Source organism: Amycolatopsis australiensis (assembly GCF_900119165.1).
Taxonomy (GTDB): Bacteria; Actinomycetota; Actinomycetes; order Mycobacteriales; family Pseudonocardiaceae; genus Amycolatopsis; species Amycolatopsis australiensis.
Genome location: NZ_FPJG01000006.1, coordinates 5,515,920 through 5,631,262 on the forward strand (window position 1 = coordinate 5,515,920; position 115,343 = coordinate 5,631,262).

The window sequence follows — 115,343 nt, forward strand, 5'->3', positions numbered from 1 at the left end:
TGCGCCATGGCCCCGACCCTAGCCCGAAACCCCCGCTACCGTGGGTTCATGCGCCTGCCGCCGGACGGGCACGTCCACACCGAATGGTCCTGGGACACCATGACCGGGTCGATGATCGGCTCGTGCGAGCGGGCGCTCGCGCTGGGGCTGCCGTCGGTGGCGTTCACCGAGCACGCGGACCTGACGCCGTGGCTGATCCCCGAGCCGGTCCGGCCGCTGCTGCCGGACCACTTCACGGTGCGGCTGCGGCCCGACGGCGTCCTCGAGCCGCCCGACCTCGACGTCTCCGGCTACCTGGCCTGCGTGGCCGAATGCCGGGACCGGTTCCCGGATCTGCTGATCCTCTCCGGTGTGGAGCTGAGCGAGCCGCACTGGCACCGGGTGCGCGCCGACGCGCTGCTGGCCGCCCACGACTTCGACCGCGTGCTGGGTTCGGTGCACTCCCTGCCGGACGGGGAGCACCACCAGGAGCTGACGGTGGTCGCGGACCGGCCGCCGGGCGACCTGCTGCGGGCGTACCTGGCGGAGGTGCTGGACCTGGTCGAGTCGTCAGCGGGCTTCGCGGTGCTCGCGCACATCGATTACGCGCTGCGGTCCTGGCCCGCGGCGGCGCCGCCGTTCGCGGCGGCGGACTTCGCCGACGAGTTCCGCACCGTGCTGCGGGCGCTCGCGGCGAGCGGCCGGGCCCTGGAGGTCAACACGAAGGTGCCGCTGCCGGGCGAGGTGGTGCGCTGGTGGTTCGAGGCAGGCGGCGACGCGGTCGCGTTCGGCAGTGACGCGCACGAGCCGGCACTCGTCGGGCACGGTTTCGCGGAGGCGGCGGCGCTGGTCGAGGCGTGCGGTTTCCGCCCGGGCCGGACCCCGCACGACTTCTGGCGCCGCTGACTCAGGCGAGCGCGTGCCGCCCGTACGCCCGCGATTCGGCGCTCTGGTCCAGCAGCCGGGCCGCGACCCGGCCGATCGCCGCGTCCAGCTCGGCGCGGTCGCCCGTGCCCCAGTCGGCCAGCCGCTCGGCCAGCCAGTCGTGCCAGGCGCGGGTCACCTTGGCGAACTCCGCGCGGCCCGCGTCGGTCAAGTCCCAGCCATCGCGCGTGTAGCGCAGCTGCCCGGTCAGCTCCAGGCGGTTGAACGCCGGTTCCAGCACCGGTGCCGGCACGCCGAAGTGCTCGCCGATCGCCCGGAGGGTCGCCGGCTCCCCACGGCGTTGCCGCAGGTGGACCTGCAGCAGGCACCAGATGCCACCTTCGTCGAGGCCGGCACCGGCCCGTTCGACGATCGCCGGGGCGACCTGGCGGCGCTCGCGGAAGAACAGGGTCGCGACCGCGCGTTCCAGCTCGCGGTCGTCCGTCCGGGCCTCGGGCATCGCGAAGCCGTCGCCGAGGTCCGGCGCCGCCGCCCGCGCCGTGTCGCGCAGCGGGACCTCCTTGAGGAAGAACGCCAGCGCGAACGCCACCAGCCCGACCGGTGCGGCGGCGAGGAACACGACGTGCAGCGAGTCGCTGTACACCCGGATCACCGGCGCCGACACCGCCTCCGGCAGCGCGTGCAGGGCGGTCGGCACCTGCACCGCCCGCGGATCGACGCCCGGTGGCAACGCGGCGACCGCGTGCGCCAGGTGGGGGGTCAGCTGGTTGGCGTACACCGTGCCGAAGATCGCCGCCCCGAACGAGCTGCCGATCGAGCGAAGGAACGTCACGCCCGAGGTGGCGACGCCCAGGTCGGCGTAGTCGACGGTGTTCTGCACGGCGATGGTCAGCACCTGCATGCCGAGCCCGATGCCCAGGCCGAGCACGGCCATGTACGCCGACGCCTCCCAGAACCCGGTGCCGGTGTCGAGCCACGACAGCAGGTAGAGCCCGATGGTCATGCCCGCGGCGCCGGCCAGGGGGAAGATCTTGTAGCGCCCGGTGCGGCTCACCGCGTTGCCCGCGGCGATCGACGCGACGAGCAGCGCGAGCACCATCGGCAGCAGCCGGACTCCCGACGACGTCGCCGACGTGCCCTGGACGTACTGCATGTACGTCGGCAGGTAGGACAACGCGCCCAGCATCGCGAAGCCGACGACGAAGCTCATGACCCCGCCGACGGTGAACACCGGGTTGCGGAACAGCCGCATCGGCAGCATCGGCTCTTTCGCGCGCAGCTCCGCGAAGACGAACGCGGCCAGCAGCACCACCGAGCCCGCCGCCATCCCGATGATCACCGGCGAGCCCCACGCGTACTGCGTGCCGCCCCAGCTCGTCACCAGCGTGAGCCCGGTGGCGGCCAGGCCGATGAGCAGGATGCCGAGGTAGTCGACGACCGGCTTGACCGCGGCACGCGCGTTCGGCATCGCCGACGACGCGACCACCAGCACCACCAGGACCAGCGGAATGTTGACGTAGAACGCCCACCGCCACGACAGGTGGTCGACGAAGAAGCCGCCCAGCATCGGGCCGGCCACGGTGACCACGCCGAACACCGAGCCGAGCACGCCCTGGTACTTGCCGCGCTCGCGCAGCGGCACGACGTCGGCGATGAGCGCGGTCGAGGTGACCATGAGCCCGCCGCCGCCGAGGCCCTGCACCGCGCGCCAGACGATCAGCCAGACCATGCTGTCGGCGAACCCGGCGCAGAACGAGCCGGCGCCGAACACGAGCACCGACAGCTGGAACATCAGCTTGCGGCCGAACAGGTCGCCGAGCTTGCCGACGACCACGGTCATGATCGTCTCGGCGAGCAGGTAGGACGTGACGACCCAGGACAGGTGCCCGGCGCCGCCGAGGTCGCCGACGATGGTGGGCAGGGCGGTGCCGACGATGGTCTGGTCCAGCGCGGCGAGCAGCATCCCGAGCAGGACGGCGCCGAACACGGCGTTGACCCGTGCCCTGCTCAGCGGCGCGGGTCCCGGCTCGCGGGCGACCTCCGCGGTGGCCGTCATGTCCCACCCTCCTCGCTCGGCCTCCGAGGCTAGTGCGAGCTGTCCACTGTGGATAGCCACCCGTTCCGGTGACGCAAGGTCAGCTCGAAAGGCTCGAAGCCTTGCGCGCGGTAGAACGCCAAGGCGCCTTCGTTGGCAGCGTAAGCCTGCACGGTGACCTCGTTAGCGCCGTTTTCCGCGGCCCACGCGAGAAACGCGCGGACCAGGGCGGTGCCGGCGCCGGACCGGCGGTGCGCGGGGCCGACGCGCATGCTTTCCAGGACGGCGGTGACGGCGGCGGGCCGCAGCGGATCCGGTGAGCGCAGCCGTCCGATCAGGTGGCCGCCGCCGGCCAGCAGGCACAGGCAGCGCGGGTCGCCGATGAGGGCCGAGTAGTAGGCCGCGCCGTCGCGGGCGGGCCAGCCGGTGTCCATGAACGGATCCCGGCGGCCACCGTCCTCGGCGAACAGCGCCGCGGCCGAGCCGAGCAGCTCCGGGAGGTCTTCGGGGGTGCACAGGGAAACCGTCATGGTCCACCACGGTAACCGCATGATTTTTCGGAGTAAATTTCCGGCTTTCAGGGCCGCGGGCGGGCCAGGCTCTCCAGCGCGAGCTGTTCCAGCTGCCCCGCCGCCGCGGCACTTCCCCCGGCCGCGCGGAACGACTCCCCCACCGCCTCCGCGGCCCGGCGGTACGACGGCTCTCGCAGCACCTTCCCGACCGCCTCCGCAATGCGGTCCGCGTCCGGGCGGGCGAAGCGCAGCCGGATGCCCGCTCCCGCCGTCACCACCTGGGCCGCCACGATCGGCTGGTCGTCGCGGATCGGGGCCACCACCAGCGGCAGCCCGTGCCACAGCGCCTCGCACACCGTGTTGTGGCCCGCGTGGCACAGCACCGCGGCCACCCTGCTCAGCAGCGCCAGCTGCGGCACCCGCGGCCGCACCAGGACGTTCGGCGGCACCGCGGCGAGCACCCCGCCCGGGTCGGCGAGCACCGCCCGCGCGTCCAGCCGGGCGAACGCCTCGGCCGCGGCCGCCAGGAAGCCCGCGCCCGCCTCGGTGTTGGCCGTGCCCAGTGACACCAGCACCGTCGGCACGGCCGGGTCCAGCCACTCCCACGGGAAGTCCGTTGTGGACGGACGCGCGCCCAGGGCCGGGCCGACGAGCCGGACCTGCGGCGGCACCGCGGCCGGGCCGAGCAGCTCGCGGGTCGTGAACGCCAGGACGCCGTGCGGGGAGAACCGCGGGTCCGCCGTGCCGCGGCCGCCGGCGATGCGCGTGCGGAGCCCGTCGAGCAGCGACTCCACCCACTCCGCGACCTTCGGCATGCCGGACAGCGGGTCGACCAGCTCGGCCGACGTCGTCGCCGAGGTGACCCACGGCAGGCCGCGGGCCTCCGCCAGCAGCCCACCGGCCAGTGCCTGCTGGTCGGCGACCACGACGTGCGGCGCGAACGCCTCGATCGCCGCGGCCACGCCGGGCGCCATCGCGTCGGCCAGCGGGACCAGGAAGCCTTCCCACAGGTACCGCAGCGCGGCCGGGCCCTTGAGCCCGGCCGGACGCTCGCCCGCACCCGCCGGGAGGCCGCAGGAGAACACCAGCGCGTCCGGGCCCGCGAGCTGCCACAGCAGCTCCTCGTGCCCGGCCCAGGCGACCTCGTGCCCGCGCGCGGCCAGTCCGGCCGCGACGCCCACGGCCGGGTTGACGTGCCCGACCAGGGGCGGGACGACGAACAGGAACCGGGCCACTACCGCTCCCGCACCGCGGCGCGCGAGGTGTCGCGGACCCACGCGAAGACCAGCTCGATCACCTCGGCGGTTCGCTCGACCAGCACGGAATGGCCCTGGTCGGGCAGCACGACGCAGCGGCAGCCGGTCAGGTGCGCCTCGAAGTGCGGCACCTGCGCGGCCAGCCCCGAGTCGCCGCCGAAGATCGCGAACACCGGGCAGCGGACCGCGGAGAGATCGGCGGCGATCGTGGCGCTGCGCGGGATGTCCTCGGCGATGGTGGTGGTCTGGAGGATCTTGTTCGCCGCCTTCGACAGCCGGGCGGTGTGCGCGCCGTGGTGGTCGGCGATCCAGCCGATGACCTCGTCGAGGGCCAGCCGGGTCTTCGCGTCGGCGAGGCCGTCGGCCATGTGCCGGGTCCACTCCGCCGTCGGCGGCTCGCCTTCGATGACCACGGCGCTGGCCACCCGGTCGGGCCGGGCGGCGGCCAATCCGAGCGCCACCGACGCGCCGAAGGAGTTGCCGACGACGTGCACCGGCCGCGTGACCTCGCACGCGTCGAGGACCGCGACGAGGTCGCCGACGAACCGCTCCAGGCGGTACCCGGAGGCCGGGCGCGTGGTGCGGCCGTGCCCGCGCAGGTCGTACATCAGCACGTCGAGGCCGCGTTCGGCGAACGCGGGGCCGAGCGTGAAGTAGTAGCTGGCGAGGCTGTCGGTGAGCAGCCCGTGCACGCACACGACGATCGGCGCGTCGCCGTCGAGCGGCACGTCCGGCGTGAGGCGCTGGACGTGCACGTCCAGTTCGCCCGCCTGGATCCGGCTCACGCCGTCGCCCGCAGCGACGCGACGATGTACCGGACCAGTTCACCGACCGTCAGCGCGATGATCTCGTCGAGGTCGCGCTCGGCGATGAAGGTGGCGAAGTTGACGCGGTCGCCGTAGTGCTCGCGCAGCTGCCCGGACAGCGCCACGAGGTCGACGCTCTCCAGCTCGAGGTCGTCGTGGAAGGCGGTCTCCATGGTGATCCCGGTGTCGTCGAGGCCGTACTCCTCGAGCAGCTCGCGCAGCATCCCGGCCAGCTGCGCGAGCACGGTCACCTCGTTCGCGGCCGTGGTCTCGATGCTCATTCCGCGGTCTCCTTCGTCTCTTCGGTCCAGGCGACGACGTAACGGCGTGGCGGCGCGCCGGGCAGTCCGGTGACGTCGGCGCAGCGGACGCGGTAGTCGGCACCGGCGGCGCGGACGGTGAGCTCGTCCGGAGCCGCGGCCACCACCGCGAAGGCGCGGGGATCGCCGCGCAGGCCGGTGCCGAGCCGTTTCGCCACGGCTTCCTTGGCGGTCCAGAACCGGGCGAACCAGCGTTCCGGATCCCCGCTCAGGCCCGCGAACAGGGCCTGCTCCCCGGCGCCGAGCGCGGCGTCCACAGTGGACTCCGTGCGCGGGACGACCTCTTCGACGTCGATGCCGCAGGGCCCGCGCCGGGCGATCGCCACGCCGACCTCGCCGCGGTGGGCGAGCGAGATCGTCAGCGGCGGCAGCACGCGGCCGTACGCGCCGGTCACCAGGGGCCGGCCGGCGCCGTCGTTGCCGATCCGCAGCTCGGCCGGGAACATCTCGGGCTCGCCACCGGCCCAGAGGAAGTGGCGGACCGCGTCCTTCGCCGCGATCCGGCCGAGCAGCCACTGCCGCCGCCCGCGCGGCGGGCGGTGTTCGTAGACGTCGCGTTCGGGGCCGGCGAGGTAGTTGCGCATGATCAGCTCACGGGTGGCCAGGTCCGGCCACTGCTCGTGCACCAGCGCCCAGCCGCCCGGCTGCTCTTTCGACAGCGTCGCGCGCTCGGGCGTCCGGTCGGCCTGGCGGATTTCGGGGGTGCTGTCGAACCGCCGGTCGCGCCAGCCGGTGAACTCGGCCCAGACCTGGCCGTCGTGGACGAGCTGCATGTCGGCATCGAGAAACTCCCCGGTCAGGGAGGTGATCTTGACCAGGCACTCCAGCCGCTCGCCCGGCGCCGGGTGGGGGCCGTGGAACCGGATTTCGCGCATGGCCACCGGGAAGACGGTGGTGCGCTCGGTCAGCCGGGACATGATCCAGTAGCCGAGCACCTGGCCGACGTTGTCGAGCAGCGCGCCGGGAGCCGCGGGCGTCGTCAGCAGGGCCCGCACGTGCCGTTCCCCGACGGCGGTCAGCTCGGTGACGCCCTGGAAGCACGGGCCGTGGAACATCCAGCGCTCGGTGTACAGCTGGGCCGCCGTGGTGTCCGGCGCCTGTTCCGCCGACGCCGGGAACCGCCACGGCGCGGGCGCGTCCGCCGGGTACGCCGGGGCCAGCTCGACGACGGCCTGGGAATAGCCGTCCAGCGCGGCGAGCACCCGGTCCGGCCCCTGCGGACGGACGCGCACGCCGACGGTGACGGCCGGGACCGCCGTGATCCACTGGGTCAGGCGGACGTCGTGCACCGCGACCGCGCGGCGGCCGGGCGCGGCCTGCTCGGCGAAGCCCATCAGGTGGTCGATGACCGTCGTGGCCGGCACGACCGGCCAGCGGTCGCCCGGGTCGGCCCGCGGCGGCTGCTTGAAGAAGCAGTGGTCGAGCAGGTAGGGCATCGCCTCGACGGACACGGGCAGGCTGGTGTCGAGCGGTTTCGGCGCCGGGAGCCGCCGTCCCGGTCCGGCGAGCACCGTGGCGGCCAGCTCGGCGGTGTCGGCGAGAAGAGCCGCGAGTTCCGCGGCCAGCGGGCCCTTCCCGGCCAGGTCGTCCACCGCGGACCGGCGGACGGCCGGCAGGGCGATCCGGGCGCGGACCTCGTCGTCGAGGGAGATCAGCCGGCCGCCGAGGTCCAGTTTCACCGCCCGGGCCGCGGCCGGGGATTCGCCGGGCAGCCGGGTGAAGTCGACGTCGAGCCCGTCGGCCCACAACGCGGTCGCCACCCGGCGCAGCTGCGCGAGGCCGGGCCGGTGCGCCGAGTGCGCCGCCACGACGAGGTGCTCGGCCCCGTGCAGGGTGTCGCCGACCAGCGAGCCGAGCTGTCCGGCGCCGACCTGGACGAACGCGCGCACCCCGGCCGCGTGCATCGCCTGGACCAGCGGCCGGAACCGGACCGGTTCCAGCAGGTGCCGCACGAACAGCTCGCGAACCTCCGCCTCGGCGGCCGGGTATTCCGACACCGTGGTCGCCGACCAGAGCGGCAGCTTCGGCGGGTGCAAGGTGAAGCGGGCGGCGGCTTCGGCGATCGGGCCGAGGTAGGGCCGCAGCATCGGGGTGTGGAAGCCGGACCGGAACGGCAGCACCTGGGCGACGATCCCGGCGTCCCGGAAGCGCGTCACGAGGGCGTCGACCGCCGCGGCGGGGCCGCAGACCATGGCCTGGTGCGGGGAGTTGTCGTGGGAGAGCACGACGTCCGGGCGCCCGGCCAGCTCGTCGAGCACGCGGGGCGCGGGAGCGCCGATGGCGGCGAAGACCAGACCGGGGACGACGAGCGCGTCCGGGTCGAACCCGGCGAGGAACGCGTCGACCTCGGCTTCGGCGTGCACGCCCGCGACGGCCATCGCCGTCCACTCCCCCAGGCTGTGCCCGGCGACGGCGTCCGGCCGGACGCCGATCCGGCCGAGCGCCGCGTGCAGCAGCCGGCCCAGCTCGAAGACCGCGGTGCCCTGGCGGCCGACGTCCCCGACTTCGACGTCCGCGTGGTGCCACGGCAACCCGAAGTGCCGGGCGACGTCGGCGCAGTCGAGCGTCAGCTCCGATTCCAGGCCGGGGAAGACGAAGGCGAGCTTGCCGCCGCCCGGCCCGAGCAGCGGCCGGTCGGCGAACCAGACGTCGTTGCGGCCGCGCCACGCCCGGCCGCGGGCGACCGCCTTGCGCGCCAGCGCCAGCCGCTTCTGGGTCGGGTCGACGACGCCGAGCCGGACCGGGCCGTCGCCGGTCACCGCGGCGCCGGGCCGGTCGAGCAGGTCGCGTAGCTCGTCGACGCTGCCGGCGGCGAGCCGCAGCACGCGTTCGGGCTCGATCACCACGACCGGCGTCGCGCGTCCCGGGGCCTGTTCGAGGACGACGTGGGCGTTGATGCCGCCGAAGCCGAACGCGTTGACCCCGGCCCGGCGCACCTCGGCGTCCCACTCCTTCGCGGTGTCCGAAGTGGAGAACCGGGTCTTCGCGAGCGCCGGATGCGGGTCGTCGCAGTGCAGGGTGGGCAGCAGGACGCCGTGGTGCACGGCCAGTGCCGCCTTGACCAGCCCGGCGATCCCGGCGGCCGGCATCGTGTGCCCGATCATCGACTTGACCGAGCCGAGGACCGCCCTCCCCCGGCTTCCGAAGACCTCCGCCAGGGTCGCCAGCTCGGCCGCGTCGCCGGCCGGGGTCGCGGTGCCGTGTGCTTCCAGGAGCCCGAGCGAGTCCGGGGCGGCCGGGTCCAGGCCCGCCGCCGCCCACGCCTGGCGCACCGCGCGGACCTGGCCACCGGAGTCCGGGCTGGCCAGGCTCGCGGTGCGGCCGTCGGAGGCGACGCCGGTGCCGGTGATCACCGCGTAGACGCGGTCGCCGTCCCGCTCGGCGTCGGCCAGGCGCTTGAGCACGACGATGCCGGTGCCTTCGCCGATCAGCACACCGTCGGCGTCGCGGTGGAACGGCCGGATGCGCTCGGTCGGCGACAGCGCGCCGAGCTGGGTGAACACGCTCCAGAAGGTGATGTCGTGGCAGTGGTGCACGCCGCCGGCGAGCACCACGTCACAGCGGCCGGTGGCCAGCTCGCGCACGGCGTGGTCCACGGCGATCAGCGAGGACGCGCAGGCGGCGTCCACGGTGTAGGCCGGGCCGCGCAGGTCGAGCCGGTTGGCCAGGCGTGACGCGGCGAGGTTCGGCACGAGCCCGATCGCCGACTCCGGCGCCTCCGGGCCGAGCTGGTCGGTGAAGGCCTGCCGCACGGCGTCGAGCCGGTCGGCGCCCAGCTCGGGCAGCAGCTCGCCGAGCGTCCGGACGAGCTGGCCGGCGGTGCGGACCCGCTGGTCCAGCCGGACGAGCCCGGGCGTCAGGTACCCGCCGCGGCCGAGCACCACGCCGGCCTTCGCGCGGTCGGCGGGCAGGCGGTCCGGGCCGCCCGCGTCCGCGACGGCCTGCGCGGCGACCCGCAGCGCGATCAGCTGGTCGGGTTCGGTGGCGGGCACGGAGTTCGGCATGATCCCGAAGCCGGTGACGTCCACTTCGGCCAGTTCGTCGACGAACCCGCCGCGCCGGCAGTAGACGCGGTCGGCCCGGCGCTCGCCCGGCGCGTAGTGGCTGCCGTCCCACTTTTCCGGCGGTACCTCGGTGATCGCGTCGACGCCGCCGACGAGGTTGCGCCAATACGCCGCCAGGTCGGGCGCGCCGGGCAGCAGCACCGACATGCCGACGATCGCCACGCGCACGCCGGTCACCACCCGGAAGCGGTGTGGACGACGGCGCAGACGTCGGGGCGGCCCCAGGCCAGTTCCCGCAGCAGGCCGAGGGTGCCTTCCTCGGGATCGATCAGCTCGATGCCGCGGCGGGCGTAGTCGCGCATCAGCTCGGGCGTCACCATGCCGTCGTGCTCGCCGGTCGGCGCCCACGGTCCCCAGTGGACGGTCACCGCGCGCCCGGCGGGCCACCGGCGGCCGAGGGCTTCGAGTGCGTCGTTGGCGGCGGCGTAGTCGGCTTGGCCACGGTTGCCGAGTGCCGCGGCGATGCTGCCGAACAGGACCACGAACTTCGGCTCGCCCGGCAGGTCGGCGGTCGCTTCCAGGAGCGTCCCGGCACCGTCCACTTTGGTGCGGTAGACGCGGGCGAAGGACTCCGGTGCCTTCTCGGCGACGAGCTTGTCCTCGATCACGCCGGCGGCGTAGACGATGCCGTCGAGCCGGCCGTGCTCGGCGTGGATCTCCTTGACGGCCCGGTGCACGGCTTCGGCGTCGAGCACGTCGACGGACTGGTAGCGCACCGGGCTGCCGAGGGCTTCGAGCTGCCGGAGGGTGGCCCTGACCTCGCGTTCGCCCTGGATGCGGCGAACGGCCCGTTCGATCTCGGCGGGGCGCTTGAGCCCGTCGGCGATGAGGGCGGCGCGGAGGTCCTGGGCGTCTTTCGCGTGCGGGTACTGGTCGTCGGCGGGCGGGACGGGTGTCCGGCCGAGCAGTTCGACGCGGCAGCGGGTGGCGCCGACGAGGGTTTCGGCGAACCGCGCGGTGATGCCCTTGGCGCCTCCGACGAGCAGGACGACGGACTGGCGGTCGAGCCCGATCGCGGCCGCTTCGGCCACGCCGTCCCCGGCGGGGCCGGCACCGCTGCGGCCGAGCAGCCCGAGGTCGGTTTCGACGGGCTTGAGCCCGGTGCGGGCGTCGCCGTCCCGGATGACGACGGGTTCGCGGTCGGCGGTGGACAGTTCGGCGACGAAGCCGCGCGCGTCGGCGCCTTCGACGACCCGGGCGACCGTGCCGGGGTATTCGCGGGCGACGCAGCGGTAGAAGCCGCGCAGACCATCGGCCGGTCCGGCGGTGAGCAGCCACCGAGGCTGCCCGGCGAGAGCGGCCTGATACAGCGGGAAGGCGGCGGGGAGGACGGGGTCGTTGCCGGGGAGGTGCAGGTAGCCGTCGAAGCCGGGCCGGACGTCGTGACCGGTTTCGACGTGGGCGCCGAGGGAGGTCAGCTCGGCGCGGACGGCCTCGGCGAAGGAGCCGGTTCCGAGCAGGAGAAACCGGCACCCGGCGACGTCGGGATCCGGGGTGGGGGCAAGGGCGGACTCGGCCATGAGGTACCGCCTGGGCGCGACGATGACGGGCCGCGGCTCGGCGTTCGGGACATGCCCGGTCGGCGCGGCACCCACGCCGCCCGTCCCGGTGCGGCCAGGGTCGTGCCCCTCCGGCGCGGCGCCGGCGCCTCCCAGCCCACCCGGCCCGGCATCCACCGGTTGCCGCTCGACCGGAGCTGGACTCGCCGCCGTCGGCGCAACCAGCAGCTCGGCGATCCCGGCCGCGGTGCGGGCCTTCGCGAGTTCCTCCACCTCACCAGCACCGAGGCGAGCGGTCAGCTCACCAGCGATCTCCGCGCGCTTGATCGAGTCCACACTCAGATCGGCCTCCAGATCGAGGTCGGGTTCGATCATCTCCACCGGATAACCGGTCCGCTCCCCGATCACCCCCACCACCGTCTCCAGCACAGAGCGCCCCAAGGCCACATTCGGTGCGTCAGACGCAACCAAGGCGGCCTTCGGTGCGTCAGACGCAACCAGGGCCGCATTGGGGCGCTCGGCACCGATCAGCTCGACGATCCCAGCCGCCGTGCGGGCCTTCGCGAACTCCTCCACGTCACCGCCCGTCAGCCCCAGCCGGGACGCCAGCTCGCCCGCGATCTCGGCGCGCTTGATCGAGTCCACACTCAGATCGGCCTCCAGATCGAGATCCGGCTCGATCATCTCCACCGGATAACCGGTCCGCTCCCCGATCACCCCCACCACCGTCTCCAGCACAGAGCGCCCCAAGGCCACATTCGGTGCGTCAGACGCAACCAAGGCGGCCTTCGGTGCGTCAGACGCAACCAAGGCCGCATTGGGGCGCTCGGGACCGGCGGGAGCGCCCAGGAAGCCCAGCAGCACGTCGCGCTGGGCCGCGATCATCTCGCGGCTCGTGCGCAGGAAGTCCGCCACCATCGCCTCCGACGTCGGCGCCTCCGCCGTCACGCCCAGCGACACCCGCTCCGCCGGACGCAAGGCGCCCGCCGGGATCGTGCCGTCCGCGGCTCGCAGCAGGTGGCCGTCCACCGTCCAGCCCGGGCGCTTCGGGCGCGACGCCGTCGCCGCGTCGACGGCGTCGCGCCCGCGGAACAGCCAGCCCGTCTCCACCGGCACTCCCGCCACCGCCAGCTCCGCCAGCGCGTCCAGGAAACCAGGCAGGCCACGGCGGCCGCGCTCGAACCCGACCGTCCGATGCGGACGATCGCCGAGGATCGCGTCGACCTGCCCGGCCAGCACCGTCCCCGGCCCGGCCTCGACGAACACCCGCGCCCCGGCCGCGTACATCGCCTCGACCTGCTCGACGAACCGGACCGGCGCGCCCAGCTGCGCGGCCAGCTCGTCGCGGATGCCGTCCGGGTCGTCCGGGTACGGTCCCGCGGTCCGGTTGCCGTAGACCGGGACGGCGGTCCGCACCACGCCGATGGCCTCCAGCGCCCGTCCGAACGCCTCCCCGGCCGGCGCGACCAGCGGGCTGTGGAACGCGCACGCGACCGGAATCCGCTTCGTACCGAGCCCGGCCGCACGCAGCTGCGTCACCGCGGCCTCGACGTCGGGAGTCGGCCCGGAAATCACCGTCTGGCGCGGTGAGTTGTGGTTGGCCAAGACGACCCCGGACCCGGTCAGGACCGCGCGCACCTCGGCGGCCGACGCCGAGACCGCGGCCATCGCGCCGGGGTCGCCGTCCGGGATGGCGTCGACGATCGCGCCGGCGCGGGCGTGGCTGGCGTGCAGCAGCGCTTCCGGCGTCAACGCTCCGGCCGCGGCCAGCGCCGTCAGCTCGCCGTAGCTGTGGCCGCCGAGCATCGCGGGCCGGACGCCGGCGCGGCTCAGCAGCCGGAACGCGGCCAGCCCGGCGAGGCCGAGGGCCGGCTGGGCGACGCGGGTGTCGGTGACGCGCCCGGCCGCGGCCTGGCGCGCCGCCTCCCCGAACACCGCCGGGCCGAACACGACGTCGGCTGTCGGCGGGTCCAGCCGCAGGAACCGCTGCAGCTCCGGGAAGGTGACGAACAGTTCCGCGAACATGCCCGGCCGCTGGCTGCCCTGGCCCGGGAACAGCACGGCGACCTCGCCGGGCTCGTCCTCGCCGGCGAGATACACGCCTGGCGCAGGCTCACCAGCCAACGCCTTGCGCAGCACCGTAACCAGATCGTCCACAGTGGATGCGACGACAGCCAGCCGGACTCGGCCACCGGCCGCCTCCGTTCGCCGCGACGCGCTCAGGGCGAGGTCTCGCAGCCGCCACGGCTCGTGGCCCGCCGGAACTTCCGAGGCCAGTGCCAGCAGTGCCCGCGCCGCGGACTCCGTCGTGAAGGTGAACAGCTCCGCGGGCCACTCGTCGCCGGCCTGGGCGGGCGGCAGGCCGCCGTCGTATGCGCCGAGCACGACGTGGAAGTTGGTGCCGCCGAAGCCGAACGCGCTGACACCCGCGATGCGTTCCGCCGGCGGGGCGGCCCACGGCTGGGCCGCCGACTGGAACACGAACGGGCTGGTGGCGGGGTCCCACGCCGGGTTCGGTGCCGACAGGTGCAGGGTCGGCGGCTTGACGCCGGTGTGCAGCGCGAGCGCGGTCTTGATCAGCCCGGCGAGCCCGGCGGCGCACTTGGTGTGCCCGATCTGCGACTTCACCGACCCGATCGTGCAGCCACCGGGTGCGGCGCCGGCCTCGGTGAACACCTTGGTCAGCGTCGCCAGCTCGGTCCGGTCGCCGACCACGGTGCCGGTGCCGTGCGCCTCGACGAGCCCGACGCGCGCCGGCGAAACACCGGCGTTGCGGTAGGCGCGGGTCAGCGCGGTGTGCTGCCCTTCCGGCCGCGGCGCGGTGAGCCCCAGCGCGCGGCCGTCGGAAGCCGCGCCGACGCCCTTGATCACCGCGTACACGCGGTCGCCGTCGCGCTCGGCGTCGGCGAGCCGCTTCAGGGCGACGCAGGCGACGCCTTCACCGAGGGCGATCCCGTCCGCCGCGCTGTCGAACGTCGCCGACCGGCCGGTCGGCGAGAGCGCGTGCGCCGAGGCGAACAGCAGGTAGTCGTTGATGCCGTTGTGCAGGTCCGCGCCGCCGCAGAGGACCAGGTCGCTGGTGCCGGCGGCCAGCTCCTTGCAGGCGACGTCGACCGCGGTCAGCGAGGACGCGCACGCGGCGTCGACCGTGTAGTTCGCGCCGCCCAGGTCGAGCCGGTTGGCGATCCGGCCCGCGATGACGTTGGCGAGCACGCCCGGGAACGAGTCCTCGGTGATCCGCGGCAGCCGCTCGTCCAGTTCGGACGGCAGTTCGCCCACATAGGACGGCAGCACGGTCCGCAGGGTCATCGCGTTGGACAGGTCGCTGCCCGCCTCCGCGCCGAACACGACCGACGTGCGGGCCCGGTCGAACGCGCGGCCGGCGTAGCCCGCGTCGGCCAGCGCGCGGTGCGCGGCCTCCAGTGCCAGCAGCTGCACGGGTTCGATGCTGGCCAGCGACGACGGCGGGATGCCGTAGCGCAGCGGGTCGAAGCCGATCTCCGGCAGGAACCCGCCCCAGCGCGACGGCGTCCGCTCGCCCTGGCCTTCGGGGTCGTAGTAGAGCGCGGTGTCCCAGCGCTGCGGCGGGACCTCGGTGACCGCGTCGGTGCCGGCCAGGACGTTCGCCCAGAACGTGGCCAGGTCGGGCGCCTGCGGGAACATGCAGGCCATCCCGACGATGGCGATGTCCAGCGGCGCGGGCGCGGGCGGTTCCGGCGTCACGGCGCCGAAGGCGGCGGCCCGCTCGCGCAGGAACGCGGCGGCACCCTCGCCGACCGCGGTGTGCAGGTCGGCGATCGTGGTGACGGCCGAGCGCAGCACGGCGACTTCGCCCGCCATGAACATGCCTTCGGCGAGCTGGCGGTCCTCGCCGACGTCGCGCAGCTCGTCGCCGACGCGTTCGACGCCCTTGCTGGCCAGCCGGAGCCGGCCCACGTTCAGCTGTTCCAGCTGCTCCCACGCGTCACGGCTCGGCACGCCGCGCTCGGCGAGCTGCGCCTTGAGCGCTGCGTACTCCTCGGTGAACGGGCTGCGGACGCAGCGGGTGGCGTGCCCCGGCGCGGTTTCCAGCAGGTCGGTGTGCCGGGCGGCGAGCAGCTGCCGCTGGAACCCGGGCAGCACCGCGCCGGCTCCGACGGCCTCGCGCGTGAACAGGTAGGCGGTGCCCATCAGCACGCCGGCGGCGGCGCCGCGCGCGGCCACCGGGGCGGCGAGGGCGGCGACCATCGCGGCCGACCGCGCGTCGTGGATCCCGCCGGCGAACAGCAGCTGCAGGTCCGCGGCCGCGTCCGGCGCGGCCGCGAGGAAATCGGCGAGGACGCCGAGCTGCGCCTCCCACAACGGGAAGCTGCTGCGAGGCCCGACGTGGCCACCGCACTCCGCGCCTTCGAAGACGAACTTGCGGGCTCCGGCCTCGAGGAACTGCTTGAGCAGCCCGGGTGAGGGCACGTGGAGGAACGTCGCGATCCCGGCGTCTTCCAGAGCCGCGGCCTGGGCCGGGCGGCCGCCGGCGATGATCGCGTGCGAGGGCCGCAGCTCGCGGATCACCGCCAGCTGCGCGGCCTTGACGTCTTCGGCGGCGAAGCCCAGCACGCCGACGCCCCAGGGTGCGCCGCCGACGGCTTCGCGGGTCCGCTCCAGCACGTCACGGGTCTGCTGCGGGCCGGACAGGGCCAGCGCGACGAACGGGAGCGCCCCGGCCGCGGCGACTTCGGCGGCGAACGCGGGCTGGTCGCTGACGCGGGTCATCGGGCCCTGCGCGATCGGCAGCGCGGTCCCGAGCGCGCGGCTGCCCGCGGTGCCGGGGCCCAGCACCGGGGTTTCGCCGCGCAGCGCTTCGCCGACGGCGTCGGCGATCCCGCGGACCGCCGCGGTCACCGTGCCCCAGCGGTCGCGGAACCGGGCGGCGAGGAAGACGTCCTGGCCCGCTTCGACGGGTTCGGCGCCGCGGCGGGCCAGCACGCGCACGCCGTCGACGACGGTCGTCTCGGAGCCGTCGAGCCCGGTCAGGCCGGCGGTCAGCCTCGCCGGGAGCTCGGCTTCCGGCAGCAGCGCGAGCTGGGTGTCGACGACGACCCCGGCCGCGCCGCCGGCGACCGCGGCCGCGGCGGTGTGCGGGCCGATCCCGCCGGCGGCCCACACGGGGACGTCGAGGGTTTCGTCGGCCAGCAGCGCCTGGAGCAACACGAACGTGCTGAGGTCACCCGTCCGGCCGCCGCATTCGTGACCGCGCGCGATCAAGCCGTGGGCACCGCCGGCGACGGCCCGGGCGGCCGACGCCGCGCTGCCGACTTCGGCCAGCACCCGCCGTCCCGGGAAGTCCCGCGCGGTGCACGGCGTGTCTTCGGTCAGCAGGACGGTCGCCGCGGCCTCCGGCAGGTCCACCGCCGAGCGCGTCAAGCGGACACCGAATACCGGGACGTTCCACTCGCCGAGCAGGGCGAGCTCTTCGCCGGCGGCACCGCCGGTCAGGTCGAGCACGCCGAGCCCGCCGCCGCGCGCGGCGGCCGCGACGCCGCGTGCCGACGGCCACCGCAACGGCGACACGGCGACGACCAGGTCGGCCGATCCGCGGTCGGCTTTCGAGACACGCATGGGAACTCCGCTACGCACGAAAGAGTGATGGCAACGGGGTGTACTTAAGCGGGTTCCGGCCGTCGTCGTCAACAACCCACGACATTTTCGTCTCGCCGGTTCAGAAAATGCGGGATCGACCAGCCCGGGGACGCAAGAATTTAACGTCGCCGTCACGTTCCACGCGCCGGGAAGCCCGCCGCGGGGGCGGGACCTGCGGTCCGTGTGCCACACACCTCCGGATGGGGCAAGCCATTTCAGCCACTGGACGCAGTGCGGCTGATCACACCGGACCACGGCGTCCGGCGGGCGTCGCCTTTTCCCGGGCAGCACAAAAGGCCGTGGCGGCGAAACCGGCCACGACTCGTCAGCACGCCCGGCAGGAGGCGAATCGACGGAATTCCGGATTGCCCGGCACACATTGTTCCCGCGCTTTTCCCGACCGGCGCCGACCCGCTCCCCGGAACCGCTCCTTTCGCCTTCCCCGCGACCGATCCGTCCACTGTGGATTTGCGGACGCCCCGGATTCGCCGTGCTCACCGGAGGCGAACCGGGCGACCCCGCGCTCCCCCACCGGCCGCGGCCCGCCCGGCGAGCGGGGCGACTGCGGGTATTCAGCCGGACACCATGGGTACCTCCAGTCCCGTGCCCTACGGGTTTTCGACAAGAATTTTCCACTCTTCGATGACAGGTTTTCCCTAGAAGAAGCTGAAAGCGATTCGCGTACCGATCGGTAGCAGTGGACAGATCGTCTATGCTTTGACGTACTGTCCAAGCGTGGAGGTGGCTGTGGAGTACTGGTACGCCGACGAGCGTTCGTGGACGCGTTACCCGGGCGACCCGCTCCGCTGGCGCGGCGACGACGGGGCGCCGTTGACGGTCACTCCGCTCACCGGTCTGCGACCCGGCGACGTCGACACGGGAGTCCGGTCGCTCTGGCGCTACCGGGCCGCCCTCCCCGGCGACCTGCGCCCGGTCTCGCTCGGCGAGGGCTGCACGCCGCTGGTGCCGCGGCCGTGGGGCGAGGGCGACGTGCGGTTCAAGCTCGAGTGGTTCAGCCCGACCGGCAGCTTCAAGGACCGCGGGTCGAGCGTGATGATCTCCGCGCTGGCGGCCGCCGGTGTCACGGAGCTGCTGGAGGACAGCTCCGGCAACGGCGGCTCGTCGGTGGCGGCCTACAGCGCGGCCGCCGGGATCGCGGCGACCGTGCTGGCGCCGGAGGACACGTCACCGGCGAAGGTGCTGCAGGCCCGCGCGTACGGCGCGACCGTCGAGCTGGTGCCCGGGACACGCGACGACACCGCCGCGGAAGCCGTCCGCCGGTCGGCGCGGACGACGTACGCCAGCCACAACTGGCACCCCTTCTTCCTGCAGGGCACCAAGACACTGGCGTACGAGCTGTGGGAGGACCTCGGCTTCCGCGCGCCGGACGCGATCGTCACGGTGGCCGGCGCGGGCAGCATCGTGCTCGGCTGCGACCTCGGGTTCGGCGAGCTGCTGGCCGCCGGGTCGATCGCGCGGCGGCCGCGCCTGCTCGTCGCGCAGCCGCGCAACTGCTCCCCGCTCGACGCCGCGTTCCACGACCGGCAGCCGCCGCCGTTCGCCCTGACGGTGGCCGAGGGCACGGCGATCCGGCAGCCGGTGCGGCTGCCGGAGGTCGTCGCGGCGATCCGCCGGTCGGGTGGCGACACCGCGGCCGTCACCGAGGACGCCATCGCCGCGGCGGCCCGCCGGCTGGCGTCGCTGGGTCTCTACGCGGAGCCGACCAGCGCGACCGCCGCCGCGGCCGTCGACGTCTTCCGCGCGCGGGGCGCGATCCGGCCGGGCGAGACGACGGTCGTCGTGCTCACCGGATCCGGCTTGAAGGCGGCCGACAAGCTGCGGGAGCTGATCGGATGACCGAGGACGAGCTGCTGCTGCGCGAGGCCGAGAAGATCGCGCGGGCGGTCGGGCGGATGTTCCCCGGCTTGTGCGAGGTCGTGCTGCACGACCTGCGGGACCCGGCCCACGCGGTCCGCGCGATCGAAGGCGGCCTGTCCGGCCGCGCGGTCGGCGACCCGGCGACCGAGCTGGGCCTGGCGCGGATCGCCGACCCGGGCTTCCCGGACGTGCTGCAGAACTACCCGAACCGCTTCCCCGACGGCCGCCCGGCGAAGAGCACGTCGATCGGCATCCGCAACCGCGACGGCGAATACGTCGCGGCCCTGTGCCTCAACCTGGACGTGTCCCTGCTCGGCTCGGCGGCCCGCGCCCTGACGCGCCTGGCCCGCACCGACGAACCGGCCCCGCTGGCGGAGTCCCTGCGCGCCCGGACCGGCGACGAGCTGCGGGCGCTGGTCGAGGACTACGCGACCGAACGCGGCCACACCCCGCGCAGCCTGCCCGCCGCGGGGAAGAAGGCGCTGGTGCGGCTGCTGAAGGAACGCGGATTCCTCGAGCTGAAGAACGCGGTGCCGGTCGTGACCGACCTGCTCGGGATCTCGCGGGCCAGCGTCTACAACTACCTGCGCTGAGTCAGAAGACCGACCAGCCGGTCAGCGTGGTGAACCGGTCCAACGCGGACACGCCCGCCACCGAGTTCCCGCGCGCGTCCAGCCCCGGGCTCCACACGCAGACCGCGCACCGGCCCGGCACGATCGCGACGATGCCGCCGCCCACGCCGCTCTTGCCGGGCAGGCCGACGCGGTAGGCGAACTCGCCCGCCGCGTCGTAGGTGCCGCACGTCAGCATCACCGCGTTGATCCGCTTCGCCGCGCTGGAGTCCAGGAGCCGGGTGCCGTCGTCGCGGACGCCGTGGCGAGCCAGGAACAGCGCCGAGCGGGCGACGTCCGCGCAGCTCATCGCGATCGAGCACTGCCGGACGTACTGGTCGAGCACCGACGGCACCGGGTGGCGCATGTTGCCGTAGGACGCCATGAAGTACGCGAGCGCGCGGTTGCGATCGGCGTGGGCGGCCTCGGACGCGGCCACCTCGGGGTCGACGTGGATGTCCGCCCGGCCGCACTCCGCACGGAGGAAACCGAGCAGCGCGTCCGCCGCGTCGCCGTGCCGGGCCAGCTCGTCGGTCACCACCAGCGCGCCCGCGTTGATGAACGGGTTGCGCGGGATGCCGTCCTCGTTCTCCAGCTGCACCAGCGAGTTGAACGGGTTGCCGGACGGTTCGCGCCCGACCCGCGCCCACACGCCCTCGCCGTGCGAAAGCGCCAGCGCCAATGTGAACACTTTGGACATGCTCTGCAGGGAGAACGGCTGTTCCCAGTCGCCGGTGCCGTGCAGCGAACCGTCCACTTCGGCCACCGCCATGCCGAACCGCCGCGGCGCCACCCGCGCCAGCGCGGGAATGTAGTCGGCGACGGCGCCCCGGCCGATGTCGGCCGAGACGTCGCCGGCGATCCGGTCCAGCAGCGCCGCGAGGTCCACGGCGTCAGCCTAGAAGCGCCGTCCGGCCGGACGCGCGGCGGCCCTGTCAAATCGAAACCGGGCGGCAGCGAGGAAAACCACGCCGTGACCTCCGGCACACCTTAAGTCTTCCTTAGGCTTCTTGGTGACCTGCCGCACTCGCTCTAGCGTCTGGCAACCATGGATTCCTCGCTGCTCACCGAAAAAGGTGAAAGCTACTCGAAAGCACTGGGCAACCGCCAGGTGCAGATGATCGCCATCGGCGGCGCGATCGGCGTCGGGCTGTTCCTCGGCGCCGGCGGCAAGCTCCACCAGGTCGGGCCGTCGCTGATCTTCTCCTACGCGATCTGCGGCGTGGCCGCCTACTTCGTGATGCGCGCGCTCGGCGAGCTGGTCCTGCACGAGCCGAGCTCCGGCAGCTTCGTCACCTACGCGCGGAAGTTCATCGGCCCGTGGGCCGGGTTCGCCTCGGGGTGGATGTACTGGGTGAACTGGGCGATGACCGGCATCGCGGAGATCACCGCGGTGGCGATCTACGTGCACAAATGGCTGCCGCACGTGCCGCAGTGGATCACCGCGCTCGTCGCGCTCGGAGTGCTGCTCACCGTGAACCTGCTTTCGGTGAAGCTGTTCGGCGAACTGGAGTTCTGGTTCTCGGTGATCAAGGTGCTGGCCATCGTCGTCTTCCTGGTCACGGCCGTCGGTCTGGTGCTCACCGGCGCCGACATCGGCGGCACCCCGGCCGGCGCGCACAACCTGACCGGCCACAGTGGATTCTTCCCGGCCGGGGTCGGCATCGCCCTGATGACGTTGCAGGCGGTCATCTTCGCCTACTCGGCCATCGAGGTCGTCGGCATCGCGGCCGGCGAGACCAAGGACGCCCGCAAGGTGCTGCCGAAGGCGATCAACGGCGTCGTCTGGCGGATCGGCGTGTTCTACGTCGGGTCCGTCCTGATGCTGGCGATGCTGCTGCCGTGGCCGTTCTACAACGCCGGCGAGAGCCCGTTCGTCACGGTGTTCAGCAGGCTCGGCATCCCGGGCATCGGCGACGTGATGAACGCCGTCGTGCTCACCGCCGCGCTCTCCAGCGTCAACTCCGGCCTCTACTCGACCGGCCGGATCCTGCGTTCGCTGGCCGAGCGGGGCGAGGCGCCGTCGTTCGTCAGCCGGATGAGCGGCAGGCACGTGCCCTACGGCGGCATCCTGTTCACCTCGGTCGCCTACCTGTTCGGCGTGGTGCTGAACTACCTGGTGCCGAAGGAGGCGTTCGACATCGCCATCGCGATCGCCTCGCTCGGGGTGATCACGACCTGGGCGACGCTGGTCTTCTGCCAGCTGCGGCTGCGCCAGGCGGCGCTGCGCGGCGAGCTGGAGCGGCCGTCCTACCGGATGCCGTGGGCGCCCTACAGCGGGTGGGCGACGCTGGGCTTCCTGGCGCTGGTGGTGGTCCTGATGGGCTTCTCCGACGGCGCGGAGAAGATCGCGTTCTCCTCCATCCCGGTGCTGGTGGTGGTGCTGGCGGTGGGCTGGCGCGTCGTCTCGAGGCGGCGGGAACGCACCCCGGCCGGGTAGCGGGACGGCCGCGGGCGGGCATACTCGACGCGTGTCCCCGAGCAGCACGGAACCCCGGCGGGTGACGATCCACGACGTGGCCCGCTCCGCCGGGGTGTCCCGGCAGACCGTGTCGCGCGCGCTGAACGACAAGGCCGAGATCGACGGCTCGACCAAGCAGCGCGTCCTCGACGCGGCCCGGGAGCTCGGGTACCGCCCGAGCCGGTTCGCCCGCGGCCTGGTCCGGCCGGACACCACCACCGTCGGCCTGGTGGTGGCGGACCTGCTCAACCCGTTCTTCACCGAGGTCGCCTCCGGGGCGCTGGAGGCGGCGCGGGCCCGCGGGTGGCACGTCGTCGTGTACGACACCGCCGGCGACGCCGAGCAGGAGCTCGCGACGCTGCGCGTCATCGGCACGCAGGTCGACGCCGTCGTCGGCTACTTCGGCCGGTCCGAGGAGGACCTCGACCGCTTCACCGCGGGCATTCCCGTGGTGCTGATCGGCCGCGAACCGCGCACGCCGCGGTTCAGCGGCATCGCGATCGACGGCGAGGACGGTGTCCGTGACGCCGTCGCCCACCTCGTCTCGCGCGGTCACCGGCGGATCGGGATGCTGGACGACGAGGGCGGCAGCGAGCCGAGCGTCCGGCAACGCTGGTTCCGGCGGGCCGTGGCCGAGCACGGCATCGCCCTCGCGCCCGGGTGGATCACCGGCGCCGCCCAGACCGTCGACGGCGGCGGCGCGGCGCTGGCCACCCTGCTCGCCGCGCACCCCGACGTCACCGCCGTGTTCGCCTTCAACGACGTCATCGCCATCGGCGCCCTGCGCGAAGCCCGCCGGTTCGGCCTGCGCGTGCCCGCCGACCTCGCGGTGATCGGCTTCGACGGCCTGGCCCTCGGCACCCTGGTCGAACCGGAGCTGTCCAGCGTCGCCGTCGACACCCGCGCGCTCGGCGCGCTGGCCGTCGAGCAGGCCGCGCGGCTCGTGACCGGTGCCGTGCCGCTCCGACCCGCCGAGCTGGTCGTCCGCGCCGCCCTCCACCTGCGCGAATCCGCCTGATCCCTTGACACTCCCGCGTGCCGCCACGCACACTTCCGAGCGTGCCGTGAACGTTCACGGGAGCGTTCACGGCGAGCGTGGGAAGGACGCCATGTCGTACGTCGAAGACCCGGGACCCGGCTACGGCGCGCTGCCTCCGCGCGCGGCCTTCACCTCCGACGCGCCGTCGCTGTCGCTGAACGGCACCTGGCGGTTCCGGCTCTCGCCGAGCGTCGCGGCCGCACCGCCCGGCGTCGAAGGCGACGAGTTCGACGACTCGGCGTGGGACGAGCTGCCGGTGCCGTCGCTGTGGCAGCTGCACGGCCACGGCCGGCCCGCTTACACGAACGTGCACTACCCGTTTCCGGTCGACCCGCCGCACGTCCCGTCGGAGAACCCGACCGGCGACCACCGGCTGCGCTTCGACCTGCCGGCGGACTGGCCCGCCGGGCCCGCCGTGCTGCGCTTCGACGGGATCGACTCGTGCGGCCGGATCTGGCTCAACGGTGTCGAACTGGGCGTCACGAAGGGCAGCCGGCTGCCGTCGGAGTTCGAGGTGGGCCCGCTGCTGCGGCCGCGGGGCAACGTCCTGGCCGTGCGCGTGCACCAGTGGTCGGCCGGCAGCTACCTCGAAGACCAGGACATGTGGTGGCTCTCGGGCATCTTCCGGTCGGTGACGCTGCTCGCCCGGCCCGCCGGTGGCATCGGCGACCACTGGATCCGCGCGGACTACGACCACGAGTCCGGCCTCGGCACGGTCCGCGTCGAGACCGGGCCGGACGTCGTCCTCGACATCCCCGAACTGGGCGTCTCCGGGCACCCGGCGGGCGAGCCGCTGGCGCTGCCGGTCGAGCCGTGGAGCGCCGAGACACCGCGGCTGTACGCGGGAACACTGTCCACCGCGGCCGAGCGGGTGCCGGTGCGGATCGGGTTCCGGACCGTGACGATCGAGGACGGGCAGCTCGAGGTCAACGGACGGCGGCTGCTGCTGCGCGGGGTCAACCGCCACGAGCACGACCCGCGCACCGGCCGGGTCGTGTCCCCGGAGACCGCGCTGGCCGACGTCCTGCTGATGAAGCGCCATCACGTCAACGCCGTCCGGACCAGCCACTACCCGCCGGATCCGGCGTTCCTCGAGCTCTGCGACGAGTACGGCCTGTGGGTGATCGACGAGTGCGACCTGGAGACCCACGGATTCGGGCCGCTGGGCTGGGACCGCAACCCGAGCGGCGAACCGATGTGGGCCGAGGCCTGCCTCGACCGGATGCGGCGCACGGTGGAACGGGACAAGAACCGGCCCAGCGTCATCCTCTGGTCGCTCGGCAACGAGAGCCACACCGGGGAGAACCTGGCGCGGATGGCCGCGTGGGTGCGTCACCGCGACCCGACGCGGCCGGTGCACTACGAGGGCGACCACGACTGCTCCTATGTGGACGTCCACAGCCGCATGTACGCCACACCGTCCGAAGTGGAGCGGATCGGGCAGCGGGACGACGCGAACGCGCGGCGCCGGGAGCTGCCGTTCCTGCTCTGCGAGTACGGGCACGCGATGGGCAACGGCCCGGGCGGGCTGCTGGAGTACCGGGAGCTGTTCGAGCGGTACCCGAACTGCCAGGGCGGGTTCGTCTGGGAATGGATCGACCACGGGCTCGTCACGGCGGATCATTTCGCCTACGGCGGCGACTTCGGCGAGCCGATCCACGACGGCAACTTCGTCATCGACGGCCTGGTCTTCCCGGACCGGACGCCGTCGCCCGGGCTGGCCGAGTACGCGAAGATCATCGAGCCGGTCCGGGTCGGCCCCGACCCGGCGGGCATCCGGGTGTCGAACCACTACGACTTCCGCTCGACCGCGCACCTGGCCTTCACCTGGGTGCTCGAGGACGAAGGAACGGCGGTCGCCCGGGGTGTCCTCGACGTTCCGGTGGTCCATTCCGGACAGAGCGTCGTGGTGCCACGGCCCGATTTGCCTGTCACGCGCGGCGAATCCTGGCTGACGGTCTCGGCGGTATTGGCGGACGCGACCGCGTGGGCGCCGGCCGGGCACGTCGCCGGGTGGGGCCAGCTGCTGGTGTCGCCCGCACCGCCGCGGCCGTCCCGCCCGGCGCGGGGGCCGGTGTTCCGCACGGCCGGGCGGCTGATCCTGGGCGACGGCGAGTTCGACCCGGCGACGGGCGCGATGACGACGTTCGGCGGGCACGCGGTGCGCGGACCGCGGCTGGACGTCTGGCGCGCGACGACGGACAACGACCGCGGCGCGTCGGCCGGGCGGCCGGACGCTTCGCTGTGGCGCGAGGCGGGCCTGCACCGGATGCAGCACCGCGTGATCGGTGTCGACGCGGACGGGGACGAGCTGGTGGTGCGGACCCGCGTCGCCCCGCCGGCGCAGGCGTTCGGCTTCTTCGCCGACTACACGTGGACGGCGTTCGACGACGGCTTGCGGCTGCGCGTGGCGGTGACGCCGGACGGCCCGGTGCCGGAGACCATCCCGCGCCTCGGGCTGACGATGGCGGTGCCGGGCACGTTCGGCTCGGCGGAGTGGTTCGGCGGCGGCCCCGGCGAGGCGTACCCGGACAGCAGGCAGGCGGCGCGCATCGGGCGGTTTTCCAGCAGCGTGGACGGCCTGCAGACGCCGTACGTGTACCCGCAGGAGAACGGCAACCGGATCGACGTGCGCTGGGCGCGCCTGACCGACCCGGACGGCAGGGGCATCCGCATCGACGGCGACCCGCGGTTCGCGTTCACGGCCCGCCGCTGGACGGCGGCGGAACTGGAGGCGGCCCGGCACACGTCGGACCTGGTGGCTGGACCGTGGGTGCACGTGACACTGGATACGGCCCAGCACGGCCTCGGGTCGGCATCCTGCGGGCCCGGCGTGCTGCCGCCGTACCGGCTGGTGCCGCAGAAGACGGAGTTCTCGCTGCTGTTCAGTACGTCTCGATAAGTCTCATAAATCGTCTCATTTAATCCTCGCCAGGCAAGTGGCGGTAGATCGTCGCACGGGAGACGCCGAGTGCGGTCGCGATGTCGGCCGGTGTCTCGCCCGCGGCGTAGCGGCGACGGGCCTCTTCGATCGTCTCACGGCTCATCGCCGGGGGCCTGCCTCGGCGAGAAGCGCCCGAAGGCCACATTGGGTGCGCAAGACGCAACCAAGGCGGCCTTCGGTGCGTCTCGCGCAACCAAGGCCGCCTTCGGTGCGTCTCACGCAACCAAGGCCGCCTTGGGGCGCTTGCGGGCCGACCTCGGGGCCGTCAACTTCGTAGCATCGGTGGGTACAGCAGCTCCGCCCTCCCTCGCCGGTACAGCCGGGCCGGGCGGCCGCCGTCGCGGGTTGTCGTTCGGCCTGTCGGCTCCAGCAGGCCCTCCGCGCCCGTCACCTTGCGGTGGAAGTTGCGGGGGTCCAGGCGCGTGTCCCACACCAGCTCGTACACCCGGCGCAGCTCCGCCACCGTGAACTCCGGGGCGCAGAACGCCGTGGCCAGCGGCGAATACTCCAGCTTCGCCCGGGCCCGCTCGACGCCGTCGGCCAGGATGCGGTCGTGGTCGAACGCCAGGTGCTCCTGCCTCAGCGCGCGCACCGGGGCCCAGCGGGCCTCCGCCGCGTCCGTGCCCGCTCGCGGTGCCGGCAGGTCCGGGGCCAGTGCCAGGTAGGCCACCGTCACCACCCGCATCCGGGGGTCGCGGTCCGGTGCGCCGTAGCCGCCCAGCTGTTCGATGTGGACGGTGCCGGGGGCCAGTCCCGTTTCCTCCGCCAGCTCGCGCCGCGCCGCGTCGGCCAGGTCCTCGTCCTCGCGGACGAAGCCGCCCGGCAGCGCCCACTCCCCCAGGTACGGCGAGACGCCCCGGCGCACCACCAGCGCGCACAGCTCGTCCCCGGTCAGGGTGAGCACGACGAGGTCGACGGTGACGGCGAACGGCGGGTGACCCATGCCACCACCCTACCGGCTAATCGTCAGCTTGACGATTAGACCCGTCACCCAATATCGTCAGCCTGACGATAAGAGGAGGGCTCATGGCCGACATCGACCGCCGGTTCGGGTTCCGGCACTTGCGCGGGGCACCCACCGTCCACATCCGCCACTACCGCCGGGGCGAGCTGGCGCACGACGGCGTCGGGCTGTCGTTCTGGTTCCGGCCGCTCACCGCGGTCATCTCGGAGGTCCCGGTCGACGACCGCGAGCTGCCGCTGCTGTTCCACGCCCGCACGGCCGACTTCCAGGACGTCACCGTCCAGCTCGCCCTCACCTTCCGGATCGAGGATCCCGCGCTGGCCGCGCAGCGCATCGACTTCTCCATCGACCCCGACACCGGACGCTGGCGCAGCGATCCGCTCGGCCAGATCAGCGGGCTGCTCACCGAGAACGTCCAGCAGTACGCCGTCGAGGTGCTGACCCGCACGCCGCTGGAAACCGCGCTCGTCGACGGCGTCCGGGCGGTCCGTGACCGGATCCGCGCCGGGCTCGCCGAGGAGGACACGCGCCTGGCACAGACCGGCTCGGCCGTCGTCGACGTCCGTGTCGTCGCCATCCGGGCCGAGCCGGAGGTCGAAAAAGCCCTGCAGACGACCGCGCGGGAGAAGGTGCAGCAGGAGGCCGACCGGGCGACCTACGAGCGCCGCGCGCTGGCCGTCGAGCGCGAGCGCGCCATCGGCGAAAACGAGCTGCAGAACCAGATCGAGCTGGCACGCCGTGAGGAGCAGCTGCTCGCCCAGCGCGGCGCGAACGCCCGGCGGCAGGCCGAGGAGGCCGCGGCGGCGAGCCGGATCGAAACCGAGGCACAGGCCCTCCGCCGGGAACGCCTCACGCAGGTCGAAGCGGACGGCAAGCGCGCACTCGGCGAAGCCGAAGCGGCCGGGGAAGCCGCGCGGCTGGCGGCGTACCGCGATCTGCCCGAGGGTGTGCTGACCGGGTTGGCACTGAAGGAGCTGGCCGGCAACCTGCCCCGGATCGACAACCTGGTACTGACGCCGGATCTGCTGGCTCCGCTGCTGACCAAGCTGGGCGCGCGGTCGTGAGCCTCGCGCCGCGTGTCGTGCTGGTGCACCGGCGCACCGAGCTGGCCGAGCTGGTGGCCCGGCACGGCACGCGCGGCCAGGCGGAGTTCTTCCTCCGCACGCGCGGCCGCGATCTCGCCGAGGTGACCGCGGCCGACGCCGCCGTGCGCGTCGCGCTGGCCACCGCGTCGGCGGCCATCCCGCTGGACTGGCGCCGCGGCGAAGTCGAACGCGCCGACCTCGACCGGTTCCTGTTCACCCCGGAGGACGTCGTCGTCGTGGTCGGCCAGGACGGCCTGATCGCCAACGTGGCCAAGTACCTCGACGGCCAGCCGGTGATCGGCGTGGCCCCTACCGCGCCGGGCGTCCTGGTCAAGCACCCGCCGGACGCCGTCGCGGACCTCCTGCGCAGCACCGGAACGGTCGAGCACCGGACCATGGCGCAGCTGACCGCGGACGACGGGCAGCGGCTCCTGGCGCTCAACGAGATCTACCTGGGCCACGCCGGGCACCAGACGGCCCGCTACCGGCTGGCCGCCGGCGGGACGGCGGAACGCCAGGCGTCGTCGGGAATCCTGGTCGGGACGGGCACCGGCGCCACGGGCTGGTGCGGCTCGGTGTGGCGGGAACGCCACAGCGCGCTGCGCCTGCCCGGGCCCGGCGAGGCCCGGCTGGTGTGGTTCGTCCGGGAAGCGTGGCCGTCGCCGTCGACGGGCACCGAGCACACCGAAGGCGACCTCACGGACACGCCGCTGACCGTCGAGGTCGAGTCCGACCGCCTGGTCGCGTTCGGCGACGGCCTGGAAGCCGACACGGTCGCGCTCACCCGCGGCCAGACGGCGACGTTCGCCCCGGCGGCGAAGACCGTCCGCCTCGTGCGGTGACCGGCGGCCCGGCACGCCGAGGGGGCGTGCCGGGCCGCCGGCGGGTCAGGTGCCGTAGCGGGCCTTGACGATCGACGGCGTGTCGAGGTTGCGGCCCGCGTCGATGTTCTGCGCCAGCCTCAGGTATTGGCCCTCCGCCCACATCAGCGGGCCTGCGCTGCCGGTCGGGCGGCCGAGCCCGAAGCAGCCGACGTCCGCGCGGTCCCACACCTGCTCGGGGACGAAGTAGCCGTCGTTGGCCGAGTCGGCCATCGACTTGAGGTACACCGCCGCCGACCGGCCGTTCGCCAGCTCGTACTCGCCGCGTTCGCCCGACAGCACCGGCCACAGCCGCCCGAACCGCTGACTGCCGTTCGCGGGCCAGCCACTGCAGTTCGCGGTGCTCTCGCCGTAGTTGTCGTGCGGGTAGCGGTGGAAGTAGACGTCGCCGTCGGGCAAGGTCACCTGGACGGCGGAGTTGCCGTCGGACGCGGCGGCCGTCGGCGCGACGGAGTTCGCGATCGTGGTGTCGCCCGCGGGGCGGATACCGAGCCGCACGAGGTCGAGGAAGCCGAAGTCGGTGACGTCGTGCTCGTAGAAGCAGCCTTCGTCGAAGCAGATCGTCGCGGTGTCGTTCGGGTTCCCGGCGCGGTCGAGGCGCTCGTAGTACGTGTGCCCGCCCCAGTAGCCGGACGTCGTCACGGTCCAGCCGGCCAGGGAGCTGCGCCAGGAGTCCGCTGTGGACTCCCACGTCGTCGCGCTCGCGGTGTCGCCGTTCGCCCGGGCGATGGCTCCGGCGGCGATCAGACCGGCGACCTCCGCGGCCACCGAGGACGGGGACTTGCCGTACTGCTCCTCCCACCGCTCGGTCGTGTCCGGCCCGGTCGCCACGATGTGGTTCGCCGTCGTCTTGACCTTGGCGTACGTCGAAGCGTCGGTGAGGCCGGTCAGCCAGGCCAGCAGGATCGCGTCGGCGTCCTGGTCGAGCTGCTCGCAGCAGCCGAGCTGCTGGGCACTGGCGCCCGCGACGCCGGAAACCGGGCTGTAGCGCGGAAACGAGCCGGCCGGGTACGTCGTGCCGTCGCCGGCGGTGGAGCTGCCGATCCACTGCGAGTTCCACAGGAACTGGGCCATCCGCGTGGCCTGGGCGCTGTCGCCGGCGGCGAGCAGGCCGGTCGCCTGCTGGTAGAGGTCACGGCCCCAGACGCGGTGGTAGCCGTCATTGAGGTGGTCGCCGTTCGTGAAGTCGCCCCACGGCGTCGCCAGGCCAGCGACGCTCGCACCCGGGTGCTGCTTGTCCTCGGCCGTCTTCAGCGCCATCGCCGCGACGTAGTAGGCCCGCCGCCGCTGCGTGTCGCCCGAAACGCTGGCCGGAGCGGGTTTCAGGCTGCCCACGTAGGAGTTCCAGCCGCTGCGGTAGGACGCCGAGACGTTGGCGAACCCGCTGCTCAGCGAGCCGCTCGCGGCGGACGAGGCGGCCGCCGCCGTGGCGCCGTAGCCGAGCGCGACGGTGAACGTCGTGTCCGTCCCGACCGGGATCTGTCCGCACTGGACGACGTTGCCGGTGCCGGAGACGGCGTCGAACTGGTTGTTCAGGGTCCTGTCGGCGCGCAGGTCGACGAGGCAGTCGCTGCCCGCGCCGCTGTAGCCGTTGTCGTGCGCGGTGAAGCCGGTCGAGACGCGCAGTGCGGAGACGACCGTGGTGGCCGTGCCGCCGAACAGCGTCTCGGTGCCGCTCGCCATCAGGGCGCCGGAGGAGTCCCACCACGCGTTGTCGTTCGACCCGCCACCCGCCATCGACGGGTTGGCCAGCAGGTAGAGCCGGTAGCTGCCGCCGTCGAGCGACTGGAACCGCGTGCTGGTCACGAGCGTCGAGCGGGCCGGGTCGGTGACGTAGTCGGTGGTGATCCGGTACTTGCCGCTCTTGGCGGTGTTCGTGACGGTATACTGCAGGGCCTTCTCGTCGGGCATCGAGACGACGTGGTTCGTGGCGTCGCGTTCGAGGTCGACGAAGCTCGATCCGTCGGTGACGACGTACTGCATGTCCTGCATGTCCGGCACGTCGGCGCGCGGGTAGAACACCTCGGACGTGACGCCGTTGGCGACGGTGAACCAGACCGGGCTGGCGGTCGTCGTCGAGGTGCCGAGCGCGGACTTGTTGCCGGTGGCCCAGGAGGCGCCGCCACCGCAGCAGTCGGTGGCGGTACCGCTCGCCAGTGCCGTGCCGGGCAGCGCCCCGGCCAGCAGAACTCCCGCTCCGGCGCAGGCCAGGACCGCTTTCCACCTGATCATCGGACCCTCCGACGGCGTTGTCGTCAATATGTTGCGAGCCGCAACATATTGAGCCACGCGTCGATGACAGGCAATGTCCGATCGACCTGAACCGATCCAGCCCTCGCCGGACGGATCAGGCGTCGGCGATGCGGTCCAGCCACTCCGCGAGCAGGACACGCTCGGCAGCGGTCAGCGCCGTGGCGCCGTCGAGACCCGCGCGCAGCGCGATCGCCCGCTCCGGGAGAGCCGATCCGGACGGCGCTTCGGCGTCGGTGAGAATCCGGGCGAGGACGGTCTCGCGAGCCGTCGCCGACAGCTCCGGGTCGCGCTCCGCCTCCGGTGTCGCGATCAGCGACAGCACGACGCCCATCCCCGTCGAGTGCACCAGCCGCGCCGCGCGGTCGACACTCACCCGCAGCCGGCCCGCCGCCGCGACCCGCTCGACGATGCCGCGGAGCATCCCTTCGGCTTCGCGCGCGGCCGGCGAGGTGCGGCCGGGACGCGCGTCGCCGTACATGAGCACGTAGAACTCCGGGCGCGAGAGGCCGAACTCGAGGTGCAGGTCCCAGCCACGCCGCAGGTCCTCGACGGCGTCGCCGGTCGACCCGAGGGCACGCTTGCTCGCCAGGTACTCGTCGAAGCCGTACGCGGCGACCGCGTCGAGCAGGCCGTCCTTGTCGCCGAAAAGGCGGTACAGCGCCGGCGGCTGCACGCCCGCCGCCGCGCTCACCGCGCGCGTCGAGAGGCCGTCGCGCCCCTCCGCCACCAGCAGGGCGGCCGCCGCTTCGAGGATCCGCTCGCGGGTGTCCGCCGCCGTCTTCGTCACCATGGTTCCAATGATAACAAATCCTCGATAGCGCATGTTCAATATCGCTGATATCTTAATGGCGATATCGATGGAACCAAGGAGGATTCATGCGCTCCCGCACCCTCGGCCGGACCGGTCCGGCCGTCAGCGCCCTCGGCCTCGGGCTGATGGGCATGTCCGACCTGTACGGCCCGGCCGACGAGGCCGAGTCGGTCGCGACGATCCACGCAGCGCTCGACGCCGGCGTCACCCTGCTCGACACCGGCGACTTCTACGGCATGGGCCACAACGAACTGCTGCTGCGTGACGCGCTGCGCGGCCGCGACCGCGACCGGGCGGTGATCAGCGTCAAGTTCGGCGCGCTGCGCGGCCCGGACGGCGGCTGGCTCGGCTACGACAGCCGCCCGGCGGCCATCAAGACGTTCCTCGCCTACAGCCTGCGCCGCCTCGGCACCGACCACGTCGACGTGTACCGGCCCGCCCGGCTCGACCCGGCCGTGCCGATCGAGGAACAGGTCGGCGCACTGGCCGAGCTGGTGCGGGCGGGGTACGTCCGCCACATCGGCCTGTCGGAGGTCGGCGCCGAGACACTGCGCCGCGCCGCCGCCGTACACCCGATCGCCGACCTGCAGATCGAGTATTCGCTGCTCTCCCGCGGGATCGAGGCGGAGATCCTGCCCACCGCCCGCGAGCTGGGCATCGGCGTCACGGCGTACGGCGTGCTCTCGCGCGGCCTGCTCAGCGGGCACTGGACGCCGTCGCGCGAGCTGGCCGACGGCGACTTCCGCGGCCACAGCCCCCGGTTCCAGGGCGAGAACCTCGAGCGCAACCTCGCCCTGACCGACGCGCTGGGCAAGCTGGCCGCGGCGAAGGGCATCACGACCGCGCAGCTGGCCATCGCGTGGGTCACCGCGCAGGGCGAGGACATCGTCCCGCTGGTCGGCGCCCGCACCCGGGCGCGGCTGGCCGAGTCCCTCGGCACCGCCGACGTCGAGCTCACCGCGGCCGACCTCGCCGAGATCGAGGCCGCCGTCCCGGCCGGGGCCGTCGCGGGCGGCCGGTACGCCGCCGCTCAGCTGGACCACCTGGACAGCGAGAAGTGAATCACCGACTACAGGTGGGCCAGGGCGGCCCGGCGGGCGAGACGGCGCAGCAGCGGCGCCGCCTCCGCCAGGCAACGCGCCGGGTCCGGTTCCAGATCTGTCAACGCGTACGCGGCCGAGAACCCCGCTGCCGCCAAGTCCACTGAGGACAGTTCACACCGCCCGGACACCGCGACGCAGGGAATCCCCTTGGCCGCCGCGGCCCGGGCCACGCCCGCCGGGGCCTTGCCGGACAACGTCTGCTCGTCGAGCGACCCCTCGCCCGTCACGACCAGGGACGCGTCCGCCAGCGCCGCGTCGAACCCCAGCAGGTCGAGCAGCAGCTCGATACCGGGCCGCATCCGGGCGCCCAGCACGGCCATCGCCGCGAAGCCCACTCCCCCGGCCGCGCCGGCGCCCGGCCGCTCGGCGACCTCCGCTCCGGCGAAAGACGCCCAATGCCGCAACGCGGCGTCCAGCGTCTCGACGTCGTCGCGGGACGCGCCCTTCTGCGGACCGTAGACGTGAGCGGCCCCGCGCGGGCCGTGGAGCGGATTGTCCACGTCGCTCGCCAGCTCGAAGTCCGCTCCGGACAGGCCGGACAGGCCGGACAGGTCGAGCGCGGCGAGCCGGGACAGGGCCGCGCCACCGGGCGGAAGCTCCCGGCCCGCGGAGTCGAGCAGCCGGGCGCCCAGCGCGGTCAGCAGGCCCGCGCCGCCGTCGGTGCACGCGCTGCCGCCGACGCCGAGGACGATCCGCCCGCTGCCCGCCGCCAGGGCCGCGGCGACGACGTCACCGGTGCCCGCGCTGGTGGCCGTGAGCGGCGCCGGCGGCCCGGGGAGCCGGTGCAGTCCCGACGCCTCGGCCAGCTCGACGACCGCGGTGTCACCACGGACCGCGTAGGACGCCGTGACCGGCTCCCCGGTCGGCCCCCGCGCGGGCACCCGCACGCGGCGGAACCCGGCGGCGACGGCGGCGTCGACCGTGCCGTCGCCGCCGTCGGCCACCGGCAGGGTCTCCACCACGACCGCGGGACGGGCGTCGGCGAGGCCGGCGGCCACCGCCGACGCCACCTCGGCCGCGCTCAGCGAGCCCTTGAACTTGTCCGGCGCGACGAGGACCTTCACGCGCTCGCCCGGTACGCCCGCCAGTCGCCGACCTCGGTGATGTCCCGCAGGGCGACGTGCGAGGTATAGGGCCGCCGCAGCAGCATGGCGAACGCCGAACTGCCGTCCGCCAGTTCCACCACGCCCAGCTCCAGCTCGTGCGGCTCGGCCGGGAGCACCTTGTCCCGCAGGTCGTCCAGCGGGACGTCGTAGACCTCGCCGGTCACCGCAGCGCCGCCGTGCGACACCGGGTACAGCGCCGGGCACTGGTCGCCGACGGCGTAGAACCGGTACTTCGGCGCCGTCGTCGTGGTGGTCACGAACGGTGAGCCGGACAGGAGGTGGTGCAGCGGTCCGCCGCGCATGGCGCCGCCGTTGAAGAACATCAGGGCCACGGGAACTCCTAGCGGAAGAGGGCTTCGACACCGTCGATGGCGAAGTACACCGCGAACACGAGCGCCAGCAGGGAAAGCAGCCAGCCGGCTTCGCGCCACTTGCCGCGGCCGAGCTTGATCAGCACGAACGCGATCAGGCCGGCGCCGACGCCGTTGGTGATCGAATACGTGAACGGGATCAACGCGGCGGTCAGGAACACCGGGATCGTGTAGTCCGGGTCGTGCCACGGGATGTGGCGGCACTGCGCGACCATCATGCCGCCGATGACCACCAGCGCGGGCGCCGCGGCCTGCGCCGGGACGACCCCGGCCAGCGGCGTGAACAGCAGCGTCCCGGCGAACAGCAGGCCGGTCACGACGCTCGCCAGCCCGGTCCGCGCGCCCTCCCCGACGCCGGCGGCGGACTCCAGGAACACCGTGTTCGGCGACGAGCCGGTGACCCCGCCCGCGATCGCGCCCGCGCCGTCGACCAGCAGGATCCGGCCCATCCGCGGCACCTTGCCGTTCTTCGACAGCCCGGCCTCGTCGGACACGCTCGTGATCGTGCCCATGGCGTCGAAGAACCCCGACAGCACCAGCGTGAACAGGAACACCGTCGCCGCCAGCGCTCCCGCCGAGGCGAACCCGCCGAACAGGTCGATGTGGCCGAAGAGCCCGAAGTCCGGTGCCGCGACGACGTGGTCGGGCAGGGCCGGGGTGGTGAGGCCCCAGCCGCCGACGCCGAACCCCTCGTGCAGCACGACGGCGAGCACGGTGGCCACCCCGATGCTGATCAGCACCGCGCCAGGGACCTTGCGCGCCACCAGCACGACCATCAGCAGCAGCCCGAAGCAGAACACGGCGATCGGCCAGCCGTGCAGGTGCCCGCCCGCCCCGAGGCGCACCGGGACGGTGGTCTGCGCCGAGTCCGGCATCCGGGTCACGAACCCGGCACTGACCAGCCCGACGAGCGCGATGTAGAGCCCGATGCCGACGGTGATCGCCATCTTGAGCGGCCGCGGGATGGCGTTCATGATCCGCTCGCGCACGCCGCTGACCGCCATCAGCACGATGCACACGCCTTCGAGCACGACCAGCCCGAAGGCCTGCGGCCACGTCATCGACGGGGCCATCTGGAAGGCGACGATCCCGTTGATGCCGAGCCCGGCGGCCAGCGCGAGCGGCGCGTTGCCGACGAGTCCCATGAGGACGGTCATCACGGCGGCGGCCAGCGCGGTCGCCGTGGTCACCTGCGCGGCCGACAGCCGCGCGCCGGTGATGTCGGCGGAGGCGCCGAGGATGAGCGGGTTGAGCAGCACGATGTAGGCCATCGCGACGAACGTCGTGACGCCGCCGCGCACTTCTCGGCCGATCGTGGTTTGCCGGGCCCGCAGCTCGAACAGCTTGTCGAGCAGCGAACGGCGTTGCGGTGGGCCGGGTACTCCGCCGAGTTCGGGTTCCTGGATCTCTACCTGGGTCATGCGTCCTGCCCTTGCCGGTGGGTGTGCTCGGCCAGGCCGAGGCACAGCGCCGTGCCTGGGCGAGCGGGACGTTCGATTCGGTTGTGCTCCGGTCAGCTGGCCTTGTGGGTCAGTAAGCGGTGGGTCAGTAGTCGGTGCGGTCGGCCTTGTCGAGCCAGGCCGCGAAGGGCGCGAAACCGTCCTTTGCGGACAGTCGCGTCACGGGTACCGTCCACGTGTCGCGCGGCCGGTCGAAGAGCTCGTAGAAGGCGCGGTCGTCGAAGCCGGCCTTGGCCGCGTCGTCGCGGTCGGCGGCGAAGACGACCTTGTCCACCCGCGCCCACAGTGCCGAGGACAGGCACATCGGGCACGGCTCGCAGCTGGAGACGAGCACGCAGCCGTCCAGCTTGAACGTGCCGAGCGCCTGGCAGGCCGCGCGGATCGCGACGACCTCGGCGTGCGCAGTCGGGTCGAGGTTCGCGGTGACGCGGTTGACGCCGGTCGCGACGACCTCGCCGTCCCGCACGATCAGCGCGCCGAACGGGCCGCCGCCGTTCGCGACGTTGGTCTCGGCGATGCGGACGGCCTCGTCGAGCCATTCGTTCTCGACGGAAAGCGACGTGGTCATCTCAGGCTCCAGTGGCGTTTCGGGGGGACCGGGGGCCGGCGCCCTCCGGGCGGGGCGTGGGGGCCGCACCCCCACGGGACACCGTGATGTGCTCGGGACGGATCGGGACGCGCGGCAGCTCGAGGCCGGTGGCCGCGCGGATGGCGTTGGCGATCGCGGGCGTGGCCGAGATCGTCGGCGGTTCGCCGACGCCGCGGACGCCGTAGGGCGCGTGCGGGTCGGGCCGCTCGAGGACCTCGACGCGCATCGGCGGCATGTCGAGGACGGTCGGGATGAGGTAGTCGGTGAACGACGGGTTCCGCACCTTGCCGCCTTCGACCAGGATCTCCTCCATCACCGCCAGCCCGAGGCCCTGGGCGGACCCGCCGTGGATCTGCGCGACGACGGCGTCGGGGTTCATGGCCTTGCCGACGTCCTGGGCGCAGTCGAGCTGGACCACCTTGACCAGCCCGAGGTCGAGGTCGACGTCGACCACCGCGCGGTGGGCTGAGAAGCCGTACTGGACGTGCGCGTCGCCCTGGCCCGTTTCCGGGTCGAGCGGGTAGGTCGGCCGGTGGTGGAACTCGCGGGTCTCCTCGATCGCGGTGTCGCCCAGCAGCTCGGCCAGGTCCGCGACCACCTCGCCGTCGGCCGCGACGACCTTGCCGCCGGCCAGGGTCATGCCTTCGGCCGGCACGCCGAGCCGGGCGTAGACCGCTTCGGCGACCGCGCGGCAGGCGTTGCGGACCGCGCCGCCGGTGACGTACGTCTGGCGCGACGCCGAGCTGGAGCCCGCGTCGCCGACGCTCGTGTCGGCCGGGTGCACGCTCACCCGCGTCACGCCCAGCTCGGTGCGCGCGATCTGCTGTTGCAGCGTCACCAGCCCTTGGCCCACCTCGGCCGCCGCGGTGTGCACCATCGCCACCGGCTCGCCGCCGAGCACCTCCAGGCGGACGCGGGCGGTCGAGTAGTCGTCGAGGCCTTCGGCGTAGGAGATGTTCTTGATGGTGACGCCGTAGCCGACCCCGCGGACCACGCCGTCGCCGTGCGTGGTGTTGGACGCGCCGCCGGGCAGCTCGCGGATGTCGCGCTCGCCGGCGGGCTCGGGCGGCAGCGGCAGGTCGCGGACCCGCTGGACCAGCTCGGCGACCGGCGCCGGGAAGTCGACCACCTGGCCGGTGACCACCGTGGACCCTTCGCTGAGCGCGTTGCGGATCCGCAGCTCGGCCGGATCCATGCCCAGCGCCGCCGCCAGCTTGTCCATCTGGGACTCGTAGGCGTAGGTCGGCTGGACCGCGCCGAGCCCGCGCATCGCGCCGCAGGTCGGGTTGTTCGTGTAGACGCCCCAGCCCTCGATGTGCGCGTTCGGCACGTCGTAGGGGCCGACGCCGAGCGTGGTGCCGTTGCCGACGACGACCGGGGTCTTCGACGCGTACGCGCCACCGTCGAAGTACAGCTTCGCCTTGACGTAGACCAGCTTGCCGTCACGGGTGGCGCCGTGTTCGTAGTACATCTTCGCCGGGTGCCGGTGGACGTGCCCGAAGAACGACTCGAGGCGGTTGTAGCTCATCTTCACCGGCCGCCCGGTGCGCAGCGCGAGCAGGCACGAGTGGATCTGCATCGACAGGTCCTCGCGACCGCCGAACGCGCCGCCGACGCCCGACAGCGTCAGGCGCACCTTCTCCAGGGGCAGGCCGAGTGCCTTCGCCGTCTGCCGCTGGTCGACGTGCAGCCACTGGGTCGCCAGGTAGAGGTCCACGCCGCCGTCCTCGGCCGGCACCGCGAGGCCGGACTCGGGGCCGAGGAACGCCTGGTCCTGCATGCCGATCTCGTACACGCCGGACACGACGACGTCCGCGGTGGCGTCCGGGTCGCCCTTGACGATCCGCTGGTGGCGCACCAGGTTCCCGCCAGGGTGCAGCTTCGGCAGCGTGTCGTCGTGCGCGGCCCGCTCGGGGTCGGTCACCGGCTCGAGCACGTCGTAGTCGACGACGATCTCCTTGAGCGCCTGCCGCGCGATCTCCGGGTGGTCGGCGGCCAGGATCGCGACCGGCTCACCCTGGTAGCGGACGACGTCGACGGCCAGCGCCGGCGTGTCCTGGTACTTGAGGCCGTAGACGTTCTCGCCGGGGACGTCCTCGTGCGTGAGCACCGCGTGGACACCGGGCTGGGCGAGCGCGCGGGAGACGTCGAGCCGGACGATCCGGGCGTGCGGGTGCGGGCTGCGCAGCGTGGCGCCCCACAGCATGTCCTCGTGCCACAGGTCCGAGGAGTAGGCGAACTCGCCGCGGACCTTGAGCGTGCCGTCCGGGCGCAGCGGGCTCTCGCCGATGCCGCCGGCGATCGTGTCGTGCAGCTCCTGCGGGGAACGGGCGGGCGCGCTCATCGGACGGCCTTCTTCGCGGCCGCGTCGCGGACGGCGTCGAGGATCTTCTCGTAACCCGTGCAGCGGCAGAGGTTCCCGGCGAGCGCTTCGCGGATCTCGACGTCGTCCGGCCGCGGGTTGCGCTCGATCAGGTCGTGGGCCGCGACGACCAGGCCCGGGGTGCAGAAGCCGCACTGGACGGCGCCGCGTTCGACGAACGCCTCCTGCACCGGGTCCAGCGCCTCGCCGTCGGCCAGCCCTTCGACCGTGACGACCTCGCGGCCCTCGGCCTGACCGGCCGCGACGAGGCACGCGCAGGCCGGGACGCCGTCGAGGTAGACCGTGCACGAGCCGCATTCGCCCTGCTCACAGGCGTTCTTCGAGCCGGGCAGGCCCAGCCGCTCGCGCAGCACGTACAGCAGGCTTTCGCCTTCCCAGACGTTGTCCGCCCGGCGGTGCTCACCGTTGACAGTGACGTTCACGCGCACTTCGCGCTCCCTCCGCAGTATTCGCTCCAGGCCCAGGTCAGCGTCCTCCGCGCCATCACGCCGAGGGCGTGCCGGCGGTACGCCGCGCTCCCCCGGACGTCGTCGATCGGCGCGGCGGCCGCGGCGACCAGGTCGCCGAACCGGCGCTTGACCGAGTCGGCCAGCGGCTTCGGTGAGTCCCAGTCCAGCTCGCCGGCGAGGAACTCCTCGGCGGCGAAAGCCCGGCGCGGGGTGGGCGCGGCCGAGCCGACGCCGGTGCCGGCCCGCCGCTCCGCCGGGTGCAGGGCCAGCCCGAAGGCGGCGACCGCGATGACCATGGCGTTGCGGGTGCCGATCTTGCTGAACTGCTGCGGGCCGGTGGCCGGCCGGAGCAGGACACCGGTGATCAGCTCGTCCGGCTCCAGGACGTTCTTCTTGACCCCGGCGTAGAAGTTCTTCGCGGCGACGATCCGGGTCCCGCGCACCGACGCGATCTCGACCTCGGCGTCCGCGGCGAGCAGGGCCGGGTGCGCGTCGCCTGCGGGTGAAGCCGCACCCAGGTTGCCGCCCACCGAACCGCGGTTGCGGATCTGCGGGGATCCGACGGTCCGCGCGGCCATCGCGAGGCCGGGCAGCCGATCGCCGAGCTCGGCGATGATCCGGGCGTAGGGCACGGCCGCGCCGATCCGGATCCGGCCGCCGTCGGTGCCCTGCTCGTGCAGCTCGGCCACGCGGCCGAGGTCGAGCAGGGCGTCGGGACGGCGGTGGTCGAAGTTGATTTCGACCATCACGTCCGTGCCGCCGGCGATCGGGACCGCACCGGGGTGCGCGGCCTTCGCGGCGAGCGCGTCGGCCAGCGTGGCGGGTCGGAGGAATTCCACTGTGGACGTCCTTTCGGGCTGCTTCGCCCCAGCAGTACACACGCCGGGGTGTGGCCGCGGCCACGGCAAAACCCCTGAAAGAGAGGCGAATTTCCGGCCCGCGTTTGTACTTTCCGACAAGCGGCGTTCCGCGCGCGCGGAAAGGCCGCCGTGCGAGGTCGGGTCTCGCACGGCGGCCTGGGTCACGCGGGGGTCGTTACGCGGGCTCGAACTCCTTGACCGCGTCCAGGGCGGCGCCCATGGCCGCGTTGCCTTCGCGTTCGATCATGATCTCCACCAGGACCGGGCGGCTGGTCCGCTCGGCCTCCTTGCGCGCCCATTCCAGGGACGTCCGGATCTCCCCCGGCTCGTGCACCCGGGTGCCGGAGCAGCCGTAGGCTTCCATGATCTTGACGTTGTCGGTGCCGTTCGCGTCGTAGTGGATGTCGACTTCGAAGTTCATGTCGTAGCCGGTCTCGGCCTGGCGGATCAGCCCGAGGTACTCGTTGTTGAGCATGACCAGGACGAACCCGACGTCGTACTGGGCGGCCACCGCCAGCTCCTCGACGAGGAACTGGAACGAGTAGTCGCCGACCACGCCGACGACCTCCGCCGCCGGCCGCGCCTTCTTGACCCCGATCGCCGCCGGGATCTCCCAGCCGAGCGGGCCGGCCTGCCCGCACACCTGGTAGTGACGTGGCTTGTGCGCCTTCTGGAACTGGCCCGACCAGATCTGGTAGAGCCCGATCGCCGTGACGAAGTAGGTGTCCTCGCCGAAGGTTTCGTTGATCTCCTTGAACACCCGCGGCGCCTTGATCGGCAGGCTGTCGAAGTCGTCGCGCCGGGGAAGCGCTTCCTTGAGCTCCGCGATGCGACCGGCCCACTCCCGCCGTGGCCGCGGCGAGCGCCGCTCCAGCGCCGTCAGGAGAGCCTCCAGGAACTCCCGCGTGTCCGAAACGATCCCGAGGTCCGGGCCGAACACCTTGCCCAGCTGCGTCGGCTCGATGTCGACGTGGATGAACTTCCGCTCGCCCCGGTACACCGACAGCTCCCCGGTGTGCCGGTCGCCGAAGCGCGCACCCAGCGCCAGCACCAGGTCGGCCTCCAGGAAGGCGGCGTTCGCCCAGCGCTGCGACGTCTGGATGCCCGCCATCCCGGCGAACAGCTCGTGGTCCTCCGGGAAGCTGCCCTTGCCCATCAGCGTCACCTGCACCGGGACGCCGAGGCGCTCGGCCGCGGCCCGCAGCTGCTCGCTCGCCTCGCCCAGGACGACCCCGCCGCCGGCCAGGATGAGCGGGCGCTCGGCGGCCAGCAGCAGGTCGAGGGCCCGCTCGACGCGCGCCGGCGCGGGCCGCACCGCGGCGACCGGCAGCGGCGAGTCGATCGAGGAGTCCCACTCGATGTCCTGCCTCTGCACGTCGATCGGCAGGTCGATGAGCACCGGGCCCGGACGGCCGGACCGGGCGACCCGGAACGCCTCGCGGAAGATCCACGGCAGCTGTGCCGCCTCCTTGACCTGGACCGCCCACTTCGTCACCGGCTTGGCGATCTCGACGATGTCGACGGCCTGGAACGCCTCCTGGTGCAGCTTGGTGGTAGCCGCCTGGCCGGTGATGCAGATGATCGGGATCGAGTCCGCGTGCGCGGTGTAGAGCCCGGTGATCATGTTGGTCCCGGCAGGCCCGGACGTGCCGATGGCGACGCCGACGTTGCCGTTCGTCCTGGCCCAGCCGTCGGCCATGTGCGTCGCGCCTTCTTCGTGGCGGACGATGAGGTGCTCGATCGCCCGGCCTTGCAGGGCGTTGTACAGCGGGAGGATGGCCGCGCCGGGGCAGCCGAAGACGGTGTCGACGCCTTCGCTTTCCAGGACGTCGACGACCGCCTGCATCGCGGGGATTCTGGGCATGTCACACCTCCGCCGGGACGCGGCCCGACAACTGTTCGACGACCTTCAGCAAGGCCGAGTGGTCCAGGGAGCCGTAGCCCATGGCACGGCCGGCGGCGACGAGCTGGGCGACCAGCCCGGTGAGCGGGAGCGCGACGTCGGCCTGCCGGGCGGCGGCCAGCGCGATCCCCATGTCCTTGTGGTGCAGGTCGATCCGGAAGCCGGGAGCGAACCGGCGGTCCACCATGGACTTGCGCTTCAGTTCGAGGATCCGGCTGCCCGCGAGTCCCCCGGCGAGCACGTCGAGGCCCGTGGCGGCGTCCACACCGGACGCTTCGAGCAGCACGATCGCCTCGGCGACCAGGCCGTAGATCCCGCCGACGACGAGCTGGTTCGCGGCCTTGACGACCTGGCCCGCGCCGTGCGGGCCGACGTGGACGATGGTCTTGCCGACCGCGTCGAACACCGGCTTCGCGGCCTCGAAGTCCGCCGCGTCGCCGCCGACCATGATGGACAGTGCCGCCTGCTCGGCACCCGCCTGACCACCCGACACCGGCGCGTCGAGGACGCGGATGTCCTTGTCCCGTGCGGCTTCCGCGATCTCGATCGACGTCTCCGGCCGGATGGTGCTCATGTCGATCAGGAGGGTGCCCGGATCGGCGGTCCCGAGGACGCCACCCGGCGCCAGCACGACCTGTTCGACCTGAGGGTGGTCCGGCAGCATCGTGATCACGATGTCCGCACCGGCCACCGCGTCGGCGACCCCGCTCGCGGCCCGTCCGCCGGCGGCCGCCAGCTTCTCCCCCGCGGCGGGGTTGACGTCGAAGCCGGCGACGTCGTGCCCGGCCGCGGCCAGGTGCGCGGCCATCGGGGCGCCCATCACGCCCAGTCCGATGAATCCCAGTTTCATGCTCGTCCCCTTCGGGTGATCGGCAGCCAGTCCAGCGACGCGAGAGTGCCGGGCTCCGGGACGTATTCGATGCCGACGAACTCGTCGTATCCCGCGGCCTGCAGCTTCGCGAGGTATCCGTCGATGTCGAGGGAGCCGGTGCCGGGCTGGTGCCGCCCGGGCGCGTCGGCGATCTGGACGTGCCCGATCCGCGGTGTGTGCACCGTGACGAGGGCGTCCAGGTCGTCGCCGTTGACTGCCAGGTGGTACAGGTCGGCCAGCAGCCGCACGTTGTCGCGCCCGAGGTCGTCGAGCACGGCCACGGCGTCCGCGGCGGTCTTGAGCGGATAGCGGTCCGCGCCGGAGAGGGGTTCGAGGACCAGCTGCGCGCCGATCCGCGCGGCGGCCTCGGCGGCCGTCGCGAGGTGGGCGCGGGCGAGGTCGTCCTGCTTGGCCGGGTCCTCGCCGTCGAGCCGGTTGCCGTAGAGGGCGTTGAAGCTGCGGCATCCGGTGCGTTCGGCGATGCCGAGCGCGACGACGAGACTGTCGGCGAACTCGGTCTCGCGGCCGATCCACGACACCAGGCCGCGCTCCCCCGCCGTCATGTCGCCGGCGAAGAAGTTCAGCCCCCGCAGCCGCACACCGGCTCGCTCGATCGACCGGACGAAGGCGTCGACCTCGTCGCGCGCGGGCGCGGCGGTGTCGAACGGCCACCAGTACTCGACGTCGGTGAACCCGGCCTCCCGCGCGGCGGCCGCGCGCTCGGGCAGCGGGACCTCCTTGAACAGGATCGACAGGTTGGCGACGTACGGCAGGGAGTGCCCCTCTTCTGGCATCGCGACCTCAAATTTCGCTATCCGGAATCTTTCTTTCGTATATCGAGAATAGCCGGTCGAGATGACCACGGTCAACGCTCGGGTGCGGACCGCGACGAGTGCGGGGATTCCGCTGAAAGGCTGCGGGTTCGTCCTGACGCTGGTGGCCGCTCGGACGGCGCAGTCCGGCGCCGCGCCGGCCGACACCGGCGGGGGCATTCACCTGTTCTGGACGTGCTGCCGGCCGAACCGGCCCTTGATGCACAGGTTCCCGTGCGTCACCGCGCTGTCGTGCGGTGACGTCACCTTCACGATCTCGTTGTCCTGGACGTGCAGGGTCAGGCTGCAGCCGACGCCGCAGAACGGGCAGACGGTCGTCGTCCGCGTCTGGCGGGAGCAGACCTCGACGCAGTTGCCGCAGTACACGCAGGCGCTGTCCGGCAGCGGGTTCGAGAACTCCGTCGAGATGCGCGCGTCGAAACCGCGGCCCGCCACGCTGATCGCGAACGAGTTCTGCCACTGCTCGCCGCACGCGTCGACGCACTTGTAGCAGAGGATGCAATTGCCGTAGTCGCGGACGTACAGCTCGTTGTCCACCAGCGCCGGTTGCGCCACTGCCGCCGCGTCCGGGCCGAAGCGGGCCGGGTCCGCGCCCGTCTCGGCCATCCACTCCGCGACGCCCGGGGTCGTGGACAGGTCCGTCGCCGACGCCAGCAGTTCGAGGACCACCTTGCGGCCGGTGCGCGTCCGCGCCGAATCGGTGTGCACCACCATGCCCGGCTCGGCCTTGCGGGAGCACGACGGCACCAGCGTCCGCGAGCCTTCGACCTCGACCATGCAGACGCGGCAGGCGTTCGCCGGTTCGAGCGTGTCGCCGTAACAGAGGGTGGGGATGTCCTTGCCTGCCGCCGTACACGCGTCGAGGATCGTCGAACCCTCCGGCACCCGGACAGTTTCACCGTCCACAGTGAACTCGACGAGCCGGCGGGGGATCCCGATGTCCACGATCGTCACTGCAGTGCCCCCAACCGGTCGATGGCCGACTCGATGGCGTTCCACACGGTCTGGCCGAGGCCGCAGATCGACGAGTCCCGCATGACCCCGCCCACCTCGCGCAGCAGCGGGCGCTGGTCCGGCCCCGCGGCCAGGGCCCGGCGGATCGCCGCCTCCTGGCGGACCGTCCCGATCCGGCACGGGACGCACTGCCTGCACGACTCGTCGCGGAAGAACACCGCGATCCGCAGCAGGAACCCGCCGAGGTCGGCGAGGTCGTCCAGCACCAGGACGACGCCCGAGCCGAGCGTCGTCTCCGCCGCCCGCGCGTCTTCGAACGTCAGCGGCAGGTCCAGTTCGTCCGGCCGGGCGAACCCGCCGGCCGCGCCGCCCAGCAGCACCGCGCGCACCGACCGGCCCGCCGGGACTCCCCCGGGCCGAGGAGAGGAGTTCCCGCAGGGTCGTGCCGAACGGCACCTCGTACACGCCGGGCCGTCGAACGTTCCCGGACAGGCAGAACAGCTTGGGGCCCGTGGCGGCCGCGGTCCCGATCACCCGGTAGGCGGCCGCGCCCTCGGTGAGGATGAGCGGCACGTTGACCAGTGTCTCGACGTTGTTCACGACGGTCGGCTTGCCGAACAGCCCCTGCTCCACCGGGAACGGCGGCTTCGTACGCGGTTCGCCGCGGAATCCCTCGATCGAGTTGAAGATCGCGGTCTCCTCGCCGCAGATGTACGCTCCCGCGCCACGCCGGATCTCGATGTCGAACGAGAACCCCTCGTGGCCCATGACGTCCATACCGAGGAACCCGCGTTCGCGGCAGACCGCCAGTGCGTTGCGCGGCCGCCGCAGCGCCCGCGGGTACTCGCCGCGCAGGTAGACGTACCCCTGCCGGGCGCCGATCGCGAACGCCGCGATCGTCATGGCCTCGACCACCGCGAACGGATCGCCTTCGAGCAGCACCCGGTCCTTGAACGTGCCGGGCTCGCTTTCGTCGGCGTTGCACACCAGGTAGTGCGGCCCGGCGGGCTGCGCGGCCGTGGCCGCCCACTTGCGGCCGGTCGGGAAGGCGGCACCGCCGCCGCGGCCGAGCAGGCCGGAGTCGGTGACCTCGCGGAGCACCGCGGCCTGGCCCATGCGCAGGGCGTTCCGCAGGCCGCGTAGCCGCCTGCCGCCCGGTAGCCGTCCAAACTGGCCGGATCGACCACGCCGACCCGGCGCAGCAGCCGCAGCCCCGCACGCTGGTGGATCACCGGCGGCGCGCCCTCACCCGCGGGTGGCCGCCGGGCGGCCAGCACCGCGGACGCGCCGGTCGCCGGGGCGACCAGCTCGGTGGTGGCCGGGTCGCCCGCCTGGAACGTCAGCGCCGCGGGGGCCCGTTCGCAGACGCCGAGGCACGGGCTGCGCAGCCACGTGACCCCGCCGCGCGCCTTCCCCGCCGCGCCGACGTGCTCGGTGAGGACGTCGCACACCGTCCCGGCGCCGTTGACCCGGCACGCCAGGTCGGTGCACCACCCGTTGCGGACGCTCCTCCAGCGCGAACAGCGCGTAGAAGCTCGCCACGCCGTACGCGACGGCGGGCGGCACGTGCAGCGTCTCGCAGATGAGGTTGAGCGCGCTTTGGCTGATCCAGCCGACCCGGTCGTTGACCGCGTGCAGCGCGGGCAGCAGCTGGTCACGGCCGCCGCCGGCGAAGCTCGCGACCGCCTCCCGTTCTTCGCGCGACGCGACGGCGTCCAGCAGCTTGAGGTCCGCTTCAGACCTCCACCGGCAGCTTCTCGACGCGGATCGCCGCGGCCTTGTCCTCGGCCGTCCCGGCGATCGGGCAGGTCGCCTCGATGGTGAGGACGTTGACGTCGACCTCGTCCGGGAAGTGGAAGGTCATGAACGCCAGCCCGGGTTTCAAGCCGGTGTCGAGCCGCACCGGCGCGACGATCTCGCCGCGCCGCGAGGAGATCCGGACCGGTTCGCCGGGTTCGACGCCGAGCGGCCGCGCGTCCTCCGGGCACAGGTCGAGGGTCTCCCCCTGCCGCAGCGGGGACGGGAAGCCGCCGGACTGGACGCCGGTGTTGTAGGAGTCCAGGCGCCGTCCGGGGGTGAGCCGGATCGGGAACTCCTCGGTCAGCAGGTCGACCGGCGGGCTGTGCTCGATCACGGTGAACGGCGCCGGGCGGCCGCGCTCGGCCGGGTCTTCGGCCCACAGGCGGCCGTGCAGGAACGTCGGTTCGAGGGCGTCTTCGGAGGAGCACGGCCACTGGATGCCGCCGAGTTTTCTTCGAGCCGCGCGTACGACATCCCGGCGTGCATCGGCGACAGCGAGCGCAGCTCGTCCCAGACCGCTTCGCCGCCGGTGTAGTGCCAGTCGTGGCCGAGCCGCCGCGCCAGCCCGACAGCAGCTCGATGTCGTCGCGGGCGCCTTCCGGCGGTTCGAGGGCCTTGCGGACGCACTGGACCCGGCGTTCGGAGTTGGTGAACGTCCCGTCGCTCTCACACCAGGCCGCAGCACGACGTCGGCCAGCTGCGCGGTCTTGGTGAGGAAGATGTCCGGCACCACCAGGTGATCGACGTTGGACAGGCGCTTGTGGTGTGCGCGCAGTCCGCTTCGGACTGCACCGGGTTCTCGCCGATGACGTACACGCAGGTGAGGTCGCCGCGCTCCATCGCGTCGAGCATCTGGGTCAAGTTGAGGCCCTTGTGCGGCGGGATCGACGAGCCCCAGGCGGCGTCGAACTTCGCCCGGACGCCCGGGTCGAGGACGTCCTGGAAGCCGGGGAGCCGGTCCGGGATGGCGCCCATGTCGCCGCCGCCCTGGACGTTGTTCTGCCCGCGCAGCGGGTTCAGCCCGGCGCCGTAGCGGCCGACCTGCCCGGCCAGCAGCGCGAGGTTGATCAGCGCGAGGACGTTGTCGGTGCCGTTGTGGTGCTCGGTGATGCCGAGCGTCCACGACAGCTGGGCGCGATCGGCGCGGGCATAGGTGCGGGCCAGTTCGCGGATCAGCTCCGCCGGGACGCCGGTCGTCCGCTCGGCGACGTCCGGCGTCCAGGGTTCGACCGAGGCGGCGAACTCCGGGAAGCCTTCGGTGGCACGCGCGATGAACGTCTCGTTCGCCAGTCCCGAGTGGATGATCTCCCGCGCGATCGCGTGGGCCAGGGCGATGTCGGTGCCGACGTCGAGCTGCAGCTGCCGGTGCGCCCAGCTCGCGGTGCTCGTGCGCCGCGGGTCGACGACGAACAGCTTCGCTCCCTTGTGGACGGCCTTGAGCACGTGGTGGAAGAGATGGGGTGCGCCTCGCGCGGGTTGCCGCCCCAGATCACGATGACGTCGGCGTCCTCGATCTCCTGGAGGACGACGTCCCGCCGCCGCTGCCGAACACGCGGGCCAGCCCGGCGACGCTCGGCGCGTGGCAGGTGCGGTTGCACGAGTCGACGTTGTTCGTGCCGATCACCGCGCGGGCGAACTTCTGCGCGACGAAGTTCATCTCGTTGGTCGCGCGGGCGCACGAGAACATCCCGAACGCCTCCGGTCCCCTGGTGTCCAGGGTCCGCCGGATCCCGGCGGCGGCCCGGTCGAGGGCCTCGTCCCAGGTGGCCGGCCGCAGCACGCCGGAGTCGCGCACCAGTGGCCGGGGCAGCCGGACGTACGGTTCGGTCTTCCTGCGCTTCACGGGCACCTCCGGTTCAGTGCGCCCCGGCGGGCACGGGCGGGTTGCTGGTCCGGTCGAGCAGCGAGACCAAGGCGTGGACGTGCCGCAACGCCGGCGCGGGCACGCCGGTCAGGCCGGCCAGCTCCACGACCGCGCCGATGATCGCGTCGATCTCCAGTGGCTTGCCCGCTTCGAGGTCCTGCAGCATCGACGTCTTGTGGTGGCCGACGCGCCAGGCACCGTCGATGCGCTTTTCGACCGAGATCCGCGGGTCGGCGCCGGCCGCGCGGGCGACGGCGAGGGTCTCGGTCATCATCGTGGCGACGAGCGCGCGCGTGTCCTCGTGCTCGCACATCTGGGCCATGGTCGCCCGGGTCAGCGCCGAGAGCGGGTTGAAGGCGACGTTGCCCATCAGCTTGACCCAGATGTCGTTGCGCAGGTCGGCTTCGACGGGTGCCTTGAGGCCGCCGGCGATCATCGCCGCGCTGAGCACCTTGCAGCGCGCGGAGATCTCGCCGCCCGGCTCGCCGAGGGAGAAGCGGGTGCCCTCCAGGTGCCGGATCACGCCCGGCTCCTCGACCACGGTCGAGCAGTAGACGACGCAGCCGATCGCGCGCCGCAGCTGGAGCACGGCGGTCACCGAGCCGCCCGGGTCGACCGCCTCGATCCGCCGCCCTTCCAGGGGATGGCCCGTCAGTCCGTGGAAGTACCACCACGGGATGCCGTTCTGCGCGGCGACGATCGCCGTCTCCGGGCCGAGCAGCGGCGCGAGCAGGGGTCCGCAGGACGCGTAGGAGTTGGCCTTGAGGCCGAGGAACACGAAGTCGGCCTCGCCGACTTCGCCCGGGTCGTCCGTCACGTGCGGGTGCGCGGTGAAGTCACCGCGCGGGCTGAGCACGCGGACGCCGTGCTCGCGCATCGCGGCGAGGTGGGCCCGCCGGGCGATCAGGTGCACTTCGGTCCCGCCGCGGTGCAACGCGGCCCCGACGTAGGCACCGATCGCCCCGGCCCCGAGAACAGCCACCTTCATGATGGGCCTCCGGCTTCGGTTCAGCACGTGATTGCATACAGTATACTGGATCCAAAGCGGATACCAGAGGCCCGGCGGCGGAACTCGGAAAAGACCTCGACGGGCGGTGACTGGGATTTTGCATACCAAAACCTGTATCCTGGATCGAGATCGTCGCGTTCCACTCCCCTTTCCGAGGTGTCCCGTGAGCCAGCCCGCATCCCCGCTCCCCGACCGCGGCCCGAGCGGCCGCCGCACGGCCAAGGGCTCGCTCGGCTCGACCGCCGCCAAGCGCGTCGAACGGCCCGCCCCGCTGCGCCAGGTCGTCTACGAGGCCATCGCCGAACTGATCATCAACCGCACGCTCGAACCCGGCCAGCACCTGGTCGAGGCCGACCTGGCCGAGTACCTCGGCGTCAGCCGGCAGCCGGTCCGCGAAGCGCTGCAGCGCCTGCAGAGCGAAGGCTGGGTCGACCTGCGTCCGGCGCAGGGCGCGTTCGTGCACCTGCCCACCGACGAGGAAGCCGACCAGCTGCTGAGCGTCCGCAGCGTGCTGGAGACCCACTCGGCGAAGCTCGCCGCCGAGCGGGCCACCGCCGCCGACGTCTCCCGCCTGCGGGAACTGCAGGAGGCCGGGCTCGACGCGCTCGCCGCGGACGACACCGAAGGCCTGGTGGCGGCCAACGCCGCCCTCCACGCGTTCATCACCGAGCTGTCCGGGAACAAGGTGCTCGCCGAGCTGATCGGCCTGGTCGACCGGCGCGTCCGCTGGTACTACACACCGATCGCCCGGCCCCGCGGGCGGGACGCGTGGACCGAGCACGAAGAGCTGATCCAGGCCATCGCCGGGCAGGACGCCGGCGCCGCCGAGACCATCATGGCCAAGCACACCGAACGGACCCGCCAGGCCTACCACGAACGCCCGGAAGCCCCCCGGTCCTGATTCCGGCAGGACCGGGGAGCGGGCCGGACGGTCAGCCGCCCGCGGCGGCCGAAGGCCGCGCCACCAGCTCGGTTTCCGCGAGCTGGTGGCGCGGCCGGCCGGGCTGGCGCAGGAACAGCGTCAGCCCCGCCGAGAGCAGGGCGATGCACCCGGCGAGCACGTACGCGCCGGTGTAGCCCCACGCGCTGATCACGCCGGCGGCGAGCCCGCCGCCGCCGACGCCGCCGACCAGTTTCGCGCTGTAGACCAGGCCGTAGTTCGACGCGTTGTTGTTCTCGCCGAAGTAGTCCGGCACCAGTGCGGCGAACAGCGGGTAGAACGCGCCGCCGCCGAACCCGGTCAGGAACGCGAAGACCATGAACAGCACCAGGTTGTGCGTGTTCCCGGCGTACAGCACGCCGAACTGCGCGCCGGCCGCGATCACCAGCACCAGCGTGAGCGTCTGCTTGCGCCCGATCTTGTCCGACGCCCAGCCGACGACCGCGCGGCCGGTGCCGTTCACGATGGCCAGCACGCCGGCCGAGGAGGCCGCCACGAAGGCACCGAAGTGGCTCTCCTTGGCGAAGGGCACCTGGAAGTTGATGCCGAACAGCGAGACCCCGCCGATGATCACCAGGCACACCCACATCAGCGGGAGCATGCCGGTCCGGATCGCCTCCATCGGCGTGAACTGGCGGACCGCCGGCGGGTTCTTCGCCAGGCTCTTGACCCCGATCTTGCCCTTCGCCCAGGAGATCGGGTCGACCTCCTTCGGCCACCAGCTCTTCGGCGGGTCCTTGAACAGGAACCCGCACACGCCGACGACGATGAGCATGTACAGGCCGATGCCGTCGAGCACCCCGGTGACGTTCTCGTGCCCGAGGAACGCGCTGAACAGGTAGATGAACGGCACCGAGCCGTAGGCGAACCCGCCGTTCACGAACCCGGTCCGCGCGCCGCGCTTCTCCGGGTACCACTTCCCGACCATGTTGATGCAGGTCGCGTACACGAGCCCGGCGCCGGTGCCGCCGAGGACCGAGTACCCGATGAACGCCAGCGTGAGGTTCCCGCTGTGCGCGATGGTGAAGTAGCCGATGCCGCTGAACACGGCGCCGAGCAGCATCGCCGTCTTCGCCGAGACGACGTTGCGTTCCCGCAGCCGTCCGGCCGGGAACGCGACGCCGGCCTGGAACACCGCCCAGATGCTGGCCAGCCAGAATGCGTCCGACAGCGTCCAGCCGTACTTCTCCTCCAGCGTGCCTTCGACGGCGCCCCAGCCGTACTCGAACACGCTGACCGCCATCATGGCGATCCAGGGCAGCCAGACCATCCAGCTGCGCGAGCGCCCCATGATGTCGTGCGGTGACTCCCCTACCCGGTAAACTCTTCCGTTGTCGTCAGCTATCTCCTGGTACGTGGCTGCGGTCATCAGGGTTCTCCTTCGTCACCGTTGACTCAGGTTCGTGAGCAGGCCCGCGGCCCGGGCCCAGCGGTACTTCGCGCCGAGCACCGCGACGGGCTTCTCGGTCGTATACGGGTACGCGACGACGCCGCGGTCGTACAAGTGGTCACTCGCCTCCTCGACTTCGACGTCACCGGACAACGACGCGACCACGGGCTTGTGGATGCCCTTGGCGCGGAACTCCTCGACGACCTCGGACACCAGCTCGGCGAACACCATCGGCGGGGTGACGATGGTGTGCCAGTAGCCCAGGACCAGGGCGTGGACGCGGTCATCCGCCAGGCCCAGCGCGATCGTGTTGCGGTAGGTCGATGGCGGCTCGCCGCCGGTGATGTCGACCGGGTTGCCCGCCGCGCCGAAGGGCGGGATGAACTTGCGGAACGCCGTGTCGAGGTCCGGCGGGATCTCCATCAGGTTCAGGCCGTGGTCGACGCAGGCGTCCGACAGCAGCACGCCCGAGCCGCCGGCGCCGGTGATGATGACGACGTTCTCGCCCCGCGGCGCCGGCAGCAGCGGAATGCCGCGGGCGTACTCGAGCATGTCGTTCAGCCCGGTGGCCCGGATCACGCCGCTCTGGCGGAGGATGTCGTCGTACACCTTGTCGTTGCCGGCCAGGGCGCCGGTGTGCGAGCCGGCGGCCTTGGCGCCCTGCGCCGTCCGCCCGGCCTTGAGCACCACGACCGGCTTGCGCTTCGAGACCCGCTTCGCCGTCTCGGCGAACGACCGGCCGTCCTTGAGGTCTTCGAGGTGCATCGCGACGACCTGCGTGTTGTCGTCCTGCTCGAAGAAGGTGAGCAGGTCGTCCTCGTCGATGTCGGCCTTGTTGCCGACGCCGACGATCGCGGAGACCCCCATCTTGGCCGAGCGGCTGAAGCCGAGGATCGCCATCCCGATGCCGCCGCTCTGCGACGACAACGCCACGCCGCCTTTGACGTCGTACGGCGTGCAGAAGGTCGCCGACAGGTGCTCCGGCGTGTAGTAGTAGCCGTAGATGTTCGGGCCGAGGATGCGCACGCCGTGCCTCCGGGCGATCGCGACGACCTCGTCCTGGAGTTCGACGTTGCCGGTTTCGCCGAAGCCGGACGGGATGAGGATCGCCCCGGCCACGCCTTTCCGGCCCGCTTCCTCCAGTGCCGCGGGGACGAACTTCGCCGGGATGGCGAAGACGGCGACGTCGACGTCGCCGGGCACGTCGGTGATGCTCGGGTACGCCTTGCGGTCGAGGATCTCGGCGGCCTTCGGGTTGATCGGGTGGATCTCGCCCGCGTAGCCGCCGTCGACCAGGTTCTTCATCACCGAGTTGCCGATCTTCCCGGCCTCGGCCGACGCGCCGATCACCGCGACCGCCGCCGGTTTCATGATCCGGTTCATGGCCGTGAGGATCTCCTCCCGGCCGAACCGGACCGGTTCCTTCGCCGCCTCCGGGTCGACGAGGATCCGGACGTCCACGGCCGTGGCGCCGTCCGGGGTGGCGAGCACCGGGTTGAGATCCACTTCGGACAGCTGCGGGAAGTCCGTCACCAGCTGCCCGAGGCCGGTGATGACCGCGGCGAGGGCGGCACGGTCGACCGGGGCCGCGCCGCGCACCCCGCGCAGGATCTCGGCGGCCCGGATGCCGTCGATCATGGAGAGCGCTTCCCCGGTGCCGGCCGGCGCCAGCCGGAAGGTGACGTCCTTGAGCACCTCGACCAGCACGCCGCCGAGGCCGAACGCGACGATCTTGCCGAAGGCCGGGTCGGTGACCGAGCCGATGATCACCTCCTGGCCCCCGGCGAGCATGCGCTGCACCTGGACGCCGACGATCCGCGCGCCGGCCCGGTACGCCTTCGCGTTCCCGACGATTTCGGTGAAGCCCGCCCGCACGGCCTCGGCGTCGGCCAGGCCGACGAGCACACCGCCGGCCTCGGTCTTGTGCAGGATGTCCGGCGAGACGATCTTCAGCACGACCGGCAGGCCGATGGCTTCGGCGTGGGCCACCGCCTCTTCCGCCGTGGTCGCCAGCCGTTCGGCGGGGGTCGGGATGCCGTAGGCCGCGCAGACCGCACGCCCCTCGGGCGCGGTCAGCGACGAGCGGCCTTCGGCGGCCACCTGGCCGAGGATCTGCTCGACCGCCGCGCGATCCACCACGTCAGATCACCCCCGCCGCGCGGAACTTCTCGAGGTCGGCCTCGCTGTAGCCGAGTTCGGCCAGCACCTCGTCGTTGTGCTCGCCCAGCAGCGGCGACCGCTCGATCTCGACCGGCGAGTCGGACAGCTTGAGCGGGCAGCCGACGGTCTTGAACGTGCCGCGCTCGGGGTGCGGGACCTCGACGACCGAGCCCAGCTCGGCGAGGGTCCCGTCCTCGATCAGCTCCTTGGTGGACAGGATCGGGCCGCAGGGGATGTTGCGGGCGTTGAGCTGCTCCATCACCTCCCACTTGGTGTGCTTCTCGGTCCACTCCTCGACGAGCGCGAACGCTTTGTCCAGTTTGGACAAGCGCACCTCCGGGGTGGCCCACGCAGGGTCGTCGGCCAGCTCCGGCTTGCCGATCAGCTGCGTGAGCGGCGCCCAGCCGGGTGGCTGGATGATCACGTAGATGTAGTCGTTCGGCCCCCCGGGCGCGCACTTGACCGCCCAGCCGGGCTGCCCGCCGCCGGAGGCGTTGCCCGAGCGCGGCACTTCTTCGCCGAAGTGGTCGTTCGGGTACTCCCCCAGCGGGCCGTGCGCCAGCCGCTGCTGGTCGCGCAGCTTGACCCGGCACAGGTTGAGCACGGCGTCCTGCATGGCGACCTGGACGCGCTGACCGCGGCCGGTGGAGGTCCGCTGGTACAGCGCGGCGAGGATCGCGGCCACCAGGTGGATGCCGGTGCCGGAGTCGCCGATCTGCGCGCCGGTCGCGGTCGGCGGGCCGTCCTCGAACCCGGTGGTGCTCATCGCGCCGCCCATCGCCTGCGCGATCACCTCGTAGGCCTTGAAGTTCGCGTACCGGCCGGGCCCGAACCCCTTGATGGAGGCGTAGATCAGGCGCGGGTTGAGTGCCGCCAGCTTCTCCCAGGGGTAGCCGAACCGGTCGACGACACCCGGGCCGAAGTTCTCCACGAGAACGTCCACACCGGACACGAGCTTCTCGAAGACTTCCTTGCCTTCGTCGCTCTTCATGTTGAGCGTGATGCTGCGCTTGTTGGCGTTCAGCATCGTGAAGTAGAGGCTGTCCACGCCGGGCAGGTCCCGGAGCTGCCCGCGGGTGATGTCACCCCGCCCGGGCGTCTCCAGCTTGATCACGTCCGCGCCGAGCCAGGCCAGCAGCTGCGTCGACGACGGACCGGACTGCACGTGCGTCATGTCGAGGACGCGGACGCCCTCCAGTGCCTTGCCCATGCCTTGGCCTCCGCTCACTTGTACATGGTCTGGTTCATGGTTCCGGGGGCGTACACGTCGGGATCGACCCAGACGTTGATCAGCGACGGCTTGCCGGACTCGCGCGCCCGCAGCAGTGCCGGCCCGATGCCGGCCGGGTCGCGGACCTCTTCGCCGTAGCCGCCAAGCATCCGCGCGAACTCGTCGTACCGGACGTCGCCGAGGGTGTTGCCGACGCGTTCGCGCGGCAGGCCGTACTTCGCGGCTTGGCCGTAGCGGATCTGGTTCATCGACGAGTTGTTGCCGACGATCCCGACGAACGGCAGGTCGAACCGCACGAGCGTCTCGAAGTCCCAGCCGGTGAGGCTGAAGGCGCCGTCGCCGAAGAGCGCGACGACCTCCTTGTCCGGGCGGGCGTGCTTGGCCGCCAGGACGAACGGGATGCCGACGCCGAGGGTCCCGAGCGGACCCGGGTCCATCCAGTGTCCGGGCGACTTGGGCTGGACCACCTGGCCGGAGAAGGTGACGATGTCGCCGCCGTCGCCGATGTAGATCGAGTCCTCGGTGAGGAACTCGTTGATCTCGTGGACCAGCCGGTACGGGTGGATCGGGCTCGCGTCGGAGTGCTGCAGCGGCAGCCGCTTCCGCTTCGCCTTCTCCTCCACCGCCTGGAGCTCCTCGAGCCACGTCTTGCGGGCGACGGCACCGTTGTCGGTGCGGCCGGAGGCGGCCTGGGCGACGGCGGCGAGGACCTGGCCGGCGTCGCCGACGATGCCCAGGTCGATGTCGCGGTTCTTGCCGACCGTGCGGTAGTCGAGGTCGATCTGGACCACGGTGGCGTCCTTCGACAGGCGCTTGCCGTAGCCCATCCGGAAGTCGAACGGCGTGCCGACGATGACGATGACGTCGGCGTTGTCGAAGGCGTAGCGGCGTGAGAGCTGGAAGTGGTGCGGGTCGCCCGGCGGCAGCGTGCCGCGGCCGGCGCCGTTCATGTACGCCGGGATGTTGAGGGTGCGCACGAGGTCGGCGGCGGGCTCGGTGGCGCGTGTGGTCCAAACCTGGCTGCCGAGCAGGATGGCCGGCTTCTTCGCGTGCACCAGCAGGTCCGCGAGCTTCTCGACGTCGGCCGGGTCGCCCGCGTTCTTCGTGGACGCCCGGTAGCGGCCGGCTGCCGGGATCCTGGCCTGGTCCGGCGGCACGCGGGCGTCGAGGACGTCGCGCGGGATCTCCAGGAACGACGGCCCGGGCGCGCCGGCGTAGGCCTCGCGGAAGGCCATCGAGACGAGGTCGGCGACGCGGGCGGTGTGCGGGACGGTGGCCGCGAACTTGGTGATCGGCGTCATCATGTCCACGTGCGGGAGGTCCTGCAGGGACCCCATCTTGTGCTGTGTCAGCGCACCTTGGCCGCCGATCAGCAGCATCGGGCTCTCCGCGCGCAGCGCGTTCGCCACCCCGGTGACCGCGTCGGTCGTGCCCGGCCCGGCGGTGACGACCGCGCAGCCGGGCTTGCCGGTGATCCGCGCGTAGCCGTCGGCCGCGTGCGCCGCGACCTGTTCGTGCCGGACGTCGATGATCTCGATGCCCTCGTCGACGCAGCCGTCGTAGATGTCGATGATGTGGCCGCCGCAGAGGGTGAAGATCGTGTCGACCCCTTCGGCCTTCAACGCCTTGGCCACCAGGTGGCCGCCGGAGATTCCGGCCGGCGCGGGCTCGGCGCCGTTCGTCGCCGCGGCACTCTCCCTCGCGGTGGTGCCGGTCGTGGTCAGCGCCATGCTCAACTCCTCTGGTCCGCCGCCGGAACTCTCGTCCGGCGTTCCGTGTCGCGTTTTCCCCGAGGTCAGCGGCCTCAGCGCGGCAGACTGTAGATTGCATACCGTATGGGGTAGGCATATAGTCGCTCTTCGAGCAGCCCGTGTCCAGGGTCGTCCGCAGGCTTTTTCCGGCACGCGAAGCCGGGCCGGCGGACCGTCACCCCACGCCCTTTGCGCCGCGGAAAGGACGCCTCGCATGGACCTCTTCGAACACGAAGCCCGCGAACTCTTCGAGAAGCACGGCGTACCCGTCCCCCGCGGCCGGGTCGCCGAGGATCCGGCCGCGGCGCGGGCCGCCGCGGCGGCGCTGGGCGGTCCGGTGGTGGTCAAGGCGCAGGTGAAGACCGGCGGCCGCGGGAAGGCCGGCGGGGTGCGCGTCGCCCACAGCGCCGACGATGCCGAACAGGTCGCCGACGACATCCTCGGGATGAGCATCAAGGGCCACACCGTGCACCGCGTCCTGGTGACCGAGGCGAGTGAGATCGCCGGCGAGTACTACGTCTCCTTCCTGCTCGACCGCGCCGCCCGCACGTTCCTGGCCATGGCCTCGACCGAAGGCGGGATGGAGATCGAGGAGGTGGCGGCGTCCCGGCCGGACGCACTGGTCCGGGTGCCGGTGGATCCGCTGGCCGGCGTCGACGCGGCCGCGGTCGCCGCGCCGTTCCCGGCCGACGTCCGGGCGGAAGTGGCAGCCGTCGTCGAGAAGCTGTGGGAGGTGTTCGTCGCGGAGGACTGCACGCTCGTCGAAGTCAATCCGCTCGCGAGCACGTCCACCGGGATCGTCGCGCTCGACGGCAAGATCACTCTGGACGACAACGCGTCCTTCCGTCGCTCGTCCGCTTACGACGACCCGCTGGCGGGCGATCCGCTGGAGCGCCAGGCGCGGGCGAACGGCCTCAACTACGTCAAGCTGGACGGCGACATCGGCGTGATCGGCAACGGCGCCGGCCTTGTCATGTCCAGTTTGGACGTCGTGGCGGCGGCCGCACGGGAAGCGGGCGCACGCGGGCCGGCGAACTTCCTCGACATCGGCGGCGGCGCGTCGGCCGGGGTGATGGCCGACGGGCTGACCGTCATCCTCGGCGACCCCCGGGTCCGCAGCGTGTTCGTCAACGTCTTCGGCGGCATCACCGCCTGCGACGCGGTGGCGACCGGGATCGTGCGCTCGCTCGAGATCCTCGGCTCGCGCGCCACCAAGCCCCTGGTGGTCCGGCTGGCCGGGAACAACGTCACCGCGGGCAGGCGGATCCTCGCCGAAGCCGCCCACCCGCTGGTCACCGTGGTGGCCACCATGGACGACGCCGCCCGCGAGGCGGCGAAGCTCGCGATCGCGGAGGGCTGAACCGTGGCCATCTTCCTGGACGAGAACAGCCGGATCGTCGTCTCCGGCATCACCGGCGCCGAAGGCGCCAAGCACGCGCGGCGGATGCTGGCGGCGGGCACGAACGTCGTCGGCGGCGTCAACCCGCGCAAGGCCGGGCAGCGGGTGGACATCGGTCCGGTGTCGGTGCCGGTGTTCGGCAGCGTCGCGGAGTCGATGGCGTCGGCCGGCGCCGACGTCGGCGTGTTCTTCGTGCCGCCGCCGTTCGTCGCCGGCGCGGTGATCGAGGCGGTCGACGCCGGGCTCGGGCTCGCGGTGGTCATCACCGAAGGCGTCCCCGTGCACGACACCGCGCGGCTGTGGGCGCACGCCGTCGCCGCGGGCGGGCGGACGCGGATCGTCGGGCCGAACTGCCCGGGCATCGCCTCCCCCGGCCGGTCGAACGCCGGGATCATCCCGGACGGCATCACCGGCCCGGGACGGATCGGCCTCGTGTCGAAGTCGGGCACGCTGACCTACCAGCTCATGCACGAGCTGCGCGACATCGGGTTCTCGACGTGCGTCGGGATCGGCGGCGACCCGATCGTCGGCACGACGCACATCGACGCGGTGGAGGCGTTCGAGAAGGACCCGGAGACGGATCTGATCGTGCTGATCGGCGAAATCGGCGGCGACGCGGAGGAGCGGGCGGCGGAGTTCGTCCACGCGAACGTGTCGAAGCCGGTCGTCGGGTACGTCGCCGGCTTCACAGCCCCCGAAGGCAAGACGATGGGCCACGCGGGCGCGATCGTCTCCGGCTCGTCGGGCACGGCGGCGGCGAAGAAGGAAGCGCTGGAAGCGGCGGGAATCCGGGTGGGGCGGACGCCGAGCGAGACCGCGGCACTGGTCCGCGAAGTGCTCGGCTGATGGAGCTGCGCCAGCTGGCGGTGGTGGTGGCGGTCGCGGAGGAAGGCGGCTTCACGGCGGCGGCCCAGCGGCTGCGGACGGTGCAGTCGACGGTGTCGACGGTGGTACGCGCCTTGGAGCGCGACCTGGGAACACCGCTGTTCCACCGGACGACGCACCGGGTGGTGCTGACCCCGGCGGGCGAAGCGTTCGTGCCGGCCGCACGGGCGGCGCTGGCGGCGGCGGAGCGCGCCCGGGCAGCGGTGGCGCCGGTCGGCGGCCGCGTGCGGGTCGGCGTGTGCCCGGGGCTGCTGCTGGACCTGCCGCGGGTCCTGGCGACGCTGCGGCACGTCCATCCGGGGCTGGGGGTGCAGGTGCGGCAGGTGGCGGCGGCCAAGGCGGAGGATGCGGTAGCGGAGTCCGTTGTGGACGTCGCGCTGGCGGCGGTGGCCGGTGACACGCCGGGCGCGGACGGTTTCGCCACCCAGGTCCTCGCCGAAGAACTCGTCCTGGTCACCGCCCCGGGTGGCAGCCGTTCCGCGCCCGCCGACCTCGCCGGGCTCTCCCTCGTCGACTTCCCTCCCGGCTGGGCCGTCCGCGAAGCCGTCGACCGCGCCTTCCCCTGTCGCGAGGTTGGCCTGGAGGTCGACGACCTCGGCGTCGCCGGCGGGATCGTGCGTGCCGGGCTCGCCGCCTGTGTTCTTCCCGAGTCCGCCGCCGCCCGGTTCGCCGATCTCACCGTGCGGCGGTTCGAGCGGCCGTCGCCGTGGCGGGTCGCCGCCGTGCACCGGGGCGATCCCGCCGTCGCCGCCTTTCTGGCTCAGCTGCGCTGAAAGCCCAACCGGTCCGGTCGGGTGTAGACGTTCATCGACGTGCCGCGCAGGAACCCCACCAGCGTCAGCCCCAGCTCCGCGGCCAGGTCCACCGCCAGCGACGACGGCGCGGAAACCGCCGCCAGCACCGGGATTCCCGCCATCGCCGCCTTCTGCACCAGCTCGAACGACGCCCGGCCGCTGACCATCAGCACCGTCCCCGACAGCGGCAGCCTGCCTTCCCTGGCCGCCCAGCCGACCACCTTGTCCACCGCGTTGTGCCGCCCGACGTCCTCGCGCAGGCACAGCAGCTTGCCATCGGCATCGAACACGCCCGCCGCGTGCAGGCCACCCGTGCGGTCGAAGACGCGTTGCGCCGCGCGAAGTTCGCCGGGCAGGCGCGCGAGGGTCGGCACGTCGGTGCCGAACGGGTCGGCGGCGACCGGCCACGGCACCGTCGTGCGCACCGCGTCGAGGCTCGCCTTGCCGCAGAGGCCGCAGGACGACGTCGTGTAGAAGTTGCGTCCACGGACGCGTCCGGCGGCGCGACACCGGGAGCCAGCACGACGTCGAGAACGTTGAAGGTGCTGCCGCCGTCGGCCGTCGCGCCCGCGCAGTAGCGGATCGAGCGGATGTCCGGCGCCGTCCGCACGACGCCCTCGCCGGCCAGGAAGCCGGCGGCGAGGTCGAAATCGTGGCCCGGGGTCCGCATCGTGATCGAGAGCGGTTTCCCGGCCACCCGGATTTCGACGGGTTCTTCGACGGTGAGCGTGTCCGGCCGGATGGTGTGCCCGCCGTCGTGGACGCGCAGCACCCGGCGCGGCTGGTCGTCCGCCCCATCGTCACGCCGCCGGCAGCAGCGACTCGGGCCGGCCCGGCTGGGTCAGCCGCCCGGACAGCACCGCGGCGGCCAGGCTCAGCACCCCCGCCGCGGCGAAGGCGCCGAGGAACCCGTGCGACGTCACGACGAGGGCGGCCAGCCCGATCCCGACCGCCGCGCCGGCGGCCTTGGCCGAGTACAGGACGCCGAAGTTCTGCGCCGCCGATTCCTCGCCGAAGTACTCGCGCACCAGGCCGACCAGCAGCGTGTAGCAGCAGCCGTTCCCGAGCCCGGCCAGCGTGCCGCCGAGCAGCAGGCCCACGGCCTGGCGGTGTTCGCCCGAGAAGAAGAGGACGAACTGCGCGACGCCGCCCGCGAGCAGCGCGGACCGCAGGATCCGGGGCCGGCCGAGCCGGTCGGCGAGCCGTCCGACGAGGACGCGGCCACTGCCGGTCGCCGCGGCGAGCAGCGCCAGCGCGGCCGCGGCGAGCCCAGGACCGCTGCGCCCGGCGGCGAACGTCGCGAGGTAGGCGAGGTCGAACAGCAGGACGGCGGCCGTGAGCACGACGACGAGGTACAGCGCGAGGGTCGTCCGGCAGCGCAGCAGCTCGGCCGGCCGGTAGTGGCGGAGCGCGGGACGCCGGTTGTGCGCCTTGTCCAGCGCCCACGTGCGCGGCTCGGGCGTCGCCGGCCACCAGTGGCGCGGCGGGTACCGCAGCAGGGCGGCGCACGCGGCGAGCACGACGAGCACGACGGCGGCGGTGACGTCCAGCAGCACCGGCCGCGCGGCCGGGAGGCCGGCGGCGAGCACGACGAAGGGAACGCTCCCGTAGGCGAAGGCGCCGCTCACGATGCCCGTGGTGGCCGCAGTCCGGTCGGGGAACCACGCGAGCACCGCGCCGACGCAGGTCGCGTAGACCAGGCCGGTGCCGAGGCCGCCGAGCACGGAGTAGCCGAGGAAGACGGTGAGCAGGCTGCTCGCGTGGCCGAGCGTCACCAGCCCGGCGGCGCAGAGGACGGCACCGGCGGCCATCGCGGCGGGCGCCGGCAGCAGGCGGCGTTCGCGCAGCCACGCGGCCGGGAACGCGGTACCGGCCTGGCAGAGGGCCCAGACGGCGAGCGACAGGACGACGCCGCCGAAGGTCCACCCCGGCGTCCGGCTCAGCGCGGGGACGAGAGCGCCGAAGCCGTACTGCTGTACCCCGGCGGCGAGCATCGCGGCGGCGGCCAGCCAGGTGACCCACGCCCGCGGACGGCCGAGCAGCTCCCGGTCGGACTCGCCGACGCGGTACCGCCGTCCGTAGACGTCGCGCAGCTCGCGGACCTCGGACATCGCGACCGCCTCCTCAGACTTACTGAAGATTGTATGCAGTATGAAGTAGTCCGAGTGTGCGCCCGTGACGGCGAATTGTCCACCGGTGGCGGGAGGCGGAGGCGAAGGCGGCCCGGTGGCCATCGAGGGAGGAGGCGGCCACCGGGCCGTGCTCCGGCGCGGTACCGGCCGCGCCGGAGCACTGACAGTCTGGCCATCACGGCGACCGCCGACAAGCGTGCCCGGCCGGGAAATGCGCGATCCCGAAAGGACCGCGGTGGTGGAAAATCCCACACAGGCAAGGGAATCGCCGAGCGATACAGGGCTCACTGCGGGAAAACTCCGGCCGTTGCCCGGAAACCGCGCAGCATTACACCGGCGCCAGCCCGCGCGGGGGAAGCTCGCTGCCGGAAGTCTCCGGCCATTATCCGGACACGGCCTGGCCTTCCACCGTCGGCCCGAACCGGTGCAGGCCCATGGCCGCCGACCTTGTCGATCAGCAACCGGTTCCGGCGCGTCAGGCCTTCTTGCGGGAAGCGCGCTTGCGCGCCGGCTTGGCCTCGGCCTGTCCGGCCGACGCCGCCTGGTCCGCTTCGAAGCCCGCGATGATCTCGCTCGACAGGCGGCCTCGCTCGGCCACCTCGTAGCCGTTCGCCTGCGCCCACTCGCGGATCTGGCGGTTGCGCTCGCGGTCCGTGCTCGAGCTCGACGAGCCCGACAGCGACTGGCCCGTCGCCAGGCGCACCTTGCGGCCGCCGATCCGCCGCGCGGCGGCGACGTAGCGGGCGAGCTCGTCCCGGAGCGCGGCGGCGTTCGCCTCGGACAGGTCGATCTCGTACGTCACCCCGTCGAGGCTGAAGGGGACGGTCTGCGAAGCCTCACTCCCGTCGAGGTCGTCCACCATCTCGACGTGCACCCGTTGCGCCATGGTTCGTCGTTCCTCATCTTCTCCAGAACACGGTCGGACAGACCCTAACCTGTCGAATCACGTCCGGCACGCGCGACACCCGGCAAGCGTCCACAATGGCCGCCCGGACGACCACGTCGCCGTCCTCCAGGGTGACCGCAACCGAGCCGGAATGCGCGTCATCTTGCCGATAATTTGTTTTTGTGATATGCTTGAAATCGAATCGGTACCGTGTCCGCATGACCACAGCCGACTTTCCCGGTATTGCTCCCCGCGTCAGCCGCACGGCCTTCACCGCGGCCGCCGCGCGGGCGGCACATTTGCTCGTCGACGCCGAGCCGAGCATCTTCGCCGACACCCTCGCCGCGCCGCTGCTGGGCCCGCACGCCGAGGAACTCCTGGCGTACCACCGCCTCCACGGCACCCATCCCGTCCTGGCCGGCGCCCGCCTCCAAGCGGTGTGCCGCAGCCGGTTCACCGAAGACCGGCTCACCCGCGCCAATTCCGGTATAGACCAGTATGTGATTCTCGGCGCCGGGCTCGATTCGTTCGCGTATCGCGCCGCATCCCGCCGAATCCGGGTGTTCGAGGTCGACCGGCCGGCCACCCAGGACGCCAAACGGGAACTGCTCGACCGCGCCGGGATCGCCGTGCCCGCTTCCGTCACCTTCGTCCCGGCCGACTTCGAAGCCGGCCCGCTCCGGGAACGGCTGGTCCAGAGTGGACTCGACCCGTTCCGCCGCGTGTTCGTCAGCTGGCTCGGCGTCACCATGTACCTGACGCGGAAGGCGATTCTCGCCACATTGACGGATCTCGGCGCTTTCGCCCCCGGATCGGAAATCGTGACCGATCACCTGCTTCCGGAGGAACTGCGGGACGCGGCGGGAAACGGCTACGCCGAAGCCGTCGCGCCGCTGGCCGCGCAGCAGGGTGAGCCGTGGCACACGTTCCTCTCCCCCGCGGCCATGGCCGGCCTCCTGCGGGCCGCCGGCTTCGAAGTCGTCGAACAAGCCGGGCAACGCGAGAGCGTGGCTCCCCGGCTGTGGAACCGCACGGACGCGCTGCGGCCCGCCGCGCTTTCCGCACTGGTCCACGCCCGCGTTCCCGCACCGGGGAAATGAGCCGTCAGTCGGGCAGCAGCGGCACTTCGAAGTCGTCCGGCCGGCCCAGCAGCACCGCCCGGGTGACCGCCGCCTTCCCGAACCGGTCGCGCACCGCGTCCAGCGCCGTGTCCAGCTCGCTCGCCCGCTGCCGCTCGAACGGCAGCGACAGCTGGAACGGATCCTCGTCGGCCAGGTTCGACAGCGCGGCGCCGAGCAGCGTCAGCCCGCGGTCGGCGATCATCGGCACCGCGGCCGCGAGCAGCTCCCGCGCCGCGGCGAGCAGCACGCCCGTGCCCGCGGTCGGCTCGTTCAGCGTGTGCGAGCGCGTGACCCGGGCGAAGTCGGCGAACCGCAGGCGGATCGTCACCGTCCGGCAGACCCGGCGGGCCGCGCGCAGCCGGCGCGCGATCCGGTCGATGAGCGCCACCAGCACCACGTCCAGCTCGGCCGGGGTTCGCCGGCGGCGCCCGAGCGCCCGCTGGGCGCCGATCGACCGGCGCCGCCGGCCGACCTCGACGCGGCGCGGGTCCCGGTTGTGCGCCAGGGCGTGCAGCTGGCCGCCGGCCGCCCGGCCCAGCATGCCGACCAGGTCCACGTGCTCCGACGCCGCCAGCTGGCCCACCGTCCCGATCCCCCGGGCGCGCAGCTTCTCGGCGGTGACCTTGCCGACGCCCCACAGGGCCTCGACCGGCAGCGGATGCAGGAACTCCAGCTCCGCGTCGTGCGGGACGACCAGCAGGCCGTCCGGCTTGGCGACCCGGCTGGCGACCTTCGCGAGGAACTTCGTCCGCGCAACCCCTACCGTGATCGGCAGGCCGGCGCGCTCGGCGACGGCCGCCCGGAGCCGTTCGGCGATCCGGCTCGGCCGCCCGCCGATCCTGGCCAGCCCGCCGACGTCGAGGAACGCTTCGTCGATCGAGAGGCCCTCCACCCACGGCGTGGTGTCGTGGAAGATCTCGAACACGGCCTTGCTCGCGGCCGAATACGCCGACATCCGCGGCGGCACGACGACCGCGTCCGGGCACAGCCGCCGGGCCTGCGCGCCCCCCATCGCGGTCCGCACGCCACAGGCCTTGGCCTCGTAACTCGCGGCCAGCACGACGCCGCCGCCGACGATCACCGGACGTCCTTTCAGCGCCGGATCGTCGCGCTGCTCCACCGACGCGTAGAAGGAGTCGAGGTCGGCGTGCAGGATGGGCCCCTCGTCGGTCATAGAACATATGTTCGCATACCGCGGCGCCGAAGTCCGCTCGTCCGCCCGCCGCCGGCCCCGGCCCGTCCGCCGAAACTGAGCGTTTTCCCGGTTGTCCCCGTTCTGTCGCGCGGCTCACACTCGAAGCCTTCGCAGCACCCGACGACTGGGGACGACATGACCGAGAAGTGCCGATGCGGCGACCACCACGCGTGGGCCGCCCCGAACCCGCAGGACCGGCCCGCCGCGGCGCGCCAGCCGCTGCTGGCTTCGACGCTGGCCACCGAAGACCGCGCCGAAGAGGCCGGACGGCTCGACCCGACCGGCCGCGTCACCTGCCGGACGCACCGGCGCTGGCTGCACGACTGCGTGTCGTCCCCGGTGCACGCCAACCCGGCGATCGGCTACCGCTGGTGCCGCAGCTGCGACCACCAGGCGCTGGTCGCGGTGGACGAACTGACCGGCGAGGTGACCATCCACTGCGGGCTGTGCGGCAAGAGCCCGCGCAGCCGCGCGAACCGGGAACTCGTCGAGCTGTGCCGGCGCAGCCTCGCCCTGGCCCGCTCGGGCCGGTTCCCGGAGCGCGCCGCCGCCTGACTGCCATGATGCGGAGGTGCCCTCACCCGGAACCACCGCGCTGGTGATCCTGCTGCCCGCCGCCGAACCGGTGCTGGCCGCGGCCCGGCGGGTCGACCCCGCCCTGGTCCGCCCCGGCCTGCCCGCGCACGTGACGGCGCTGTACCCGTTCCTGCCGGACGCGGCGCTGACCGACGAGGTGCTGGCGGACGTCCGCGCCCTGGCCGCGCGGACGCCACCGGCCGAAGTGCGCCTCACGGAGTTCACGACGGCGCCCGGATTCGCGGCGATCCCGGCCCCGTCGCTGCAGCGGGTCACGGACGCGGTGTGCGCCCGCTGGCCGGAGGTGCCCCCGTACGGCGGCCGGTTCGGCCCACGCCCCCCGGCACACGTCACGGTCGCGATGGGCGGTGACGAGCAGACGCTCGAGCGGGTGGCCGCCGAGGTCCGGCCACTGCTGCCGCTGACCGACCGCGCCGACACGCTGCGGCTGGTGGCGTTGACGGAACGTGGCTGGGAGTCCCGGCTGGAAGCGCCGCTGGGCGGGTGAGGTACTGCGGCCGGCTGGACGGCCCGCGCACCGCTGTTTCTTGCGATCCACCGGGCAGCGCCGGGTGGAATCCTCGCCCGCGATCGCACTGCCGGGCACCACGTCACCCGGCCTGCGGGCTGACCTCGTCCGCCGTCGCGTTGTCCAGCTTGCGGTAGGCGCGGGCGATCGCCCGCAGCCGGGCCACGTCCGCGGCGAACGGCTCCGCCGCCGCGGCCGGCGGTTCCGTCTCGCCCGGCTCGTCCGGAAGGTCGCGCACCAGCCTCGCGGCCGCGCGCGCCGGGAGGCCCGGTGTCACCCCGGCCAGGATCAGGCCGTCGTTGGTTTCGCTCATCGCCGTCAGCAGCCGCTCGCGGCGGGACGATCCGCCCGGGTCGATGCGGACGATGTCCGGGAACCGCCGCGTCAGGTGCTCGCGGAGGGGCCGCAGCAGGCGCAGCGTCTTCGCGTCCCGGCGCGCCGCCGCCAGTCCCGGGATCGCCGGGATCGTCAACCCCACGACGATCAGCAGCACCGAAACGGCCGGGAAACCGACGTCGAGCGCGCACGGCAGCGTCGAGAACGGCCCGCGGCACAACGCCTGCACCGGATGGTCGGACTGCAGCGCCCGGATCGTCGCGACGACCTTCCCGGCGAGGTAGGCGACCGCGAACGCCGACGCCAGCAGCAGCACCGCGAGGCCGGCCCGCAGCGCGCCGCCGCTCGCGCGGATCGTCACCGCCGCCACCACGCCGATGTCGAGCACGGCGAACCCGAGGTAGGCGGTGTAGACGAAGACGTAGACCACCAGCGTCGGGTGCGTGCGGTACAGCTCGTCGAACACGCCGACGCCGCGCGGCAGCCCCCGCGTGCCGAAGAACATGACGGTCAGCAGCGCGAGCGCCACCGCGAGCGCCACCAGCCGGGTGCGCCGCCCGCGGTCGCGGGTGCCGCTGATCTCCGCGACCGTCAGCCCGATCCCGTAGGCCGCGACCATCGTCGCGAGGTTCGACAGCAGCCGTCCCAGGCTCGGGTAGATCTCGCTCTCGACCAGCTGCGCGCGATTGGCCAGGAAGCAGAACGCCGCCCCCAACGCGATGAGCGAGACGGCCAGGCCGGCGCCCGCGCCGGTGCGCCGCGCCCGGACGACGCGCCAGATCCCGACCGCCAGCGCGAAGACCCCGACCCCGAGGAACAGAACGTCGATCACGGGACGGCACTATCCCAGGAGTGCCGCCAGCCGCCTAGCCTGGTCGGCCGCCCGGCCGTACGCGCCCGGCTGGACGGCGGGCGGTTCGCTCGTCGCGGCGCTCATCAGCAGCACGGCGATCAGCTCGGCCTCGTACTCGTCGCTGCCGGTGGTGACGCGCGTGAGCAGGTGCGACAACGCCTGCGGCGCCAGATCGGGCGCGAGCCGCGCCGCGTCCGGCTCCGCGATCCGGCACGTGCCGGTGTGCGCGCAGAGCATGTGGGCCAGCTCGTGGGCGATGATGTGGTCCTGGTGCAGCGCCGACGTGTGCTCGACGTAGGCGATGAGGTCGTAGTCCGGGCGGGCCTGCCAGGCCCCCGACGGGCGGCCGGGCCGGTACTCGACCGGGACGAGGTCGATCTCGCGGCCCCGCCAGGCTTCGAGGGCGTCGACCCAGGCGTTCATCGACCACGGCCGGGGCATCGGGACGGCGGCGAGCACGGCCCGCACCCGCTCCCGGGCACCGGCTCGCAGGTCGCGCTCGTCGATGGGTCCTCCCCGCTCACCGGGCGCCAGCCGGGTGCACCGGGGCGCGATCACGGACGAGGTCATCGTAGCCGACCGGAGGCCGTCACTCCGGCTTCCGCCGCCGTCCCTCGCGACGCCGGTTCTCGTCGTAGCCGGCCAGCTGGTCGAGCAGCGCGGTGACGGTCTCGCGGTCCCTCGGCGAGAGCCGCATGGCGCGTTGCGCGAGGTGGCGCGCTTCGCTGTCACGCCACGCGATGACGTCCTCCACCTGCTGGTCGATCCGCTCGGCGACCTCGTCGTCGAAGAAGTAGGTGACGGGCACGCCGAAGAACTGCGCGAGCGCCTGGATGTGCGAGCGCTTGGGGTCCTTGCGCGCACCGACGGCGAGCTGCTGGACGTGCGTGGCCGACATCGTGACGCCGGTCTGCTCGGCGACGCCGTGCGCGATCTCCCGGTAGGAGTACGGCTTGCGGTCGGGCGGGTGCACGGTCGCGATCAGGTGCGCCAGCCGTTCGGCGAAACTGCGCTCTTCGCTCACCACACACCACCTTCAGCCAGGAAACGTGACAACCGTCAGCCTAGCTGTTGCGAAAACTTGACACAGCCTGTGCCGTGAAGACTACGATACCCCTGTTCGGTGTTTCGAAAACTGGACACCGGGCCCGGGGTGGCGCAGCGGCCCGCGGGGTACGTCACGTGGTCGCTGGGGGTGGCCACGCGCCCAGCCCTTCCGCCGCCGCGCCGCCCCGCTCGGAGCGCGGTCCGGTGGCTGCTCCGGTGGGCTTCACCCGGCCAGGAGGCGGCGCAGGACCGCCGGTGTCCTGCCGGTGTGCTCCCGGACCGTGCGCGTCAGGTGCGCCTGATCCGCGAACCCCAGCTCGGCCGCCAGCGTCGCCAACCCCCGCTCCCCCGCCTCCAACCTGTCCAAGGCGCGCCCGACGCGGACCCGGTTGCGATACCGCGTCAGCGACACCCCCAGTTCCCGCGGAAACGCCCGGCTCAGCCGATACGGCGAAACCCCCAGCGAATCCGCCAGCGGGAACAGACCCGCCGCCGCCGGAACGTCCTCGGCGATCGCCTCGCGGGCGCGGGCCACCAGCGCGCCGTCGGCGGATGGGGCCGAGACCGGTGCCGGCTCCTCGGCCGCCTGGGTGATCGCGCGGCCCACCAGCGTGAGCAACTCCTCCGCCAGCGCGTAGTCCGGGTCGCCGATCGCCGCCACCGCCCGGCGATGGGCCAGGTCCAGCACTCCGTCGACGTACACCGTCGAGCGTGTCACCCGGTCGCCCGCCAGCTGCCGCCACCTCGCCGCGCCGAACGTGACCGACGTGCAGACGTCTCCGCCCGCCGGGTGCGCGAACCGTTCTTCGTCGCCCGGCGAAGCCAGGTACGCCAGTGTCGGGTCGGCGTCGGCCACCTCACCGCGGACGCGGCGGCGGAACCGGCCCCGGCGGACGAGCACCATCCGGTGGCCGTCGGCCACCTCGGGCGGCGACCAGCCGGTGTGCTCGTCCGCGCACTTGACCACGCTCAGCGCGTACCCCGGCCGGGCCGCGACTTCCACTGCCTCACGCACGAACCGCAACCTACGCCGGGGGTACGACAGTTTCGGCAAGGATCTTCAAGACCGCGGCCCCGGCCGGCGGGCAGGCTCGGCCGCGACCGAAAGGAGTCGGGAAATGCCCGCGGAACTCACCACCATCGTCCTCGACTGCGCCGACCCGGCCGCGCTCGCCGCCTTCTACGCCAAGGCACTCGGCCGTGAAGTGACCTACCAGGACGAAGACACCGTCCAGCTCGGCAACCTGGGCTTCCAGCGCGTCGCCGGCTACCGCGGCCCCGGCTGGCCGGACGACGCCAAGCACGCCCACCTCGACCTCCGCGTCACCGATCTCGACCGCGCCGTGCGGGAGTTCGAGGCGCTCGGTGCCACCAAGCCGGGCTTCCAGCCCGGTGGCACCGGCTGGGTCGTGCTCGCCGACCCGGAAGGCCACCTCTTCTGCCTCATCCCGGGCTGAGCCGTCAGGTCCGGTAGACGCCGAACTCGTACAGCGAGTAGCCGTACCCGGTGCCGCGCTGGGTCGCGTACAGCCGCACGTACCGGGCCGTCGCCGTGACGGCGAGGTCGTCGGCGCCGCCGTCACCGGACGTCGTCGAGTACACCGGGCGCCAGTTCGCCGCGTCGTCGCTCACCTGGATCTCGTAGGCCTTGCCGAACGCGGCCTCCCAGACCAGCTGGACGTGGTCGAACGCCTGCCTGCCGCCCAGGTCGACCTGCAGCCACTGCGGATCGGCCCACGCGCTCGCCCAGCGCGTCGCGGTGTCGCCGTCGGTGGCGGCCTGGGGCGGGTAGGGCGCGCCGGGACCGTCGGCCTGGTAGGTCGACGCCGTGGTCGCCGCGCCGCGGGCCAGGTTCGTGCCCGGCACCGGCGGGGCGACCACGCGCAGCGACCGCGTCTCGATGCCGACGTTGCCGTGGCCGTCCCGGGCGTAGAGGTAGAGCTTCCACACGCCCAGCTGCTGCGGTGCCGTCACCGTGAACGGGCCGGTCCCGGTGAACTGCGCCGGAATCAGCCCCGACGCGTTGTCGATGTACTTGCTGTTGTAGCCCATGGTGTAGGTGACCGGGTCACCGTCCGGATCGGACACCCGGGCGGTCACGGTGAACGTCGAGCCGGCCGGGACGTCGGTCACGCGGCTGAGGTCCATCGACGAGATCACCGGCGGCGTGTTGCCGCCCGTCTGTCCACTGTAGAGCTTGCGGACGGCGTACCACGACAGCCGCTTCTCGTTGCCGGTGGTGATGTTGAACCAGACGCCGCCGAAGTCGCCTTCGGTGCCGTAGTGGAACAGGGTCGCGCCGAGCGCCACGCCCGGATGGGCCAGTACGCAGTTCCACGCGTTGACGTAGCCGTCGCGCTTCTGCTGGTCGGTCGGCTCCGCCGGGACGCCGTTCGCGTCGGCCGGCACCTCCCATTCGCCTGCCGGGCCGGTCTCGGTGATGATGTAGGGCTTCGTGTAGCCGCCCGCGAGCCAGTCCTGCTTCACCTGGCAGACGTGGGCGTAGGAGTTGACGGAGTACAGGTCCAGGCTCGGCGCGTACGCCTTGTAGTACGGCCAGGCGCCGGTCCACGCGTCGGTCGAGGTGACCGGGTGGCCGGCGTCGATGGCGTGGATCGCCTGGGCGGCCTGCTCGACGAAGCGCGTGTAGGCGATCCGCTCCTGCTCGAGCTGCGTGCCGGAGTAGCAGTTCTGCATGCCCAGGATCGACTCGTTGCCGACGTTCCACATCAGCACGCCGGGGTGTGCCCGGTAGGCGGTGACCCACTTCTGGATCTCGCCGAGCACCGTGGTCTTGTAGTTCGTGTCGGTGGTGTAGTCGACGCAGCCGCCGCTGCCCGGGCCGCCGCCGGGTTGCAGCCAGAAACCGTTGACCACCTTGATGCCGTTCGCCGCGGCGGCGTCGAGGAGCGGCTGGGTGGTGCCGTCGGTGCCCCAGGTGCGGACGGTGTTGACGCCGATCGCGTGCAGCTCCGGCATCCGCGCGGCGGCCTCGCCCACCGGCGGGCCCCACGTGAGTCCCTTGACGGTCCACGGCTGCCCGTCGACCGTCAGCTGCCAGTTCCCCTGGGTGCCGGTCACGCGCGTGGCGCCCGGACCGCCCTGGGCCGCGGGTGTGCCGCTGACCTGGAACTCCCACAGCGAGTAGCCGTAACCGCCGACGCGGTGGGTGCCGTAGAGCCGCACGTACCGGCCGTGGCCCGTGACGGAGAGGGTCTGGACACCGCCGGCGGCGGTCGTCGTGCTGTAGACGGTCTGCCACGACGAGGCGTTGTCCGAGACCTGGATTTCGTAGGCGGTCGCGTACGCGGCTTCCCAGTTCAGCGTGACCTGGCTGATGTCGGCGGGCGCGCCGAGGTCGACCTGCAGCCACTGCGGGTCGCTCCACGCGCTCGCCCAGCGGGTGCCGGGGTCGCCGTCGACCGCCGCCGACGCCGGCGTGCCCGCGCCTTCGGTGCTCGACGCGGTCGCCGGTCTGCCCTGCGAAAGCACGGTCGCGGCGTGCGCCGGGGACGGGGCGGCGAGCAGGCCCAGCAGCAGCAGGGCCACGAACGCCGGGACGGCACGGAGAAGCGACGGTCGGTCCACGATGACTCCCGTACGGCCAGGGGACGGAGATCGGAGAGCGCTCTCCGGCGCGACCGATGGTTCGGCACCACGGCCCGCGTTGTCAAGGCCCGGGCCGCAACCCGACAAGGACTGTCCGGCCGCTCCTTGACACGGCGGCACCGCGGTGCGCATGCTCTGGGAGAGCGCTCTCCCATCCTTGGCACCCTCACCGTGGAGGACCATTGGCAACGAAAGCCGCGCTCCTCGCCTGCACCGCCGCCACCGTGCTGGCAGGCGCCTTCCTGACCGCGGCCACCTGGTCGCCCGCCGGGGCCGACGACCTGGTGACCCACCACGAGTTCCAGGTCAACTGCTCCCCCAGCCACCACCGGCCGGACGACCCGATCGTCTTCCCGGGCCTGCCCGGCGCGTCGCACGACCACACGTTCCTCGGCAACAAGACCACCGACGCGACGACCACGCTGCAGTCGCTGCAGGCCGCGGGCGTCGGCAACACGACGTGCCTGGCGCCGGACGACCTGTCCGCGTACTGGTTCCCGACGGTCTACAACGGGAACCAGGTGGTGCTGCCGAACTTCGCGCAGGTCGTGTACTACAAGTCCGGCATCCTCGACTACACGAAGGTCGTGCCGTTCCCGCCCGGCCTGCGGTACGTCGCCGGGAGCGTCACGGCGACGCAGGACGAGTTCCAGCACGCGCCCGGCGCGATCGAGGGCTGGGAATGCGGCGACAGCTTCCACAACTGGGACATCCCGGTGCACTGCGCCGACGGCAGCCAGCTCAACATCCGCTACCAGGCGCCGAGCTGCTGGGACGGCGTCCACCTCGACTCGGCCGACCACAAGAGCCACATGGCGTACCCGGACCGGGCGACGCTCGTCTGCCCGGCCGACCACCCGGTGCCGGTGCCGATGCTCGAGTTCAAGATGGCGTTCCCGGTCAGCGGCGACATGTCCGGCGTGCACCTGGCCAGCGGGCGCGGGTATTCGTGGCACTACGACTTCTTCAACGCGTGGGACCCGGAGACCCTGGCGGCGCTGGTGACGCACTGCATCAACGGCGGCCTGCAGTGCGACCCGCGCGGCTTCGACCTGTACAAGCCGGACCGCGGCGGCGTGCTCGGCCCGAACTACCGGCTGCCCGGCCGTCCGTGAGACGGCTGTTCCTCGGGGCGGTGGTGGCGCTGACCATGGGCGGATGCGCCACCACCGTCCCCGCGCCCGGTCCCGCGTCGTCGTTCGACCCGACCGACATCGCCTGGCTGCAGCTGGTCGTGCCGATGACGGAGAACGCGCTGGCGGCGGCCCGCCTGGCACCGGACCACGCCGCGAGCGCGTCGGTGCGTGCCGCCGCGGGTTCGATCGTTGCGCCTTCGGAGCGGCTGCTCGTCCGGCTGAAGGCGGCCCGCGACCGGGCCGGGCTCCCGGCGACCGAGGTCCACAGTGGACACCGAATGCCGGGCATGGTGACGCCGGCCGACCTGGTGGCGTTGCGGACCGGCGACGGCCCGGAGTTCGACCGGCGGCTCGTGGCGCTGCTGCGGGCCCACGCGGCGCAGCTGGTGGTGCTGGCCGGCGGCGAGCAGACCTCCGGCGCCGACGCGGAAACCCGCGGACTGGCCCGGGAAGCCGCGGCCGAAGCCACCCGCCAGCAGCAAGCACTGGCGACCGCCGCCTGACCCGGAAAGCCGTGAATGCCCCAGCCGAGGACCAAGTGTCCGCGGCTGGGGCATTCACGGTGTTTCAGCGCGGGATCAGTAGGTCACCGTCACCGGGCCCCGCCCGCCGTGGGTGGTCACCGTCAGGGTGTGCGTCGTGGCGTCCCACTGCCACGCACCCGACGGCGCCCAGCCGTTGCCGATCCGCACGCCCCGCGGCGCCGACGTCACGCCCAGGAACTTGACCGTCCACTCGCGCGCGGTCACCTGGTCCCGGAAGCCGCCCTGCGCGGGCGCCACCGTCACGGTGTGCGCGCCGGGCCGCTCGGAGTAGGTGATCCGCGTGGCCGAGCTGTGGGCGGCGGACTTGCCGTCGTCTTCGTACAGGCTGAACGCGCCGGACGCGCCCGGCGCGACCGTCACCGTCGCCCGGTTCAGCGGGTTCTGGACGTCGTTGGCGACGTCCGCCGTCCGCGTCACCGTGATGCCGCCCGCACGGACGAACACCGGCATGCCGGACAGGTCGGTCGTGACCTGCTGCGTGGTCCCGCCCGCGTAGGTCTTGCCGGTGAAGTAGTCCGTCCACTGGCCCGGCGGGAACCAGACCGACGTGGTCGCCGACGTCCCCGGCGACGTCACCGGCGCCACCAGCAGGTCCGGCCCGTAGAAGTACTCGCTGTTCGCCGCGGCGTAGGCGGCGGGCTCGTCCGGGTACTCGACGTACGTCGGACGCACCACCGGGACACCGGTCGTCGCGGCCTGCTGCGCCAGCGTGTAGGTGTAGGGCACGAGGTTTTCCCGCAGGTTCAGGAACTTCGTCGCCGACGCCTTCGCCGCGTCGCCGTACTGCCACGGCAGCCGGTCGCTGTGGTTGCTGTGCAGCCGGTCGATCGGCTGGAACGCGCCGAGCTGGACCCACCGCGCGTACAGATCGTCCGGCAGCTTGAACGTCTGGCGCTGCTGGCCGCCCGAAGTGTAGGTCTCGCTGCCGCGCAGGCCGGTCGTGTCGTTGTGGCCGCCGATGTCGTGGCTGATCGGCGACAGGCCCGTCGCGGCCGACTCGGCCGGCGTGATCCCGACCTCCATCCGCAGCGTGCCCCACGTCGACGACGTGTCGCCGGTGAAGTGGACCGAGCTGCGCTTGTCGGCCCACGGCCCGGTCGACAGGCCGACCGGACCGCCGTACCCGCCGGCCTGCAGCGAGCCGTACGCCCGCGACGTCACGAAGCCGCGCTCGATCGCCGGCGCGGACAGGTCCGCGTACTTCTGGTTGATCCACGAGTCCGGGGTCACGCCCGGCAGGCTCGACTTCGAGCCGTCACAGCACCAGTCCAGCCACCAGAAGTCGTTGCCCTGGCTCATCATCTCGCCGTGCAGCTCCAGGTACGCCTTGAGCTGATCGGGGTCACCCCAGTCGAAGACGTAGCAGTCGTCGCCGCAGGTCCTGGCCAGCTTGCCCTTCGCGGTCGCCTGCGCGCGGGCGAACTGCGGGTCCGAGCCCATGATGCTCGGGTGGATGTTCAGGGTGTTGTGCAGGCCCTGGGAGTGCGACCAGGCGAAGAACCCGGCCGGGTCGGGGAACTTCGACTTGTCGAACTGCCAGCCGTTCCACGTGTCCGGCGCCTTGAAGTCGGTGTCGGTCACCAGGACGTCCAGCGGCACGCCTTCGCTGCGGAACCGCGGCAGGATCGTGTCGCGGTAGTCGGCCGCGGTGCGGTCGATGTACTCGGAGTACCAGACGCCGTAGGCCCAGCGCGGCAGCAGCTCCGACGGCCCGGTCAGGGTCGCCAGGTCGCGCAGGCCCGCCTTGTAGTCGTGGCCGAAGGCGAAGACGTAGCCGTCCTGGTAGACGTCACCGCCGTGCGAAGGCCGCTGCGTCACCGCCTCGGTCCGCGTGTCGTAGAGGGCCGAGGGGGTGTCGTCGAGCAGGTACCAGCCGTCGGAGTGCAGCAGCCCTTCGGTGAGCGACGGTGTGCCGTTGTCGCCGTTGACGCCGTCGAGGCCGCGCCGGTACCCGCCGAGCGTCAGGTGCGGCTGCGGGGCGGCGGCCCCGGGCCGGGTGACCGCGAGCGTGTCGAGGTTGACGTGGCAGCTGACGTCGTCGGGGCAGCCGAGGACGACGTCGTTCGTGCCGGTCCGCAGGTCGACCGGGACCGACGTGGTCCGCCAGCTGTCCCAGCCGTCGGTGGCGGGGAGGCTGAGCGTGCGGGTCACGCCGTTCGCGGCGACGGTCGCGGTCCGCGTCTCGTGGCGGCCGTCGCCGCCGGTGCCGTTGGCGTAGCGGACATCGAGCTGGTACGTGCCGGCGGCGGGGACGTCGACGACCCGGTGGGTCAGCGACGAGCCGCGGTTGAGCTCGGCGACGAACCCGCGTCCGGCGTACCCGCCGTGGTCGGTGGCGACCACGGCCGTGCCGGTCCGGAGGCCGGCTTCCGCCTCGCAGCTGACGTCGAGGGCGCAGCCGGTGAACGCACGTGCCGACGCGGGCGGGAAGGCCGCGCCGGGCGTCAGCACCGCGAGGGCGTCGACGTTGACGTTGCCGGAGTCGGTGGCGGTCCGGATCAGGCGGACGCTGTGCCGTCCGGCGCCGAGGGTGACCGGAACCGAGGCGAGGGCCCAGCTGTTCCAGTCGGCCGTCACGGGAAGCGTGAGCTTCTGCGGCGCCCCGCCATCGACGGAGACGCTCAGCGTGCGGGTGACGTGCTGGCCGTCGCCGCCCTGGCCGTTGGCGTACCGGGCGGTCAGGGTGTAGGTGCCGGCCGAGGCGGCGAGGACGTCGGCGGTGGCCGAGGTGCCGGCGCTTTCGAATCCGGCGAGGAAGCCTTCGCCGGTGTAGCCGCTGTGGTCGGTGGCGACGCCGAGCCCGTCGGCGGTGAGGTCTTCGGCCTCGCAGAGCGCGCCGACCGCGCAGGTCAGGTGGTGCCACGGCGCCGCGGTCACCGGCGCGGCGCCGGCGCTGGTGGTGATCCGGAGGTTGCCGGCGTCGAACGGCCCGGAGCCGAGCTTGTAGGTGAGGGTCGTCGCGCTGGTGCGGATGGTCAGGACGCCGTTCGCGGTCGTCGAGGTGTACGGCGTCGGGGTGAACGACCCGCGCCCGACGGCGTTGAAGGTGGCGGCGTCGGTGAACCGGCCGTCACCGGCGTACTCGGTGCGGATCAGGGTCGGGGAGAGGACTTGGAAGCGCGCGTTGCCGGCGGTGACGGTCTGGCGCACCGGCCCGGCACCGGCCGGAGCGGCGACGGTGACCACCGCCGCGGCGACGGCCAGCGCGCACGTCAAGGGGAGGATCGTTCTCGGCCGCACGGGCGGAACTCCGTTCCGGGTGGGGACCCAGCCAGTTTTACAACGTTGGAAAAGCCGGTTCGATCTGAGCACAGGAGCCGGGCCGATGTCCATACCGCTGAGCGGAACTGTCCGGACAGGCCAGGCGCTTTGCCCGCGCGGCCATGGGAGTGGTGATGCGGGCCGGGCGCACCGGCGCGGGCGCACGCCACGGCTCGAGACCCGCCGAGCGGCGGCGCAGCGCCTCGGCCGCCGGGCCACCGGGCCGCCCTCAGCCAAGCCGCGGGTCACTGCCCCGGCCCGCGAGCCAAGCCGCGGCTCACCACCCCAACTCGCGGCCACCACCCGCGGCCCGCAAGCCAACCCGCGCCTCACCGCCCCGGCTCGCAGTCACCACCCGCAGCCCTGCCGCGCCTCACCACCCCGGCCCGCGGCCGCACTCCTCACCCGCGGCCCTCAAGCCGAGTCGCGGATCACCAGCTCCGGGTCGAAGATCACCGACTCCGCTCGCCGCCCCGGGTCGGTCATGCGGTCCAGCACCATCCGGGCCATGGCCGCGCCCATCTCCTCCACCGGCTGGCGGACCGTCGTCAGCCTCGGGCGGCAGCTCAGTGCCACGCGGCTGTCGTCGAAGCCGATCACCGCCACGTCCTCCGGGACCCGGCGGCCCGCTTCGCGCAGGATCGTCAGTGCGCCGTACGCCATCAGGTCGTTCGCCACGAACAGCCCGTCCAGCCCCGGCTCCTCCGCCAGCAGCCGCTCCATCGCCCGCTCGCCGCCGTGCTCGGTGAAGTCGCCCTCCGCCACCGCCACGTACGCGTGGCCGTGGCGGGCCATCGCGTCGCGGAAGCCGGCCAGCCGGTCTTGGCCCGCCGGGGTGCCCGCCGGGCCCGCGATCGTCGCCACCCGGTGGCACCCGCGCGCCACCAGCCGGTCTGCCGCCAGCCGGGCGCCGTCCTGGTGCGCCACGTCGACGTAGCACACCGGCGCCGGGCGGGCCGGGCGCGCGAACAACGCCGTCGGGACACCCGCGTCGGTCAGCATCCGCGGCAGCGGGTCCTCCGCCGGGTGCAGCGAGATCAGCAGCACGCCGCTCACCTGCTCCTGCCGCAGCTTCGGCACGAGCTTCTCGCGCTCTTCGTCGCTGTCGACGAGCATCAGCAGCGGGTGCAGGCCCCGCGGGCGCAGGTGCGCGACGACGCCTTCGACCACCCGCCCGAAGAAGGGGTCGCCGAACACTCCGCCGGTGAACGCTTCGATGTGCCGTTCCGGCTCCGACACCACCAGCGCCACGCCGCCCGTCCGGCGCGTGACCAGGGAACGGGCCGCCCGGTTCGGCACGTACCCGGTCGCGGCGATGGCCCGCTCGACCGTCTCGCGCAGCTTCGGATCGACGTTGCGCACACTGTTGACCACGCGGGACACCGTGGCCCGCGAGACGCCGGCGACCCGCGCGACGTCCTCCAGTGTCGGCGGCGCCGGGGGCGGATGCGTCGTCACCCGTCCTTTGTAGCACGCTGTGAGAGCGCTCTCCCAGCACCGGGCGATGACAAAAGTCATGCCAGGCCGCTGAGCGACGGCACTGCCGCGACAACCCCGCTCCCGGCGAGCATTTTCGCCATGGACACCACCACCCGAAGCGGCGCCTTCCGGCCCGTGCTGCTGCTCACCGGCGCCTACGCGGCGCTGTCCGTGCTCACGCTCGTCGTGATCATCCTGTTCCGGAACGACCCGGCGATGGTGACCGACGCGGTCTGGGTGCGGGCCACCCTGGTCGTCGCCAGCTCGCTGCTGACGTTCGCCTTCGCCCGCAGCGCGGCCCGCGGATCGCGGAAAGGCCTGCTGCGGCTGCGGATCGTCGCCGCGGTGATGCTCGTGGCGATCGTCGTGATCGTCGCCTTGCCCGGGTTGTTCCCGCTGTGGCTGCGGATCGAGCAGGCCGGCTGCGGGCTGCTGCTGCTCGCCGTCACCGTGCTGGTCAACGGCCGGCGGCCGCGGGCGCGGTAACGTGCCGGTGATGGACAGTCCGACGCCGGTCCCCGACGTGCAGCGCTGGGTGCGCGGCCGGCGGCGGATGGTGCTCGACGCGGGCATGCTCGTCTACCCGGCCCTGACCCTGGCCGAGGTGCTGCGGCAGCGGTCCGGGGCCGCCGCGGTGGCCGGGTGCGTGATCGTCGCCGCCTTCGCCGCCGGTTACCTCCTCGCGGCGCGGGCGGCGGCGCGGCGGGCCACGCGCCGGTTCTGGCTGCTCGTCGGCGGATGCGCCGTGTTGTCCGCCGCCGCGCTCCCCTTCGCCCACGCCGACGCGTTCTTCCTCGCCGCCGTCGTCCTGTCCCTGGCCGCCCCGCGGCTCCGCCGCCTCGCCATCCCGCTGGTCGCCGTCTCGGCGGCCGCCGCGGTGGTGCTGCCGTGGCCGCTCTGGGGCGACGAGCCCGGCTGGACGCAGGCGGTCGCGCTCCTGTTCACCGTGCTGATGATCTCCGCGTTCGCCGAGGCGTTCCGGGCCAACGCCGCGCTCGTCGAGGCCCGCACCGAGGTCGCGCGGCTCGCCTCCGAGGCCGAGCGCACCCGGATCGCGCGGGACCTGCACGACCTGCTCGGCCACTCGCTCACCGCGATCACCGTCAAGAGCAGCCTCGCCCAGCGGCTCGTGACCGCCGACGGCGCCCGCGCGGGCGAAGAGATGGCCGCCGTCGAGACCCTCGCCCGCCAGGCGCTGACGGACGTGCGCGCGGCGGTTTCGGGCTACCGCGAGGTGACGCTCGCGGGCGAGCTGGCCCGCGGCCGCGAGCTGCTGCGTGCCTGCGGGGTCGTCGCCGACCTGCCCACCGCGACCGACGTCGTCGGCCCGGACCACCAGGAGCTGTTCGGCTGGGTGGTGCGCGAAGGCCTGACGAACGTGGCCCGGCACGCCCGCGCGACCCGGTGTGCGGTCACTGTTTCCGCGTCCGCTGTGGAGGTGGTCGACGACGGCGTGGGCGGCTCGCCCGGCGAGGGATCCGGGCTGGCCGGGCTGCGCGAGCGCGTGAAAACCGCGGGCGGGCAGCTCCGGGCCGGGCCGGTGCGGCCCCGCGGCTGGCGGTTGCGGGTGACGGTATGACCATCCGCCTGCTGCTCGCCGACGACCAGGAACTGGTCCGTCAGGCGTTGTGCGCGCTGCTCGCGCTCGAGGACGACTTCGAGGTGGTCGCGTCGGTCGGCCGGGGCGACGAGGTCGCCGCCGCCGCGCGCGAGCACCGGCCCGACGTCGCGCTGCTGGACATCGAAATGCCGGGCCTCGACGGGCTGGCGGCCGCGGCCGTGCTCGCCGCGCAGGTGCCGGACTGCCGCGTCGTCATGCTCACGACGTTCGGCCGCGCCGGGTACCTGCGCCGCGCGATGGAGGCGGGCGCGGCCGGGTTCGTGGTCAAGGACGCGCCCGCCGACGTGCTCGCCGACGCGATCCGCCGGGTGCGGGCCGGCGAGCGGGTGGTGGACCCGGCATTGGCGGTCGCCACGCTCGCCGCGGGCGAGTCGCCGCTGACCGCGCGGGAGCGGGACGTGCTCATCACGGCCCGCACCGGGGCCACCGTGGCCGAAATCGCGGCGCGGCTGTACCTGTCCGAAGGCACTGTGCGCAACTACGTCTCCGCGGCGATCACCAAGACGGGAGCGCGCAACCGCGTCGAAGCGGTGCGGATCGCGGACGAGCGCGGCTGGCTCTGATTGGCCCGGCCCGCCGCGTCCGGATTGGATCTTCTGCCGGGCCGGTGCCGTCTCTAGCGTGGGCCGCGTGAAAACCGTTGACCTGTGGTTCGACCCGGTGTGCCCGTGGGCCTGGATCGCCTCGCGCTGGCTGCTGGAGGTGGAAGGAGTCCGGGACGTCCGGACGAGGTTCCACGTCTTCAGCCTGTCCCTGCACAACGAGGGCCGTGAAGTGGACGACTGGTACCGCGGCTGGCTCGACGAGCGGTGGGGACCCGCCCGCGTCGCGCTGGCCGCCGAGCGCGCGCACGGCAACGAGGTCCTGCGTGACTTCTACACCGCGCTCGGCACGCGCCTGCACCGCGACAAGGCACCGGTGGACCGCGAGACGATCGTCGCCGCGCTCGGCGAGGCGGGCCTGCCGGCGTCGCTGGCGGACGCGGCCGGGTCGGCGGACCTCGACGACGACCTCCGTGCGGGCAACCGCGCCGCGCTCGACCCGATCGGCGAGGACCTCGGCGTTCCGGCGATCCACGTCGACGGCACCGCGTTCTTCGGCCCGGTGGTCAGCCCGGTTCCGCGCGGGGAGGCAGCCGGACGGCTGTGGGACGGCGTGCTGCTGGTGACCGGCACCGAAGGCTTCGCCGAGCTGAAGCGCGGCCGCGGCCGCCCGGTCACGACCTGAGCACGGCGAGGCGGGCTTCGGCCGCGTCCCAATCGTCGTCGGGGGAAGGGTCGTAGCGGCGGATCTCCTGGGTTCGCCGGACCAGGGCTCGCATCGACGCCAGGTCCGGCAGGTTCTCGCCCAGTGCCCGGGCCTGGACCAGGACGTTGCCCAGTGCCGCCGCCTCGACCGGGCCCGCCAGCACCGGGACTCCGCACGCGTCCGCCGTCAACTGGCACAGCAGCTCGTTGCGGGCGCCGCCGCCGACGATGTGGACGACGTCCACCCGCCGGCCCGTCACCCGGGCCGCGTCCCGGATCGCGCGGCGGTGGGCCAGCGCCAGGCTGTCCAGCACGCACCGGACCACCGCCGGCCGGTCCGCGGGCGGCCGCTGCCCGCTCGCCCGGCAGGCGGCGGCGATCCGCGCGGGCATGTCGCCCGGCGGCAGGAACTCCGGCGCGTCGATGTCCACCACGGCCGCCAGTCCCGGCGCCGCGGCCGCGGCCTTGAGCAGGCCGGGCAGGTCCGAGGTGTCCCAGCCGCGCAGCGTCTCGGACAGCACCCACAGGCCCATCACGTTCCGCAGGAACCGGATCGTGCCGTCGACACCGCCTTCGTTGGTGAAGTTCGCGGCCAGTGCCGCGTCGCTCAGCTCCGGCGCGTCCAGCTCCAGCCCGGCCAGCGACCACGTGCCCGAGGAGATGTAGGCGAAGTTCGTGCCGGGTTCGGCGGGCACGGCCACCACCGCGGACGCCGTGTCGTGCGAACCCACCGCGATCACGGGCAGTCCGGCCAGCTCCGGCGCCGTTCCGACCACCGTGCCGGGGTCGCGCAGCGGCGGCAGCAGCCGGGACGGGATCCCGACCCGCGCGGCGAGCGAGGTCGCCCAGGTCCGGGCACGCACGTCGTAGAGCTGCGTGGTCGACGCGTTGGTCCGCTCGGCGCCGATCTCCCCGGTGAGCCAGTAGTTCAGCAGGTCCGGGACCAGCAGCAGGGTCGCCGCCGCGTCGAGCCGGTCGCCTTCGGCCACCAGCTGGTACAGCGTGTTGAACGGCAGCTGCTGCAACCCCGTGACGTCGTAGAGTTCGCGCGGCGACACGGTGGCGGCGACGTTCTCCGGGATTCCGTCGGTGCGCGTGTCCCGGTAGTGCACGGGATTGCCCAGCAGCGCGCCGCGGGAGTCCAGCAGCCCGTAGTCGACGGCCCAGGAGTCGATGCCGGCCCCGTCGAGGTCGCCCGCCTCGCGCAGGCCGGCGAGGGTTTCGCGGTAGAGGCCCAGGATGTCCCAGTACAACGCCGGCCCGGCGCGGACGCCGCCGTTCGGGAAGCGCCGCACCTCCGCCAGCCGCAGCAGATCCGGCCCGGCCGTCCCCGCCATCACCCGCCCGCTGGACGCGCCGAGGTCGACCGCCGCCACCCGCTTCACGGGTTCACCACGGTCAGCTCCAGGCCGAGCAGGTCCGCGACGGCCGCGAGCTCGCCGGCGCGGTGGCCGGTGCCGAGCGCCCAGTGGTGCGCGATGCCGCTGGCCGACCAGGCGTCGGTCCAGTCCCCCGGGCCGCAGCCGAAGTCGACGCGCGAGGTCGTGTTGCCGATGCGCAGCAGCGGCCCCGGCACGACCGTGCCTTCCGACGCGATGAGCGTGAACGTCCCGTCGCGCCGCTGCCCGAGCCCGCAGAGCGTCACCGGCCCGTGCTTGACGTCGAACTCCACCGACACGCCCCAGCCGCGCTTGCCGTGGTAGACGCCGAGGCCGCGCAGCAGCGGCTTGCGGGCGCTGATGCCGAGGTGCGCCGGGCCGTCGTGGCCCATCTCGACGACGTTGTCGCGGAAGTTCAGCGCCTGCAGCTCGGTGAACGAGCCGCCCGCGCCGAGCCGGTCCATGACCAGCATGGCCAGCGACGTCCGCAGCTCGTACTCGCCGACGGCCGGGATGCCGCGGGCGGTGAGCAGGGACGCGCCGAGGATGAACCCGGCGCCGACCCGTTCGTGCGTCTCGCCGTCGAGGCCGCGGTGGTAGTAGGCCAGGGAGTCGAGCGAGAAGTCCTCGACGAGCCGGTCCAGGGCGACGGAAACCCGGGCGCCCCAGGCGAAGTCTTCGTCCACGACCGACTCGTCCACAGTGAACACTTCGCGGGCCAGCTCGACCCGGTCCTGCGTTTCGGCGTCGGTGACCTGCTCCACGCGCACCCGCAAGTCGTCGATCTCCAGGATCTCGACGTGCCCGCCGAGCTGGCCGGACACCAGTGTCGGGTCGGTCGAGACGTCCATCATGCCCGGGTAGAGGTGCCCGAGCAGGCCGTGGCGGCCGTGCCGCAGCGCCGCCCGGACACCGGCGGCCTTGATCCAGCGCTCGATCCGCGTCCAGGCCCGGGCATCCTCGAGGTACCCGGACACGGACCGGAACTCGACGCCGAGGCGGCGGAACGCGTTGGCCAGCTCCGGCAGCGGGCACGCGCCGCAGTAGGCCAGCCACGCGCCCGTGTCGAACGTTTCGTGGTCCATCGCCTCGGTCGGCTGCAGGTTCAGCAGCAGCACCGGGGCGCCCGAGCGCTGCGCGACCGGGGCCAGCATGCTCGAGGTCAGGTACGTCGTGAGGAAGCCGACGATCAGGTCGCACCCGGCGACGCGCAGCTTCTCGGCCGCGGCCGCTCCTTCGACGGCGTCCGAGACGAACCCGGCGTCGACGACTTCGCAGTCCATTTCGGACAGCCGGGCCGCCACTCGCCGGGCCGAGGACCGCAGCTGCGGCAGCAGATCCGGGAACTGCGGCCAGTACGCGCCGAGGCCGCCGGAGACGAGGCCGACGCGGGTCCGGGGCGGGGTGATGCGGTCGAGCGTCATGGGTCCTCCTAGCGCAGGAACGCGGCGGCGACCCCGGCGTCCACCGGCACGTGCAGCCCGGTGGTGTGGGTGAGGTCGCCGCCGGTGAGGGCGAACACCGCGGCCGCGACGTGCTCGGGCAGCACTTCGCGCTTGAGGATGGTCCGCTGGGCGTAGAACTCGCCGAGCTTCTCCTCGGGCACGCCGTAGACCGCGGCCCGCTGGGCGCCCCAGCCGCCGGCGAAGATGCCGGAGCCCTGGACGACGCCGTCGGGGTTGACGCCGTTGACCCGGATGCCGTGCCCGCCCAGCTCGGCCGCCAGCAGCCGGACCTGGTGGGCCTGGTCGGCCTTGGCGGCGCCGTAGGCGACGTTGTTCGGGCCCGCGAACACCGAGTTCTTCGAGGAGATGTAGACGATGTCGCCGCCGATGCCCTGGTCGATCATCGCCTTGGCCCCGGCCCGCGCGACCAGGAACGAGCCCTTGGCCATCACGTCGTGCTGCAGGTCCCAGTCGCGCTCGGTGGTTTCCAGCAGCGGCTTCGAGATCGACAGCCCGGCGTTGTTGACCACCAGGTCGATGCCGCCGAAGGCGAGCACGGTGGCGTCGATCGCGGCCTGGACCGCCCCGGCGTCGGTGACGTCGGCGGTCACGGCGATGCCGCCGGTCTCGGCGGCGGCCTCGGCGGCCGCGTCGCCGTTGAGGTCGGCGATCGCGACGCAGGCGCCTTCGGCGGCGAGCCGCCGGGCGATGGCCCTGCCGATGCCCGACCCGGCGCCGGTGACCAGCGCGATCCGCCCGGCGAGGGGCTTGGGCTTCGGCATGCGTCGCAGCTTCGCCTCTTCGAGCGCCCAGTACTCGATCCGGAACTTCTCGCTCTCCGGAATCGGCGCGTAGGCCGAGACGGCTTCGGCGCCGCGCATGACGTTGATCGCGTTGACGTAGAACTCCCCCGCCACCCGCGCGGTCTGCTCGTCCTTGCCGAACGAGAACATCCCGACCCCGGGGACCAGCACGATGGCCGGGTCGGCGCCGCGCATCGGCGGCGAGTCCGGGGTCGCATAGCGCTCGTAGTAGGCGCGGTATTCGGCGCGGTATTCGGCGTGCAGCTCCTTCAGCCGCGTGACGACCTCGTCGAGCGGCGTGCCCGCCGGGAGGTCCACGACGAGCGGCCGGACCTTGGTGCGCAGGAAGTGGTCCGGGCACGACGTCCCGAGCGCGGCCAGCGGCCGCAGTTTCTCGCGGGCGAGGAACTCCAGCACGACTTCGCTGTCGGTGTAGTGCCCGACGACCCGCTGGTCGGTCGACGCCAGCCCGCGGATCACCGGCGCCAGGGCCGCCGCCCTGGCGTGCCGCTCGGCTTCCGGCAGTGCCTCGAACCCGGGGACGACCGGGCCGAACGGCTCGGGAGCGCCCCGGGACGACAGGAACTCTTCGGCCGTGCGGATGATGTCGAGGGAGTTCCGCCGGCACTCCTCGGAGGTCGCGCCCCACGCCGTGATGCCGTGCCCGCCGAGGATGACGCCGATGGCCTGCGGGTTCGCCGCCTTGACCGCGGCGATGTCGAGGCCGAGCTGGAACCCGGGCCGCCGCCAGTCCACCCAGGCGACCCGGTCGCCGAAGCACTCCTTCGTCAACGCGGGACCGTCGGCCGCGGTGGCGAGGGCGATGCCGGAGTCGGGGTGCAGGTGGTCGACGTGGGCCGCCTCGACCAGGCCGTGCATCGCGGTGTCGATGGAGGGCGCGGCTCCGCCGCGGCCGTGCAGGCAGTAGTCGAACGCGGCGACCATCTCGTCCTCGCCGTCGACACCGGGGTAGCCGTCGACCAGCGCGCGCAGCCGGTCCAGGCGCAGGACCGCGAGCCCGCCCTCGGTCAGCGTGCCCAGGTCGCCGCCCGAGCCCTTGACCCACAGCACCTCCGTGGGCGCGCCGGTCACCGGGTCGGTCACCGGGCCCTTGGCGGAGGTGTTGCCGCCGGCGTAGTTGGTGTTGCGCGGGTCGGCCCCGAGCGCGTTGCTGCGCGCGATGAGCTCCTCGGGCACGGTCATGCTCACGCTCCCCATCCGGCCTGCTGCCCGTCGGCGCGCTCGGCCACGATCTTCTCCTGGTAGCCGCTGCGGTGGTAGGCGGCGACGGGGTCCGGGTCGAGCCCGGCGTCCGCCCGCACCTCGGCCAGCAGCGGCCGGACGTCGGTGTTGTAGGCGTCCATCAGCACGGCGTTCGCGCCGAGCACGTCACCGGACTGCTGGGCCGCGCGCAACGCGTCCCGGTCGACGAGCAGCGCCTTGGCCGTCGCCTCCTGCACGTTCATCACCGACCGGATGATGGCCGGGATCTTCGCCTCGATGTTGTGGCACTGGTCGAGCATGAACGCGATCCCGTAGGCCGGGTCCAGCGCGTCGCCGCGGACGATCTCGTACATGATCCGGAACAGCTGGAACGGGTCCGCCGCCCCGACCATCAGGTCGTCGTCGGCGTAGAAGCGGGAGTTGAAGTCGAACGCGCCGAGCTTCCCGGCCCGCAGCAGGAACGCCACGATGAACTCGATGTTCGTCCCGGGGGCGTGGTGGCCGGTGTCGATGCACACGGCCGCCTTCTCCCCCAGCTCCACGCAGTGCGCGTAGGACGTGCCCCAGTCCGGGACGTCGGTCGCGTAGAACGCGGGCTCGAACAGCTTGTACTCCAGCAGCATCCGCTGGTGGTCGCCGAGCCGCTCGTACGTCTCGCGAAGCGCCGCCGCCAGCCGGTCCTGCCGGTCCCGGATGTCGTCCTGGCCCGGGTAGTTGATGCCGTCGGAAAACCACAGCTTCAGGTCACGGGAACCCGTCGCGTCCATGATGTCGATGGCCTCGAGGAGGTGGTCGGTCGCCTTGCGGCGGATGCCCGGGTCGGGGTTGGTCACCGAGCCGAGCTTGTAGTCCTCGTCCTGGAACACGTTCGTGTTGATCGCGCCGATCTCGATGCCCTGCTCCCGCGCGTACGCCGTCAGGGCACCGTAGTCGTCGACCTTGTCCCACGGGATGTGCAGCGCCACGCTCGGCGCGGCACCGGTGAACCGGTGCACGGTCGCGGCGTCGGCGATCTTCTCCTCCGGCGTCCGCGGGACACCGGGTTGCGGGAACACCTTGAAGCGCGTGCCCGAGTTCGCGTAGGCCCACGACGGCGTTTCGATCCGCTGGGCCCGCAGAGCCGCTTTCACGTCCACGGCGATCACTGTCCTTCCGCGACAGGGGTGGGGTCGAGGTGGAAGACCTCGTCCAGGAGCCGGAAGCCTTCGTCGGGCGGGCCGCCGTCGAGGCCGGTGAAGAACTCCGCCATCTCCGCCTGCCAGCGGGCGTTGACGTCGGTCTTCGCCATCGCGGCCTGTGCGGCGGCCAGGTCGTCGGCCTCGACGTACCCGATCAGCAGGCCGTCTTCGCGCAGGAAGAGCGAGTAGTTGCGCCAGCCCGTGTCGTGCAGGGCCTGCCGCATCTCCGGCCACACGGCGCGGTGGCGCGCGGCGTACTCGGCCGCCCGCTCGGGTTTCACCTGCAGGCAGAAGCAGTATCGGGGCACAGTCCGTCCTTGGTGGAGCCCGGCCGGGCCGCCCGTCGCAACCCGGCCGGGTGTCTCAGAAGTTGAACTTGTCGATGTTGTTCGCGTCGAACGTCGTCGGCGGGCCGAGCACGATCTCGCCGTTTTCGCCGATCGTGTAGTCGCCGAGCTTGCCCGCCTTGAACTTCTCGCCCTGCTTGCCGGTGATCTGGCCCGACTTGAGCGCGACGCCCGCGTACGCGGCGAGGTAGCCGATGTCGGCCGGGTTCCACAGCGCGAACTGCTTGACCGTGCCGTCCTTGACGAAGGCGCGCATCTGGTTCGGCGTGCCGAGGCCGGTCACCGCGACCTTGCCCTTGTAGCTCGACGAGCTGACGTACCGCGCGGCGGCCGCGATGCCGACCGTGGTCGGCGCGACGATCACCTTGAGGTTCGGGAACGACTGCAGCAGGCCCTGGGCCTCCTGGAACGACTTCTGGTCGTCGTCGTTGCCGTAGGCGATCTTGTCCAGCTTGAGGCCCGCGTACTCGGGCGTGGCCAGTTCCTTCTTCAGCACGTCGATCCAGGCGTTCTGGTTGGTCGCGTTCGGCGTCGCGGACAGCACGGCGATCTCGCCCGATCCGCCGGAGAGCTCCTTGGCCTGCTTGGCCAGCTGCTCGCCGATGCCCTGGGTGGTGGCCTGGTTGACGAAGACGTCGCGGCAGTCCTTGGCCGCGTCGGAGTCGAAGGCGACGACCTTGATGCCGGCGCTGCGGGCCTGGTTGAGCGACGGGCACACGGCGTTCGGGTCGTTCGCGGCGATGCCGATGACGTCCTGCTGCTGCTGGATCAGCGTGTTGATGTAGCTGACCTGCGAGGACGCGCTGGCGTCGTTCGGCCCGACGAGCTTGTACTCGCCCTTCAGCTCGCCCAGGGCCTCCTTGCCGCCGCTGACCTCGATGTCGCTGTAGGGGTTGTTGAGCTGCTTGGGCAGGAAGGCCATCTTGACGCCTTCCTTGGCCGCGGCGTTCGGGTTCGCCGTGGCGGTGGACTGCTGGGCGCCGGAGCCGCCGCTGTCGTTCTTGGTCGTGCCGCCGCAGGCGGCCAGGACGAGCACCAGCCCGGCCGACACTGCGCCGGTGAGGAACCGTCGGGACATCTTCGTCACCTTTCCGGAGTTACGGCTTGCCGACGGCGACGCACTGCCGTGCGGGCCGAAGTCACGATGTTGGGCAGCAGGACCGACACGATGAGCAGCACGCCGGTCACGATGTTGAGCGCTTCGTTGGACACGTCCTGCAGGCGCAGCGCGTTCTGCAGGGTCGCCAGCAGGACCACCCCGGCGAGCACGCCGGGCAGGGTGCCCTTGCCGCCGAAGATGGACACGCCGCCGAGCAGCACGGCGGCCACGACGGCGAGTTCGAGGCCGAAGCCGTTGTCGGCGCGGGCGCTGGAGTAGCGCAGCGTCCACAGGACGCCGGCGATCCCGGCGACCGCGCCGCTCACGACGTACAGCCAGAACTTGAGCCGCCCGGTGCGGATGCCGGCGAACCGGGCCGCCTGCTCGCCCGCGCCCGCCGCGAACACGCCGCGGCCGATCGGGGTCGCGTGCAGCACGACGCCGAAGATCAGCGCCACCACGGCCAGCGGGACGAGGACGTTCGGGATCGGGCCGTCGCCGATCGTCCCGGTGACCCAGCCGGTGTAGGCGCGCGGGAAGTCGGCCACGGCGCCGTCGCCGAGGACCACGAACGCCAGCCCGCGGTACAGGGCCAGGGTGCCGATCGTGACGGCGAGCGAAGGCAGCTTCAGCACGGTGACGAAGAAGCCGTTGAGGGCGCCGAGGACCGCGCCGAGCACGACGCAGAGCGGGATGATCGTCTCGATCGGCAGCCCCGCGTCCCACAGCGAGCCCATCACCGCCGACGTCAGTCCCAGCGTGCTCGCCACCGAAAGGTCGATCTCGCCGGTGACGATGATGAACGTCATCGGCAGCGCGACCAGCGCGATCGGGAGCAGGTCGAGCAGCAGGAACGTGAAGTTGCGGCTGGTGCCGAAGTTCTCGACCGCGCCGGAGGCGACGATCAGGACCACGACCGTGACGAGGACGACGGCGGCGTCCCAGCTGAGCAGCCGGCCGAGCCGGTGGCCTCGGTCAGACATGGGAATCCCTCTTCTGTGACACTGAGCGCCTTGACAGTGTTTTCTGGACCCGGACCGCGACGAGCCGGTCGGCGCCGATCGCGAGGAGGATCAGCGCGCCGACGATCGCCTGCTGCCAGAACTGGTTGATGTCGAGCACCGCGAGGGCGCTGCCGATGACGGTCAGCAGCAGCGCGCCGAGGCCCGCGCCCCAGGCCGAGCCGCTGCCGCCGAACACCGCGACCCCGCCGACGACGGCCGCGGCGACGACATTCAGCTCGTAGCCGGTGCCGGCGGCCGCGTCGACCGTGCCGAACCGGGCCGCGAACAGGACCCCGGCGAGACCGGCGAGCGCGCCGCTGACCAGGAACGCGGCGGTCGTGTTGCGGCCGACCTTGATGCCGGCCAGCTGCGCGGCCTGCGGGCTCGACCCCATCGCGTAGAGCTCGCGGCCGGCCGGGTAGCTGCGCAGCACGATCCCGGCGAGGACCAGGACGAGCAGCGCGATCAGCACGAGCCACGGGACGCCGAGCACCGACGCCGTGCCGAAGTCCAGGAAGGACGCGGGCAGCTTGTCGGCGTTGATCTGCCGCCCGCCCGCCCAGAAGTAGCTGACGCCGCGGTAGGCGTAGAGCGTGCCGAGCGTGACGACCAGCGCGGGCACCTGCCCGAACCGGACGAGCGCGCCGTTGACCAGGCCGCACACCGCGCCGGCACCGAGCCCGGCGAGCACGGCGACGATCACCGGCAGGCCCGGGTGGTCCTTCATCAGCGTCCCGGCGGCGAAGGCGGCGAGGCCGAGCACCGAGCCGACCGACAGGTCGATGTTGCGGGTGATCATCACGATCGCCTGCCCGACGGCGAGCACGGCCAGGATCGCCGTGCCGAGCAGGATGTCCCGGATGCTCTGCCAGGACAGGAACCGGGAGTTCTGCGTCGCGGTGAACGCGACCAGCACGATCAGCGCGAGGACGATGCCGGATTCGCGCGCCTTGAACACGTTCGCGGTCCACGACCGTCGCGTGTGGACGGCGGGCTGCCCGGTCACGGGGGCCTCCTCGGTCACGGTCATGCGGCGGCTCCCTGCCCCATCGCGGCGAACATCACGGCGTCCTCGGTCGCCTCGGCGCGCGGCAGCTCGGCGACCAGCCGTCCCTCGCGCATGACGAGCACGCGGTCGGCCATGCCGAGCACCTCCGGCAGCTCCGAGGACACCATGACGATCGCGACGCCTTCGGCGGCCAGCGCCGACATCAGCCGGTGCACCTCGGCCTTCGTGCCGACGTCGATGCCGCGCGTCGGCTCGTCGACGATCAGCACCTTCGGCGCCATCGCGAGCCACTTGGCCAGCACGACCTTCTGCTGGTTGCCGCCCGACAGCGTGCCGACGGGGTCGCCGAGACGGCGGTACCTGGTGCGCAGGCGCTCGGTCCAGCGCCGGGCCTCCTGCCGTTCGCTCGCGCCGGTGAGCAAGCCGAGCTTCGCCAGCGCCCTCGACCGCGGCAGCGTGACGTTCCGTTCGATGGACAGGTCCATGATCAGGCCCTGCTGGCGCCGGTCCTCGGGGACGAGCGCCATGCCGGCGGCCATCGCGGCCCGCGACGAGTGCGGCTTGAGCTTCCTGCCGCCGACCTTCACGACCCCGGCGTCCCGCGCGTCGACGCCGAAAACGGCCTGCACGACTTCCGAACGGCCGGAACCGACCAGCCCGGCGAACGCGACGATCTCGCCCGCCCGCACCGAGAAGGAGATGTCGCGGAAGACGCCTTCCCGCGTCAGGCCGTCGACTTCTAGCACGACCGCGCCCGGTTCGACGTCCTGCTTGGGGAACAGCGCGTCGAGGTCGCGGCCGACCATGCGCTTGACCATGTCGTCGACCGTCACGTCGGAGAGCGGGTCGGTGGAGACGTGCCGTCCGTCGCGCATGATGGTCACGCGCTGGCACAGCGCGGTGATCTCCTCGAACCGGTGCGAGATGAACATGATCGCCGCGCCTTCGTCGCGCAGCGCCCTGGCGACGCTGAACAGCCGCTCGACCTCCACCTGGCTCAGTGCGGCGGTCGGTTCGTCCATCACCAGCACGCGGGCGTCGGCGCTGAGCGCCTTGGCGATCTCGACGATCTGCTGGTCGGCGATCGACAGGCCGCGTGCCGGGCGCGCCGGGTCGATGCGGACGCCGAGCCGGGCGAAGAGCCGTCCGGCCTCGGCCCGGATCGCCGCCCGGTCGATCCGGCCGAGGCTCCGGCGCGGGTGGCGGCCCATCACGATGTTCTCCGCGACGCTCAGGTCGGGGAACAGCGTGGGTTCCTGGTAGATCACCGCGATGCCCGCGGCCTTGGCGTCGGCCGGGGAGCCGAACTCGACCGGTTCGCCCGCCAGCAGCAGCGTGCCGTCGTCGGGCCGGTGCACGCCCGCCAGCATCTTGACGATCGTGGACTTGCCGGCGCCGTTCTCGCCGACGAGCGCATGGGCTTCACCGCCGTGCAGCGCGAAGCTGACGCCGTCGACGGCCGCGACCGCGCCGAACGACTTCGTCACGCCGCGCACCTCCAGCAGAGGGGCCCGGCCCGGGTCCTGCCGCCTCATCGCGACCTCCGGATTGAAAGGTTTCACAAACGTGGTGCGGCGACGCTACTATGCGGTCGGAGAGCAAGTCAATGAATCCGCCGAAGCGTGGCCAAACGTCGTCCTGGCCGCGCGGTGCGCGGTGATGTTACGTTTCAAAGGGGTGCGCATGAGCGTCCAGCAGTCCGGCGCCGAGCCGCGCGCGGCCGGCATGAAGGACGTCGCCGCGGCCGCGGGCGTCTCCCTCGGCACGGTGTCCAACGTGCTCAACCGGCCCGACCGGGTCAGCCCGGCCACGCGCGCGAAGGTCGAGGCCGCGATGGCCGAGCTCCGGTTCGTGCGCAACGAGTCCGCGCGGCAGCTGCGGGCCGGGCGCAGCCGCGTGCTGGCGTACGTGATGCTCGACGGCAGCAACCCCTTCTTCACCGACGTCGCGGCCGGCATGGAGGACGCCGCCGAGGCCGGCGACCTTTCGCTGTTCCTCTGCAACAGCGCCCACCGGCCGGCCCGGGAGGCCGCCTACCTCGGCCGGCTCGAGCAGCAGCGGGTGCAGGGCATCCTCATCACGCCGGTCGACCCCGATGCGCCGCTGCTCGGCGAGATCGCGCGCCGCGGCACCCCGGTGGTCGTCGTGGACCGCACTCCCGGCGGCACCGCGCACTGCTCGGTCGCCGTCGACGACGTCCACGGCGGCGAAATCGCCGTGCGGCACCTGATCGAGCAGGGCCACGAGCGGATCGCGTTCGTCGGCAACCACACCTCCGTGGGCCAGGTCCGCGACCGGCGGCTCGGCGCCTTGCGCGCCCTCGAGGCGGCCGGGCTCGGCCCGGACCACCTCGTCGACCTGACGACGACGGCCCTGACCGTGGCCGACGGCCGCGGCGCGGGCGAGCGGCTGGCCGGGCTGCCGGCGCCGGTCCGCCCGACCGCGGCGTTCTGCGCCAACGACCTCGTCGCCCTCGGGCTGCTGCAGACGTGCGCGAACCTGCGCATGGGCGTCCCGGACGACCTGGCGATCGTCGGCTACGACGACATCGAGTTCGCGGCGGCGGCCGCCGTCCCGCTGACGTCGGTCCGGCAGCCCCGGCACCGCCTGGGCCGCACGGCGGCGGAGCTGCTGCTGGCCGAGGCCGAGCCGGGCCACGAGCACCGGCAGGTCGTCTTCACCCCCGAGCTGGTGGTCCGCGCTTCCACCCTCCGGTGAGCAACCCGCTGATCGTTTGTGACGTCTGAACGGGTACCGGCGATAACACCGGGGAGCACGGAGGTCGTCGATGGCCGACTCGGTACCGCGGCTGTCCCGGCGCGGGTTCCTCGCCGCGAGCGGAGCCGCGCTGCTCGGCGCCGTCGTCGCGGGCTCGGCCGGGCACGCCGCGCCGGGCGCGGGCACCGCGCAGCTGGGCGATTTCTGGCTGTTCGGGCGGTACGACGACGGCTGCACCGACCCCGGCTTCGACGAGAGCGACCTCGACCCGGTGCAGCTGCCCCACTGCGTGACGCCGCTGTCGTGGACCGGCTGGGATCCGGCGTCCTGGCAGGACCGCTGGATCTACCGCAAGCACTTCACGGGCACCGCGAGCGACCGGTTCCGCGCCCGCTTCGACGGCGTCCTGACCAACGCCGAAGTGCACCTCAACGGCGAGCTCGTCGCCACCCACGAAGGCGGGTACCTGCCGTTCGAGGTGGACCTGCCCGGCGTGGTGCCGGGCGACAACGTGCTGGCCGTGGTCGTCGACGGGCGGTGGGCGCTCGACGTGCCGCCCAACCTGCCCCGCAGCGCGGGCCCGTCGGTGATCGACTTCTACCAGCCGGCCGGGATCTACCGGCCGGCGACGGTCGCCGCGGTGGGGCGGACCCGGCTCGCCGACGTCTTCGCCCAGCCCGTCGACGTCCTCTCCCCCGGCCGGTCACTGCACCTGACGTGCACGCTCGAGGCACCCGTCACGGCCGAGGTGACCGCGTCGGTGCGGCAGGCGGGCCGCGAGCTCGCGCGCGCCGCGGCCCCGGTGCGCGGCACGACCGCCGAGTTCGACGTGGGCGGCCTCGGCGCCGTCCGGCTCTGGGACGTCGAAGATCCGGCGTTGTGCGACGTCGTGGTGACCGTCCGGGCCGGGTCGGCGGTGCTCGACCAGCGGATCGTGCGGACCGGGTTCCGCGAAGCGCGGTTCACCCCGGACGGCTTCTTCCTCAACGGGCGGCGGCTGAAGCTGTTCGGCCTCAACCGCCACCAGTGGTACCCGTTCGCGGGCGGGGCGATGCCGGACCGCGTCCAGCGGCGCGACGCCGAGATCCTGCGGCGCGAGCTGAACTGCACCATGGTCCGCTGCTCGCACTACCCGCAGTCGAGCGCGTTCCTCGACGCCTGCGACGAGCTGGGTCTGCTGGTCTGGGAGGAGATCCCCGGCTGGGGCCGGGTCGGCGACACGGCCTGGCAGGAGCAGAACCTCCGGGACGTCTCGGCGATGATCACCCGCGACCGCAACCACCCGAGCATCGTCGTGTGGGGCACGCGGGTGAACGAGGCCAACGGCACCACCGCGATGTACCAGCGGACCGGGCAGCTCGCGCGCCGGCTGGACCCGTCCCGGCCGACGAGCGGCGCGCTGGCCAGCTCGACGGGCGCGCGGTACGCGGGCAGCGACGTCGAGGTACTGGCCTACAACGACTACACCGCCCGCCGCGGCGGCCCGTTTCAGCTGCGGCCGCCGCGCCCGGGGGTGCCGTACCTGGTCACGGAGTCGATCGGCACGCTCGCCGGCGCCCGCGCCTACCGCCGGACGGACCCGGCGGCGACCCAGCAGCAGCAAGCGGAACTGCACGCGAAGGCCCACGACCTGGCCGCGGCCGACGACCGCTACTGCGGGCTGCTGGCGTGGTGCGCGTTCGACTACCCGTCGGGCTGGCAGCGCTCGGTCGGCGGGACGAAGTTCGCGGGCGTCGCGGACCTCTTCCGGATCCCCAAGCCGGCGGCGGCGTTCTACGCCTCGCAGGGCGACCCGCTGGCCCGGGCGGTCGTGGAGCCGGGGTTCGCCTGGGACTTCACCGCGCAGCCCACCGGGCCGGGCCGGAACGCGACGATCTGGTCCAACTGCGACCGGCTGGAGCTGTTCCTCGACGACCACCCGGCAGGGGCGGCACGCAGCCGTCGCGCGGACTTCCCGCACCTGCGGTACCCGCCGTTCGCGGTGGACCTGGTGGTGCCGCGCGGGCAGCGTCCCCAGCTGCGGATCGACGGCTACGCGGCCGGCCGGCTGGTGGTGTCACGCAGGTTCAGCGGCGACCGGAGCCGCGACGTGCTGGGCTGCGTCCCGGACGACACGGAGCTGCGCGCGGACGGCACCGACGCGACCCGGGTGGTGGTGTCGGCGCTGGACCGGTTCGGCACGCTGCGCGCCGGAGCGACCGGCAAGGTGGCGTTGACGATGACGGGCCCGGGAGCGCTGGTGGACGACGACACGATCGACCTGGGCGCGACAGGCGGAGCGGCGGCGGTGTGGCTGCGGCCGTTCGCGGGAACACCGGGGACGCTGACGCTGACCGCCCGCCACGAGGTGCTGGGCACGGCCACCGCGACGGTGACGACGACCGCGAGCGGCACGGCAGGAGGGACCCGGTCATGACGGGCGAGCGGCCTCGGGACGTTGCTGTCGCGGGACGCCGGCGGGACCGGCGGGCCGAAGCGACCGTGCGGGCCGCGATCGTGACCGGCGAGCGGCCTCGGACCATCGCTGCCGCGGGAGGCCACCGCGACCGGCGGGCCGAAGCGACCGTGCGGGCCGCGATCGTGACCGGCGAGCCGAAGCGCCCATGCAGGCCGCGGTCGTGACGTCGCTCGGGCCGGGACCTCGCAGCGGTCTTCGCTCCCCCGCCGCGGGCGGGACCTCACTGCTCGCCGGCCAGCACCGCCGCCAGCACCGCCGCCTGGCTGATCTCCGGCGAGCCGCTCGCCGTCAGCAACGTGAGCGGGCCGCCCGCCGCCAGCTCGCGCAGGCGTTCCAAGGCCGCCTGCCGGTCCGGTTGCCGCAGCTCCGCGCGGTACCGCTGCGCGAACTCCGTGAAGCGGTCCGGGTCGTGGCCGTACCACGTGCGCAGCTCGTCCGACGGGGCCAGCCCGCGGTACCAGCCGTCCAGGACCAGCTGCGTGCGGGCCGTTCCGCGGGGCCACAGGCGTTCGACGAGCACGCGGACGCCGTCGGCGGGCCCGGCCGGGTCGGCCAGGCGCGCCACCCGGACGTCCGTCGGCCGCATGCGCGCATTCTGCGGTGCGTCCGCGCGCGCCGCCACTCCGGAGGCCACCGGTGCGCAACCGCGTGACCCCCGCCGGCGAAATCGTCGACATCCCGCTGCGCGGCGCGTGGACCGGCAACCGCGGCGTCCTGCACCGGGGCCGCGAGATCGTCCGCTGCCACGCCGGCGACCTGTGGATCACCTGCGCGCTCGCCTTCAAGGACCGGTGGCGCGAGCAGTGGCTGCCGAACCGCTACACGCACCTGTACTTCCACGACGAGGCCGTCTCGTTCGCCGCCGGGCACCGGCCGTGCGGTGAGTGCCGCCGGTCCGCCTACACCGCCTACCGCGACGCCTTCCCCGGCCGCCCGTCGGCGACCGCGATGAACCGGCGGCTGCACGAAGAACGCCTCGTCCGCGGCACCCACGTCCGCCGCCGGCACGAGCTTCCCTGGGCCGGCCTGCCGGACGGCGTCTTCGTGCTCCGCGACCGTCACCCGGAAGTGGTGGTCGACGGTCACTTGACGGAGTGGACGACCGAGGGCTACTGCCGGCGGCGGAAACTGCCCCGGGCAGGGACCGTCGCGGTCCTGACCCCGCCGGCCACGATCGCGGTCCTGCGTGCCGGCTACCCGGTGCAGATCGACGACAGCGCCCGCTGAACGGACAAAGGGCCACCGCGGCGACCGGGGGTGGAGGTCGCCGAGGTGGCCCTACCCCCAGCTCGTGCCGCCCGGGAGAGCGACAGCCGAACCCATCGGTCAACACCGGCGACCGAGCCGGCCGCGGACATCGTCGGGGTGGTGTCCTCCAGCGCGGCCAGCATCGTCGATCAAGGCTGCACCCCGCTTGCAGTACGCTTGCACCGGCCGGGTGAACGGAGGTGACCGGGTGGAGTTCCGCGTCCTCGGCGCCGTCGAGGCGACGGCGGACGGCGCCCCGGTCGACCTCGGCTCCCGCAAGCAACGGCTGGTGCTCGCCGTGCTGCTCCTCGAGGCCGGCCGCCCGGTCTCGCTCGACCGCCTCGTCGACCTGCTCTGGCCCACCGCTCCCCCGGCGAGCGCGCGCAACACCGTCCAGGCGCTGGTCTCGCGGCTGCGCGCGGTGTTCCGCGCCGCGGACGGCCCCGAGCTGATCACCGAAGGCCCCGGATACGTGGTGCGGGCGGCCCCGGAGACGGTCGACGCGCACCGCTTCACCGCGCTCGTGCGCCGAGCCCGCGAGGCCGGCGACGAGGCCGCCGTCGCGTTGCTCGACGAAGCTCTCGGCCTCTGGCGAGGCGACGCCCTGGCCGGAACCGCGCCCGCCGACGTCGCCGAGCGGCTCCTCGCCGGTCTGCACGAAGCGCGCTGGAGCGCCCTCGAAGACCGCATCGACGCGCAGCTGCGGCTCGGCCGCGGCCGCGACGTCCTCGCCGAGCTGACGACCCTCGTCGCCGCGCATCCGCTGCGGCAGCGGTTCGTCGGCCAGCTCATGCTCGCCCTGCACCGCGAAGGCCGGACCGACGCCGCGCTCGCCGCGTACCGCGAGCTGCGGGCCCGGCTCGCCACCGGCCTCGGCCTCGACCCGGCACCCGAGCTGACCCGCCTGCACTCCGCGATCCTCGCCGGCGACCCGGCTCTGGACGCGACGCCGGAGCCGCCGCCCGGGCCGGTGCGTCCGGCACAGCTGCCCCACGACGTCCGCGGCTTCACCGGCCGGGCCGCCGAGCTGGCCCGGCTCGACGAGCCCGCGGGTCCCGGGCCCGGCCCCGACATCCGCGTGCTCACCGGCACCGCGGGTGTCGGAAAGACCGCGCTGGCCGTGCGGTGGGCGCACCGCGTCCGCGACCGGTTCCCGGACGGCCAGCTCTACCTCGACCTGCGCGGCTTCGACCCCGACCACGAGCCGCTCACCCCGGCGGCCGCGGCGGCGCAGCTGCTGCGGGCCCTCGGCACGGACCCGCGCGCCGTCCCGCCCGACCCGGCCGGGCGGACCGCGCTGTGGCGGTCCCTGCTGGCCGACCGCCGCGTGCTCGTCCTGCTCGACAACGCCCGCGACAGCGCGCAGGTGACGCCGCTGCTGCCGCCGTCGGGCACGGTGCTGGTCACCAGCCGTCAGCGGCTCGGCGACCTCATCGCCCGCGCCGGGGCGCGCCCGGTGCCGCTGTCCGTGCTGCCAGCCACCGACTCCCGGCAGCTGCTGGAGACCGTGCTCGGCCCGGCCGCGGTGGCCGCGGAACCCGCGGCGGCCGCCGAGCTGGCGCGGCTGTGCGGGCACCTCCCGCTGGCCCTGCGGCTCGCCGCGGCGAACCTGGCCGCCGGTGAGGCGGCCGGCATCGCGGAGCTGACCCGGGAGCTCGCCGGCGGTGATCGCCTGGCGGCCCTGAGCGTCGACGGTGCCGAGGAAAGCGCCGTCACGACCGCGTTCGCCGTGTCGTACCGGGCGCTGCCCGCCGAGCAGCGCCTGCTGTTCCGGCGGCTCGCGCTGGTGCCGGGCCAGACGTTCACCGCGCCGGCGGCCGCCACGCTGGCCGGCGTCGCCGACGGACGGGCCGGGCAGCAGCTCAAGGCGCTGGCCGCGGCCAACCTCGTCGAGCGGCACCTGCCCGGGCGCTACCGGTTCCACGACCTGCTGCGCAGCTACGCGGCGGGCCGGGCGGCCGCCGACGACACGCGCGAAGACCGGGACGCGGCGCGCCGACGGCTGTTCGAGCACTACCTGGCCACGGCGGACGCGGCCGGACGCCGGCTGATCCCGCACTTCCTGCGGCTGCCGCGGCCGGAACCGGCGCCGGTGTTCGCGGGCACCGAGGACGCGCTGGCCTGGCTCGACGCCGAGTGGCCGAACCTCGCCGCCGCCGTCGAGCACGCGGCGGCGCACGGGCCGCGCGAGTACGCCTGGCACCTGGCCGACGCGCTGCGGGCGTTCTTCCACCACCGCGGCCACCACACGGAGTGGATCGACACGGCCACGACGGCGCTGACCGCGGCCGAGGCGGCCGGCGCGCGGCAGGCCGAGGCCGCGATGCGGCTGTCGATCGCGCTGGCCGGCGTCAACAGCGGCCGGTACGCCGAGGCCCGCACGCACCTCACGACCGTCCTCGACGCCGGGCTGGCCGCGGACTGGCCCGCCGGGCGCGCGGCGGCGCTCAACAACCTGAGCGCGGTCCACCAGCGGCTCGGCGACCCGCACGAGGCCATCGCGTGCGGCGAGGAGTCGTTGCGGCTGTGCGAGGAGCTGGCCATCCCCGGCGTCACGATGGCGCTGGCCAACCTCGGGTTCGCGTGCGGCCAGGTCGGCGAGTTCGACGCGGCGCTGGGCCACTTCGGCCGCGCGCTGGAGATCGCCGAACGCGACGGCGCCCGGTTCAGCGTCGCGGTGCTGCTGGTCGACCTCGCGCACGTCCACCGGGACCTGGGCGACCCCGTCGCCGCCGAGTTGTACGAGCGGGCGCTGACGGCCAACCGGGAACTGGGCTACCAGTACGGCGAAGCGGCGGCACTGTCGGGCCGCGCGGTCCTCGAGGCCCGGGCCGGCGACGGCACGCGCGCCCTCGCCGACGCCGCCGAGGCGGTGGAGCTGACCCGCCGGATCGGCGACCGGGGCACGGAGGCCGCCGCGCTGGCGGCGCTGGGTGAGACGTGCCTGCACCTGGGTCGCCCGGCCGCCGAGCCGCTGGCCGCGGCACGGGACATCGCCCGGGAGACGAGTTTCGCGTGGTGCGAGGCCGCGGCGCTGACGGGCCTGGCGGAAGCGGCTTTCGCGGCGGGTGACACCGGCCAGGCCCGGCTGCACGGCGAAGCGGCGGCGAAGCTGGCGGCCCAGTCGGGCTACCGGCCCCTCGAGAACCGCGCGGCCCGGCTCCTCGGGAAGCTCCCCGCGTGAGCAGTCTCCGGCAGACTTGCGTGCCGCCGCGCCCCGGCCGAGACTGCCGGGATGGATCAGCAGCTCGTCGACCGCGCCCGTCAGCACTCCCTGGGTGACCTGCTCCGCCGCACCACGTTGCGGCTGCCCGGCAAGCTCGCCGTCGTCGACGGGGACCGGAAGCTCACCTTCGCCGAGTTCGAAGCCGCCGCCAACCGCTGCGCCCACGCGCTCGCCGCCCGCGGCCTCCGCAAGGGCGACCGGCTCGCCCTGCTCAGCCACAACTGCTGGCAGTACGGCGTGCTGGCGTTCGCCACGGCCAAGCTCGGCGTGCTGCTCGTGCCGGTCAACTTCATGCTCGGCGCCGAGGAGATCGCCTACATCCTCCGCCACGCCGAAGTGGCCGCGTTCGTCGCCGAGGACACCCTCGAGCCGACCGCGCGGAAGGCCCTCGACCTCGCCGCGCTGGGTTCGATCGTCCGCGGCCGGATCGGCGCCGGCGGCGAGTGGGAGGACATCGCGCCCTGGCTGTCCGAAGGGGACGCCGAAGCGCCGGACATCCTCGTCGCCGACGACGACCCGCTGCGGATCATGTACACCTCCGGCACCGAGTCGCGGCCCAAGGGCGTGCTGCTGTCGAGCCGGTCGCTCGTGGCGCAGTACGTCTCGTGCGCGATCGACGGCGGCATGAGCGCCGACGACGTCGAGGTGCACTCGCTGCCGCTGTACCACTGCGCCCAGCTCGACTGCTTCTTCTCCGTCGACGTCTACCTCGGGGCGACCAGCGTGATCCTGCCCGGCCCGGACCCCGCCCGGCTGCTGGCGGCCGTCGAGCGGGAGCGGGCGACGAAGCTGTTCGCGCCGCCGACGGTGTGGATTTCCCTGCTGCGGCACGAAAACTTCGACCGGACCGACCTGTCCAGCCTGCGCAAGGGCTACTACGGCGCCTCCGCGATGCCGGTCGAGGTGCTGCGCGAGCTGAGCCGCCGCCTGCCGGACGTCGCGCTGTGGAACTTCTACGGCCAGACGGAAATGGCGCCGCTGGCGACCATCCTGCGCCCGCACGAACAGCTCGCCCGCGCCGGCTCGGCCGGGCGGCCGTCGCTCAACGTCGAGACGCGCATCGTCGACGACGAGGACAACCCGGTCGCCCCGGGACAGATCGGCGAGATCGTCCACCGCAGCCCGCACGCCACGCTCGGCTACTACCGCGACGAAGCCAAGACGGCCGAGGCGTTCCGCGCCGGATGGTTCCACTCCGGCGATCTGGGTGTCGTCGACGAAGACGGCTACCTGTCCGTCGTGGACCGCAAGAAGGACATGATCAAGACCGGCGGGGAAAACGTCGCCAGCCGCGAGGTCGAGGAGGTGCTCTACCGGCTGGACGGCGTCGCGGAGGTCGCCGTGTTCGGGATCAGCCATCCACACTGGATCGAAGCGGTCACCGCGGTCGTCGTGCCGCGCGAAGGCGTCACCCTCGACGCAGCGCGAGTGATCGACCACGCCAAGGCACATCTCGCCGGTTACAAATGCCCGAAGTACGTCGTGTTCGCCGACCGGCTTCCCAAGAATCCCAGTGGGAAGATCGTCAAGCGGGAACTGCGGGAGCGGCACAAAGGACTCGCGACGGACGGCTGAGCCGCCGATTTCTCCGCACCCGGCAGGGAAGACCACGGATACCGCCGGGTACCGCGACCGCCGGGCGGTGGCCGCGGGCCGTCTCGCGGAGAAAATCATCGGAAAGGCATGGCGCGCGCCGTCCGTCGGGTCTAGGAATGAGGCCGTCCCTCGGTTCCCGATCCGGAAAGGTTCGCTCGTGTCCGTTTTCCTCGCCGTCCTCCTCGCCCTCGGCGCGGGGCTGTTCGTCGGCGCCCGCGTCCACACCGCCCGCGAGGCGCGCGCCAACTACTCCGCCTACCGCGCCCGCACCGCCAAGGGCTTCGGGGAGTGGATCCGCAGCACGGTGTCCGCCGCCGTCGCGGTGGCCGGCGCCGTGGTGCTCCTCGTCATCCTCCTCAACGTGCTGCAGCAGGCCTGACCGGAACCCGACTCATGGCGGGTTGTTGGCGCCCGGACCGCAGAGGACGCTTTTCCTGGCTCCCACGGGTGGAGCCGGGAAAGGACTGCCTCCATGAGATCGAGGGTGCTTTCTGCTGCGCTCGGGGCCGTCGCCGGCCTGCTGGGCACGGTCGTCGTCGCCGCGCCGGCGCACGCCGCCGCGGCCTGCGGTGACCAGGTCGTCGGCAACGGCGGGTTCGAGAACGGCACCACGCCGTGGACCCAGACCAGCGGGGTCATCTCCGCCGCCACCACGGCCGAACCCGCGCACAGCGGGACGATGGACGCGTGGCTGGACGGCTACGGCAGCACGCACACCGACACGCTGTCGCAGTCGCTGACGCTGCCCGCCGGCTGCGCGTCGGCGACGTTGTCCTGGTGGGCGCACATCGACACGCAGGAGACGACGAGCACCGCCTACGACAAGCTGGTCGTGCAGGTGGGTACCGACACCCTCGCGAGCTACTCGAACGCCGACAAGAACACCGGGTACGTCCAGCGCAGCGTGGACGTGTCGCGCTACCTGGGCCAGACGGTCACGCTCAAGATCACCGGCACCGAAGACTCGAGCCTCGCGACCGACTTCCTCCTCGACGACTTCTCGCTGACCACCAGCGGCACGTCCGACCCGCAGTCACCGGTGGTCACCTCGCCCGGCGCCCAGACCACCGCCGTCGGCCAGGCCGTGTCGCTGCAGGTCCAGGCGAGCGACCCGCAGGGCGACGCGCTCACCTACAGCGCCACCGGCCTGCCCGCGGGCCTGGCGATCGGCGCGGGCACCGGCAAGATCACCGGCACGCCGACCACGGCCGGGACGTCCTCGGTGACGGTCACGGCGAAGGACCCCGCCGGCAACAGCGGCAGCACCACCTTCACCTGGACGGTCACGGCGGCCCCCGCCGACTCGACCCGCACCCCGATCAACCCGGCGTACACCGTCAACCTGACGTCGAACACCGCCGGCGACACGTGGACCGGGCACCAGAGCGTCAGCTTCACCAACGGCTCGGCGACCGCGCTGCCCGAGGTCTACCTGCGGTTGTGGGACAACTACCACGGCAGCTGCCCGTCGACGCCGATCACGGTCACGAACGTCACCGGCGGCACGCCGGCCGCGCTGAGCGTGGACTGCACGGCCATGAAGATCACCCTGCCGGGCCCGCTCGCCCAGGGGCAGTCGGCGACCATCGGGTTCGACCTGAGCATCGTCGTGCCGAGCGGCGCGGACCGGTTCGGCCACGACGGCGCGTACAACATGATCGGCAACGCGCTGCCGGTGCTGGCGATCCGCGACGGCGCGGGCTGGCACCTCGACCCGTACACCAACAACGGCGAGTCGTTCTACACGGTGATCAGCGACTTCGACGTCACGCTGGTGCACCCCACGGCCCTGCTGACCCCGGCCACCGGCACGTCGACCGAGACGACCAGCGGCAGCACGACCACCACGCACGCGGTGGCGAGCAAGGTGCGGGACTTCGCCTGGGCCGCGGGCCCGTTCGCGAAGATCACCACGACGTCCGGCAAGGGCGTGCGGGTCAACGTCTACTCGGTCAGCGGGATCTCGACCACCAGCGCCAACCAGATGCTGACGCTGGCAGCCGACGCCATCGACGTCCACTCGGGCCGCTTCGGCGACTACCCGTACGGCGAGGTGGACGTGGTGCTGGACAACAACTTCTGGTTCGGCGGCATGGAGTACCCGGGCTTCGTGCTGGACCTGGTGTCGACCACGGCGCTGCCGCACGAGCTGGCCCACCAGTGGTGGTACGGCATCGTCGGTGACGACGAGTACAACTCGCCGTGGCTCGACGAGAGCTTCACCGACTACGCCACCGACCTCTACCGCGGCATCACCGGCAGCGGCTGCGGCATCACGTGGCAGTCGAGCGCGGAGAAGCTGACCAACTCGATGGCCTACTGGGACGCGCACTCGTCCCGGTATTCCACGGTGGTCTACAACTACGGCAAGTGCACCCTGCACGACCTGCGGCGGCTGATCGGCGACACGGCGATGGCGAACCTGCTGAAGTCGTACGCCCAGTCGCACTGGTACGGCGTGTCGACGACGGCCGAGTTCAAGGCCGCGGCGCAGGCGGCGGCCGGGTCGACCGACCTGACGTCGTTCTGGGCCGCGCACCGCGTGGAGGGCTGAGAACCCGTTCCCCGTCCACGTCCGCCACGGTGGGGACCTGGACGGGGAACGGCGTTTCCGCGGCGACGCGCTCGGATTCGCGCGCGCGGTTCGCGGCCGCGCTACGCGCGGGCGATCCTGGTGAACGGCACCTCGGCGACCAGCTCTTCGGGGGCCGAGAGCCGCCACGCCTCGTAGACGAGTTCGGCCAGCTCGTCGGCCTCGATCTCGTCCAGGTACGCCACGACCCAGCCGAAGCCGCCCGCGGTGAACTGCACCTCGAAGGCGTCCGGCCGTTCCGAGACCAGCGCGAGCTGCTCGGAGATCGTCTGCTTGAGGCCGACGGTCCGGGTCCGCGGCCAGAAGTAGCCGAACCGCTTGCCCCGCACGCTGAACGCCGAGTAGTCGCGCGCCTCGGCACGCTGGACCTCCGCCAGCGCGCCCAGCACCCGTTCGAACTCGCTCACCCGCACACTCACCGCATCCCTCCGGCGGATACCGTAGCGCGCCGGTAGCGTGGCCGGACATGAGCGAGCCCGGAGATCTCCGCGAAGCCGTACTCGACGACGGCCGCGAAGTCGTGGTCAAGCGGGGACACGCGCCCGGCGCGGCGGCGGCCGAGGCGGCGGGCCTGCGCTGGCTGGCCGCGGCGGACGCGGTCCGGGTGCCCGCCGTCCACCACCACGACCGGGACCGGCTGGTCATCGACCGCGTCCCGGCCGGCCGGCCGTCGCCGCCGGCGGCCGAGCGCTTCGGGCGCGGGCTGGCGCGGCTGCACGCGGCCGGGGCGCCGGCGTTCGGCGCGCCGCCGCCGGACGGGCCCGTCCAGGCGTGGATCGGCCGCGCGCCGATGGCCAACGTCACCGGTGACGACTGGGCAGCGTGGTACGCCGAGCACCGCGTCCTGCCCTACGTGCGGCTCGCGGTCGACGCGGGGACCTTCGGTCCTGCCGAAGCGGCGGTGTTCGAGCGGGCCTGTGCCCGGCTCCCGGCGTCGGACGAGCCGCCGGCACGCCTGCACGGCGACCTGTGGAACGGCAACGTGCTGTGGGACGGCCGCGAAGCCTGGCTGATCGACCCGGCCGCGCACGGCGGCCACCGCGAGACGGACCTGGCGATGCTGCACCTGTTCGGCTGCCCGCACCTGGACCGCGTCGTCGCCGCCTACGACGAAGCGGCGCCGCTCGCCGCCGGCCGGCGGGACCGGATCGGGGCGCACCAGCTGTTCCCGCTGCTGGTCCACACCGTCCTGTTCGGACAGTCCTACGCCGGCCAGGCGCTGGCGGCGGCCCGTACGCTGGGCTAGCAGCGCTGCAGCATCGTCTCCAGTGCCGTCTTCTCGGGGACGGTGATCGTCAGGCCGTAATCGGCCTTGACCACGATCCAGTCGGTGGCGTAGGTGCACCAGTACGAGACGAGCGGCGGCTTCCACTGGTCCGGGGCCTTGTCGCCCTTCTGCTCGTTGAGGTTGTCGGTGACCGCGTGCAGCTGCGGGCGGACGAGGTCGTTCGCGAACTGCTCGCGGCGCTCCTGCGTCCACGCCTTGGCGCCGCTGAGCCAGGCCTGCCCGAGCGGCACCAGGTGGTCGATGTCCACATCGGACGCCTTGTGCCAGGTCTCGCCGTCGTACGGGCTGACCCAGGTGCCGGACTTCGGAGCGCACTGGGCATCGGTGGTCACGTCCTCGCCGTCGCGCTTGAGGACTTCCTCGCGCGTGTCGCAGGCGCCGTCGACCTTGTCCCAGTGCGGGAACTTGTCCCGGCTGTAGCCGTCGATGGTGCCGCGCACGGCGATCTTCAGCTGCGCGAGCCGAGCCCGCGCTTCGGCGGGCGCGACCGGCGGCGCGGCGGTCGCGGCCGGCTGTGCGCCGGTGCCGGCGGCCAGGTCGCCGACCGGCTTGCAGCCGGTGAGCGAGGAGCCCGCGAGGAGGGCGAGCAGGACGAGCGCTCGGGTGCGCGGCATCGTGAACCCCTTTCACGTCGACCGGGAGGTGCCCAGCGGGCGGCGCGGGGAAACGGTGCAGATGGCTTAGTTGGCGCGATCCGATCGGGTCAAGAGCCGTGGAAGACCTGGCCGACGACGACGGCGGCGATCACGCCGGCGGTGACGAGCAGGGTGAGCACGAAGACCAGCCGCCACGGCACGATCCGGATCGGCCGCGGCTGCGGGAACACGGCCGCGGCAGCCCGGCGCGGAACCGGACCGGGCTCGTCGGTCTCGGGCTCGGCGGACGGCGGAGGCTCGACGGGCACGGGCACGACGGCGGGCAGTTCCGGCAGCCGCGAGAGCGCGGGAACACGCGCGGGAAAGCCATCGTCGAGCAGCGCGACGCGGGGTGGCGCGAGGTGCGCGAGGGAGAGCGCGTAGCAGGCGTCGAGCACGTCGTCGGCGGACCAGACGGTGCGCCACCGGTTGTGCTGCCCGATGATGCGCCGCAGCCCCCGCGGATCGGCGAGCACGACGGCGACCCGGGGCAGCGGCGCGGGCTCGCCGGCGCCCTCCACGGCATCGGCCGTGGCGCCGAGACGCGGGATCTGTCCAAGCGGCTTCTCCCCGAGCGCGGCCGGCGCGAACGGCTCGCCGGCGATTACCGGCGGCCGGGCCGCGTCGTCCCCGCCCGGCGGTACCAGCGCGACCAGGCCCGTCACGTACCGGCCGCCGTCGTGGGCGGCCAGTGCTCCCCGCGCGGCCGTCACTCCGGCGCCCGCTCGCTCCTCCGGCTCCGGCCACTCCGCCGTGCCCGGCTCGTGGGCCGCGACCACCACCAGCCCGTACCGGGTGAACACCAGCGCGTCCACGAACCGGGGTCCGCGGCCGCTGGGGACCGTGACGCCCACCAGCGCCAGGCCCGTCAGGTGCTGCGGTCCCGGGCCCCACGACCGCAGCAGCCCCGCGACGTGCTCCGCCGCCGGGGGCAGGCGCCGTGCTTCACCGGGGCGCTGGAGGGCCACGAGCACGCCGGTCACCCCTCCCTCGAGGAAAACTCCCTCGACGGTAGGAGCCCGACCGCCCGCCGCCCCAGCAGCCGAACGAGTGGTCGGACACCACCGTGCGTAGCCGTAGCGGCGGAACCCTTGCCCGGCAACGGATCCGCCGCGGAGGTTCTCCAGGCGCCCGGTCCGTGTGATGATGGACCACCGGGTACACCGATCGGCTCGACGAGGAGTGCGAGTGGACCTGCGGACCGAGATCGCGCAGTCGTGGCGGCGGGCGGAGCTGTCCGGGCTCTCGCCCGCGTCGTCGGTCGACCGGCTCGACGTCGCCGACGTCGACAGCCGCAGCCGGCTGCTGCGGGCCGCCTCGCCGGTGCTCGACGAGCTGGCCCGGCAGCTGGCCGGGACGCGGTTCTGCGTCGTGCTCGCCGACGACGAATGCCGGATCGTCGCGCGCCGGTTCAGCGAACGCTCGGTGGAGCTGGCGCTCGAGAACATCAGCGCGGTGCCCGGCTGCCAGTTCCTGGAGGAACGCACCGGGACGAACGCCCTCGCGACCCCGTTCGAGACCCGCCGCGGCGTCGCGGTCGACGGCGACGAGCACTTCCTCGAAGCCTTGAAGCAGTTCACCTGCTACGGCCATCCGGTGGTGCACCCGGCGACGCGGCGGCTGGCCGGCGTCCTCGACATCACCGGGCCGGCGGGCGACGCCAACCCGCTGCTCGGCCCGTTCCTGCGCCGCGCGGTCGCCGACATCGAACGGCGGCTGCTCGACGGCGCGAAGCTCGCCGAGCAGCAGCTGCTGGCCGCGTTCCAGTCGGTGCAGCACCGGGCGTGCGCGGTGCTGGCGCTCGGCCAGGACGTCGTGCTGGCCAACACCGCGGCGACCGAGCTGGTCGACACCGCCGACCACCGGCTGCTGCAGGAGCTGGGCCGCACGCAGCGGGGGCTGCGCCGGATCCGGCTGACGTCGGGCACGCCGGTCGAAGTCCGCGTCGAGGCCGTTTCGGCGAACGCCGGGCTGCTGTTCGAACTGGCACCGGTGCGGACGGCGAGCCCGGTCGTGTCCCGGCCGCGCGCCTCGCGCGCGCTGTTCCCCGCCCACGTCGACGCCCGCCTGCGCAGCGCGGGACGCGCCCGGCGGCGCGTGCTCATCTCCGGCGAACCCGGCGCCGGCCGCAGCACGGCGGCCCGCGTCGTCGCCGGCGACGAGCCGCTGCACGAGTTCGACGCCTCCGAAGTCGTCTCGGGCGCGGCCGGGTGGTGCGCGCGGGTCGAGGCCGCGGTGGGCGCGCGCGGGCTCCTCGTCATCGACGGCATCCAGCTGCTGCCGCCGCTGGCCGCCACCCGCCTGGCCCGGCTGCTGGACACGACGACGGCCTGGTTCGCGCTGCTCAGCGGACCGCCGTCGGAGCTGCGCGGCGAACAGGCGACGCTCGCGGCGCGCGTGCACCGGCGGATCGAGCTGCCCCCGCTGCGCGAGCGCCGCGACGAGATCCCGGCGATCGCCCGCGCGCTGTTGCGCCGGTCCGGCGGCTCGCTCAGGCTGACGCCGGGCGCGCTGGAGGTGCTGGGTTCCCAGCAGTGGCCGGGCAATCTGCGCGAGCTGGCCGGGGTGCTGGCCGCCGCGGCCGACCGCCGGTCGGCGGGCGACCTGACCGCGGCCGACCTCGCGCTGGACCCGGCCACGGGCGGGGCGCTGAGCGGCTGGGAGCAGGCGGAATACGACGTGATCGTCCGGACCCTGCGGGCCTGCGGCGGCAACAAGGTGCGCGCGGCCAAGCAGCTGGGCATCAGCCGCTCGACGCTCTACAACCGGATGCGCGCCCTGCGGGTCCGCTGACGGGGACTGTCCGGGATTTGGACAGTCCACCGCCGTCGCCGCTCCCCACAATCGACGGACCACCGCCGCACGTGGAGGAGATGGCCGTGAAGACCAAGGCAGCCGTACTGTTCGACGCCGGGAAGCCGTTCGAGATCATGGAACTGGACCTCGACGGCCCCGGCCCCGGCGAGGTGCTGATCAAGTACACCGCCGCCGGGTTGTGCCACTCCGATCTGCACCTCATCGACAACGACCTCGTGCCGCGCTTCCCGATCATCGGCGGGCACGAAGGCGCCGGCATCATCGAGGAGGTCGGCGCCGGCGTCACGAAGGTACAGCCCGGCGACCACGTCGTGTGCAGCTTCATCCCCAACTGCGGTACCTGCCGCTACTGCTCGACCGGCCGCCAGAACCTGTGCGACATGGGCGCCACGATCCTCGACGGCCACATGCCCGACGGCACGTTCCGCTTCCACGCCGGCGGCCAGGACTTCGGCGCGATGTGCATGCTCGGCACGTTCTCCGAGCGCGCCACGATCTCGCAGCACTCGGTCGTCAAGGTCGACGACTGGCTGCCGCTGGAGACGGCCGTGCTGGTCGGCTGCGGCGTCCCGACCGGCTGGGCCACCGCCAACTACGCCGGCGGCGTCCGGGCCGGGGACACCACCGTCGTCTACGGCATCGGCGGCATCGGCATCAACGCCGTCCAGGGCGCCGCGCACGCCGGGGCGAAGTACGTCGTCGCCGTCGACCCCGTCGAGTTCAAGCGGGAGACGGCGCTGAAGTTCGGTGCCACGCACGCCTTCGCCACGGCCGCCGAAGCCGCCGAGAAGGTCAACGAGCTGACCTGGGGCCAGCTGGCCGACCAGGCGCTGATCACCGTCGGCACGGTGGACGAAGACGTCGTCACCGACGCGTTCAACGTCGTCGGCAAGGGCGGCACGGTCGTCATCACCGGCCTCGCCAACCCCGAGAAGCTCACCGTGCACCTGTCCGGCGGCGTGCTGACGCTGTTCGAGAAGACGGTCAAGGGCACGCTCTTCGGCTCGGCGAACCCGCAGTACGACATCGTCCGGCTGCTGCGGCTCTACGACGCCGGCCAGCTCAAGCTCGACGAGCTGGTGACCCGCAAGTACTCGCTCGAGCAGGTCAACGAGGGCTACCAGGACCTGCGTGACGGCAAGAACATCCGCGGCGTCGTCGTCCACGCGTAGCCCGCGGTGTCCACAGTGGACCTTGACGCGCCGTACCGGGTGAACCCGCATGAGCCGTTCGAGGCACTCGCCCACCGCTGCGCGTGCCTGTCCGGCGCCCCGGACGTGGTCCGCTTCGTCCGCGACCTGGCGATGCACGCCACGGCCCGCGACGCCCTCGACGCCGCGGACCTCGGCGAGACGAGCCGGGCCCGGGTGGTGGCGGCGCTCGAGCGCCTCGCCGCCGCCGGGATCATCGTCGCCGAACCGTGAGAGGAGGTGGCCACCACGACCGGGCCGTGGTGGCCACCTCCCCTTCACGGCCGCGGGGTGTTGCGCAGGTTGGCGCGCGCCAGGTCCACCATCTTGCCGACGCCGCCGTTGAGGACCGTCTTCGTCGCGCCGAGGGCGAAGCCGCGCACCATCTCGCCGGTGATCCGCGGCGGGATGGACAGCGCGTTCGGGTCCGTGACCACCTCGACGACCGCGGGACCGGGGTGGGCGAACGCCTTCTCCAGCGCGCCGCGGACGTCCGCGGGGTCCTCGACGCGGGTCGAGTACACCCCGCAGGCCGCGGCGATCGCCGCGAAGTCCACCGGCGGGTGGTCGGTGCCGAAGTCCGGGAGCCCGTCGACGAGCATCTCCAGCTTCACCATGCCCAGCGTGGCGTTGTTGAACACCACCACCTTCACCGGGACGTCGTAGGCGGGCAGGGTCAGCAGGTCGCCCATCAGCATCGCCAGCCCGCCGTCGCCCGAGAGCGACACGACCTGGCGGCCCGGCTGCGCGAGCTGCGCGCCGATGGCGTGCGGCAGCGCGTTGGCCATGCTGCCGTGCCGGAACGAGCCGAGCACGCGGCGGCGGCCGTTCGGGGTGAGGTAGCGCGCGGCCCAGACGTTGCCCATCCCGGTGTCGACGGTGAACACCGCGTCGTCGGCGGCGACGTCGTCGAGCACCGACGCGACGTACTCCGGGTGGATCGGGCGCCGGTGCTCGATCTTCGTCGTGTACGCGCCGACGACCTTCTCCAGCTTCCGCACGTGTTCCCGCAGCATCCGGTCGAGGAACGCCCGGTCGGTGCGCGGCCGCAGCAGCGGTAGCAAGGCACGCAGGGTCTCCTTGACGTCGCCGTGCACGGCCAGGTCCAGCGGCGTGCGGCGGCCGAGCCGCGAAGCGTCGTGGTCGATCTGGATCGTGCGCGCCTGCGGGAGGAAGTTGTCGTACGGGAAGTCCGTGCCCAGCAGCACGATCCGGTCGGCTTCGTGCATCGCGTCGTAGCAGGCGCCGTAGCCGAGCAGGCCGCTCATGCCGACGTCGAACGGGTTGTCGAACTGGATCCACTCCTTGCCGCCGAGCGAGTGCCCGACCGGCGCGGCCAGCTTCTCCGCGACCGCCAGCACCTCGTCGTGCGCGCCGCGGACGCCCGCGCCGGCGAAGAGCACCACCTTCCCGCCCGAGTTCAGCAGGTCCGCCAGCTCCCGGACGGTCTCGGGCGACGGCACGGCGGGCGACGGCGTGACCAGCGGGAGCCGCTCGGTCAGCGGGCCGGTGGCCTTGCGGTCGGCGAGGTCGCCGGGGATGGTCAGCACGGCGACCCCGCCCTTGCCGACGGCGGCCTGCGTCGCGATACGCAGCAGCCGCGGCAGCTGGGCCGGGTCCGCCACGACCTCGCTGAAGTGACTGCACTCGGCGAAGAGCCGGTCCGGGTGGGTCTCCTGGAAGAAGCCGGTGCCGATCTGGTTCGACGGGATGTGCGACGCGATCGCCAGCACCGGCGCGCCCGAGCGGTGGGCGTCGAACAGGCCGTTGATCAGGTGCAGGTTGCCCGGGCCGCAACTGCCCGCGCAGACGGCGAGCTTGCCGGTGACCTGCGCTTCGGCGGCCGCGGCGAAGGCGGCGGTTTCTTCGTGGCGCACGTGCACCCAGTCGATGCCGTCGGTGCGGCGGACCGCGTCGACGATCGGGTTGAGGCTGTCGCCGACGATGCCGTAGATGCGCTCGACGCCCGCGTCCCGCAACGTCCTGACCAGTTGTTCTGCCACGGTAGCCATGCCTCCAGCTTCGTCCTTCCGGATGCATGCGTCCAATGCCTGATTGGCTGAAAATCCATACACTTGAGACATGGACGTGCAGACGTTGCGGCTCTTCCGGGCAGTGGCCGGGGGCGCGACCGTCACGGAGACCGCGGCCGCGGCCCACCTGACCCAGCCGGCCCTGTCGCGGGCCCTGCGGCGGCTCGAGCGCGAGGCCGGGGCCGAGCTGTTCCGCCGGTCCGGCCGGCTGCTGCGGCTGACGCCGGCCGGGCACGCCTTCCAGCGGCGCGCCGGCATCGCGCTCGACCAGCTCGACCAGGGCCTCCGCGAAGTCGGCGAGATCGTCGCGCCCGGCGCCGGGATCGTGCCGCTGGCCTTCCTGCACACGTTCGGGACGTGGCTGGTGCCGTCGGTGCTGCGCGGCTTCCTGCGCGAGCACCCGGACACCCGGTTCGAGCTGCGCCAGCACGGCGAGGCCGGGCTCGAGGCGGAGCTGCTGGAGGGCACCGCGGACCTCGTCATCACCAGCGGCGACCCCGGACACCCGCAGCTGCGCTGGTCCCGGCTGCTCGTCGAACCCCTGCGCCTGGCGGTTCCCCCGCACCACCGGCTCGCCGGGCGGCGCCGGGTCCGGCTCGCCGACGTCGCCGGCGAAACCTTCATCCTGCTGCGTCCCGGGTACGCCCTGCGCGAGACGACCGAGCGGCTGTGCGCCGAGGCGGGGTTCACCCCGCGCATCGGGTTCGAGGGCGACGAGGTCGAGACGCTGCGCGGGCTCGTCACGGCCGGGCTCGGCGTGTCCGTGCTGCCGCTGCCGCACACGGCGGCGTTCCGGGCGCCGCACCTGGAACTGACCGATGTGGACGCCGCCCGGGACATCGGCCTGGCCTGGGCGGCGGGCCGGACCCTCCCGCCGCCCAGCGAAACGTTCCGGCGGCACGTCCTCGCCACCGTGCCCGCCGGCCTCGGCAGTCCACAAGGGACGGTGTGAGAATCGCCGTGCGGACACGCGCGGTGATCGCGGCTGTGCGAAGGTGGGGTCATGGTCGCCGCGCTGAGAAGCTTCCTGACGTCCTGGACCTCCGTCACGCCCGTCCTCGGGGTGCTGGTGCTGGCGCTCGCCTGGGGGCGCGACCTCGGCCCGGTGTTCGTGGCCGTCGTGGCGGTCGCGCTCGCGGCCACCGTGCTCGCCGCGGTGCACCACGCCGAAGTCGTCGCGCACCGGGTCGGCGAGCCGTTCGGGTCGCTCGTGCTCGCGGTCGCGGTCACCGTCATCGAGGTCGCGCTGATCGTCACGATGATGGTCTCCGGCGGTCCCGAGGCCGGCTCGCTGGCGCGCGACACGGTGTTCGCCGCGGTGATGATCACGACCAACGGCATCGTCGGCATCGCGCTGCTCGTGGGCGCGCGCCGCTACGGCGCGACCCTGTTCAACCCCGAGGGCAGCGGGGCGGCACTGGCCACGGTCGCGACCCTGGCCACGCTCAGCCTGGTGCTGCCGACGTTCACCTCCAGCACCCCGGGCCCGGCGTTCTCGTCCGCGCAGCTGACCTTCGCCGCGCTCGCGTCCCTGGCGCTGTACGGCACGTTCGTGCTGACGCAGACCGTGCGCCACCGCGACTTCTTCCTCCCGGTGGCGGCCGACGGCGCGGTCAAGGAAGAGGACCACGCCGATCCGCCGTCGAGCCGGGCGGCGCTGGGCAGCCTCGCGCTCCTGCTGGTCGCCCTGGTCGCGGTGGTCGGGCTGGCCAAGGTGGAGTCCCCGGCGATCGAGGCGGGCGTGCGAGCCGCCGGGTTCCCGCAGTCGTTCGTCGGCGTCGTGATCGCGTTGCTGGTGCTGCTGCCGGAGACGCTGGCCGCGGTCCGCGCGGCACTGCGCGACCGGATGCAGATCAGCCTCAACCTCGCCTACGGCTCCGCGATCGCGAGCATCGGCCTGACCATCCCGGCGATCGCCCTGGCCTCGATCTGGCTGCCGACCCGGCTGCTGCTGGGCCTGGGCCCGACGCAGATCGTGCTGCTGGCGCTGACGGTGGTGGTCAGCGTCCTGACGGTGGTCCCGGGCCGCGCGACCCGCCTCCAGGGCGGCGTGCACCTGGTGCTGCTGGCCGGTTTCCTGGTGCTGGCGGTCAACCCGTGACCCGGCCCGGCACCGCTTCCGAGGCCGTCACCTCGATGCCCACCACGCAGGTGTCGTCGTCGGTGTCGGCCGTGCTGTAGGTCAGCAGCGTGTCCAGCTGGTTCTCCAGCTCGCCGTCGTGGCGCTCCACCAGGGTGACCAGCCGGGCCACCGTTTCCTGGACCGGGCGGTCGCGGCGCTCGATCAGGCCGTCGGTGTAGATCAGCAGGATGTCGCCGCCGTCGAGCTGGACTTCTTCCTCCTGGTAGGTCACGTCGCGCACCGCGCCCAGCAGCGAGCCGCGGATCAGCGGCAGCGTCACCGCCGAACCGTCGCGGTGGCGGACGATCGGCGGCAGGTGCCCGGCCCGCGCCCAGCGCAGCTTCCGGCTCGCCG

The 115,343-nt window shown here is 73.0% G+C and carries 92 protein-coding genes and 3 pseudogenes (2 of these 95 cut by a window edge); 36 read left to right on the forward strand and 59 right to left on the reverse strand.

Going from position 1 to position 115,343, the window contains the following annotated elements:
* Positions 1-8 carry the 5' end (the start) of a non-homologous end-joining DNA ligase gene (gene ligD, locus BT341_RS27180; RefSeq protein ID WP_072478978.1) on the reverse strand. It extends 943 nt beyond the left edge of the window, so only the first 8 of its 951 coding nucleotides appear in the window; its start codon is at positions 6-8; its stop codon lies beyond the left edge, outside the window.
* A gap of 40 nt (positions 9-48) precedes the next feature.
* Here ligD and BT341_RS27185 point away from each other — a divergent pair, with 40 nt between their 5' ends.
* Positions 49-885, forward strand: a complete 837-nt coding sequence (locus tag BT341_RS27185) for a PHP domain-containing protein (RefSeq protein ID WP_072478979.1) — start codon at positions 49-51, stop codon at positions 883-885.
* A 1-nt stretch (position 886) separates the two neighbouring features.
* Here the strand turns inward: BT341_RS27185 and BT341_RS27190 are convergent, their stop codons facing one another.
* The 7 genes from BT341_RS27190 to BT341_RS27220 are packed head-to-tail and all read right to left on the reverse strand — an operon-like array spanning position 887 to position 16,951.
* Complete coding sequence (locus BT341_RS27190; RefSeq protein ID WP_072478980.1) at positions 887-2,920, reverse strand: MFS transporter; 2,034 nt, start codon at positions 2,918-2,920, stop codon at positions 887-889.
* Positions 2,921-2,949: 29 nt separating this feature from the next.
* A complete protein-coding gene (locus BT341_RS27195; protein WP_072478981.1) occupies positions 2,950-3,429 on the reverse strand; it encodes a GNAT family N-acetyltransferase in 480 nt (159 codons plus the stop codon).
* Between the two features lie 47 nt (positions 3,430-3,476).
* Complete coding sequence (locus BT341_RS27200) at positions 3,477-4,646, reverse strand: glycosyltransferase (RefSeq protein WP_072478982.1); 1,170 nt, start codon at positions 4,644-4,646, stop codon at positions 3,477-3,479.
* Positions 4,646-5,452, reverse strand: coding sequence for an alpha/beta fold hydrolase (locus BT341_RS27205; RefSeq protein WP_072478983.1), 807 nt, complete (start codon positions 5,450-5,452; stop codon positions 4,646-4,648). The genes BT341_RS27200 and BT341_RS27205 overlap by 1 nt, the downstream gene beginning before the upstream one ends.
* On the reverse strand, positions 5,449-5,754 hold the full coding sequence (locus tag BT341_RS27210; protein ID WP_072478984.1) for an acyl carrier protein: 306 nt from the start codon (positions 5,752-5,754) through the stop codon (positions 5,449-5,451). The genes BT341_RS27205 and BT341_RS27210 overlap by 4 nt, the downstream gene beginning before the upstream one ends.
* Positions 5,751-10,034: a type I polyketide synthase gene (locus BT341_RS27215; RefSeq protein ID WP_072482201.1), complete on the reverse strand. Its 4,284-nt coding sequence runs from the start codon at positions 10,032-10,034 to the stop codon at positions 5,751-5,753. The genes BT341_RS27210 and BT341_RS27215 overlap by 4 nt, the downstream gene beginning before the upstream one ends.
* Positions 10,031-16,951 (reverse strand): type I polyketide synthase, encoded by a 6,921-nt coding sequence (locus BT341_RS27220; protein ID WP_072478985.1) that lies wholly within the window; start codon positions 16,949-16,951, stop codon positions 10,031-10,033. The genes BT341_RS27215 and BT341_RS27220 overlap by 4 nt, the downstream gene beginning before the upstream one ends.
* 756 nt (positions 16,952-17,707) lie before the next feature.
* Between BT341_RS27220 and BT341_RS27225 the strand changes: the two genes are divergently transcribed.
* Entirely contained in the window at positions 17,708-18,829 is a 1,122-nt protein-coding gene (locus tag BT341_RS27225) for a pyridoxal-phosphate dependent enzyme (RefSeq protein ID WP_245805113.1), read from the forward strand.
* Positions 18,826-19,443 carry a helix-turn-helix transcriptional regulator gene (locus BT341_RS27230; protein ID WP_072478987.1) on the forward strand — a complete coding sequence of 206 codons (618 nt, stop codon included), beginning with the start codon at positions 18,826-18,828 and terminating at the stop codon, positions 19,441-19,443. Before BT341_RS27225 ends, BT341_RS27230 begins: the two co-directional genes overlap by 4 nt.
* 1 nt (position 19,444) lies before the next feature.
* On the opposite strand, the gene BT341_RS27235 is transcribed toward BT341_RS27230, so the two are convergent.
* A complete protein-coding gene (locus tag BT341_RS27235; RefSeq protein ID WP_072478988.1) occupies positions 19,445-20,350 on the reverse strand; it encodes a glutaminase in 906 nt (301 codons plus the stop codon).
* Between the two features lie 159 nt (positions 20,351-20,509).
* Between BT341_RS27235 and BT341_RS27240 the strand changes: the two genes are divergently transcribed.
* From BT341_RS27240 to BT341_RS27250, 3 genes are all read left to right on the forward strand, one after another.
* Positions 20,510-21,901 carry an amino acid permease gene (locus BT341_RS27240; protein ID WP_072478989.1) on the forward strand — a complete coding sequence of 464 codons (1,392 nt, stop codon included), beginning with the start codon at positions 20,510-20,512 and terminating at the stop codon, positions 21,899-21,901.
* Positions 21,902-21,932: 31 nt separating this feature from the next.
* Positions 21,933-22,940: a LacI family DNA-binding transcriptional regulator gene (locus BT341_RS27245; RefSeq protein ID WP_245805114.1), complete on the forward strand. Its 1,008-nt coding sequence runs from the start codon at positions 21,933-21,935 to the stop codon at positions 22,938-22,940.
* A 91-nt stretch (positions 22,941-23,031) separates the two neighbouring features.
* Positions 23,032-25,863: a glycoside hydrolase family 2 TIM barrel-domain containing protein gene (locus BT341_RS27250; protein WP_072478991.1), complete on the forward strand. Its 2,832-nt coding sequence runs from the start codon at positions 23,032-23,034 to the stop codon at positions 25,861-25,863.
* 19 nt (positions 25,864-25,882) lie between these two features.
* Here BT341_RS27250 and BT341_RS27255 read toward each other — a convergent pair whose 3' ends face one another.
* Positions 25,883-26,050, reverse strand: a complete 168-nt coding sequence (locus tag BT341_RS27255; protein WP_084743007.1) for a helix-turn-helix domain-containing protein — start codon at positions 26,048-26,050, stop codon at positions 25,883-25,885.
* A gap of 120 nt (positions 26,051-26,170) precedes the next feature.
* Entirely contained in the window at positions 26,171-26,848 is a 678-nt protein-coding gene (locus tag BT341_RS27260) for an NUDIX hydrolase (protein WP_072478992.1), read from the reverse strand.
* A gap of 83 nt (positions 26,849-26,931) precedes the next feature.
* Here BT341_RS27260 and BT341_RS27265 point away from each other — a divergent pair, with 83 nt between their 5' ends.
* Positions 26,932-27,933 (forward strand): SPFH domain-containing protein, encoded by a 1,002-nt coding sequence (locus tag BT341_RS27265; RefSeq protein WP_072478993.1) that lies wholly within the window; start codon positions 26,932-26,934, stop codon positions 27,931-27,933.
* Entirely contained in the window at positions 27,930-28,796 is an 867-nt protein-coding gene (locus BT341_RS27270) for an NAD(+)/NADH kinase (protein ID WP_072478994.1), read from the forward strand. Before BT341_RS27265 ends, BT341_RS27270 begins: the two co-directional genes overlap by 4 nt.
* Before the next feature lie 45 nt (positions 28,797-28,841).
* Here the strand turns inward: BT341_RS27270 and BT341_RS27275 are convergent, their stop codons facing one another.
* Together BT341_RS27275 and BT341_RS27280 are read right to left on the reverse strand one after the other, a co-directional pair.
* On the reverse strand, positions 28,842-31,067 hold the full coding sequence (locus BT341_RS27275) for a glycoside hydrolase family 15 protein (protein ID WP_072478995.1): 2,226 nt from the start codon (positions 31,065-31,067) through the stop codon (positions 28,842-28,844).
* A 115-nt stretch (positions 31,068-31,182) separates the two neighbouring features.
* Positions 31,183-31,878: a TetR/AcrR family transcriptional regulator gene (locus tag BT341_RS27280; protein WP_072478996.1), complete on the reverse strand. Its 696-nt coding sequence runs from the start codon at positions 31,876-31,878 to the stop codon at positions 31,183-31,185.
* Between the two features lie 86 nt (positions 31,879-31,964).
* Between BT341_RS27280 and BT341_RS27285 the strand changes: the two genes are divergently transcribed.
* Positions 31,965-32,960, forward strand: coding sequence for an aldo/keto reductase (locus BT341_RS27285; RefSeq protein WP_072478997.1), 996 nt, complete (start codon positions 31,965-31,967; stop codon positions 32,958-32,960).
* A gap of 8 nt (positions 32,961-32,968) precedes the next feature.
* On the opposite strand, the gene BT341_RS27290 is transcribed toward BT341_RS27285, so the two are convergent.
* The 16 genes and pseudogenes from BT341_RS27290 to BT341_RS27355 form a co-directional block, all read right to left on the reverse strand.
* Positions 32,969-34,066, reverse strand: coding sequence for a glycerate kinase (locus BT341_RS27290; RefSeq protein WP_072478998.1), 1,098 nt, complete (start codon positions 34,064-34,066; stop codon positions 32,969-32,971).
* On the reverse strand, positions 34,063-34,440 hold the full coding sequence (locus BT341_RS27295) for an allophanate hydrolase-related protein (RefSeq protein ID WP_072478999.1): 378 nt from the start codon (positions 34,438-34,440) through the stop codon (positions 34,063-34,065). The genes BT341_RS27290 and BT341_RS27295 overlap by 4 nt, the downstream gene beginning before the upstream one ends.
* Positions 34,441-34,448: 8 nt before the next feature.
* Complete coding sequence (locus BT341_RS27300; protein ID WP_072479000.1) at positions 34,449-35,900, reverse strand: NCS2 family permease; 1,452 nt, start codon at positions 35,898-35,900, stop codon at positions 34,449-34,451.
* 124 nt (positions 35,901-36,024) lie between these two features.
* Positions 36,025-36,507, reverse strand: a complete 483-nt coding sequence (locus BT341_RS27305; protein ID WP_072479001.1) for a nucleoside deaminase — start codon at positions 36,505-36,507, stop codon at positions 36,025-36,027.
* A gap of 1 nt (position 36,508) precedes the next feature.
* Positions 36,509-38,872: a xanthine dehydrogenase subunit D gene (gene pucD / locus BT341_RS27310; protein WP_245805116.1), complete on the reverse strand. Its 2,364-nt coding sequence runs from the start codon at positions 38,870-38,872 to the stop codon at positions 36,509-36,511.
* Entirely contained in the window at positions 38,869-39,339 is a 471-nt protein-coding gene (locus BT341_RS27315) for a (2Fe-2S)-binding protein (RefSeq protein ID WP_072479002.1), read from the reverse strand. Before BT341_RS27315 ends, pucD begins: the two co-directional genes overlap by 4 nt.
* Positions 39,330-40,199 carry an FAD binding domain-containing protein gene (locus BT341_RS27320; RefSeq protein ID WP_072479003.1) on the reverse strand — a complete coding sequence of 290 codons (870 nt, stop codon included), beginning with the start codon at positions 40,197-40,199 and terminating at the stop codon, positions 39,330-39,332. Before BT341_RS27320 ends, BT341_RS27315 begins: the two co-directional genes overlap by 10 nt.
* Positions 40,200-40,395: 196 nt before the next feature.
* Positions 40,396-42,084, reverse strand: coding sequence for a glyoxylate carboligase (gcl, locus tag BT341_RS27325; protein ID WP_072479004.1), 1,689 nt, complete (start codon positions 42,082-42,084; stop codon positions 40,396-40,398).
* 1 nt (position 42,085) lies between these two features.
* A complete protein-coding gene (locus tag BT341_RS27330) occupies positions 42,086-42,973 on the reverse strand; it encodes a 2-hydroxy-3-oxopropionate reductase (protein WP_072479005.1) in 888 nt (295 codons plus the stop codon).
* A complete protein-coding gene (locus BT341_RS27335) occupies positions 42,970-43,788 on the reverse strand; it encodes a hydroxypyruvate isomerase family protein (RefSeq protein ID WP_072479006.1) in 819 nt (272 codons plus the stop codon). The genes BT341_RS27330 and BT341_RS27335 overlap by 4 nt, the downstream gene beginning before the upstream one ends.
* Before the next feature lie 198 nt (positions 43,789-43,986).
* On the reverse strand, positions 43,987-44,781 hold the full coding sequence (locus tag BT341_RS27340) for a 2Fe-2S iron-sulfur cluster-binding protein (protein ID WP_072479007.1): 795 nt from the start codon (positions 44,779-44,781) through the stop codon (positions 43,987-43,989).
* On the reverse strand, positions 44,778-45,170 hold the full coding sequence (locus BT341_RS46715) for an NADH-ubiquinone oxidoreductase-F iron-sulfur binding region domain-containing protein (RefSeq protein ID WP_245805355.1): 393 nt from the start codon (positions 45,168-45,170) through the stop codon (positions 44,778-44,780). Before BT341_RS46715 ends, BT341_RS27340 begins: the two co-directional genes overlap by 4 nt.
* 58 nt (positions 45,171-45,228) lie before the next feature.
* A pseudogene (locus BT341_RS46720) lies at positions 45,229-45,897 on the reverse strand (NAD(P)H-dependent oxidoreductase subunit E); the annotation flags it as partial.
* A gap of 129 nt (positions 45,898-46,026) precedes the next feature.
* Complete coding sequence (locus tag BT341_RS46725; RefSeq protein ID WP_342750267.1) at positions 46,027-46,503, reverse strand: NADH-quinone oxidoreductase subunit NuoE family protein; 477 nt, start codon at positions 46,501-46,503, stop codon at positions 46,027-46,029.
* A 13-nt stretch (positions 46,504-46,516) separates the two neighbouring features.
* Positions 46,517-48,424 (reverse strand): annotated as a pseudogene (locus BT341_RS47390) (molybdopterin oxidoreductase family protein).
* A gap of 13 nt (positions 48,425-48,437) precedes the next feature.
* Positions 48,438-49,433, reverse strand: a complete 996-nt coding sequence (locus tag BT341_RS27355; protein WP_072479008.1) for a 2-dehydropantoate 2-reductase — start codon at positions 49,431-49,433, stop codon at positions 48,438-48,440.
* A 184-nt stretch (positions 49,434-49,617) separates the two neighbouring features.
* On the opposite strand from BT341_RS27355, the gene BT341_RS27360 reads away from it, so the two are divergent.
* Complete coding sequence (locus BT341_RS27360; RefSeq protein WP_072479009.1) at positions 49,618-50,355, forward strand: GntR family transcriptional regulator; 738 nt, start codon at positions 49,618-49,620, stop codon at positions 50,353-50,355.
* Between the two features lie 31 nt (positions 50,356-50,386).
* Here BT341_RS27360 and BT341_RS27365 read toward each other — a convergent pair whose 3' ends face one another.
* Genes BT341_RS27365 through BT341_RS27380 form a run of 4 tightly spaced genes read right to left on the reverse strand, consistent with a single transcriptional unit; the run spans position 50,387 to position 56,905 of the window.
* Positions 50,387-51,763, reverse strand: coding sequence for an OFA family MFS transporter (locus BT341_RS27365; protein ID WP_072479010.1), 1,377 nt, complete (start codon positions 51,761-51,763; stop codon positions 50,387-50,389).
* A 15-nt stretch (positions 51,764-51,778) separates the two neighbouring features.
* Complete coding sequence (locus tag BT341_RS27370) at positions 51,779-53,923, reverse strand: acetate--CoA ligase family protein (protein WP_072479011.1); 2,145 nt, start codon at positions 53,921-53,923, stop codon at positions 51,779-51,781.
* A 1-nt stretch (position 53,924) separates the two neighbouring features.
* A complete protein-coding gene (gene frc / locus BT341_RS27375) occupies positions 53,925-55,154 on the reverse strand; it encodes a formyl-CoA transferase (protein WP_072479012.1) in 1,230 nt (409 codons plus the stop codon).
* Between the two features lie 14 nt (positions 55,155-55,168).
* Entirely contained in the window at positions 55,169-56,905 is a 1,737-nt protein-coding gene (locus BT341_RS27380; protein ID WP_218177779.1) for a thiamine pyrophosphate-binding protein, read from the reverse strand.
* Between BT341_RS27380 and sucC the strand changes: the two genes are divergently transcribed.
* From sucC to BT341_RS27395, 3 genes are read left to right on the forward strand one after another with little or no spacing between them, the layout of a single operon-like run.
* Positions 56,904-58,286 carry an ADP-forming succinate--CoA ligase subunit beta gene (gene sucC / locus BT341_RS27385; protein ID WP_281256038.1) on the forward strand — a complete coding sequence of 461 codons (1,383 nt, stop codon included), beginning with the start codon at positions 56,904-56,906 and terminating at the stop codon, positions 58,284-58,286. The genes BT341_RS27380 and sucC overlap by 2 nt on opposite strands.
* Positions 58,287-58,289: 3 nt before the next feature.
* The gene (gene sucD / locus BT341_RS27390) at positions 58,290-59,171 is read left to right on the forward strand and encodes a succinate--CoA ligase subunit alpha (protein ID WP_072479014.1); all 882 of its coding nucleotides are present in this window, start codon (positions 58,290-58,292) and stop codon (positions 59,169-59,171) included.
* A complete protein-coding gene (locus BT341_RS27395; protein ID WP_072479015.1) occupies positions 59,171-59,983 on the forward strand; it encodes a LysR family transcriptional regulator in 813 nt (270 codons plus the stop codon). The genes sucD and BT341_RS27395 overlap by 1 nt, the downstream gene beginning before the upstream one ends.
* Here BT341_RS27395 and fdhD read toward each other — a convergent pair.
* The 3 genes and pseudogenes from fdhD to BT341_RS27410 form a co-directional block, all read right to left on the reverse strand.
* A pseudogene (gene fdhD / locus BT341_RS27400) lies at positions 59,971-60,802 on the reverse strand (formate dehydrogenase accessory sulfurtransferase FdhD). The gene BT341_RS27395 and the pseudogene fdhD sit on opposite strands and share 13 nt — an antisense overlap.
* Positions 60,803-60,804: 2 nt before the next feature.
* The gene (locus BT341_RS27405) at positions 60,805-62,115 is read right to left on the reverse strand and encodes an OFA family MFS transporter (RefSeq protein WP_072479016.1); all 1,311 of its coding nucleotides are present in this window, start codon (positions 62,113-62,115) and stop codon (positions 60,805-60,807) included.
* Positions 62,116-62,611: 496 nt separating this feature from the next.
* Entirely contained in the window at positions 62,612-63,022 is a 411-nt protein-coding gene (locus BT341_RS27410; RefSeq protein WP_072479017.1) for a histone-like nucleoid-structuring protein Lsr2, read from the reverse strand.
* Between the two features lie 218 nt (positions 63,023-63,240).
* On the opposite strand from BT341_RS27410, the gene BT341_RS27415 reads away from it, so the two are divergent.
* Positions 63,241-64,122 carry a class I SAM-dependent methyltransferase gene (locus BT341_RS27415; RefSeq protein ID WP_084743008.1) on the forward strand — a complete coding sequence of 294 codons (882 nt, stop codon included), beginning with the start codon at positions 63,241-63,243 and terminating at the stop codon, positions 64,120-64,122.
* A 4-nt stretch (positions 64,123-64,126) separates the two neighbouring features.
* Here the strand turns inward: BT341_RS27415 and dinB are convergent, their stop codons facing one another.
* Positions 64,127-65,317 carry a DNA polymerase IV gene (gene dinB / locus BT341_RS27420; protein WP_072479018.1) on the reverse strand — a complete coding sequence of 397 codons (1,191 nt, stop codon included), beginning with the start codon at positions 65,315-65,317 and terminating at the stop codon, positions 64,127-64,129.
* Positions 65,318-65,473: 156 nt separating this feature from the next.
* Between dinB and BT341_RS27425 the strand changes: the two genes are divergently transcribed.
* Both BT341_RS27425 and BT341_RS27430 read left to right on the forward strand, forming a co-directional pair.
* Complete coding sequence (locus BT341_RS27425) at positions 65,474-65,893, forward strand: hypothetical protein (RefSeq protein ID WP_072479019.1); 420 nt, start codon at positions 65,474-65,476, stop codon at positions 65,891-65,893.
* Positions 65,894-65,909: 16 nt separating this feature from the next.
* Positions 65,910-66,422 (forward strand): 2'-5' RNA ligase family protein, encoded by a 513-nt coding sequence (locus BT341_RS27430; RefSeq protein ID WP_245805119.1) that lies wholly within the window; start codon positions 65,910-65,912, stop codon positions 66,420-66,422.
* Positions 66,423-66,525: 103 nt separating this feature from the next.
* Here the strand turns inward: BT341_RS27430 and BT341_RS27435 are convergent, their stop codons facing one another.
* From BT341_RS27435 to BT341_RS27450, 4 genes are all read right to left on the reverse strand, one after another.
* Positions 66,526-67,611, reverse strand: a complete 1,086-nt coding sequence (locus tag BT341_RS27435) for a hypothetical protein (RefSeq protein WP_072479020.1) — start codon at positions 67,609-67,611, stop codon at positions 66,526-66,528.
* A gap of 9 nt (positions 67,612-67,620) precedes the next feature.
* A complete protein-coding gene (locus BT341_RS27440; RefSeq protein ID WP_072479021.1) occupies positions 67,621-68,202 on the reverse strand; it encodes a hypothetical protein in 582 nt (193 codons plus the stop codon).
* Between the two features lie 19 nt (positions 68,203-68,221).
* Positions 68,222-68,656 (reverse strand): XRE family transcriptional regulator, encoded by a 435-nt coding sequence (locus tag BT341_RS27445; RefSeq protein ID WP_143168654.1) that lies wholly within the window; start codon positions 68,654-68,656, stop codon positions 68,222-68,224.
* Positions 68,657-68,902: 246 nt separating this feature from the next.
* On the reverse strand, positions 68,903-69,724 hold the full coding sequence (locus BT341_RS27450) for a helix-turn-helix transcriptional regulator (protein ID WP_072482205.1): 822 nt from the start codon (positions 69,722-69,724) through the stop codon (positions 68,903-68,905).
* Positions 69,725-69,797: 73 nt separating this feature from the next.
* Between BT341_RS27450 and BT341_RS27455 the strand changes: the two genes are divergently transcribed.
* A complete protein-coding gene (locus BT341_RS27455) occupies positions 69,798-70,136 on the forward strand; it encodes a VOC family protein (RefSeq protein ID WP_072479023.1) in 339 nt (112 codons plus the stop codon).
* 4 nt (positions 70,137-70,140) lie between these two features.
* Here the strand turns inward: BT341_RS27455 and BT341_RS27460 are convergent, their stop codons facing one another.
* A complete protein-coding gene (locus BT341_RS27460) occupies positions 70,141-72,267 on the reverse strand; it encodes a discoidin domain-containing protein (protein WP_072479024.1) in 2,127 nt (708 codons plus the stop codon).
* 203 nt (positions 72,268-72,470) lie between these two features.
* Here BT341_RS27460 and BT341_RS27465 point away from each other — a divergent pair, with 203 nt between their 5' ends.
* Both BT341_RS27465 and BT341_RS27470 read left to right on the forward strand, forming a co-directional pair.
* The gene (locus tag BT341_RS27465) at positions 72,471-73,403 is read left to right on the forward strand and encodes a DUF1996 domain-containing protein (RefSeq protein ID WP_072479025.1); all 933 of its coding nucleotides are present in this window, start codon (positions 72,471-72,473) and stop codon (positions 73,401-73,403) included.
* A complete protein-coding gene (locus BT341_RS27470) occupies positions 73,400-73,927 on the forward strand; it encodes a DUF305 domain-containing protein (protein ID WP_072479026.1) in 528 nt (175 codons plus the stop codon). The genes BT341_RS27465 and BT341_RS27470 overlap by 4 nt, the downstream gene beginning before the upstream one ends.
* A 75-nt stretch (positions 73,928-74,002) precedes the next feature.
* On the opposite strand, the gene BT341_RS27475 is transcribed toward BT341_RS27470, so the two are convergent.
* Complete coding sequence (locus tag BT341_RS27475) at positions 74,003-77,209, reverse strand: TIM-barrel domain-containing protein (protein ID WP_072479027.1); 3,207 nt, start codon at positions 77,207-77,209, stop codon at positions 74,003-74,005.
* 435 nt (positions 77,210-77,644) lie between these two features.
* Complete coding sequence (locus tag BT341_RS27480; protein WP_072479028.1) at positions 77,645-78,688, reverse strand: LacI family DNA-binding transcriptional regulator; 1,044 nt, start codon at positions 78,686-78,688, stop codon at positions 77,645-77,647.
* 120 nt (positions 78,689-78,808) lie between these two features.
* Here BT341_RS27480 and BT341_RS27485 point away from each other — a divergent pair, with 120 nt between their 5' ends.
* The 4 genes from BT341_RS27485 to BT341_RS27500 all read left to right on the forward strand — a co-directional run bounded on the left by BT341_RS27485 (position 78,809) and on the right by BT341_RS27500 (position 81,557).
* Positions 78,809-79,195: a hypothetical protein gene (locus BT341_RS27485; RefSeq protein WP_072479029.1), complete on the forward strand. Its 387-nt coding sequence runs from the start codon at positions 78,809-78,811 to the stop codon at positions 79,193-79,195.
* 10 nt (positions 79,196-79,205) lie between these two features.
* Positions 79,206-80,288, forward strand: coding sequence for a sensor histidine kinase (locus BT341_RS27490; protein WP_143168656.1), 1,083 nt, complete (start codon positions 79,206-79,208; stop codon positions 80,286-80,288).
* Positions 80,285-80,893, forward strand: a complete 609-nt coding sequence (locus tag BT341_RS27495; protein WP_072479030.1) for a response regulator transcription factor — start codon at positions 80,285-80,287, stop codon at positions 80,891-80,893. The genes BT341_RS27490 and BT341_RS27495 overlap by 4 nt, the downstream gene beginning before the upstream one ends.
* Positions 80,894-80,960: 67 nt before the next feature.
* Positions 80,961-81,557, forward strand: coding sequence for a mycothiol-dependent nitroreductase Rv2466c family protein (locus tag BT341_RS27500; RefSeq protein WP_177328905.1), 597 nt, complete (start codon positions 80,961-80,963; stop codon positions 81,555-81,557).
* Here BT341_RS27500 and BT341_RS27505 read toward each other — a convergent pair.
* The 9 genes from BT341_RS27505 to BT341_RS27545 are packed head-to-tail and all read right to left on the reverse strand — an operon-like array spanning position 81,547 to position 92,600.
* Positions 81,547-82,953, reverse strand: a complete 1,407-nt coding sequence (locus BT341_RS27505; RefSeq protein WP_072482207.1) for a rhamnulokinase — start codon at positions 82,951-82,953, stop codon at positions 81,547-81,549. The two genes, BT341_RS27500 and BT341_RS27505, sit on opposite strands and share 11 nt — an antisense overlap.
* Before the next feature lie 5 nt (positions 82,954-82,958).
* Positions 82,959-84,380, reverse strand: a complete 1,422-nt coding sequence (locus BT341_RS27510) for an L-fucose/L-arabinose isomerase family protein (protein WP_072479032.1) — start codon at positions 84,378-84,380, stop codon at positions 82,959-82,961.
* Between the two features lie 8 nt (positions 84,381-84,388).
* The gene (locus tag BT341_RS27515; protein ID WP_072479033.1) at positions 84,389-86,407 is read right to left on the reverse strand and encodes a bifunctional rhamnulose-1-phosphate aldolase/short-chain dehydrogenase; all 2,019 of its coding nucleotides are present in this window, start codon (positions 86,405-86,407) and stop codon (positions 84,389-84,391) included.
* 2 nt (positions 86,408-86,409) lie between these two features.
* Positions 86,410-87,573, reverse strand: a complete 1,164-nt coding sequence (gene rhaI, locus BT341_RS27520; RefSeq protein ID WP_072479034.1) for an L-rhamnose isomerase — start codon at positions 87,571-87,573, stop codon at positions 86,410-86,412.
* Positions 87,570-87,914, reverse strand: coding sequence for an L-rhamnose mutarotase (locus BT341_RS27525; RefSeq protein WP_072479035.1), 345 nt, complete (start codon positions 87,912-87,914; stop codon positions 87,570-87,572). Before BT341_RS27525 ends, rhaI begins: the two co-directional genes overlap by 4 nt.
* A gap of 55 nt (positions 87,915-87,969) precedes the next feature.
* Positions 87,970-89,031 (reverse strand): rhamnose ABC transporter substrate-binding protein, encoded by a 1,062-nt coding sequence (gene rhaS, locus BT341_RS27530; protein ID WP_072482208.1) that lies wholly within the window; start codon positions 89,029-89,031, stop codon positions 87,970-87,972.
* Between the two features lie 5 nt (positions 89,032-89,036).
* On the reverse strand, positions 89,037-90,035 hold the full coding sequence (locus BT341_RS27535; protein WP_072479036.1) for an ABC transporter permease: 999 nt from the start codon (positions 90,033-90,035) through the stop codon (positions 89,037-89,039).
* Positions 90,028-91,086: an ABC transporter permease gene (locus BT341_RS27540; RefSeq protein WP_072479037.1), complete on the reverse strand. Its 1,059-nt coding sequence runs from the start codon at positions 91,084-91,086 to the stop codon at positions 90,028-90,030. The genes BT341_RS27535 and BT341_RS27540 overlap by 8 nt, the downstream gene beginning before the upstream one ends.
* A complete protein-coding gene (locus BT341_RS27545) occupies positions 91,083-92,600 on the reverse strand; it encodes a sugar ABC transporter ATP-binding protein (RefSeq protein WP_072479038.1) in 1,518 nt (505 codons plus the stop codon). The genes BT341_RS27540 and BT341_RS27545 overlap by 4 nt, the downstream gene beginning before the upstream one ends.
* A 148-nt stretch (positions 92,601-92,748) precedes the next feature.
* On the opposite strand from BT341_RS27545, the gene BT341_RS27550 reads away from it, so the two are divergent.
* Both BT341_RS27550 and BT341_RS27555 read left to right on the forward strand, forming a co-directional pair.
* A complete protein-coding gene (locus BT341_RS27550) occupies positions 92,749-93,783 on the forward strand; it encodes a LacI family DNA-binding transcriptional regulator (RefSeq protein WP_072479039.1) in 1,035 nt (344 codons plus the stop codon).
* 70 nt (positions 93,784-93,853) lie between these two features.
* On the forward strand, positions 93,854-96,199 hold the full coding sequence (locus BT341_RS27555) for a glycoside hydrolase family 2 protein (protein WP_072479040.1): 2,346 nt from the start codon (positions 93,854-93,856) through the stop codon (positions 96,197-96,199).
* A 262-nt stretch (positions 96,200-96,461) separates the two neighbouring features.
* Here the strand turns inward: BT341_RS27555 and BT341_RS27565 are convergent, their stop codons facing one another.
* Positions 96,462-96,827, reverse strand: a complete 366-nt coding sequence (locus BT341_RS27565) for a DUF488 domain-containing protein (RefSeq protein WP_072479042.1) — start codon at positions 96,825-96,827, stop codon at positions 96,462-96,464.
* A gap of 50 nt (positions 96,828-96,877) precedes the next feature.
* On the opposite strand from BT341_RS27565, the gene BT341_RS27570 reads away from it, so the two are divergent.
* The 5 genes from BT341_RS27570 to BT341_RS27590 all read left to right on the forward strand — a co-directional run bounded on the left by BT341_RS27570 (position 96,878) and on the right by BT341_RS27590 (position 104,865).
* Entirely contained in the window at positions 96,878-97,468 is a 591-nt protein-coding gene (locus BT341_RS27570; RefSeq protein WP_072479043.1) for a hypothetical protein, read from the forward strand.
* A gap of 229 nt (positions 97,469-97,697) precedes the next feature.
* Positions 97,698-100,673, forward strand: a complete 2,976-nt coding sequence (locus tag BT341_RS27575) for an AfsR/SARP family transcriptional regulator (protein ID WP_072479044.1) — start codon at positions 97,698-97,700, stop codon at positions 100,671-100,673.
* Between the two features lie 51 nt (positions 100,674-100,724).
* On the forward strand, positions 100,725-102,290 hold the full coding sequence (locus BT341_RS27580; RefSeq protein WP_072479045.1) for an acyl-CoA synthetase: 1,566 nt from the start codon (positions 100,725-100,727) through the stop codon (positions 102,288-102,290).
* A gap of 178 nt (positions 102,291-102,468) precedes the next feature.
* Positions 102,469-102,690, forward strand: a complete 222-nt coding sequence (locus BT341_RS27585; RefSeq protein ID WP_072479046.1) for a hypothetical protein — start codon at positions 102,469-102,471, stop codon at positions 102,688-102,690.
* Positions 102,691-102,795: 105 nt separating this feature from the next.
* Positions 102,796-104,865 carry a putative Ig domain-containing protein gene (locus tag BT341_RS27590; RefSeq protein ID WP_072479047.1) on the forward strand — a complete coding sequence of 690 codons (2,070 nt, stop codon included), beginning with the start codon at positions 102,796-102,798 and terminating at the stop codon, positions 104,863-104,865.
* Between the two features lie 101 nt (positions 104,866-104,966).
* On the opposite strand, the gene BT341_RS27595 is transcribed toward BT341_RS27590, so the two are convergent.
* Complete coding sequence (locus BT341_RS27595) at positions 104,967-105,323, reverse strand: MmcQ/YjbR family DNA-binding protein (protein ID WP_072479048.1); 357 nt, start codon at positions 105,321-105,323, stop codon at positions 104,967-104,969.
* 47 nt (positions 105,324-105,370) lie between these two features.
* Between BT341_RS27595 and BT341_RS27600 the strand changes: the two genes are divergently transcribed.
* On the forward strand, positions 105,371-106,150 hold the full coding sequence (locus BT341_RS27600; protein WP_072479049.1) for a fructosamine kinase family protein: 780 nt from the start codon (positions 105,371-105,373) through the stop codon (positions 106,148-106,150).
* Here the strand turns inward: BT341_RS27600 and BT341_RS27605 are convergent.
* The gene (locus BT341_RS27605; protein WP_072479050.1) at positions 106,147-106,806 is read right to left on the reverse strand and encodes an HNH endonuclease family protein; all 660 of its coding nucleotides are present in this window, start codon (positions 106,804-106,806) and stop codon (positions 106,147-106,149) included. The genes BT341_RS27600 and BT341_RS27605 overlap by 4 nt on opposite strands.
* A gap of 89 nt (positions 106,807-106,895) precedes the next feature.
* Positions 106,896-107,810: a hypothetical protein gene (locus BT341_RS27610; RefSeq protein WP_072479051.1), complete on the reverse strand. Its 915-nt coding sequence runs from the start codon at positions 107,808-107,810 to the stop codon at positions 106,896-106,898.
* 205 nt (positions 107,811-108,015) lie between these two features.
* On the opposite strand from BT341_RS27610, the gene BT341_RS27615 reads away from it, so the two are divergent.
* The 3 genes from BT341_RS27615 to BT341_RS27625 all read left to right on the forward strand — a co-directional run bounded on the left by BT341_RS27615 (position 108,016) and on the right by BT341_RS27625 (position 111,068).
* Positions 108,016-109,620 carry a sigma-54-dependent Fis family transcriptional regulator gene (locus BT341_RS27615; protein WP_245805120.1) on the forward strand — a complete coding sequence of 535 codons (1,605 nt, stop codon included), beginning with the start codon at positions 108,016-108,018 and terminating at the stop codon, positions 109,618-109,620.
* A gap of 86 nt (positions 109,621-109,706) precedes the next feature.
* Positions 109,707-110,816, forward strand: coding sequence for an NDMA-dependent alcohol dehydrogenase (locus tag BT341_RS27620; RefSeq protein ID WP_072482210.1), 1,110 nt, complete (start codon positions 109,707-109,709; stop codon positions 110,814-110,816).
* Between the two features lie 15 nt (positions 110,817-110,831).
* Positions 110,832-111,068 carry a hypothetical protein gene (locus BT341_RS27625; protein WP_072479052.1) on the forward strand — a complete coding sequence of 79 codons (237 nt, stop codon included), beginning with the start codon at positions 110,832-110,834 and terminating at the stop codon, positions 111,066-111,068.
* 44 nt (positions 111,069-111,112) lie between these two features.
* On the opposite strand, the gene BT341_RS27630 is transcribed toward BT341_RS27625, so the two are convergent.
* Positions 111,113-112,846, reverse strand: coding sequence for a pyruvate dehydrogenase (locus tag BT341_RS27630; RefSeq protein WP_072479053.1), 1,734 nt, complete (start codon positions 112,844-112,846; stop codon positions 111,113-111,115).
* A 70-nt stretch (positions 112,847-112,916) separates the two neighbouring features.
* On the opposite strand from BT341_RS27630, the gene BT341_RS27635 reads away from it, so the two are divergent.
* The gene (locus tag BT341_RS27635; protein WP_072479054.1) at positions 112,917-113,819 is read left to right on the forward strand and encodes a LysR family transcriptional regulator; all 903 of its coding nucleotides are present in this window, start codon (positions 112,917-112,919) and stop codon (positions 113,817-113,819) included.
* 51 nt (positions 113,820-113,870) lie between these two features.
* Positions 113,871-114,968, forward strand: coding sequence for a calcium:cation antiporter (locus BT341_RS27640; RefSeq protein WP_072479055.1), 1,098 nt, complete (start codon positions 113,871-113,873; stop codon positions 114,966-114,968).
* Here the strand turns inward: BT341_RS27640 and BT341_RS27645 are convergent.
* Positions 114,958-115,343, reverse strand: partial view of a SpoIIE family protein phosphatase gene (locus BT341_RS27645; RefSeq protein WP_072479056.1) — the final stretch only. The gene runs 2,029 nt beyond the window's last position; the window shows 386 of its 2,415 coding nt (coding positions 2,030-2,415); the start codon falls outside the window, past its right edge; it ends in the stop codon at positions 114,958-114,960. The genes BT341_RS27640 and BT341_RS27645 overlap by 11 nt on opposite strands.

Excerpts from the sequence above, each read along its gene's own strand:
- BT341_RS27265 (WP_072478993.1), top strand. The coding sequence starts at position 26,932 with ATGGCCGACATCGACCGCCGGTTCGGGTTCCGGCACTTGCGCGGGGCA.
- dinB (WP_072479018.1), bottom strand. The coding sequence starts at position 65,317 with ATGACCGACGAGGGGCCCATCCTGCACGCCGACCTCGACTCCTTCTAC.
- BT341_RS27230 (WP_072478987.1), top strand. The coding sequence starts at position 18,826 with ATGACCGAGGACGAGCTGCTGCTGCGCGAGGCCGAGAAGATCGCGCGG.
- BT341_RS27335 (WP_072479006.1), bottom strand. The coding sequence starts at position 43,788 with ATGCCAGAAGAGGGGCACTCCCTGCCGTACGTCGCCAACCTGTCGATC.
- BT341_RS27535 (WP_072479036.1), bottom strand. The coding sequence starts at position 90,035 with ATGTCTGACCGAGGCCACCGGCTCGGCCGGCTGCTCAGCTGGGACGCC.
- BT341_RS27285 (WP_072478997.1), top strand. The coding sequence starts at position 31,965 with ATGCGCTCCCGCACCCTCGGCCGGACCGGTCCGGCCGTCAGCGCCCTC.
- pucD (WP_245805116.1), bottom strand. The coding sequence starts at position 38,872 with ATGAGCGCGCCCGCCCGTTCCCCGCAGGAGCTGCACGACACGATCGCC.
- BT341_RS27210 (WP_072478984.1), bottom strand. The coding sequence starts at position 5,754 with ATGAGCATCGAGACCACGGCCGCGAACGAGGTGACCGTGCTCGCGCAG.
- BT341_RS27355 (WP_072479008.1), bottom strand. The coding sequence starts at position 49,433 with ATGAAGGTGGCTGTTCTCGGGGCCGGGGCGATCGGTGCCTACGTCGGG.
- BT341_RS27510 (WP_072479032.1), bottom strand. The coding sequence starts at position 84,380 with ATGACGCTCGACCGCATCACCCCGCCCCGGACCCGCGTCGGCCTCGTC.
- BT341_RS27630 (WP_072479053.1), bottom strand. The coding sequence starts at position 112,846 with ATGGCTACCGTGGCAGAACAACTGGTCAGGACGTTGCGGGACGCGGGC.
- BT341_RS27190 (WP_072478980.1), bottom strand. The coding sequence starts at position 2,920 with ATGACGGCCACCGCGGAGGTCGCCCGCGAGCCGGGACCCGCGCCGCTG.
- BT341_RS27220 (WP_072478985.1), bottom strand. The coding sequence starts at position 16,951 with ATGCGTGTCTCGAAAGCCGACCGCGGATCGGCCGACCTGGTCGTCGCC.
- BT341_RS27415 (WP_084743008.1), top strand. The coding sequence starts at position 63,241 with ATGACCACAGCCGACTTTCCCGGTATTGCTCCCCGCGTCAGCCGCACG.
- BT341_RS27255 (WP_084743007.1), bottom strand. The coding sequence starts at position 26,050 with ATGTGGCCTTCGGGCGCTTCTCGCCGAGGCAGGCCCCCGGCGATGAGC.
- frc (WP_072479012.1), bottom strand. The coding sequence starts at position 55,154 with ATGGGCAAGGCACTGGAGGGCGTCCGCGTCCTCGACATGACGCACGTG.
- BT341_RS27365 (WP_072479010.1), bottom strand. The coding sequence starts at position 51,763 with ATGACCGCAGCCACGTACCAGGAGATAGCTGACGACAACGGAAGAGTT.
- BT341_RS27380 (WP_218177779.1), bottom strand. The coding sequence starts at position 56,905 with ATGGCGCTGACCACGACCGGCACCACCGCGAGGGAGAGTGCCGCGGCG.
- BT341_RS27250 (WP_072478991.1), top strand. The coding sequence starts at position 23,032 with ATGTCGTACGTCGAAGACCCGGGACCCGGCTACGGCGCGCTGCCTCCG.
- BT341_RS27395 (WP_072479015.1), top strand. The coding sequence starts at position 59,171 with ATGGAGCTGCGCCAGCTGGCGGTGGTGGTGGCGGTCGCGGAGGAAGGC.
- BT341_RS27330 (WP_072479005.1), bottom strand. The coding sequence starts at position 42,973 with ATGAAACTGGGATTCATCGGACTGGGCGTGATGGGCGCCCCGATGGCC.
- BT341_RS27600 (WP_072479049.1), top strand. The coding sequence starts at position 105,371 with ATGAGCGAGCCCGGAGATCTCCGCGAAGCCGTACTCGACGACGGCCGC.
- sucC (WP_281256038.1), top strand. The coding sequence starts at position 56,904 with ATGCTCAACTCCTCTGGTCCGCCGCCGGAACTCTCGTCCGGCGTTCCG.
- BT341_RS27410 (WP_072479017.1), bottom strand. The coding sequence starts at position 63,022 with ATGGCGCAACGGGTGCACGTCGAGATGGTGGACGACCTCGACGGGAGT.
- BT341_RS27305 (WP_072479001.1), bottom strand. The coding sequence starts at position 36,507 with ATGACCACGTCGCTTTCCGTCGAGAACGAATGGCTCGACGAGGCCGTC.
- BT341_RS27605 (WP_072479050.1), bottom strand. The coding sequence starts at position 106,806 with ATGCCGCGCACCCGAGCGCTCGTCCTGCTCGCCCTCCTCGCGGGCTCC.
- BT341_RS27545 (WP_072479038.1), bottom strand. The coding sequence starts at position 92,600 with ATGAGGCGGCAGGACCCGGGCCGGGCCCCTCTGCTGGAGGTGCGCGGC.
- BT341_RS27490 (WP_143168656.1), top strand. The coding sequence starts at position 79,206 with ATGGACAGTCCGACGCCGGTCCCCGACGTGCAGCGCTGGGTGCGCGGC.
- BT341_RS27565 (WP_072479042.1), bottom strand. The coding sequence starts at position 96,827 with ATGCGGCCGACGGACGTCCGGGTGGCGCGCCTGGCCGACCCGGCCGGG.
- BT341_RS27540 (WP_072479037.1), bottom strand. The coding sequence starts at position 91,086 with ATGACCGTGACCGAGGAGGCCCCCGTGACCGGGCAGCCCGCCGTCCAC.
- BT341_RS27555 (WP_072479040.1), top strand. The coding sequence starts at position 93,854 with ATGGCCGACTCGGTACCGCGGCTGTCCCGGCGCGGGTTCCTCGCCGCG.
- BT341_RS27195 (WP_072478981.1), bottom strand. The coding sequence starts at position 3,429 with ATGACGGTTTCCCTGTGCACCCCCGAAGACCTCCCGGAGCTGCTCGGC.
- BT341_RS27640 (WP_072479055.1), top strand. The coding sequence starts at position 113,871 with ATGGTCGCCGCGCTGAGAAGCTTCCTGACGTCCTGGACCTCCGTCACG.
- BT341_RS27300 (WP_072479000.1), bottom strand. The coding sequence starts at position 35,900 with ATGACCCAGGTAGAGATCCAGGAACCCGAACTCGGCGGAGTACCCGGC.
- BT341_RS27515 (WP_072479033.1), bottom strand. The coding sequence starts at position 86,407 with ATGACCGTGCCCGAGGAGCTCATCGCGCGCAGCAACGCGCTCGGGGCC.
- BT341_RS27485 (WP_072479029.1), top strand. The coding sequence starts at position 78,809 with ATGGACACCACCACCCGAAGCGGCGCCTTCCGGCCCGTGCTGCTGCTC.
- BT341_RS27240 (WP_072478989.1), top strand. The coding sequence starts at position 20,510 with ATGGATTCCTCGCTGCTCACCGAAAAAGGTGAAAGCTACTCGAAAGCA.
- BT341_RS27275 (WP_072478995.1), bottom strand. The coding sequence starts at position 31,067 with ATGATCAGGTGGAAAGCGGTCCTGGCCTGCGCCGGAGCGGGAGTTCTG.
- BT341_RS27405 (WP_072479016.1), bottom strand. The coding sequence starts at position 62,115 with ATGTCCGAGGTCCGCGAGCTGCGCGACGTCTACGGACGGCGGTACCGC.
- BT341_RS27550 (WP_072479039.1), top strand. The coding sequence starts at position 92,749 with ATGAGCGTCCAGCAGTCCGGCGCCGAGCCGCGCGCGGCCGGCATGAAG.
- BT341_RS27260 (WP_072478992.1), bottom strand. The coding sequence starts at position 26,848 with ATGGGTCACCCGCCGTTCGCCGTCACCGTCGACCTCGTCGTGCTCACC.
- BT341_RS27455 (WP_072479023.1), top strand. The coding sequence starts at position 69,798 with ATGCCCGCGGAACTCACCACCATCGTCCTCGACTGCGCCGACCCGGCC.
- BT341_RS27440 (WP_072479021.1), bottom strand. The coding sequence starts at position 68,202 with ATGACCTCGTCCGTGATCGCGCCCCGGTGCACCCGGCTGGCGCCCGGT.
- BT341_RS27280 (WP_072478996.1), bottom strand. The coding sequence starts at position 31,878 with ATGGTGACGAAGACGGCGGCGGACACCCGCGAGCGGATCCTCGAAGCG.
- BT341_RS27635 (WP_072479054.1), top strand. The coding sequence starts at position 112,917 with ATGGACGTGCAGACGTTGCGGCTCTTCCGGGCAGTGGCCGGGGGCGCG.
- gcl (WP_072479004.1), bottom strand. The coding sequence starts at position 42,084 with ATGCCCAGAATCCCCGCGATGCAGGCGGTCGTCGACGTCCTGGAAAGC.
- BT341_RS27185 (WP_072478979.1), top strand. The coding sequence starts at position 49 with ATGCGCCTGCCGCCGGACGGGCACGTCCACACCGAATGGTCCTGGGAC.
- BT341_RS27425 (WP_072479019.1), top strand. The coding sequence starts at position 65,474 with ATGACCGAGAAGTGCCGATGCGGCGACCACCACGCGTGGGCCGCCCCG.
- BT341_RS27495 (WP_072479030.1), top strand. The coding sequence starts at position 80,285 with ATGACCATCCGCCTGCTGCTCGCCGACGACCAGGAACTGGTCCGTCAG.
- BT341_RS27580 (WP_072479045.1), top strand. The coding sequence starts at position 100,725 with ATGGATCAGCAGCTCGTCGACCGCGCCCGTCAGCACTCCCTGGGTGAC.
- rhaS (WP_072482208.1), bottom strand. The coding sequence starts at position 89,031 with ATGTCCCGACGGTTCCTCACCGGCGCAGTGTCGGCCGGGCTGGTGCTC.